Source organism: Serratia sp. CY74737 (assembly GCF_052166775.1).
In the GTDB taxonomy this organism is placed as follows: domain Bacteria; phylum Pseudomonadota; class Gammaproteobacteria; order Enterobacterales; family Enterobacteriaceae; genus Serratia; species Serratia ureilytica.
This window is the reverse complement of sequence record NZ_JBJNOF010000008.1, coordinates 55,371-170,713: the sequence shown is the minus strand read 5'-3', so window position 1 is coordinate 170,713 and position 115,343 is coordinate 55,371. Positions and strand designations below refer to the sequence as shown.

The 115,343-nt window shown below is 60.2% G+C and carries 98 protein-coding genes, 1 pseudogene and 1 riboswitch (2 of these 100 cut by a window edge); of the genes and pseudogenes, 54 read left to right on the top strand and 45 right to left on the bottom strand.

What is annotated here, in order from left to right; all coding sequences use genetic code 11:
- From patD to ACJ8PE_RS13600, 3 genes are all read left to right on the top strand, one after another.
- Positions 1-1,266, top strand: the 3' portion of a protein-coding gene (patD, locus tag ACJ8PE_RS13610; protein WP_442536766.1) for an aminobutyraldehyde dehydrogenase. It extends 159 nt beyond the left edge of the window; the window shows 1,266 of its 1,425 coding nt (coding positions 160-1,425); its start codon lies beyond the left edge, outside the window; the stop codon is at positions 1,264-1,266.
- 85 nt (positions 1,267-1,351) lie between these two features.
- Complete coding sequence (locus ACJ8PE_RS13605) at positions 1,352-3,262, top strand: NAD(P)-binding protein (protein WP_069100606.1); 1,911 nt, start codon at positions 1,352-1,354, stop codon at positions 3,260-3,262.
- Positions 3,259-4,443, top strand: a complete 1,185-nt coding sequence (locus tag ACJ8PE_RS13600; RefSeq protein ID WP_197760248.1) for a c-type cytochrome — start codon at positions 3,259-3,261, stop codon at positions 4,441-4,443. Before ACJ8PE_RS13605 ends, ACJ8PE_RS13600 begins: the two co-directional genes overlap by 4 nt.
- A gap of 37 nt (positions 4,444-4,480) precedes the next feature.
- On the opposite strand, the gene hmpA is transcribed toward ACJ8PE_RS13600, so the two are convergent.
- Complete coding sequence (gene hmpA, locus ACJ8PE_RS13595; protein ID WP_197793457.1) at positions 4,481-5,671, bottom strand: NO-inducible flavohemoprotein; 1,191 nt, start codon at positions 5,669-5,671, stop codon at positions 4,481-4,483.
- Between the two features lie 357 nt (positions 5,672-6,028).
- Here hmpA and glyA point away from each other — a divergent pair, with 357 nt between their 5' ends.
- Positions 6,029-7,282 (top strand): serine hydroxymethyltransferase, encoded by a 1,254-nt coding sequence (gene glyA / locus ACJ8PE_RS13590; RefSeq protein WP_025303922.1) that lies wholly within the window; start codon positions 6,029-6,031, stop codon positions 7,280-7,282.
- A gap of 156 nt (positions 7,283-7,438) precedes the next feature.
- The gene (locus ACJ8PE_RS13585; RefSeq protein ID WP_197760246.1) at positions 7,439-8,584 is read left to right on the top strand and encodes a 3-phenylpropionate MFS transporter; all 1,146 of its coding nucleotides are present in this window, start codon (positions 7,439-7,441) and stop codon (positions 8,582-8,584) included.
- Here ACJ8PE_RS13585 and csiE read toward each other — a convergent pair whose 3' ends face one another.
- Positions 8,585-9,850 carry a stationary phase inducible protein CsiE gene (gene csiE, locus ACJ8PE_RS13580; RefSeq protein ID WP_197760245.1) on the bottom strand — a complete coding sequence of 422 codons (1,266 nt, stop codon included), beginning with the start codon at positions 9,848-9,850 and terminating at the stop codon, positions 8,585-8,587.
- 181 nt (positions 9,851-10,031) lie between these two features.
- On the opposite strand from csiE, the gene ACJ8PE_RS13575 reads away from it, so the two are divergent.
- Both ACJ8PE_RS13575 and ACJ8PE_RS13570 read left to right on the top strand, forming a co-directional pair.
- Positions 10,032-10,667, top strand: coding sequence for a DUF1007 family protein (locus ACJ8PE_RS13575; protein WP_197760244.1), 636 nt, complete (start codon positions 10,032-10,034; stop codon positions 10,665-10,667).
- Positions 10,658-11,680, top strand: a complete 1,023-nt coding sequence (locus ACJ8PE_RS13570; protein ID WP_197760243.1) for a nickel/cobalt transporter — start codon at positions 10,658-10,660, stop codon at positions 11,678-11,680. Before ACJ8PE_RS13575 ends, ACJ8PE_RS13570 begins: the two co-directional genes overlap by 10 nt.
- Before the next feature lie 55 nt (positions 11,681-11,735).
- On the opposite strand, the gene suhB is transcribed toward ACJ8PE_RS13570, so the two are convergent.
- Positions 11,736-12,539, bottom strand: a complete 804-nt coding sequence (gene suhB / locus ACJ8PE_RS13565) for an inositol-1-monophosphatase (RefSeq protein ID WP_033644096.1) — start codon at positions 12,537-12,539, stop codon at positions 11,736-11,738.
- A 119-nt stretch (positions 12,540-12,658) separates the two neighbouring features.
- Here suhB and trmJ point away from each other — a divergent pair, with 119 nt between their 5' ends.
- From trmJ to ACJ8PE_RS13455, 22 genes are all read left to right on the top strand, one after another.
- Positions 12,659-13,393, top strand: a complete 735-nt coding sequence (gene trmJ, locus ACJ8PE_RS13560) for a tRNA (cytosine(32)/uridine(32)-2'-O)-methyltransferase TrmJ (RefSeq protein ID WP_025303916.1) — start codon at positions 12,659-12,661, stop codon at positions 13,391-13,393.
- 193 nt (positions 13,394-13,586) lie between these two features.
- On the top strand, positions 13,587-14,081 hold the full coding sequence (gene iscR, locus ACJ8PE_RS13555; protein ID WP_004941404.1) for a Fe-S cluster assembly transcriptional regulator IscR: 495 nt from the start codon (positions 13,587-13,589) through the stop codon (positions 14,079-14,081).
- 54 nt (positions 14,082-14,135) lie between these two features.
- Positions 14,136-15,350, top strand: coding sequence for a cysteine desulfurase (gene iscS / locus ACJ8PE_RS13550; protein ID WP_015378780.1), 1,215 nt, complete (start codon positions 14,136-14,138; stop codon positions 15,348-15,350).
- A 24-nt stretch (positions 15,351-15,374) separates the two neighbouring features.
- Positions 15,375-15,761 (top strand): Fe-S cluster assembly scaffold IscU, encoded by a 387-nt coding sequence (gene iscU / locus ACJ8PE_RS13545; protein WP_004941408.1) that lies wholly within the window; start codon positions 15,375-15,377, stop codon positions 15,759-15,761.
- Between the two features lie 54 nt (positions 15,762-15,815).
- Complete coding sequence (gene iscA, locus ACJ8PE_RS13540; RefSeq protein WP_004941410.1) at positions 15,816-16,139, top strand: iron-sulfur cluster assembly protein IscA; 324 nt, start codon at positions 15,816-15,818, stop codon at positions 16,137-16,139.
- Positions 16,140-16,201: 62 nt separating this feature from the next.
- Positions 16,202-16,723: a co-chaperone HscB gene (gene hscB / locus ACJ8PE_RS13535; RefSeq protein ID WP_197760242.1), complete on the top strand. Its 522-nt coding sequence runs from the start codon at positions 16,202-16,204 to the stop codon at positions 16,721-16,723.
- Between the two features lie 32 nt (positions 16,724-16,755).
- Positions 16,756-18,606, top strand: a complete 1,851-nt coding sequence (hscA, locus tag ACJ8PE_RS13530) for a Fe-S protein assembly chaperone HscA (RefSeq protein WP_197760241.1) — start codon at positions 16,756-16,758, stop codon at positions 18,604-18,606.
- 2 nt (positions 18,607-18,608) lie between these two features.
- Complete coding sequence (gene fdx / locus ACJ8PE_RS13525; RefSeq protein ID WP_004941417.1) at positions 18,609-18,944, top strand: ISC system 2Fe-2S type ferredoxin; 336 nt, start codon at positions 18,609-18,611, stop codon at positions 18,942-18,944.
- Between the two features lie 32 nt (positions 18,945-18,976).
- Positions 18,977-19,177, top strand: a complete 201-nt coding sequence (iscX, locus tag ACJ8PE_RS13520) for a Fe-S cluster assembly protein IscX (protein ID WP_006327336.1) — start codon at positions 18,977-18,979, stop codon at positions 19,175-19,177.
- Positions 19,178-19,400: 223 nt separating this feature from the next.
- Entirely contained in the window at positions 19,401-20,696 is a 1,296-nt protein-coding gene (pepB, locus tag ACJ8PE_RS13515) for an aminopeptidase PepB (protein ID WP_197793456.1), read from the top strand.
- Between the two features lie 89 nt (positions 20,697-20,785).
- Positions 20,786-21,616 (top strand): enhanced serine sensitivity protein SseB, encoded by an 831-nt coding sequence (gene sseB, locus ACJ8PE_RS13510; RefSeq protein WP_033644091.1) that lies wholly within the window; start codon positions 20,786-20,788, stop codon positions 21,614-21,616.
- 161 nt (positions 21,617-21,777) lie between these two features.
- The gene (gene ndk, locus ACJ8PE_RS13505; protein ID WP_004941424.1) at positions 21,778-22,203 is read left to right on the top strand and encodes a nucleoside-diphosphate kinase; all 426 of its coding nucleotides are present in this window, start codon (positions 21,778-21,780) and stop codon (positions 22,201-22,203) included.
- Positions 22,204-22,440: 237 nt separating this feature from the next.
- Positions 22,441-23,637, top strand: a complete 1,197-nt coding sequence (locus ACJ8PE_RS13500) for a bifunctional tRNA (adenosine(37)-C2)-methyltransferase TrmG/ribosomal RNA large subunit methyltransferase RlmN (RefSeq protein WP_004941426.1) — start codon at positions 22,441-22,443, stop codon at positions 23,635-23,637.
- Positions 23,638-23,734: 97 nt separating this feature from the next.
- Complete coding sequence (gene pilW / locus ACJ8PE_RS13495) at positions 23,735-24,484, top strand: type IV pilus biogenesis/stability protein PilW (protein WP_033644344.1); 750 nt, start codon at positions 23,735-23,737, stop codon at positions 24,482-24,484.
- The gene (gene rodZ, locus ACJ8PE_RS13490; protein WP_033644090.1) at positions 24,474-25,448 is read left to right on the top strand and encodes a cytoskeleton protein RodZ; all 975 of its coding nucleotides are present in this window, start codon (positions 24,474-24,476) and stop codon (positions 25,446-25,448) included. The genes pilW and rodZ overlap by 11 nt, the downstream gene beginning before the upstream one ends.
- 47 nt (positions 25,449-25,495) lie before the next feature.
- Entirely contained in the window at positions 25,496-26,617 is a 1,122-nt protein-coding gene (gene ispG, locus ACJ8PE_RS13485; RefSeq protein ID WP_016929756.1) for a flavodoxin-dependent (E)-4-hydroxy-3-methylbut-2-enyl-diphosphate synthase, read from the top strand.
- A 139-nt stretch (positions 26,618-26,756) separates the two neighbouring features.
- Positions 26,757-28,031 carry a histidine--tRNA ligase gene (hisS, locus tag ACJ8PE_RS13480; RefSeq protein ID WP_025303909.1) on the top strand — a complete coding sequence of 425 codons (1,275 nt, stop codon included), beginning with the start codon at positions 26,757-26,759 and terminating at the stop codon, positions 28,029-28,031.
- Between the two features lie 13 nt (positions 28,032-28,044).
- Positions 28,045-28,665, top strand: a complete 621-nt coding sequence (locus ACJ8PE_RS13475; RefSeq protein ID WP_033635592.1) for a YfgM family protein — start codon at positions 28,045-28,047, stop codon at positions 28,663-28,665.
- Positions 28,666-28,676: 11 nt separating this feature from the next.
- Positions 28,677-29,858, top strand: a complete 1,182-nt coding sequence (gene bamB, locus ACJ8PE_RS13470; RefSeq protein WP_046687651.1) for an outer membrane protein assembly factor BamB — start codon at positions 28,677-28,679, stop codon at positions 29,856-29,858.
- A 255-nt stretch (positions 29,859-30,113) separates the two neighbouring features.
- On the top strand, positions 30,114-31,604 hold the full coding sequence (gene der / locus ACJ8PE_RS13465; protein WP_004941442.1) for a ribosome biogenesis GTPase Der: 1,491 nt from the start codon (positions 30,114-30,116) through the stop codon (positions 31,602-31,604).
- Positions 31,605-31,703: 99 nt separating this feature from the next.
- The gene (locus ACJ8PE_RS13460) at positions 31,704-32,660 is read left to right on the top strand and encodes an AEC family transporter (protein WP_060424926.1); all 957 of its coding nucleotides are present in this window, start codon (positions 31,704-31,706) and stop codon (positions 32,658-32,660) included.
- A 12-nt stretch (positions 32,661-32,672) separates the two neighbouring features.
- The gene (locus tag ACJ8PE_RS13455; protein ID WP_060441129.1) at positions 32,673-32,894 is read left to right on the top strand and encodes a zinc ribbon domain-containing protein; all 222 of its coding nucleotides are present in this window, start codon (positions 32,673-32,675) and stop codon (positions 32,892-32,894) included.
- Between the two features lie 4 nt (positions 32,895-32,898).
- On the opposite strand, the gene ACJ8PE_RS13450 is transcribed toward ACJ8PE_RS13455, so the two are convergent.
- The 3 genes from ACJ8PE_RS13450 to ACJ8PE_RS13440 all read right to left on the bottom strand — a co-directional run bounded on the left by ACJ8PE_RS13450 (position 32,899) and on the right by ACJ8PE_RS13440 (position 35,410).
- Positions 32,899-33,240 (bottom strand): protealysin inhibitor emfourin, encoded by a 342-nt coding sequence (locus ACJ8PE_RS13450; RefSeq protein WP_033635587.1) that lies wholly within the window; start codon positions 33,238-33,240, stop codon positions 32,899-32,901.
- Positions 33,240-34,265: a M4 family metallopeptidase gene (locus tag ACJ8PE_RS13445; protein WP_049194908.1), complete on the bottom strand. Its 1,026-nt coding sequence runs from the start codon at positions 34,263-34,265 to the stop codon at positions 33,240-33,242. The genes ACJ8PE_RS13450 and ACJ8PE_RS13445 overlap by 1 nt, the downstream gene beginning before the upstream one ends.
- 62 nt (positions 34,266-34,327) lie before the next feature.
- Positions 34,328-35,410: a LacI family DNA-binding transcriptional regulator gene (locus tag ACJ8PE_RS13440; protein WP_170852837.1), complete on the bottom strand. Its 1,083-nt coding sequence runs from the start codon at positions 35,408-35,410 to the stop codon at positions 34,328-34,330.
- Between the two features lie 359 nt (positions 35,411-35,769).
- Between ACJ8PE_RS13440 and ACJ8PE_RS13435 the strand changes: the two genes are divergently transcribed.
- Positions 35,770-37,080 carry an MFS transporter gene (locus tag ACJ8PE_RS13435; protein ID WP_033651564.1) on the top strand — a complete coding sequence of 437 codons (1,311 nt, stop codon included), beginning with the start codon at positions 35,770-35,772 and terminating at the stop codon, positions 37,078-37,080.
- An 11-nt stretch (positions 37,081-37,091) separates the two neighbouring features.
- Positions 37,092-39,458, top strand: a complete 2,367-nt coding sequence (locus ACJ8PE_RS13430; RefSeq protein ID WP_404769063.1) for a glycoside hydrolase family 31 protein — start codon at positions 37,092-37,094, stop codon at positions 39,456-39,458.
- 3 nt (positions 39,459-39,461) lie between these two features.
- Here ACJ8PE_RS13430 and xseA read toward each other — a convergent pair whose 3' ends face one another.
- Positions 39,462-40,838: an exodeoxyribonuclease VII large subunit gene (gene xseA, locus ACJ8PE_RS13425; RefSeq protein ID WP_197793383.1), complete on the bottom strand. Its 1,377-nt coding sequence runs from the start codon at positions 40,836-40,838 to the stop codon at positions 39,462-39,464.
- Between the two features lie 170 nt (positions 40,839-41,008).
- Between xseA and guaB the strand changes: the two genes are divergently transcribed.
- From guaB to ACJ8PE_RS13405, 4 genes are all read left to right on the top strand, one after another.
- Positions 41,009-42,472 carry an IMP dehydrogenase gene (gene guaB / locus ACJ8PE_RS13420; protein WP_004941460.1) on the top strand — a complete coding sequence of 488 codons (1,464 nt, stop codon included), beginning with the start codon at positions 41,009-41,011 and terminating at the stop codon, positions 42,470-42,472.
- Between the two features lie 103 nt (positions 42,473-42,575).
- Entirely contained in the window at positions 42,576-44,153 is a 1,578-nt protein-coding gene (guaA, locus tag ACJ8PE_RS13415; RefSeq protein ID WP_021504498.1) for a glutamine-hydrolyzing GMP synthase, read from the top strand.
- A 1,097-nt stretch (positions 44,154-45,250) separates the two neighbouring features.
- Positions 45,251-46,054 carry a helix-turn-helix domain-containing protein gene (locus ACJ8PE_RS13410; RefSeq protein WP_033644341.1) on the top strand — a complete coding sequence of 268 codons (804 nt, stop codon included), beginning with the start codon at positions 45,251-45,253 and terminating at the stop codon, positions 46,052-46,054.
- A gap of 128 nt (positions 46,055-46,182) precedes the next feature.
- Complete coding sequence (locus ACJ8PE_RS13405) at positions 46,183-47,808, top strand: cholesterol oxidase substrate-binding domain-containing protein (RefSeq protein ID WP_232099432.1); 1,626 nt, start codon at positions 46,183-46,185, stop codon at positions 47,806-47,808.
- 77 nt (positions 47,809-47,885) lie between these two features.
- Here ACJ8PE_RS13405 and ACJ8PE_RS13400 read toward each other — a convergent pair whose 3' ends face one another.
- Entirely contained in the window at positions 47,886-48,203 is a 318-nt protein-coding gene (locus ACJ8PE_RS13400; RefSeq protein ID WP_079007635.1) for a hypothetical protein, read from the bottom strand.
- A gap of 320 nt (positions 48,204-48,523) precedes the next feature.
- On the opposite strand from ACJ8PE_RS13400, the gene ACJ8PE_RS13395 reads away from it, so the two are divergent.
- The 3 genes from ACJ8PE_RS13395 to ACJ8PE_RS13385 all read left to right on the top strand — a co-directional run bounded on the left by ACJ8PE_RS13395 (position 48,524) and on the right by ACJ8PE_RS13385 (position 52,262).
- Positions 48,524-49,801, top strand: coding sequence for an HlyD family secretion protein (locus ACJ8PE_RS13395; protein WP_033644082.1), 1,278 nt, complete (start codon positions 48,524-48,526; stop codon positions 49,799-49,801).
- On the top strand, positions 49,794-51,908 hold the full coding sequence (locus tag ACJ8PE_RS13390; RefSeq protein WP_033644081.1) for a peptidase domain-containing ABC transporter: 2,115 nt from the start codon (positions 49,794-49,796) through the stop codon (positions 51,906-51,908). The genes ACJ8PE_RS13395 and ACJ8PE_RS13390 overlap by 8 nt, the downstream gene beginning before the upstream one ends.
- 159 nt (positions 51,909-52,067) lie before the next feature.
- On the top strand, positions 52,068-52,262 hold the full coding sequence (locus ACJ8PE_RS13385; protein ID WP_127897174.1) for a hypothetical protein: 195 nt from the start codon (positions 52,068-52,070) through the stop codon (positions 52,260-52,262).
- Positions 52,263-52,359: 97 nt separating this feature from the next.
- Here the strand turns inward: ACJ8PE_RS13385 and ACJ8PE_RS13380 are convergent, their stop codons facing one another.
- Both ACJ8PE_RS13380 and ACJ8PE_RS13375 read right to left on the bottom strand, forming a co-directional pair.
- Positions 52,360-54,141, bottom strand: coding sequence for a hybrid sensor histidine kinase/response regulator (locus ACJ8PE_RS13380; RefSeq protein ID WP_197793393.1), 1,782 nt, complete (start codon positions 54,139-54,141; stop codon positions 52,360-52,362).
- Positions 54,138-54,770, bottom strand: coding sequence for a response regulator transcription factor (locus ACJ8PE_RS13375; protein WP_197760236.1), 633 nt, complete (start codon positions 54,768-54,770; stop codon positions 54,138-54,140). The genes ACJ8PE_RS13380 and ACJ8PE_RS13375 overlap by 4 nt, the downstream gene beginning before the upstream one ends.
- A 175-nt stretch (positions 54,771-54,945) precedes the next feature.
- Between ACJ8PE_RS13375 and ACJ8PE_RS13370 the strand changes: the two genes are divergently transcribed.
- The 4 genes from ACJ8PE_RS13370 to ACJ8PE_RS13355 all read left to right on the top strand — a co-directional run bounded on the left by ACJ8PE_RS13370 (position 54,946) and on the right by ACJ8PE_RS13355 (position 59,933).
- Positions 54,946-55,260 (top strand): hypothetical protein, encoded by a 315-nt coding sequence (locus ACJ8PE_RS13370; protein ID WP_025303891.1) that lies wholly within the window; start codon positions 54,946-54,948, stop codon positions 55,258-55,260.
- A gap of 195 nt (positions 55,261-55,455) precedes the next feature.
- Positions 55,456-58,503: an autotransporter outer membrane beta-barrel domain-containing protein gene (locus ACJ8PE_RS13365; RefSeq protein ID WP_197793394.1), complete on the top strand. Its 3,048-nt coding sequence runs from the start codon at positions 55,456-55,458 to the stop codon at positions 58,501-58,503.
- 181 nt (positions 58,504-58,684) lie between these two features.
- Positions 58,685-59,488 carry a YPO3983 family protein gene (locus tag ACJ8PE_RS13360; protein WP_197793395.1) on the top strand — a complete coding sequence of 268 codons (804 nt, stop codon included), beginning with the start codon at positions 58,685-58,687 and terminating at the stop codon, positions 59,486-59,488.
- Positions 59,481-59,933: a DUF943 family protein gene (locus ACJ8PE_RS13355; RefSeq protein ID WP_033644077.1), complete on the top strand. Its 453-nt coding sequence runs from the start codon at positions 59,481-59,483 to the stop codon at positions 59,931-59,933. The genes ACJ8PE_RS13360 and ACJ8PE_RS13355 overlap by 8 nt, the downstream gene beginning before the upstream one ends.
- Before the next feature lie 111 nt (positions 59,934-60,044).
- Here ACJ8PE_RS13355 and rluF read toward each other — a convergent pair whose 3' ends face one another.
- The 3 genes and pseudogenes from rluF to ACJ8PE_RS13340 all read right to left on the bottom strand — a co-directional run.
- The gene (gene rluF, locus ACJ8PE_RS13350) at positions 60,045-60,914 is read right to left on the bottom strand and encodes a 23S rRNA pseudouridine(2604) synthase RluF (RefSeq protein WP_033651557.1); all 870 of its coding nucleotides are present in this window, start codon (positions 60,912-60,914) and stop codon (positions 60,045-60,047) included.
- A 138-nt stretch (positions 60,915-61,052) separates the two neighbouring features.
- Positions 61,053-61,856, bottom strand: coding sequence for an aminoglycoside adenylyltransferase family protein (locus ACJ8PE_RS13345; protein WP_404769110.1), 804 nt, complete (start codon positions 61,854-61,856; stop codon positions 61,053-61,055).
- Positions 61,857-61,898: 42 nt separating this feature from the next.
- Positions 61,899-62,336, bottom strand: a pseudogene (locus ACJ8PE_RS13340) (winged helix-turn-helix transcriptional regulator); the annotation flags it as partial.
- 95 nt (positions 62,337-62,431) lie between these two features.
- Here ACJ8PE_RS13340 and ACJ8PE_RS13335 point away from each other — a divergent pair.
- Entirely contained in the window at positions 62,432-63,655 is a 1,224-nt protein-coding gene (locus ACJ8PE_RS13335; protein WP_197760233.1) for an MFS transporter, read from the top strand.
- Here the strand turns inward: ACJ8PE_RS13335 and ACJ8PE_RS13330 are convergent.
- A complete protein-coding gene (locus tag ACJ8PE_RS13330) occupies positions 63,652-64,077 on the bottom strand; it encodes a GNAT family N-acetyltransferase (protein WP_033644074.1) in 426 nt (141 codons plus the stop codon). The two genes, ACJ8PE_RS13335 and ACJ8PE_RS13330, sit on opposite strands and share 4 nt — an antisense overlap.
- Before the next feature lie 142 nt (positions 64,078-64,219).
- Positions 64,220-64,316: riboswitch (TPP riboswitch) on the top strand.
- 35 nt (positions 64,317-64,351) lie between these two features.
- On the opposite strand from ACJ8PE_RS13330, the gene thiM reads away from it, so the two are divergent.
- The 3 genes from thiM to ACJ8PE_RS13315 all read left to right on the top strand — a co-directional run bounded on the left by thiM (position 64,352) and on the right by ACJ8PE_RS13315 (position 66,485).
- The gene (thiM, locus tag ACJ8PE_RS13325; protein ID WP_015378755.1) at positions 64,352-65,143 is read left to right on the top strand and encodes a hydroxyethylthiazole kinase; all 792 of its coding nucleotides are present in this window, start codon (positions 64,352-64,354) and stop codon (positions 65,141-65,143) included.
- Positions 65,143-65,943 carry a bifunctional hydroxymethylpyrimidine kinase/phosphomethylpyrimidine kinase gene (gene thiD, locus ACJ8PE_RS13320; RefSeq protein WP_033651554.1) on the top strand — a complete coding sequence of 267 codons (801 nt, stop codon included), beginning with the start codon at positions 65,143-65,145 and terminating at the stop codon, positions 65,941-65,943. The genes thiM and thiD overlap by 1 nt, the downstream gene beginning before the upstream one ends.
- An 83-nt stretch (positions 65,944-66,026) precedes the next feature.
- Positions 66,027-66,485: an inhibitor of vertebrate lysozyme family protein gene (locus tag ACJ8PE_RS13315; RefSeq protein WP_033648850.1), complete on the top strand. Its 459-nt coding sequence runs from the start codon at positions 66,027-66,029 to the stop codon at positions 66,483-66,485.
- Between the two features lie 39 nt (positions 66,486-66,524).
- On the opposite strand, the gene gutQ is transcribed toward ACJ8PE_RS13315, so the two are convergent.
- The 9 genes from gutQ to yegS form a co-directional block, all read right to left on the bottom strand.
- The gene (gene gutQ / locus ACJ8PE_RS13310; RefSeq protein ID WP_049270680.1) at positions 66,525-67,496 is read right to left on the bottom strand and encodes an arabinose-5-phosphate isomerase GutQ; all 972 of its coding nucleotides are present in this window, start codon (positions 67,494-67,496) and stop codon (positions 66,525-66,527) included.
- Positions 67,489-68,262 (bottom strand): glucitol operon DNA-binding transcriptional repressor SrlR, encoded by a 774-nt coding sequence (srlR, locus tag ACJ8PE_RS13305; RefSeq protein ID WP_004941511.1) that lies wholly within the window; start codon positions 68,260-68,262, stop codon positions 67,489-67,491. Before srlR ends, gutQ begins: the two co-directional genes overlap by 8 nt.
- A gap of 83 nt (positions 68,263-68,345) precedes the next feature.
- Positions 68,346-68,702: a transcriptional regulator GutM gene (gutM, locus tag ACJ8PE_RS13300; RefSeq protein ID WP_048325245.1), complete on the bottom strand. Its 357-nt coding sequence runs from the start codon at positions 68,700-68,702 to the stop codon at positions 68,346-68,348.
- Positions 68,703-68,747: 45 nt separating this feature from the next.
- Complete coding sequence (gene srlD, locus ACJ8PE_RS13295) at positions 68,748-69,527, bottom strand: sorbitol-6-phosphate dehydrogenase (protein WP_197760231.1); 780 nt, start codon at positions 69,525-69,527, stop codon at positions 68,748-68,750.
- 10 nt (positions 69,528-69,537) lie between these two features.
- Positions 69,538-69,900 carry a PTS glucitol/sorbitol transporter subunit IIA gene (gene srlB, locus ACJ8PE_RS13290; RefSeq protein WP_004941520.1) on the bottom strand — a complete coding sequence of 121 codons (363 nt, stop codon included), beginning with the start codon at positions 69,898-69,900 and terminating at the stop codon, positions 69,538-69,540.
- A 22-nt stretch (positions 69,901-69,922) separates the two neighbouring features.
- Positions 69,923-70,900 carry a PTS glucitol/sorbitol transporter subunit IIB gene (srlE, locus tag ACJ8PE_RS13285; protein WP_197793400.1) on the bottom strand — a complete coding sequence of 326 codons (978 nt, stop codon included), beginning with the start codon at positions 70,898-70,900 and terminating at the stop codon, positions 69,923-69,925.
- Positions 70,901-70,915: 15 nt separating this feature from the next.
- Positions 70,916-71,464 carry a PTS glucitol/sorbitol transporter subunit IIC gene (gene srlA, locus ACJ8PE_RS13280; protein ID WP_197768731.1) on the bottom strand — a complete coding sequence of 183 codons (549 nt, stop codon included), beginning with the start codon at positions 71,462-71,464 and terminating at the stop codon, positions 70,916-70,918.
- A 236-nt stretch (positions 71,465-71,700) separates the two neighbouring features.
- Entirely contained in the window at positions 71,701-72,750 is a 1,050-nt protein-coding gene (fbaB, locus tag ACJ8PE_RS13275; RefSeq protein ID WP_015378749.1) for a class I fructose-bisphosphate aldolase, read from the bottom strand.
- A 261-nt stretch (positions 72,751-73,011) separates the two neighbouring features.
- On the bottom strand, positions 73,012-73,917 hold the full coding sequence (gene yegS, locus ACJ8PE_RS13270) for a lipid kinase YegS (RefSeq protein ID WP_033644066.1): 906 nt from the start codon (positions 73,915-73,917) through the stop codon (positions 73,012-73,014).
- Positions 73,918-73,946: 29 nt separating this feature from the next.
- On the opposite strand from yegS, the gene ACJ8PE_RS13265 reads away from it, so the two are divergent.
- Positions 73,947-74,168, top strand: a complete 222-nt coding sequence (locus tag ACJ8PE_RS13265; protein WP_127897175.1) for a hypothetical protein — start codon at positions 73,947-73,949, stop codon at positions 74,166-74,168.
- A gap of 216 nt (positions 74,169-74,384) precedes the next feature.
- Here the strand turns inward: ACJ8PE_RS13265 and trhP are convergent, their stop codons facing one another.
- Together trhP and ACJ8PE_RS13255 are read right to left on the bottom strand one after the other, a co-directional pair.
- The gene (trhP, locus tag ACJ8PE_RS13260) at positions 74,385-75,737 is read right to left on the bottom strand and encodes a prephenate-dependent tRNA uridine(34) hydroxylase TrhP (protein ID WP_046897730.1); all 1,353 of its coding nucleotides are present in this window, start codon (positions 75,735-75,737) and stop codon (positions 74,385-74,387) included.
- Positions 75,738-75,915: 178 nt separating this feature from the next.
- Positions 75,916-76,254 carry a YegP family protein gene (locus ACJ8PE_RS13255; RefSeq protein ID WP_033644064.1) on the bottom strand — a complete coding sequence of 113 codons (339 nt, stop codon included), beginning with the start codon at positions 76,252-76,254 and terminating at the stop codon, positions 75,916-75,918.
- A 285-nt stretch (positions 76,255-76,539) separates the two neighbouring features.
- On the opposite strand from ACJ8PE_RS13255, the gene ACJ8PE_RS13250 reads away from it, so the two are divergent.
- Positions 76,540-76,722, top strand: a complete 183-nt coding sequence (locus ACJ8PE_RS13250; protein ID WP_046687632.1) for a hypothetical protein — start codon at positions 76,540-76,542, stop codon at positions 76,720-76,722.
- Here the strand turns inward: ACJ8PE_RS13250 and baeR are convergent.
- From baeR to ACJ8PE_RS13220, 6 genes are read right to left on the bottom strand one after another with little or no spacing between them, the layout of a single operon-like run.
- On the bottom strand, positions 76,719-77,435 hold the full coding sequence (baeR, locus tag ACJ8PE_RS13245; protein WP_033644062.1) for a two-component system response regulator BaeR: 717 nt from the start codon (positions 77,433-77,435) through the stop codon (positions 76,719-76,721). The two genes, ACJ8PE_RS13250 and baeR, sit on opposite strands and share 4 nt — an antisense overlap.
- On the bottom strand, positions 77,435-78,817 hold the full coding sequence (baeS, locus tag ACJ8PE_RS13240; protein WP_033644061.1) for a two-component system sensor histidine kinase BaeS: 1,383 nt from the start codon (positions 78,815-78,817) through the stop codon (positions 77,435-77,437). The genes baeR and baeS overlap by 1 nt, the downstream gene beginning before the upstream one ends.
- Positions 78,814-80,244 (bottom strand): multidrug transporter subunit MdtD, encoded by a 1,431-nt coding sequence (gene mdtD / locus ACJ8PE_RS13235; protein ID WP_042785191.1) that lies wholly within the window; start codon positions 80,242-80,244, stop codon positions 78,814-78,816. Before mdtD ends, baeS begins: the two co-directional genes overlap by 4 nt.
- A 10-nt stretch (positions 80,245-80,254) precedes the next feature.
- Positions 80,255-83,335: a multidrug efflux RND transporter permease subunit MdtC gene (mdtC, locus tag ACJ8PE_RS13230; protein WP_197793403.1), complete on the bottom strand. Its 3,081-nt coding sequence runs from the start codon at positions 83,333-83,335 to the stop codon at positions 80,255-80,257.
- On the bottom strand, positions 83,332-86,451 hold the full coding sequence (locus ACJ8PE_RS13225; RefSeq protein WP_033644058.1) for an MdtB/MuxB family multidrug efflux RND transporter permease subunit: 3,120 nt from the start codon (positions 86,449-86,451) through the stop codon (positions 83,332-83,334). The genes mdtC and ACJ8PE_RS13225 overlap by 4 nt, the downstream gene beginning before the upstream one ends.
- Positions 86,451-87,704: an MdtA/MuxA family multidrug efflux RND transporter periplasmic adaptor subunit gene (locus ACJ8PE_RS13220; protein WP_197793404.1), complete on the bottom strand. Its 1,254-nt coding sequence runs from the start codon at positions 87,702-87,704 to the stop codon at positions 86,451-86,453. The genes ACJ8PE_RS13225 and ACJ8PE_RS13220 overlap by 1 nt, the downstream gene beginning before the upstream one ends.
- 269 nt (positions 87,705-87,973) lie before the next feature.
- Here ACJ8PE_RS13220 and ACJ8PE_RS13215 point away from each other — a divergent pair, with 269 nt between their 5' ends.
- Together ACJ8PE_RS13215 and ACJ8PE_RS13210 are read left to right on the top strand one after the other, a co-directional pair.
- Positions 87,974-88,927, top strand: a complete 954-nt coding sequence (locus ACJ8PE_RS13215; RefSeq protein WP_197760230.1) for an aldo/keto reductase — start codon at positions 87,974-87,976, stop codon at positions 88,925-88,927.
- 61 nt (positions 88,928-88,988) lie between these two features.
- Positions 88,989-89,606 carry a pyridoxamine 5'-phosphate oxidase family protein gene (locus ACJ8PE_RS13210; protein ID WP_197760229.1) on the top strand — a complete coding sequence of 206 codons (618 nt, stop codon included), beginning with the start codon at positions 88,989-88,991 and terminating at the stop codon, positions 89,604-89,606.
- Here ACJ8PE_RS13210 and ACJ8PE_RS13205 read toward each other — a convergent pair.
- Both ACJ8PE_RS13205 and yegD read right to left on the bottom strand, forming a co-directional pair.
- Complete coding sequence (locus ACJ8PE_RS13205) at positions 89,603-90,169, bottom strand: GNAT family N-acetyltransferase (protein WP_197760228.1); 567 nt, start codon at positions 90,167-90,169, stop codon at positions 89,603-89,605. The genes ACJ8PE_RS13210 and ACJ8PE_RS13205 overlap by 4 nt on opposite strands.
- A 51-nt stretch (positions 90,170-90,220) precedes the next feature.
- On the bottom strand, positions 90,221-91,573 hold the full coding sequence (gene yegD / locus ACJ8PE_RS13200; RefSeq protein WP_197760227.1) for a molecular chaperone: 1,353 nt from the start codon (positions 91,571-91,573) through the stop codon (positions 90,221-90,223).
- A gap of 164 nt (positions 91,574-91,737) precedes the next feature.
- Between yegD and alkA the strand changes: the two genes are divergently transcribed.
- A complete protein-coding gene (gene alkA / locus ACJ8PE_RS13195; protein ID WP_197793406.1) occupies positions 91,738-93,228 on the top strand; it encodes a DNA-3-methyladenine glycosylase 2 in 1,491 nt (496 codons plus the stop codon).
- A gap of 6 nt (positions 93,229-93,234) precedes the next feature.
- Here alkA and ACJ8PE_RS13190 read toward each other — a convergent pair whose 3' ends face one another.
- From ACJ8PE_RS13190 to ppk1, 6 genes are all read right to left on the bottom strand, one after another.
- Complete coding sequence (locus tag ACJ8PE_RS13190) at positions 93,235-93,588, bottom strand: DNA-binding protein (protein WP_033644048.1); 354 nt, start codon at positions 93,586-93,588, stop codon at positions 93,235-93,237.
- Positions 93,589-93,783: 195 nt separating this feature from the next.
- Positions 93,784-97,113, bottom strand: coding sequence for a diguanylate cyclase (locus ACJ8PE_RS13185; protein WP_197793407.1), 3,330 nt, complete (start codon positions 97,111-97,113; stop codon positions 93,784-93,786).
- Between the two features lie 185 nt (positions 97,114-97,298).
- Positions 97,299-98,732, bottom strand: coding sequence for a magnesium transporter (gene mgtE, locus ACJ8PE_RS13180; protein WP_004941597.1), 1,434 nt, complete (start codon positions 98,730-98,732; stop codon positions 97,299-97,301).
- Positions 98,733-98,835: 103 nt separating this feature from the next.
- On the bottom strand, positions 98,836-99,018 hold the full coding sequence (locus ACJ8PE_RS13175) for a YfgG family protein (RefSeq protein WP_004941600.1): 183 nt from the start codon (positions 99,016-99,018) through the stop codon (positions 98,836-98,838).
- 181 nt (positions 99,019-99,199) lie between these two features.
- On the bottom strand, positions 99,200-100,750 hold the full coding sequence (ppx, locus tag ACJ8PE_RS13170; protein WP_033632396.1) for an exopolyphosphatase: 1,551 nt from the start codon (positions 100,748-100,750) through the stop codon (positions 99,200-99,202).
- A 10-nt stretch (positions 100,751-100,760) separates the two neighbouring features.
- On the bottom strand, positions 100,761-102,824 hold the full coding sequence (gene ppk1 / locus ACJ8PE_RS13165) for a polyphosphate kinase 1 (protein WP_033644044.1): 2,064 nt from the start codon (positions 102,822-102,824) through the stop codon (positions 100,761-100,763).
- Between the two features lie 396 nt (positions 102,825-103,220).
- On the opposite strand from ppk1, the gene ACJ8PE_RS13160 reads away from it, so the two are divergent.
- The 3 genes from ACJ8PE_RS13160 to pstB are packed head-to-tail and all read left to right on the top strand — an operon-like array spanning position 103,221 to position 107,879.
- Positions 103,221-105,392, top strand: a complete 2,172-nt coding sequence (locus ACJ8PE_RS13160) for an ABC transporter permease subunit (RefSeq protein ID WP_197760223.1) — start codon at positions 103,221-103,223, stop codon at positions 105,390-105,392.
- Positions 105,389-107,038, top strand: a complete 1,650-nt coding sequence (pstA, locus tag ACJ8PE_RS13155; protein ID WP_033644042.1) for a phosphate ABC transporter permease PstA — start codon at positions 105,389-105,391, stop codon at positions 107,036-107,038. The genes ACJ8PE_RS13160 and pstA overlap by 4 nt, the downstream gene beginning before the upstream one ends.
- Positions 107,039-107,066: 28 nt before the next feature.
- Entirely contained in the window at positions 107,067-107,879 is an 813-nt protein-coding gene (gene pstB, locus ACJ8PE_RS13150) for a phosphate ABC transporter ATP-binding protein PstB (protein WP_004941613.1), read from the top strand.
- A 280-nt stretch (positions 107,880-108,159) separates the two neighbouring features.
- Here pstB and ACJ8PE_RS13145 read toward each other — a convergent pair whose 3' ends face one another.
- From ACJ8PE_RS13145 to ACJ8PE_RS13120, 6 genes are all read right to left on the bottom strand, one after another.
- Positions 108,160-108,381, bottom strand: coding sequence for a hypothetical protein (locus ACJ8PE_RS13145; RefSeq protein WP_033644041.1), 222 nt, complete (start codon positions 108,379-108,381; stop codon positions 108,160-108,162).
- A 203-nt stretch (positions 108,382-108,584) separates the two neighbouring features.
- The gene (gene speG, locus ACJ8PE_RS13140; RefSeq protein ID WP_033644040.1) at positions 108,585-109,136 is read right to left on the bottom strand and encodes a spermidine N1-acetyltransferase; all 552 of its coding nucleotides are present in this window, start codon (positions 109,134-109,136) and stop codon (positions 108,585-108,587) included.
- Positions 109,137-109,242: 106 nt separating this feature from the next.
- Positions 109,243-109,581: a hypothetical protein gene (locus ACJ8PE_RS13135; RefSeq protein ID WP_044030693.1), complete on the bottom strand. Its 339-nt coding sequence runs from the start codon at positions 109,579-109,581 to the stop codon at positions 109,243-109,245.
- 45 nt (positions 109,582-109,626) lie between these two features.
- Positions 109,627-110,061 carry a toxin-activating lysine-acyltransferase gene (locus tag ACJ8PE_RS13130; RefSeq protein WP_033644038.1) on the bottom strand — a complete coding sequence of 145 codons (435 nt, stop codon included), beginning with the start codon at positions 110,059-110,061 and terminating at the stop codon, positions 109,627-109,629.
- On the bottom strand, positions 110,058-111,623 hold the full coding sequence (locus ACJ8PE_RS13125; RefSeq protein WP_197760222.1) for an MchC protein: 1,566 nt from the start codon (positions 111,621-111,623) through the stop codon (positions 110,058-110,060). The genes ACJ8PE_RS13130 and ACJ8PE_RS13125 overlap by 4 nt, the downstream gene beginning before the upstream one ends.
- On the bottom strand, positions 111,620-115,343 hold the 3' portion of the coding sequence (locus tag ACJ8PE_RS13120; RefSeq protein ID WP_197793411.1) for a non-ribosomal peptide synthetase. 278 nt of this gene lie beyond the right edge of the window; 3,724 of the gene's 4,002 nt are visible here — the last part of the coding sequence; the start codon falls outside the window, past its right edge; its stop codon occupies positions 111,620-111,622. Before ACJ8PE_RS13120 ends, ACJ8PE_RS13125 begins: the two co-directional genes overlap by 4 nt.

The following is a 115,343-nucleotide window of genomic DNA, read 5'->3' as shown; positions in this document are numbered from 1 at the left end:
TCCTGGGGGCAAACCACGCCGAAGGAGCGCGCCGAGCATCTGCTCAAGCTGGCGGATCTGATCGACGAGCATGCCGAGACCTTCGCCAGGCTGGAGTCGCTCAACTGCGGCAAGCCTTATCACTGCGTATTGAATGACGAACTGCCGGCGGTGGCCGACGTGTTTCGCTTCTTCGCCGGGGCCAGCCGCTGCCTGACCGGCATGGCCGCCGGCGAGTATCTGGCCGGGCACACTTCGATGATCCGCCGCGATCCGCTCGGCGTGGTGGCCTCGATCGCGCCGTGGAACTACCCGCTGATGATGGCGGCCTGGAAGCTGGCGCCGGCGTTGGCGGCGGGCAACTGCGTGGTGATCAAGCCTTCTGAGCAGACGCCGCTGACCACCTTCAAACTGGCCGAACTGGCCGCCGGGCTGTTCCCGCCGGGCGTGCTCAACGTGCTGTTCGGGCGCGGCGCCAGCGTCGGCGATCGGCTGACCGGGCATGACAAGGTGCGCATGGTGTCGCTGACCGGGTCGATCGCCACCGGCGAGCACATCATCGCCCATACTGCCGCCGGCATTAAGCGCACCCATATGGAGCTGGGCGGCAAGGCGCCGGTGCTGGTATTCGACGATGCCGATCTGCAGCAGGTGGTCGACGGCATTCGCGGTTTCGGCTTCTACAACGCCGGGCAGGATTGCACCGCCGCGTGCCGCATCTACGCGCAGAAAAGCATTTATCCCGAGCTGGTCAAGCGGCTGGGCGAGGCGGTGGCCAGCCTGAAGATCGGCGCGCCGGACGACGAGACCACCGAGCTGGGGCCGTTGATTACCGCCCAGCATCTGGAGCGGGTGGCCGGTTTTGTCGAGCGAGCCAAAGCGTTGCCGCACGTGCAGGTGGTGACCGGCGGCGAGAAGGTGAAAGGGCCGGGCTACTACTTCCAGCCCACGCTGTTGGCCGGCGCGCGCCAGGACGATGAGATCGTGCAGCGCGAAGTGTTCGGCCCGGTGGTGACGGTGACGCCGTTCGACGACGAAGAGCAGGTGCTGGCCTGGGCGAACGAATCCAATTACGGGCTGGCGTCGTCCGTGTGGACCCGCGACGTGGGCCGCGCGCATCGCTTAAGCGCCCGCCTGCAATACGGCTGCACCTGGGTGAACACCCACTTCATGCTGGTGAGCGAAATGCCGCACGGCGGCCAGAAATTGTCCGGCTACGGCAAGGATATGTCGATGTACGGGCTGGAGGATTACACGGCCATTCGTCATGTAATGTTCAAACATTGATTTTACAGTAATTATCCGCACAATAGCGCGGCCTTCGAGCCGGCTCCGGCCGGCTGATGATAATAAAAATTGAAAGGAAGCCTATATGGGTATCACCAGACGCGATTTTCTCAACGGAGTGGCGATCACCATCGCCGCCGGGTTGACGCCGCTGCAAATCTTGCGCGCGTCGCCGCAAACCGCCAATCAAACCCTGTACTATCCGCCGGCGCTGACCGGGTTGCGGGGCAACCATCCGGGCTCGTTCGAGCATGCGCACCAGTTGGGGCGCGACGGCAAAACCTTTGATTTCGGCAGCGTGCCCGCCGTTGAAGAGTTCGATCTGGTGGTGGTCGGCGCCGGCATCAGCGGGCTGGCGGCCGCCTGTTTCTGGCAGCAACTGAAAGGCGAGCGGCAGCGCATTCTTTTGATCGACAACCACGACGACTTCGGCGGCCACGCCAAGCGCAACGAGTTCAACAGCGACGACGGCATGCTGCTCGGCTATGGCGGCAGCGAATCGCTGCAGTCGCCGCGCTCCAACTTCAGCCCGGTGGCGATGGGGCTGCTGCGCAAGCTCGGCGTCGATATCGACCAACTGGAACAGGCTTTCGACACCACCTTCTACCCGGATTTGAATTTGAGCCGCGGGGTTTACTTCGATCGCAAGAACTTCGGCGTCGACAAGGTGGTGAGCGGCGATCCGGGGCGTACGGTGGCGGACGACATTCCGCGCGATCGGCTCAACGGCCGTTCTTATGAAGCGTTCATCGGCGATTTCCCGCTGCCGGAAAGCGATCGCCAGGCGCTGATCGCGCTGCACACGGTGGAGAAGGATTATCTGCCAGAGATGACGCTGGAGCAGAAGGTCGAGTGGCTCGATACCCACAGCTATACCCAGTTCCTGCGCGAGAAGGTGGGCCTGAGCGAACTGGCGATCCGCTATTTCCAGCAGACCACCAACGACTTCCAGGCGGTGGGTATTGATGGCACCTCGTGCAGCGATGCGCGCATCTGCGATCTGCCGGGCCTTGACGGCATGAATCTGCCGCCGCTGGACGAAGAGTCGCAGGCGGATCTCGACGATCCTTACGTGTTCCACTTCCCGGACGGCAACGCCACGCTGGCGCGCCTGATGGTGCGCCAACTGATCCCGGCGGTGGCGCCGGCCGGCAAGGACATGAACGATGTGGTGCTGGCCAAATTCGACTACAGCCAGCTCGATCGGCCGGAATCGCCGGTGAAGCTGCGTTTGAACAGCACCGGGCTGCACGCGGCCAACGTCGGCGACAAGGTGGAAGTCACCTACATGACCGGCGAGAAGATGACCAAAGTGCGCGCCGGGCAGGTGGTGATGGCTGGCTACAACATGATGATCCCGTATCTGGTGCCGGAGATGTCGCACGAGCAGCAGGAGGCGCTGAAGCAGAACGTCAAGGCGCCGCTGGTGTACAGCAAGGTGGTGATCCGCAACTGGCAGCCGTTCATCAAGCTGGGCGTGCACGAGGTCTATTCGCCGGCCGCGCCGTACAGCCGCGTGAAGCTGGACTATCCGGTGAGCATGGGCGGCTATCAGCACCCGCGCGATCCGGATCGGCCGATCGGCCTGCATATGGTGTATGTGCCGACGCTGCCGGGCAGCGGCCTCAGCACGCGCGAACAGTCGCGCAAAGGGCGCGCGCTGCTGCTGGGCACGCCGTTTGAAGTGCACGAACAGATGATCCGCGAACAGCTGCAGGGCATGCTGGGCGAGGCCGGTTTCGATCATCAGCGCGACATTCAGGCGATCACCGTCAACCGCTGGTCGCACGGTTACTCCTACTTCCTCAACGGGTTGTTTGACGACGAAGACGAAGCCAAGAAAATCATCGAAACGGCGCGGCAGCCGATCGGCAAGATCGCTATCGCCAACTCCGATGCCGACTGGAGCCCGTACGCCAACTCGGCGATCGATCAGGCGTGGCGTGCGGTTAACGAACTGGCCTACGGCAAGGTTGCCGCCAAGGAGGGAGCATGAGTCTGCGTTCGCTGTACCTGTTGAGCCTGTTGGCCGCCGGCGGCTCGGCCCAGGCGATGTCGGCCGGGGAATACGTCGCCAAAGCCGGTGACTGCACCGCCTGCCATACCGCGCCGGGCGGCGCCGAATTGGCGGGCGGCATGAAGTTCCCGACGCCGCTCGGGGTTATCTACGCCACCAACATCACGCCGGACAAGCTGCACGGCATCGGCGCTTACTCATTCGAAGAGTTCGATCGCGCCATGCGTCAGGGGATCGCCAAAGACGGTCACCGGCTTTATCCGGCGATGCCGTACACCTCGTACGCCAAAATGAGCGCGGAAGACATGCGCGCGCTGTATGACTATCTGATGAACGAGGTGCCGGCGCAGAACGTCGCCAACCGCGACAGCGATATCACTTGGCCGCTGTCGATGCGCTGGCCGCTGGCGGTGTGGAATCAGCTGTTCCACGACGACCAGCCGTATCAGGCGGATCCGCAGCAAAGCGCCGAGTGGAACCGCGGCGCCTATCTGGTGCAAGGCGCAGGCCATTGCGGCAGCTGCCACACGCCGCGCGGTTGGGCGATGCAGGAGAAGGGCCTGGACGGTAAGGAGCCGGTGTTCCTGAGCGGCGCCGAGCTGGACGGCTGGTACGCCTCCAATCTGCGCGGCCTGCCGCCGGAAGAGGTGACGGCGCTGCTGAAAACCGGCCGCAGCCGCCATGCGGCGGTCGCCGGGCCAATGAGCGAGGTGGTGACCCACAGCACGCAGTACCTCAGCGACGGCGATCTGAACGCCATCGCGGTGTACCTGCGCAGCCTGGCGCCGGACACCGCCGCCAAACCTGCCTCATCTGCTGCGCAGGCGGATAATTCGGGCGGCAAGGCGACCTATGCAATGTACTGCTCGACCTGCCACGGCAATAAAGGGGAGGGCACCGACTTCGCCATTCCGGCGCTGGCAGGCAACGCCACGGTAACGGCGGATAATCCGCTGACCGCGCTGCGGGTGGTGCTGGAAGGGGCGCATACGCCGATCACGCAACGGACGATGGCGTTCGACATGCCGGCTTATGGCTGGGCGTTGAACGATCGTCAAGCGGCCGATCTGATGAGCTATCTGCGGGGAAGCTGGGGCAACCAGGCGGCGCCGGTGACGGTGCAGCAGGTGCAGGACGCGCGCCAACTGCAGGAGAAATGAAGGGGGAGCGCGGTCTGACGGCCGCGCTCCGCACGCATTACAGCACCTTATGCGGGCCGAAGCATTCGTAGTGGATGCGTTCGGCCTCTACGCCCATCTCCAACAGCTGTTTGCCCACGAACTGCATGAAGGCCACCGGGCCGCAGAAGTAATAGTGCATTTGCGGATCGGCCAGGCTGCCTTGCAGCGCGCTCAAATCCATCAATCCGCGGCTGTGGTAGTCGCGGCCTTCCACGTCATCGGCGCCCGGCTCGCGGTACCACACATGGCGGCTCAGATTCGGCATGCGCCCGGCAATATCCGCCACTTCCTCGGCAAAGGCGTGCACGCCGCCGTTTTCCGCCGCGTGCAGCCAGTGGACCTGCGCCTGATGTTGGCTGTCGTGCAGGCTGTTGAGCATGCCGAGCATCGGGGTTTGGCCGACGCCGGCGGAGATCAGCGCCACCGGCGTGGTCGGCGTCACGTCGAGGAAGAAGTCGCCGTGCGGCGGGGCGATGTCGATCACGTCGCCTTCCTGCGCCTGCTGGTGCAGGTAGTTGGACACTTTCCCCTGATCTTCACGCTTCACCGCGATGCGGTAGAACTCACCGTTCGGCGAGGTGGTCAGCGAGTACTGGCGAATTTCCTGATGCTCCAGGCTGTCGTGCTTGATGTAGACCGCCAGGTATTGCCCCGGTTTGAAGTCCGCCACCCGGCCGCCGTCCACCGGCGCCAGCACGAAGCTGCAGATCACGTCGCTCTGCGGCTGTTTCTTCAGGATGCGGAACGCGCGCAGATCGCGCCAGCCGCCGTTGTCGGTTTCGCTCTGCTGATAAATCTGCTCTTCACGCTGGATAAATACGTTGGCCAGCACGCCGTAGGCTTTGCCCCAGGCGTCCAGGACTTCCTGACCCGGGCTGAACATTTCGTCCAGCGTCGCCAGCAGGTGCCCACCGACGATGTTGTACTGCTCCGGCTGGATATTGAAGCTGGTGTGCTTCTGCGCGATGCGCTCCACCGCCGGCAGCAGCGCCGCCAGGTTCTCGATGTTGGCGGCATAGGCGCAGATGGCGTCGAACAACGCCTGACGCTGATCGCCGTTGCGCTGATTGCTCATATTGAAAATGTCTTTCAATTCCGGGTTGTGCGCGAACATGCGATCGTAAAAGTGGGCAGTCAGCTTCGGCCCGGTCGCAGCCAGCAGGGGAAGGGTGGATTTAACGGTGGCGATGGTTTGGCTATCCAGCATGGGAGCGCTCCTTGGGTTGGGATCTTGACGAGAATTTTAATGATGTATTTTAAATGCATCTTATTGAGTTCCACGCCGCTTGTAAATACCCTTGTTTTCGTTGCGGTGTTCTTCCGGCGTCGATCGCGCTCACAGAACATGAAAAAAGCGCATCGTTCGCATGAGGAAATGTCCGTTGATAAACGGCGGCGTTTAGCGGATCAAAGCCTTGCGCCGCCTTATGCCAATCGTTTGCGTAAAAACCTCTGTCAAGACCTATCTTCGGTGGGGCGAAACGGTTTACACTGTGGCCCAGAACCCAAACGGGTAGTTATTTGGTGATTTTTTAGTTAGCTGATTTAAGTCAGGAGATGCCGGATGTTAAAGCGTGAAATGAACATTGCCGATTACGATGCGGAACTGTGGCGTGCCATGGAGCAGGAAGTGGTGCGTCAGGAAGAGCACATCGAGCTGATCGCGTCTGAGAACTACACCAGCCCGCGCGTGATGCAGGCTCAGGGTTCCCAGCTGACCAACAAATACGCTGAAGGCTATCCGGGCAAGCGTTACTACGGCGGCTGCGAATACGTGGATATCGTTGAGCAGCTGGCTATCGACCGCGCCAAAGAATTGTTCGGCGCCGATTACGCCAACGTGCAGCCGCACTCCGGCTCCCAGGCTAACTTCGCCGTTTACACCGCGCTGCTGCAGCCGGGCGACACCATTCTGGGCATGAACCTGGCGCACGGCGGCCACCTGACCCACGGTTCCCCGGTTAACCTGTCCGGCAAACTGTATAACGTGGTGCCTTACGGCATCGACGACAAAGGTCAAATCGACTATGACGATCTGGCCAAACAGGCGCAAACCCACAAGCCGAAAATGATCATCGGCGGCTTCTCCGCTTACTCTGGCGTGGTTGACTGGGCCAAAATGCGCGAAATCGCCGACAGCATCGGCGCTTATCTGTTCGTCGACATGGCGCACGTGGCCGGCCTGATCGCCGCCGGCGTGTACCCGAACCCGGTACCGCACGCGCACATCGTCACCACCACCACCCACAAAACCCTGGCGGGCCCGCGCGGCGGCCTGATCCTGGCGAAGGGCGGCGACGAAGAGCTGTACAAGAAGCTGAACTCCGCCGTGTTCCCTGGCGGCCAGGGCGGCCCGCTGATGCACGTGATCGCCGGCAAGGCGGTGGCGCTGAAAGAAGCGATGGAGCCTGAGTTCAAGGTTTACCAGCAGCAAGTGGCGGTCAACGCCAAGGCGATGGTGGACGTGTTCCTGCAGCGCGGCTACAAAGTGGTCTCCGGCGGCACCCATAACCACCTGTTCCTGCTGGATCTGGTCGATAAAAACCTGACCGGTAAAGAAGCGGACGCCGCCCTGGGCCGCGCCAACATCACCGTCAACAAAAACAGCGTGCCGAACGATCCGAAGAGCCCGTTCGTCACCTCCGGCGTGCGTATCGGCACCCCGGCTGTGACCCGTCGCGGCTTCAAAGAGGCTGACGTGCGCGAACTGGCCGGTTGGATCTGCGATGTGCTGGACAACATCAACGATGAAGCCACCATCGAACGCACCAAGAAGAAAGTGCTGGATATCTGCGCCCGCCTGCCGGTTTACGCATAATCCCGCTTTTGCCTGATAAAACCCGCTGCGGCGGGTTTTTTTGTGGCCGCTCGCGGTAAACTGTGAGCTGTCTGGCACTCTAACGCATTGACGTGGAATGAAGATTGCGGGCAGGTGTGAGCTCTGTCAAAGTATTGCCCTCACTCCGGAGGGATCATGGTTCTGCAATCCACGCGTTGGCTCGCGCTCAGTTATTTCACCTACTTTTTTTCCTACGGCATTTTCTTACCGTTCTGGGGCGTGTGGCTGAAAGGCGAGGGCATCGCGCCCGAAACCATCGGCATATTGCTCGGCGCCGGTTTGGTGGCCCGCTTCCTCGGCAGTTTACTGATTGCTCCCCGCGTTAAAGATCCCTCTCATCTGGTTTCCGCGCTGCGCCTGCTGGCGCTGCTGACCCTGGCTTTCGCGGTTGGCTTCTGCTTCGGCAACGGCTGGGGCTGGCTGATGCTGGTGATAGCGGGGTTCAACCTGTTCTTCTCGCCGCTGGTGCCGCTGACCGACGCGCTGGCCGCCACCTGGCAAAAGCAGATCCGCATGGACTATGGCCGGGTGCGGCTGTGGGGCTCGCTGGCGTTCGTCATCGGCTCGGCGCTGACCGGGCAACTGGTGGCGGTGTGGGGCCATAACGCCATTCTCTACAGCCTGATCTTCAGCGTGCTGGCGATGCTGCTGGGCATGTTGCTGAAGCCGAGCGTGATGCCGCAGGGCGAAGCGCGCACGCACGGCGGGGCCGAGCGTTCGCTGTGGGCGCTGTTGAAAGAAGGGCCGGTGTGGCGCTTCCTGCTGTGCGTCACGCTGCTGCAGGGCGCGCACGCCGGCTACTACAGCTTCGGCTCCATTTACTGGCAGGAGGCGGGCTATTCGGCCTCGACCATCGGTTATCTGTGGTCGCTGGGCGTGGTGGCGGAAGTGATTATTTTCGCCAGCAGCAACGTGCTGTTCCGCCGCTGGAATGCGCGCAACCTGCTGCTGCTTTCCGCCTGTTGCGGCGTGTTGCGCTGGAGCCTGATGGCCTACAGCACCGAGCTGGGTTGGCTGCTGCTGATCCAAATCCTGCACTGCGGCACCTTCACCGTGTGCCATCTGGCGGCGATGCGCTTTATCGCCGCGCGCCAGGGGCAAGAGGTGATCCAACTGCAGGCGGTGTATTCGGCGCTGGCGATGGGCGGCGGTATCGCCGTCATGACGGTCATTGCCGGGTTCCTGTTCGAACAGTGGCAGGGCGGGGTGTTCTGGGTGATGGCGGCGGTCGCGGTGCCGGCCTTGTTCATCCGACCGCCGGCGGTCAGCGTCAGCCGGTGATTAAGGGGCTTCCAGCAGCGCGCGGATGGCCTGGCGCTGGCGGTTTTCCAGCGGCAGTTCGGTATAGATCAGCGGCGGGTGCGGAGCGCTGTGCACCGCCGCGTAGGGGGTGATCACCAGCGTGACGCCCTGCGGCGCTCCGCCGGACAGATAGTCGCTCAGCGGCAGATACTTGATGTTCAGCGGCAGCAGCGTGAGCTCGCGGATCTGATATTCCACTTCCTCTTCCAACTGCGGGTTATCCAGCGTCAGCAGCAGCACCTGTTTTTCCTGCAGCGCGTTGTCCTGCATCAGCCAGGCGCCGAAGCTGATGGCCACCAGGCCCGCCTCCTCGTTGGAAAAATGCACGCCGTACTCCTGCTCCAGCGGTTTCAACGCTTCCTGCGTGGTGCGCATCAGCCGCGGGTATTTGCGCACCACTTCTTCCAGCAGCATATTGTCGATGCCGATGGCGAAACGGCAGCGCTCCAGCGCCGGCGCCAGATGGGCGAACAGCTGGCTGACCAGCTCCTCCTTGCTGCTGAAAGCCATGCCGGACAGCTGCTGGAACCGCTCGACCATGCTGTCGATCGCCGTCATCAACCGCTGCTCATGCGCCGAGTCGTTGCTGTGGTAGCTGTGGCTTTTCAACAGGGTGAAGGTCAGCGCCAGGAAATCGCGCTCGTCCGCGTGCGGCGGCTGGTTAAACAGCCGGTTGCAGGTCTGATGCAGCCAGGCGGCGGCTTGCTGCTCCGGTTTTTGCCGCAGCCAGTCGCGCTGAACGGCGTCGAAACGCGGGTGTTGCTGCAGGCGGTTTTGCCAGGCGCAGTAGAGCAGATAATGCTGCAGGAATTGGCGGTCGCGCGCGTCAAAGTGACGATTGAGCAGCGGCTCGCAGGCGTCGAGCGCCTGGGCCAACAGCGATGTCAACTCGGCATCGGCCGCCAGCGCTTGCCGCAGGCGCGGGGCGAAATCGTCTTCGACGAACCGCGGGCTGCAGCGCAGGGTGCGCCTTAGCCAATGGAGCAGGCACAGGCGTTGGTTGAGCGCGCTGCCCCTCAATCGGTAGCCATGGTCGGGATCGACGGCGATCTCCAGATGGTGGAAACGCTGGATTTCACTGGCCACCTCGGCTATATCTTGCCGGGTTATCGGGGGGGCGACGCCATTGATTCGGCTGAGGGTCTCCAGCTGTAACTCGGGCTCCGGCGTGTACAGCATCAGCAGCAGATGGCAGCGCCGTTGTTGTCCGGAGAGCTCAGGCACGGGAGAGGTGTCCAGGCTCATATCACCTTCCGGCATAAAAGGTTGCGATTATGCCTAAGCATAGCAAAAGGCTTTGTACCGGCAGGGTTAACGCGCGGCTTTTACTTCGGCTTACAACTTTCGTCACAAATATCGCCGGCAGAGGCGGGCCGTTCGACATTTATTTGTGTTACGTTATAACAAATATAGGTAAAGCAGGATAATGATGAAGTTACGTCGACTTTTGGCTGCCTTTGGCGCCGTGTTCAGCGCCGGTGCGATCGCGCATCCGCACAGCTTTATCGATATGAACACCACCTTCGTCGCCAGGGACCAGCGGTTGGTCGGCCTGAAAATGGTGTGGGTGATGGATGAAATCACCTCGGCGGATCTGCTCTACGATGCGAAAAATGCCAAGAGCGATTCGGAAGTGTGGAAAAAGCTGGCGGCGGAAGTGATGGCCAACGTGCTGGGGCAGCACTATTTCACCGACCTTTACCGCGGCGGCAAGCCGGTGAAATACCTGAACTTGCCCAGCGAATATCACCTGTCGCGCCAGGGCAACCAGGCGGTACTGGAGTTCGTGCTGCCGTTGGCCGAGCCGCAACCGCTGGCGGGCAAGCCGTTCGAGCTTTCTACTTACGATCCGACTTATTTCGTGGATATGACCTATAAAGACCAAAATGCGCTGCATTTGCCGCCGGAGATGGCGCAGCAGTGCAGCTACAAGCTGATGACGCCGAAGCCGAATGCGTCGCTGCAGGCCTATGCGCTGTCGCTCGACAAGAACGACTCGCCCGGTGAAGACCTGGCACTGGGGCAGCAGTTCGCCCAGCGGGTGACGCTGCAATGTCGCTGAATCTCTCGCAACCGACGATAAACCGGCGCCACTGGGCTTTCGGCCTGTGGCCGCTGCTGCCGTTCACGCTGGCGCTGGCGGCCGCCGCGCTGCTGGCGTGGCACTATTGGCCGCAGCTGCTGATGCAGAGCGTGGTATGGCAAAAAGCGCTGCACCAGCAGATGGCGGGGTTGTTGCAGCAGGTGAAGGCCGCGCCGCAGCAGGCAGGGTTGGCGCTGACGCTGTTCAGCCTCGGCTATGGCGTTTTGCATGCGCTCGGCCCCGGCCACGGCAAAGTGGTGATCGCCACCTATCTGGCTACTCACCCGGCGCGGCTGAAAAGCAGCCTGAAGCTGACCTTCGCCGCTTCGCTGGTGCAGGGCGGGGTGGCGATCGCGCTGGTTACGCTGATGCTGGTGGTATTGCAGCTCTCTTCGCGCCAGCTGCACCAAAGCAGCTTCTGGCTGGAGAAGGGCAGCTTTATTTTGGTGATGTTGCTTGGCGTGTTGCTGAGTTGGCGCGCGCTGAAACGTCTGTTTGCGGCGATCAAGGCGATGCGCCCGGCGCCGGCGCTGCGCATCAACAGCCTGACGCCGCTGGCGGCGGAGCATGTGCACAGCGCCGATTGCGGCTGCGGCCACCGGCATCTGCCGAGCGACAGCGAGCTGCAGGCGGGAAGCGATTGGCGCACCCAGACCGCCATCGTGCTGGCGATGGGCATGCGTCCCTGTTCGGGGGCGATTTTGGTGCTGCTGTTCTCCAAGGTGATCGGCGTGTTCGGCTGGGGAGTGATCTCCGCGCTGGCGATGGCGTTCGGCACGTCGTTGACCATCTCCATGCTGGCGCTGCTGGTGCATTACAGCCGACGGCTGGCGGTGCGCCTTAGCCGCTCGCGTGCGCCCGCCGCCTGGAGCGCGGTGGCCTGGGGCTCGTTGGCGCTGGCCGGGGGCCTGATCCTGTTGGCCGCCGGGCTGTTGCTGTACGTCAGCGCGCAGCCGGAATTCGGCAGCGGCATCCGCCCCTTCTCCCGCTGACGGGCATAAAAAAAGCGCTGCATCGGCAGCGCTTTTTTCGATTCGCTTCTGGCGATTAACGCTTCAGCGCTTCGCTCAGTTCTTCGCGCATGGTGGCCAACATGGCTTTCACGACGCGCGGGTTGCCTGCTACCACGTTGCCGGAGCTGAAGTGGTTGTGGCCGCCGACGAAGTCGGTGACCAGGCCGCCGGATTCACGCACCAGCAGTTCGCCCGCGGCGAAGTCCCACGGCTTCAGGCCGATTTCGAAGAAACCGTCTACGCGGCCGGCGGCCACATAGGCCAGATCCAGCGCAGCGGAACCGGTGCGGCGGAAGTCCGCGCACTGGGTGAACAGCTTGCCGACGATGTTGATGTAAGGCGTGGCGTGCTGTTTGACTTTGAACGGGAAGCCGGTCGCCAGGATGGTGCCATCCAGATCTTTGGCGTTGGTGCCGCGCAGACGGTAACCGTTGAGCTGGGCGCCCTGACCGCGCGTGGCGGTGAACAGTTCGTTGCGCATCGGATCGTAAACCACGGCCACTTCAGTGCGGCCTTTGATGCGTACGGCGATGGAAACGGAGAAATGAGGGAAACGTTTGATGAAGTTTGCAGTGCCATCCAGTGGATCGATCACCCATTGCACATCGCGATCTTCGCCGATCAGCTCACCGCGTTCTTCGCTCACGATACTGTGTTGCGGATAAGACTTGCGGATGACGTCGATGATCAGATGCTCTGCATCGCGATCGACGTTGGTGACGAAGTCATTGGTCCCTTTCTGGCTCGCTTCTACAGCGTCCGGGGTTTCGTAGTTTTTGGCAATCAGGTTACCGGCCTTGCGCGCAGCGCGCACGGCGATAGTCAGCATCGGATGCATGGGTATCTTCCAACTAGGATGTTAAAGAACAGGAAACGGCGCGAAGTATAGCAGCTGTTCGGCAAATTGCCTACGGCTGTGTTAAGATGCTGCGATTTTCCGCCACGCTCAGAGTTTGTATGCTGCACAATATCCGCATTGTTCTGGTAGAGACTTCACATACCGGCAACATGGGCTCGACCGCCAGAGCCATGAAAACTATGGGGTTAACCAACCTTTATCTGGTTAATCCGCTGATCAAACCCGATTCTCAGGCCATCGCCCTGGCCGCCGGCGCCAGCGACGTGATCGGCAACGCCACTATCGTCGATACCCTCGATGACGCCATCGCCGGCTGTAGCCTGGTGGTGGGCACTAGCGCGCGCTCTCGCACCCTGCCGTGGCCGATGCTGGAGCCGCGCGAATGCGGTGTGCGCGCCGTGCACGAGGGCGAGCACGCGCCGGTGGCGCTGGTGTTCGGCCGTGAACGCGTCGGGCTGACCAACGATGAATTGCAGAAGTGCCACTACCACGTCGCCATTCCGGCCAACCCGGACTACAGCTCGCTGAACCTGGCGATGGCGGTGCAGATCCTGGCGTACGAAGTGCGCGTGGCTTACCTCGATCGCCAACAGGCGGGCGCGCCACAGCTGGAAGAGACGCCGTATCCGCTGGTGGACGACCTTGAGCGTTTCTATCAGCACCTTGAGCAGACGCTGCAGCGTACCGGCTTCATTCGCCCGTCCCATCCGGGCCAGGTGATGAGCCGCCTGCGTCGGCTGTTCACCCGCGCGCGCCCGGAAGGGCAGGAGCTGAATATCCTGCGCGGCATGCTGACCTCGATCGAGAAACAGGATAAACATCAAGGTAATTAATTGATGTGGCATAACGGTGGGCGACAATAGTATTAGTTATCCAAAGGTTATAACATGTATTTTATATACCTTTGTTCTTGCTAAGTTCAAAACGTGCTAATACTTGAGTTAATTACTAGGTTAAATAGTTGACTGTTTTACTCAGGAATGTCAGACTTTCGGCCATATTTGACCAACAGGTAACCATTGAGCTATGAGACTGACATCCAAAGGCCGTTATGCCGTAACCGCTATGCTCGACGTAGCGCTGCATTCCCAGGAAGGGCCGGTGCCACTGGCGGACATTTCCGAACGCCAGGGTATTTCGCTCTCTTATCTGGAACAATTATTCTCCCGTCTGCGCAAGAATGGCCTGGTGGCCAGCGTGCGCGGTCCGGGCGGTGGTTATCTGCTGGGTAAAGACGCGGGTGAGATCGCCGTTGGCGCTGTCATCACTGCCGTCGATGAATCGGTAGATGCAACCCGTTGCCAGGGCAAAGAAGGCTGTCAGGGCGGCGATCGCTGCTTGACCCACGCCCTGTGGCGCGATCTGAGCGAGCGCATCAGCGGGTTCCTGAACAACATTACGCTGGCTGAACTGGTCAACAACCAGGAAGTGCTGGTGGTGGCGGATCGTCAAAACAACGATACGCGCCGCACGGCCAACGGTCGTCCGCAAGAAACTATCAACGTTAATCTGCGCGCATAAGCAGCTGGCGAAATTATTTTAGTTTTTGGAAGTGATGTACGGAGCACAAGAGCAATGAAATTACCGATTTATCTGGATTACTCAGCAACGACGCCGGTTGACCCGCGCGTTGCTGAGAAGATGATGCAGTTTTTGACCCTGGACGGCACTTTCGGCAACCCGGCTTCCCGTTCCCACCGTTTCGGTTGGCAGGCGGAAGAGGCGGTAGACATCGCCCGTAACCAAATCGCCGAACTGGTGGGCGCCGATCCGCGCGAAATCGTCTTCACCTCCGGGGCGACCGAATCCGACAACCTGGCGATCAAAGGCGCTGCCAATTTCTACCAGAAAAAAGGCAAGCACATCATCACCAGCAAAACCGAACACAAAGCCGTGCTCGACACCTGCCGTCAGCTGGAGCGCGAAGGGTTTGAAGTGACCTACCTGGCGCCGCAGAGCAACGGCATCATCAGCCTGCAGGATCTCGAAGCGGCGATGCGCGATGACACCATCCTGGTCTCCATCATGCACGTCAACAACGAAATCGGCGTGGTGCAGGATATCGAAGCGATCGGCGAAATGTGCCGTGCGCGCGGTATCATCTACCACGTTGACGCCACCCAGAGCGTGGGCAAACTGCCTATCGATCTGAGCAAGCTGAAAGTCGACCTGATGTCGTTCTCCGGCCACAAAATTTATGGCCCGAAAGGCATCGGCGCGCTGTACGTGCGTCGCAAGCCGCGCATCCGCATTGAAGCGCAGGTGCACGGCGGCGGTCACGAGCGCGGCATGCGTTCCGGCACCCTGCCTGTCCACCAGATCGTCGGCATGGGCGAAGCTTATCGCATCGCCAAAGAAGAGATGACCGAAGAGATGGCGCGTCTGCGCACCCTGCGCGATCGTCTCTGGAACGGCGTGAAAGATATGGAAGAAGTGTATCTGAACGGCGATCTGGAGCATGGCGCACCGAACATCCTGAACGTCAGCTTCAACTATGTTGAAGGCGAGTCGCTGATCATGGCGCTGAAAGACCTGGCCGTTTCTTCCGGTTCAGCCTGTACCTCCGCCAGCCTCGAGCCGTCCTACGTGCTGCGCGCGCTGGGCATGAGCGATGAATTGGCGCACAGCTCGATCCGTTTCTCCCTGGGGCGTTTCACCACGGAAGAAGAGATCGACTACACCATTCAACTGGTGCGTAAATCCATCGGCCGTCTGCGCGATCTGTCCCCGCTGTGGGAGATGTTCAAGCAGGGCGTGGACATCAATAGCATCGAATGGGCGCATCATTAATTCTCAGGTTTCAGGAGCAAGGTCATGGCTTACAGCGAAAAAGTAATCGATCATTATGAAAACCCGCGTAACGTGGGTTCTTTCGACAACGAAGATCCTACCGTCGGCAGCGGCATGGTAGGGGCGCCGGCTTGCGGCGACGTGATGAAGCTGCAAATCAAGGTTAACGATGAAGGCATCATCGAAGACGCGCGCTTTAAAACTTACGGCTGCGGTTCCGCCATCGCCTCCAGCTCGCTGGTGACCGAATGGATGAAAGGCAAGTCGCTCGATCAGGCTGAAGCGATCAAAAACACCCAGATCGCCGAAGAGCTGGAATTGCCGCCGGTCAAAATTCACTGCTCGATCCTGGCTGAAGACGCCATCAAAGCAGCGATTGCCGACTATAAGAGCAAGCATAGCGCCAAGTAATTTGTCTGAGTCGGCCCGGCCGCGCCGGGCTTTGATGTGAAGTGTGAGGTTGTGATGTCTATTACCATGAGCGACAGCGCTGCGCAGCGTGTTCAGGCGTTTTTGACGAACCGCGGCAAAGGTCTCGGCCTGCGTCTGGGAGTGCGAACTTCCGGCTGCTCCGGGATGGCGTACGTGCTGGAATTTGTTGACGAAGCCAACGATGACGACATCGTGTTTGAAGACAAAGGCATCAAGGTGATCATCGACGGCAAGAGCCTGGTCTACCTTGACGGCACCGAGCTTGATTTCGTTAAGGAAGGCCTGAACGAAGGCTTCAAGTTCAACAACCCGAACGTCTCAAGCGAGTGCGGCTGCGGCGAGAGTTTCAACGTCTGACAGTCCATCGTGCTCCCCCGTTTCGGCGGGGGAACTTCATCCGCTAACGCCCAGAGCACGCTATGGATTACTTTACTTTATTCGGGCTGCCAGTTCGCTACACCGTGGACGGCAGCCTGCTTGCGTCCCGCTTCCAGGATCTGCAGCGCCAATTCCACCCCGATCGTTTCGCCAACCAGCCGGAGCGCGAACGCCTGATGGCGATGCAGCAGGCGGCGACCATCAACGAAGCCTACCAGGCGCTGAAGCACCCGTTAAAACGCGCGGAGTATATGCTATCGTTGCACGGCTTCGATCTGGGCAACGAACAGCATACGATGCGCGACACCGCGTTCCTGATGGAACAGCTGGAACTGCGCGAAGAGCTCGACGCCATTGAGCGCAAGCCGGAGGCGGAAAGCCTGCTGGCCGATTTCGGCGCGCGGCTGGCCGCCTCGGTCAAACAGCGCAGCGCGCTGATGCTGCAGCAGTTGGACAGTGAGCAGTGGGCGGACGCCGCCGACACCGTGCGCAAGCTGCGCTTCTTGGACAAACTCCAGCAACAGGTTGAACAACTCGAAGAAAAACTGCTGGGTTTTGAGTAACACCTTCTGATTCTGATTGTGGAAGCTTCAACATGGCCTTATTACAAATTAGTGAGCCTGGCCTCAGCGCCGCGCCGCACCAGCGACGTCTGGCCGCCGGCATCGACTTGGGCACCACCAACTCGCTGGTCGCCACGGTGCGCAGCGGGCAAGCGGAAACGCTGGCCGACGAACAGGGTCGCCATTTGCTGCCTTCGGTAGTGCATTATCAGGCGGACGCGCAGCGCGTCGGCTGGGAGGCGCGCCAACAGGCGGCGCAGGATCCGGCCAATACCGTCAGCTCCATCAAACGCATGATGGGCCGCTCGTTGGCGGACGTGCAGCAACGTTACCCGAACCTGCCGTACCAATTCCAAGCCAGCGACAACGGCCTGCCGCTGATCGTCACCGCCGCCGGCGCGGTTAACCCGGTCGGCGTCTCCGCCGATATCCTGCGAGCCCTGTCCGCGCGCGCGCAAGCGGCGCTGGAAGGCGAGCTGGATGGCGTGGTGATCACCGTTCCCGCTTACTTCGACGACGCGCAGCGCCAGGGCACCAAAGACGCGGCGCGTCTGGCCGGCCTGCACGTTCTGCGTCTGTTGAACGAACCCACTGCGGCCGCGATCGCCTATGGGCTGGATTCCGGCCAGGAAGGGGTGATCGCGGTTTACGATCTGGGCGGCGGCACCTTTGATATCTCCATTCTGCGCCTCAGCCGCGGCGTGTTCGAAGTGCTGGCCACCGGCGGCGATTCCGCGCTGGGCGGCGACGACTTCGATCACCTGTTGGCCGACTGGCTGCGCGAGCAGGCCGGCGTGGCCGATCGCAGCGACCACGGCGTGCAGCGCCAACTGCTGGATGCCGCCATCGCCGCCAAAATCGCGTTGAGCGATGCCGAGAGCGTGCGCGTCGAGGTGGCCGGCTGGCAGGGCGAAGTGACCCGCGCCCAGTTTGAAGCGCTGATCGCTCCGTTGGTGAAACGCACGCTGATGGCCTGCCGCCGCGCGCTGAAAGACGCCGGCGTCGCCGCCGACGAGGTGCTGGAAGTGGTGATGGTCGGCGGTTCCACCCGCGTGCCGCTGGTGCGTGAGCAGGTGGGCGCCTTCTTCGGCCGCACGCCGCTGACGTCGATCGATCCGGATAAAGTGGTCGCCATCGGCGCCGCGATCCAGGCCGACATTCTGGTGGGCAACAAGCCGGACAGCGACATGCTGCTGCTGGACGTGATCCCGCTGTCGCTGGGCCTCGAAACCATGGGCGGCCTGGTGGAGAAAGTGATCCCGCGCAACACCACCATTCCGGTGGCGCGCGCGCAGGAGTTCACCACCTTTAAAGACGGCCAGAGCGCGATGATGATCCACGTGCTGCAGGGCGAGCGCGAGCTGGTGCAGGATTGCCGTTCGCTGGCGCGCTTCACGCTGCGCGGCCTGCCGCCATTGCCTGCCGGGGGCGCGCACATTCGCGTCACTTTCCAGGTGGATGCCGACGGCCTGCTGAGCGTCACTGCGATGGAGAAATCCACCGGCGTGGAAGCCTCGATCCAGGTCAAGCCGTCGTACGGCCTGTCGGACAGCGAAATCGCCGGCATGATCAAGGATTCGATGGCCAACGCGCAAAGCGACGTGGGCGCGCGCAAGCTTGCGGAGCAACGCGTGGAAGCCGCGCGGGTGCTGGAAAGCCTGCAGGGCGCGCTGGCTACCGACGCCGCGCTGCTGAGCGAGGCGGAAAGCCAGGCGATCGCCGCCGCGACCCAGGCGTTGCAGCAGGCGGCGCAGGGTGAAGACCCCGCCGCTATCGAAGACGCCATCAAAACATTAGATGCACAAACGCAAGATTTTGCCGCGCGCCGCATGGACGCTTCCATTCGCCGCGCGCTGGCTGGCCATTCTGTGGATGAGGTTTAACCATGCCTAAAATTGTTTTCCTGCCCCATCAAGACCTTTGCCCGGAAGGGGCGGTTCTGGAAGCCGAAAAAGGGGAGTCGATCCTCAACGTTGCGCTGCGCAACGGCATTGAAATCGAGCATGCCTGCGAGAAATCCTGCGCCTGCACCACCTGCCACTGCATCGTGCGTGAAGGCTTCGATTCGCTGGAAGAGAGCAGCGAGCTGGAAGACGACATGCTGGACAAAGCGTGGGGGCTGGAGCCGGAAAGCCGTCTGAGCTGCCAGGCGCTGGTCGCCGACGAAGATCTGGTGGTCGAAATGCCGCGCTACACCGTCAACCACGCGCGTGAGCATTAATTGTTAGCCGCAGCGTCAACCCGGAGATCATAATGGGACTGAAGTGGACCGACAGCCGTGAAATCGGCGAAGCCCTGTACGACCAATACCCGGACACCGATCCGAAAACCGTGCGTTTTACCGACATGCATCAGTGGATCTGCGATCTGGAAGAGTTCGATGACGATCCGCAGGCTTCCAACGAAAAAATACTGGAAGCGATCCTGCTGGTCTGGTTAGATGAAGCGGAGTAAATAGCGTAACGGGCTGCCATGGGCGGCCCGTTTATTTTGTATCCGACATACCCGTCGTCTTTCAAACCGCAGCGTTGTTACCTGCACGATCACACCCCAGTCACTTACCTGAGTAAGCTCCTGGGGATGAGATCGCTGGGCGCCTAGCTGCAATTTGAAATCCATAGGGTATGCAATAAAGCCCTAATGAAATAATAAAGGGAACATCCGGAGTAAGAAGGCTATGACAACAGAATTCATGCAGGTCACGCTGTCGCAACAACCTGCCGACGCCCGCTGGGGCGAGAAAGCGCTGCTGAGCACCAACGGCGAAGGGATGACCATCCACCTGACCGGCGCCGACAAGCTGGGCGCGATCCAGCGCGCGGGCCGCAAAATTGACGGCCAGGGCATCAAAAACGTCAAGCTGGCCGGCGACGGTTGGGATTTGGAAAACAGCTGGGCGTTCTGGCAAGGCTATCGCGGGCCGAAAGGGCAGCGCAACGTCGAATGGGCCGAACTGCCGGAAGCCGCGCGTCAGGAGCTGGATAAGCGCCTGAAGATCGTCGACTGGGTGCGCGACACCATCAACATGCCGGCGGAAGAGCTGGGGCCGGAGCAACTGGCGACCCGCGCCGTCGATCTGATGTGCGACGTCGGCTGCGATGCCGTCAGCTACCGCATCACCAAGGGCGAAGATCTGCGCGAGCAGAACTATGCCGGCATCCACACCGTCGGCCGCGGCTCCGAACGTCCGTCGGTGCTGCTGGCATTGGACTTCAACCCGACCGGTAACCCGGATGCGCCGGTGTTCGCTTGCCTGGTCGGCAAGGGCATCACTTTCGACAGCGGCGGCTACAGCCTGAAGCAGAGCGCCTTTATGGACTCGATGAAGGCTGACATGGGCGGCGCGGCCACCATCACCGGCGCCCTGGCGCTGGCGGCGGCGCGCGGTCTGAAGCAGCGCGTGAAGCTGTACCTGTGCTGCGCCGACAACATGGTCAGTGGCGACGCCTTCAAACTGGGCGACATCATTCGTTACCGCAACGGCAAAACCGTTGAGGTGATGAACACCGATGCGGAAGGGCGCCTGGTGCTGGCCGACGGCCTGATCGATGCCGCCGAGCAGAACCCGCAGCTGATTATCGACTGCGCCACCCTGACCGGCGCGGCCAAAACCGCGGTAGGCAACGACTATCACGCGCTGTTCAGCTTCGACGATGCGCTGGCGCAAGAGCTGCTGAGCAGCGCCGCCGCCGAGCAAGAGCCGTTCTGGCGTCTGCCGCTGGCCGAATTCCACCGCAGCCAGCTGCCGTCCAACTTCGCCGAGCTGAACAACGTGGCCGGCCCGGCTTATACCGCCGGCGCCAGCACTGCGGCGGCCTTCCTGTCGCACTTCGTCAAGAATTACCAACAGGGCTGGCTGCACATCGACTGCTCCGCCACCTACCGCAAAGGCGCGGTGGATCAGTGGTCGGCCGGCGCGACCGGTTTGGGCGTGCGCACCCTGGCCAATCTGTTGCTGAGCAAAGCCAAATAATTGAACGCCCGCCGCGGCGGGCGCTAGAATGCGCATTATCTTCGGGGCCCAGCATGCTGGGCCTCGCTATTTGATCCCTGGAGTTTGCCATGAGTTCCCATCATCACGATGCCGCCCCGAGCGAGAACGAGCTTGAACGCCTGCTGAAGCTGGCGGTGACGGAGCCGGCCCACCGTCCGGCGTTCTTCCGTGAACTGCTCGACGCCACGGTGCTGATCCTCGGCGACAGCGAGCAGGTGCAGCAGGACGGCGACATTACGCTGAACGCGGATACGCCGGTCAATATCCAGCATTGGGAAAAGCAGGACGGCGGCAGCATCATTCCGTTCTTCACCTCGCTGGAAGCGTTGCAGAAGGCCGTTGAGGACGAACAGCCGTTCATCGCCATGCCGGCTCGGGTGCTGTTTGAAATCACCCAGGGCGCGGATCTGTTCCTCAACCCGAAGGCGGAATACGGCAAAGAGTTCTACCCGGAAGAGGTGGCGATGCTGCTGGCGACCGGCGGCGTCGTCAAACCGGTGGAGCATTACGTCGACAAAGAGACCCAAATCCTGTTGGGGCAGCCCGAAGAGTACCCGTCGGCGATGGTGGATGCGCTGACCACGCTGTTCAGCCAGCGCAAACCGGTGCGCCGCGCGTTTCTGGCGCTGATGCACGACCAGGCGGCGGACGAGAAGCCGAATCTGCTGATCGGGCTGGAAGTGGATGCAGAACCGGCGGAGATCGAGGCGTTGATCAACGAGGCCGGCAGCGTCGCCAGCGAAACGGCGCCGAATGACGAACCGGTCGATTTCTGCCTGGTGTCGGAGAAAGAGCGCGGCATCAGCCACTACCTGATCGCCCATACGCAGCCGTTTTATCAGCGCCGCTGGGGCAGCTGGCTGCGCAATTTGATCCCGTCCACCGACAAAACCCAGTAACGCGGCGCGTGGTCGGAAATGCCGCAGGAAGATCATATTTTTTTAATGAAATGTTGATTTTCCCGTAGGCAAGCGTTAACGGCGCACATATAATCTGCGCCACTTGAGAAGGCCGGCAACATTGCAGACCGGCCTGTTTTGGAAGTCATACAGAGGCCATCATGACCGTAGAACGTACCTTTTCAATCGTTAAACCAAACGCTGTAGCCAACAACGACATCGGCGCTATCTACGCGCGTTTCGAGCGCGCCGGTTTCAAAATCATCGCCGCTAAAATGCTGCGTCTGACTCGCGAGCAAGCTGAAGGCTTCTACGCTGAGCACAAAGGCCGCCCATTCTTCGACGGTCTGGTTGAGTTCATGACCTCCGGCCCAATCATGGTGCAGGTTCTGGAATCTGAAAACGCCGTGCAGCGCAACCGCGACATCATGGGCGCAACCAACCCGGACAACGCACTGGCCGGCACCCTGCGCGCCGACTACGCGGACAGCTTCACCGCTAACGCCGTTCACGGTTCCGACTCCGTTGAATCCGCACAGCGTGAAATCGCTTACTTCTTCAACGAAAGCGAAATCTGCGCACGTTAATCGTGCCGTTTCTGAGCTGATAGCCAGGCATTCACCGGCTGAAACAATAAAAATGCCCTGAATGCCTTTCAGCCATAGAAACCCGCTACTAAAATTTGTACAATGCCGCGCCCCTGATAAGACGACTTGTCAGGGGCGTGTTTTTAGTGCCGCCACCCGAATCTCGCGGGCTGAAATGCACAACTTACTTTCCATTCTTTAGCGCCATAACGTGTAATAACGAGGCCAGAGATCATTATGTTAGAACCCATCACGTCCGAGCACACCGTGTCTGAAAATAATTCGCTGACTACCCCCTCCGTTAACGTGGAGCAACCGGCTGCGGCCAAAATCAACCTGCTGGATCTGAACCGCCAGCAAATGCGCGAGTTCTTCGCCGAAATGGGCGAGAAACCGTTCCGCGCCGATCAGGTGATGAAGTGGATTTATCACTACTGCTGCGACGATTTCGAGCAGATGACCGACATCAACAAAGTCCTGCGCGGCAAGCTGCAGCGCGTGGCGGAAATCCGCGCGCCGGAAGTGGCGGAAGAACAGCGCTCGGCCGACGGCACCATCAAATGGGCGATCAAGGTGGGCGATCAGCAGGTCGAAACCGTGTACATCCCGGAAGCCGACCGCGCGACGCTGTGCGTCTCCTCGCAGGTGGGTTGCGCGCTGGAGTGCAAATTCTGTTCGACGGCGCAGCAGGGCTTCAACCGCAACCTGCGCGTGTCGGAAATCATCGGCCAGGTGTGGCGCGCGGCGAAGATCATCGGCGCGCTGAAGGTGACCGGCCAACGCCCGATCACCAACGTGGTGATGATGGGCATGGGCGAACCGCTGCTCAACCTGAACAACGTGGTGCCGGCGATGGAAATCATGCTGGACGACTTCGGCTTTGGCCTGTCCAAACGCCGCGTGACCCTGTCTACCTCCGGCGTGGTGCCGGCGCTGGACAAGCTGGGCGACATGATCGACGTGGCGCTGGCCATTTCGCTGCACGCGCCTAACGACACCATCCGCGATGAGATCGTGCCGATCAACCGCAAGTACAACATCGAGACCTTCCTGTCCGCGGTGCGTCGCTACCTGGAGAAATCCAACGCCAACCAGGGGCGCGTCACCGTCGAGTATGTGATGCTGGATCATATCAACGACAGCACCGACGATGCGCATCAGCTGGCGGAAGTGCTGAAAGACACGCCGTGCAAGATCAACCTGATCCCATGGAACCCGTTCCCGGGCGCCCCTTACGGCCGCAGCTCCAACAGCCGGGTGGATCGTTTCTCCAAGGTGTTGATGGAATACGGCTTTACGACTATTGTTCGTAAAACCCGTGGTGACGATATCGATGCCGCCTGCGGGCAACTGGCGGGTGAAGTGATCGACCGTACCAAGCGTACCCTGAAAAAGAAAATGGCCGGGGAACCTATCAACGTACGGGCGGTCTGAATCCTATAGCACCTTTTTTGTTATCTAACAGCCTGTTATGCGAGATGTTGACGCTAATGGGCGTTAGCTGACGGCCGATAAGGAAATGAATGCGGGCATGAAGCTGAAACTGTGGGGTGTGTGGCTGGCGGTCGGGTTGTTGGCCGGGTGTTCCGGCTCATCGCCGGAAAAGGAAGCACAGGTCGCTGAGGCGGGCCAGACGCGGTTGCAGCTGGGGCTGGAGTACCTGCAGCAAGGTGACATGGACGCCGCGCGCCAGAACCTGGAAAAGGCGCTGGACGCGGCCCCGCAGGATTACCGCACGCAGTTGGGCATGGCGCTCTACGCGCAGCGGATCGGTGAAAACGCCGCGGCCGAACAGCGTTATCGGCAAGCGCTCAAACTTGCGCCGGGCAATGGCACCGTACTGAATAATTACGGTGCGTTTCTTTGCAGTTTAGGGCAGTATGTACCGGCGCAACAGCAGTTTAGCGCTGCGGCGCTGGCGCCCGATTATGGTCAGGTCGCCGACAGCCTGGAAAACGCAGGTTACTGTTTTCTCAAGGCCGGACAAAACGATGAAGCGCGCACGCTGTTGAGCCGCGCGCTGAAAGTCGATCCGGACAAAGGCGCTCCGCTGTTGGCGGAGGCCGAAAAGCAATTTGGAGAAGGGAAGCGCGCCCAGTCGCAACTTTTATTGGATGTTTATCAGCATGTTCTGCCGGCTAGCGCCAGCAGCTTATGGTTACAGATTCGTTTCGCCGCGTTAGCCGGCCGTCAGGATAGCGTTCAACGCTATGGCAAGCAGTTAGCGCGAAGTTTTCCACAATCCAAACAGTACCAGCAGTTCTTAGCTAATGAATACTGAAGCCTCCCAAGATAAAACCGTATCCATGACGACGGGCCAGCGCCTGCGTCAGGCCCGTGAGCAACTCGGGCTGAGCCAACAGGCCGTTGCAGAACGCCTGTGTCTCAAAATGTCCACCGTGCGCGATATCGAGGAAGACAGCGTGTCCGCTGACCTCGCGTCCACCTTCGTGCGCGGCTACATCCGTTCCTACGCCAAGCTGGTGCATTTGCCGGAAGACGAACTGCTGCCGATGCTGGCCAAGCAGGCACCGTTGAAGATGGCGAAAGTGGCGCCGATGCAAAGCTTCTCGCTGGGCAAGCGCCGCAAGAAACGCGACGGCTGGCTGATGAGCTTCACCTGGCTTATCGTGTTCGTGGTGATTGGCCTGACCGGCGCCTGGTGGTGGCAAAACCACAAGGCGCAGCAGGAAGAGATCGCCACCATGGCCGATCAATCCTCCGCGCAGCTTTCACAGAATAACGAAGGGCAGTCCGTGCCGCTGACGGACGGCAACGCCGACGCCGGCACCAACGTGCCGTTGACCGACAACAGCGCCGCGCCGGCCGATACCGGCGCAGCGGCTCAGGCGCCGGCGGCGACCGCCCAGACGCCGGGCGCGGCTCAGCAACAGCCTGCCGTGGTGTCGCCAAGCCAGACCACCCTGCCGGAAACCGCGCCGGCGGCGCAATCGCCGCTGCCGACCGCCGATGCGGGCGTGGCTGCGCCGGCGGCCGATCCGAACGCGCTGGTGATGGATTTCTCCGCCGACTGCTGGCTGCAGGTGACCGACGCGAGCGGTAAAACGCTGTTCAGCGGCACCCAGAAGCAGGGCGGCAAGCTGAACCTGACCGGCACTGCGCCGTACAAACTGACCATCGGCGCGCCGGCGGCAGTACAGATCCAGTATCAGGGTAAACCGGTTGATTTGAGCCGGTTCGTTAAGTCAAACCGTGTTGCTCGCCTGACCGTCGCCGCGCAGTAATCGCGCGGCCCCGGTCGTGATGTCAGAGCAGCAATGGAGAGTAAGTAATGCATAACCAAGCGCCCATCAACCGTCGAAAATCTACACGCATTTACGTCGGCAAGGTGCCTATTGGTGATGGCGCGCCGATTGCCGTGCAGTCGATGACCAACACCCGTACCACCGATGTTGAAGCAACGGTTAATCAGATTAAAGCGCTGGAGCGCGTGGGCGTCGACATCGTCCGCGTTTCGGTTCCTACCATGGACGCCGCCGAGGCGTTCAAGCTGATCAAGCAGCAGGTCAACGTGCCGCTGGTCGCCGATATCCACTTCGATTATCGCATCGCGCTGCAGGTTGCCGAATACGGCGTGGACTGCCTGCGCATCAACCCGGGCAACATCGGCAACGAATCGCGCATTCGCTCGGTGGTGGACTGCGCCCGCGACAAGAACATCCCGATTCGCATCGGCGTCAACGGCGGTTCGCTGGAGAAAGATCTGCAGGAAAAGTACGGCGAACCTACGCCGGAAGCGCTGCTGGAATCCGCCATGCGCCACGTGGATATCCTCGATCGCCTCAACTTCGACCAGTTCAAGGTCAGCGTCAAGGCATCGGACGTGTTCCTGGCGGTGCAATCCTACCGTCTGCTGGCGTCGCGCATCGATCAGCCGCTGCATCTGGGCATCACCGAAGCCGGCGGCGCGCGCAGCGGGTCGGTCAAGTCGGCCATCGGCCTGGGCATGCTGCTGTCTGAAGGCATCGGCGATACCCTGCGCATCTCGCTGGCGGCGGATCCGGTCGAAGAGGTGAAGGTCGGTTTCGATATCCTGAAGTCGCTGCGCATCCGCGCGCGCGGCATCAACTTCATCGCCTGCCCGACCTGTTCGCGTCAGGAGTTCGACGTGATCGGCACGGTGAACGCGCTGGAGCAGCGCCTGGAAGACATCATCACGCCGATGGACGTCTCGATCATCGGTTGCGTGGTGAACGGCCCGGGCGAAGCGCTGGTGTCCACCATGGGCGTGACCGGCGGCCACAAGAAGAGCGGCTTCTACGAAGACGGCGTGCGCCAGAAAGAGCGTTTCGACAACGAACAGATGATCGACCAGCTGGAAGCGAAGATTCGCGCCAAGGCCGCGATGATGGACGAAAGCAACCGTATCACGGTCAATCTGCTGGAAAAATAAGCGTTATCGCTACACGGCGGGCCTGTTGGCCCGCTTGTTTATGCACCTGAAGGGCGGAAAACCGCATCCGCGTTGAATACCGGGCGGCAAAGTCCCTATAATCAGGTTCATTTTTACAGACAACGGACAGAGAACTCACGTGGCAAAGAACATTCAAGCCATCCGCGGCATGAACGACTACCTGCCGGAAGAAACGGCATTATGGCAGCGTATTGAAGGCACCCTCAAGCAGGTGCTGGGCGGCTACGGTTACAGCGAAATCCGGTTGCCGATTGTAGAGCAGACCCCGTTATTCAAACGCGCGATCGGCGAAGTGACCGACGTCGTGGAAAAAGAGATGTATACCTTCGAAGACCGCAACGGCGAAAGCCTGACGCTGCGTCCGGAAGGGACGGCCGGCTGCGTGCGCGCCGGCATCGAACATGGTCTGCTGTACAATCAGGAACAGCGTCTGTGGTACATCGGCCCGATGTTCCGCTACGAGCGCCCGCAAAAGGGCCGCTATCGCCAGTTCCATCAGCTGGGCGCGGAAGTGTTCGGCCTGCAAGGCCCGGATATCGACGCCGAGCTGATCCTGCTGACCGCCCGCTGGTGGAAAGCGCTGGGCATCGCCGAGCACGTCAAGCTGGAGCTTAACTCCATCGGTTCGCTGGAGGCGCGCGCCAACTACCGCGACGCGCTGGTGGCGTTCCTGGAGCAGCACGTCGAGGTGTTGGACGAAGACTGCAAACGCCGCATGTACAGCAACCCGCTGCGCGTGCTGGACTCCAAGAATCCTGAGGTGCAGGCGCTGCTGAACGACGCGCCGCGCCTGTCCGAGTACCTGGATGAAGAATCCCGTGCTCACTTCGCCGGTCTGTGTGAACTTTTGGCGCAGGCAGGTATCCCATATACCGTTAACGAGCGCCTGGTGCGCGGTCTGGATTACTACAACCGCACCGTGTTTGAGTGGGTGACCACCAGCTTGGGCGCGCAGGGCACCGTCTGCGCGGGCGGCCGTTACGACGGTCTGGTCGAGCAGTTGGGCGGCCGCGCCACTCCGGCGGTCGGTTTCGCCATGGGCCTGGAGCGTCTGGTGCTGCTGGTGCAGGCGGTCAACCCGGAATTCAAGGCGCCGTCGGCTATCGACGTGTACGTCATCTCTTCCGGCGCGGGCACCCAGAGCGCGGCGATGCAGCTGGCTGAACAGGTGCGCGACGCGGCGCCGCAGCTGAAGCTGATGACCAATTACGGCGGCGGCAACTTCAAGAAGCAGATCACCCGTGCGGACAAATGGGGCGCGCGCATCGCGCTGATCCTGGGCGAGAGCGAAGTGGCGGCGCAGCAGGTGGTGGTGAAAGACCTGCGCAGTGGTGAACAAGAAACGCTGGCGCAAAGCGAAGTCGCTGCGCGTCTGGCTTTGATGTTAGGTTAAGGAGAAGGACACCGTGGAAGTCTATACCACTGAAAACGAACAAGTCGACGCACTGCGTCGGTTCTTTGCCGAGAACGGCAAAGCGCTGGCGGTGGGCGTGGTGCTCGGAATTGGTGCCCTGGTTGGCTGGCGTTACTGGCAGAGCCATGAAAACTCCAACATGATGGCGGCATCGCAATCCTATCAGGAAGCCAGCGATCGTCTGGCGGCCGGCAAGCCGGATGACGTGGCTGCCGCAGAGAAATTTGTCCAGGCCAACGGCAACAGCTACGGCGTACTGGCCGCGCTGCAGTTGGCCAAGCACTTTGTCGAACAGAATGATTTCGCCAAGGCGGAACAACAATTGGCGCTGGCGCAGGGCCAGACCAAAGACGACAACCTGTTGGCGATGATCGACCTGCGTCTGGCGCGCGTCCAGCTGCAGGAGAAAAAGCTGGATGAAGCGCTGAAAACGCTGGATGGCGTGAAAGGCGAAGGCTGGGCGGCGATGATGCAGGATGTGCGCGGCGATGTGCTGCTGGCCAAGGGCGACGCCAAGGGCGCGCGCGAAGCTTACAGCAAAGGCATTGAGTCCAACGCTTCTCAAGCGCTGCAGGTTCTGCTGCGCATGAAATTGAATAACTTGTCCAGCTAAGGGGAATTCCCATGCAATTGCGTAAAACACTCTTGGTCGGACTGGTTTCCGCTGCCTTGCTGAGTGGTTGCTCGCTGTTTAACAGCGAAGAAGACGTGGTTACCATGTCGCCGTTGCCGAAAGTTGAAAATCAGTTTACGCCGAACAAGGCGTGGAGCACCTCGGTGGGCGACGGTATCGGTGAGTATTACTCCCACCTGCGCCCGGCCTATCAGGACAGCACCATTTACGCCGCCGATCGCTTCGGCATCGTGAAAGCGATGGACGCCGACAGCGGCAACGAGAAGTGGAAGGTCAATCTTTCCGAGAAGACCGGCTTCTTCTCCAGCAACCTGTCTGCGCTGCTGTCGGGCGGCCTGACGGTTGCGGGTGACAAGGTTTACGTCGGCAGCGAAAAAGCGGTGGTTTACGCATTGAACACCGCCGACGGCGCCATCGCCTGGCAGACCAAAGTGGCCGGCGAAGCGATCTCCCGTCCGGTTGTCAGCGACGGCATGGTGTTGGTGCATACCTCCAACGGCATGCTGCAGGCGCTGAACGAAGCCGACGGCGCGGTGAAGTGGACGGTTAACCTGGATATGCCTTCGCTGTCGCTGCGCGGTGAATCCGCGCCGGCCGTCGCCTTTGGCGCCGCCATCGTCGGCGGTGACAACGGCCGCGTCAGCGCCGTGCTGATGCAGCAGGGCCAACTGATCTGGCAACAGCGCATTTCTCAGCCGAGCGGCGCGACCGAAATCGATCGCCTGAACGACGTGGACACCACGCCGGTGATCGTTGACGGCGTGGTCTACGCGCTGGGTTACAACGGCAACCTGACGGCGCTGGATCTGCGTTCCGGTCAGATCATCTGGAAACGCGAGCTGGGTTCGGTGAATGATTTCATCGTCGACGCGGGCCGCATCTACCTGATCGACCAGAACGATCGCGTGGTGGCGCTCAGCACCGAAGGCGGCGTGACCGTGTGGACGCAAAGCGATCTGCTGCACCGCAACCTGACGCCGCCGGTGATGTATAATGGTTATCTGGTGACCGGTGACGCCGAAGGCTATCTGCACTGGGTCAACACCACCGATGGCCGTTTTGTCGCCCAGCAGGAAGTGGACAGCTCCGGCTTCCTGTCTGCGCCGATGGTGGCCGGCGACAAGCTGGTCATCCAGGCTCGCGGCGGGAAAGTTTACGCTTTCACCCGCTAACGCCGCTCGTCGTAACCCTTCTTGCACCCGAATGATTTCGGGTTGCAGCCAGGCGGCAAGCGCATGAGTCCTCGGGAGCTTAGTGAGCTAAGTGACCTAGGCGAAGGTGCGCAGACAACGCCGCTGTGGCGCGAAAGATGAAGGGGAAAACGGCTCCTGAATGTTCAGGGGCCGTTTCGTATTTTATAAGCTGCATCGCTGGTGTCTATCCACAGTGCAGTAACGCATTGATTATTAAGTAATGAGGCTTCAACAATGATACCTGTCGTCGCGCTGGTCGGGCGCCCGAATGTGGGTAAATCCACCTTGTTCAACCGTTTAACCCATACGCGTGATGCGCTGGTGGCGGATTTCCCGGGGCTGACGCGTGACCGCAAGTATGGTCGTGCTGAAATCGAAGGCAATGAATTTATCATCGTCGATACCGGCGGCATCGACGGCACCGAAGACGGCGTCGAAACGCGCATGGCCGGTCAGTCGCTGCTGGCGATCGAAGAAGCGGACATCGTGCTGTTCATGGTCGACGCCCGCGCCGGCCTGATGCCGGCGGATCAGGGCATTGCCCAGCACCTACGCAGCCGCCAGAAGGCGACCTTCCTGGTAGCCAACAAGACCGACGGTCTGGATCCGGACACCGCCACCGCTGATTTCTATTCGCTCGGCCTGGGTGAAGTGTTCGCTATCGCCGCTTCTCACGGCCGCGGCGTGACCCAACTGATTGAACACGTGCTGGTGCCGTTCGTGCCGGAAAAACCGGAAGACGTCGAACTGACCGAGGAAGAGGCCAACGCCGCTTACTGGGCCGAGCAAAACGGCGAAACGCTGGAAGGCGAAGAAGACGAAGAGCCGGAAGAAGCGTTCAATCCGCAGGATCTGCCGATCAAACTGGCGATCGTCGGCCGCCCGAACGTAGGTAAGTCTACGCTCACTAACCGTATCCTCGGCGAGGAGCGCGTGGTGGTGTATGACATGCCGGGCACCACCCGCGACAGCATCTACATTCCGATGGTGCGCGACGAACGCGAATACGTGCTGATCGACACCGCCGGGGTGCGCAAACGCGGCAAGGTGACCGAAACCGTCGAGAAATTCTCGGTGATCAAGACCCTGCAGGCGATTGAAGACGCCAACGTGGTGCTGCTGGTGATTGACGCGCGTGAAGGCATCTCCGATCAGGACCTCTCGCTGCTCGGCTTTATCCTCAATAGTGGGCGCTCACTGGTGATTGCGGTCAACAAGTGGGACGGCATGAGCGAAGAAGATCGCGAGCACGTGAAAGAGATGCTCGATCTGCGTCTGGGCTTCGTCGACTTCGCGCGCGTGCACTTTATTTCCGCCCTGCACGGCAGCGGCGTCGGCAACCTGTTCGAATCGGTACAGGAAGCCTACGAGTGCGCAACCCGTCGCGTAAACACCTCGATGCTGACCAAAATCATGCAGATGGCGGTTGACGATCACCAGCCGCCGTTGGTGCGCGGCCGCCGCGTGAAGCTGAAATACGCCCACGCCGGCGGTTACAACCCGCCGATCGTGGTGATCCACGGCAACCAGGTCAGCGATCTGGCCGATTCGTACAAGCGCTACCTGATGAACTACTTCCGTCGCTCGCTGAACGTGATGGGGACGCCGATCCGCATCCAGTTCAAAGAGGGCGACAACCCGTTCGCCGGCAAACGCAACCTGCTGACGCCGACCCAGATGCGTAAGCGCAAACGCCTGATGAGCCACCTGAAAAAGAGCAAGTAATCGCTCATGAGGGGCGCGGCAGTGATGCCGCGCCCCTTTTTTATTGGCCCGAAATCGTTTTATTATCTGAAGATTACCTCGCCTGCCTGAAGGAACACCATGTCCTGGGAAACCTGGAGTTTTGCGTTTAACGTCACCGTGCCGAATCTGTTGATGATGCTGCTGGGGATCCTGCTGCGCCATTGGCGCCTGATGGATGACCGCTTTGTCGACGGCGCGACCCGCCTGGTGTTCAATCTGGCGCTGCCGTGCCTGCTGTTTTTCAGCATCGCCACCAACCACCCGCAGCTGCTCGGCAACCTGCCGCTGGTGCTGTTTGGCGCGGTCGGTACGCTGGCGACCTTCCTGCTCTTGGAGCTGGCCGCCAAGTGGCTGGTGAAAGAGCCGCGTGAGCGCGGGGTGTTCGTACAGGGCGGTTTCCGCGCCAATACCGCCATCGTCGGCCTGGCCTACGCCATGACCGCCTATGGCAGCGAAGGCATTGCGCTCGCCTCGCTGTACCTGACGGTGACGGTGATCCTGTTCAACATACTGTCGGTCATCACCCTCACGCGCAGCCTGCAGGGCGGGCAGGGCAAGAAAATCAGCCACCTGTCTTTGCTGCGCAGCATCGTTACCAATCCGCTGATCATTGGCCTGGTGTGCGGGCTGCTGTATGCGCAAACCGGGCTGGGCATCCCGGCCGTGATCCGCCAGACCGGCAGCTATATTTCCGCGCTGTCGCTGCCGCTGGCGCTGCTGTGCACCGGTGCCAGCCTGGATTTTCGCGCCATGTTCCGCTCGTCCAACGTGGCGGCGCTGTCGTCGGCGGCCAAGCTGTTTCTGGTGCCGTGTCTGATGACGCTGGCCGGCTGGCTGTGCGGGTTTCAGGGGGCGGCGCTGGGCATTATCTTTCTGTTTTCCGCCACGCCGACCGCTTCGGGCAGCTATGTGATGACGCGCGCCATGGGCGGCAACGCCACGCTGGCGGCCAACATTATCGCCATCACCACCGTCGGTTCGTTTTTCACCACCGCGTTGGGGATCTATTTCTTGCGCTCATGGGGCGCGATTTAACCAGGAGTCGTTATGGAAGCGCACTGTCCGCACTGCCGTCAGACCATGAAGTGGGTAGCGGGTCACTACCATTGTGAAGCCTGTCAGCACGATTATCGGCAGCTGGCGAGCTGCCCGGAGTGCGGGCAGCCGCTGCAAGAATTGAAAGCCTGCGGGGCGGTGGATTACCTGTGCCAGAACGGGCACGGGCTGATCTCCAAAAAACGGGTTAATTTCAGCTATCAGCCGCTGTAAGCCCTCACTCATCCACCTGGCCGGTTTTCCACAGATCCACCAGCGCCTGCGGCGCGCTGCTTTCCGGGATTAACAGCACAATCTCAGTGCTTAGGGTGGGGCTGGTGTAGTTAATTTGCACGCGGTAGTAGCGCTGGTCGCCGCAGCCGGGGGAGGTGGGCTGGCCTTCTTCCTGCGCATAGGGCAGCGTCTGGTTCAGCAACTGATTCAGGCGCTGCCGCTGCTCCGGCGTGATGTCGGCCAGCGCGATGCGGCGCTGGCCCGCCAGTTTGGGAATGTAGGCGAAGCCTCCCTCGCGCGCCAGCTCAATGACCGTATCCTGATTGAGCGTCGGCAGCGGTTTCATTATTCCACCCCCACTTGATGCCAGGCTTGCTGCACCTTGTCCGCCACGCTCTGGTCGAAACGCGCTAGCGCATGTTTCACCGTGGCGCGGGCGAAGGTGGCGAAGTCGGCGTTTTGCGGCAGTGCTTTGTCGCACACCGTGTCATACCAGACGTAGCCGGCTTTCTCCCAGGCGAAGCCGCCCAGCGCCGTCGCCGCCAGGTAGAAGGCGCGGTTGGGGATGCCGGAATTGAGGTGCACGCCGCCGTTGTCTTCCTTGGTCTGGATATAGTCCTTCATGCTGGCGGGCTGCGGATCTTTGCCCAGCAGCGGATCGTCGTAGGCGGTGCCGGGTGCCGACATCGAGCGCAGCCCTTTGCCTTTGATGCCCTTGGCGAGCAGCCCGGCGCCGATCAGCCAGTCGGCTTTATCGGCGGTTTGCTGCAGGTGGAACTGCTTGACCAACGAGCCGAACACGTCGGACAACGACTCGTTGAGCGCCCCGGACTGCTGGTAGTAGATCAGCCCGGCTTCGCTCTCGGTCACGCCGTGCGCCAGCTCGTGGCCGACCACGTCGATGGCAATGGTGAAACGGTTGAAGATCTCGCCGTCGCCGTCGCCGAACACCATCTGCTGGCCGTTCCAGAAGGCGTTCTGGTACTCCTTGCCGTAGTGCACGCTGCCAACCAGCGGCAGCCCCTGGTTATCCAGTGAATTGCGGCGGTAGGCCTGCCAGAAGAAATCGTAGGTGACGCCGAGATAGTCGTAGGCCTCGTCCACCGCCACGTCGTGGTTGCTGGGCTGGCCCTCTTTGCGCACCTGTTTGCCGGGCAGCTGGGTGCCGTTTTGGGCGTCGTAGATATCGCGGAGCGCTTCGCCGGCTCGGGCATTTTTCTCGGTCGGCGAACGCAGCGGCTTGTTGCCGAGCAGGCTTTGCACGTGGTTCAGCGTGTGCAGCGCGCAGTCACGCTGCGGGGCGTTGCCGTGTTCAATGATGCGGCGCAGCATGTAGGGAGGAATGACGGAACGCATGCGCTGGGCTGGCATAGTGGCTCTCCTTAGGCAAAAATTTTACCTCATCGAATGAATGCACTGTGCCTAAGTGTAGCCTACTCGTCATAAAGCCTGTGGTCATGCGTGCTCACCGCCGGCGCGGTCTTGTGCGGGCTGATGCGCCGCACCGAGGCGCGCACCGCCAGCCGGCCGTGCAGCAGCAGATTGCACGGCGGCGCGTCGGCGCGCAGCATGCGCCGCTGCAGCAGTTGGATCGCCTCGTAGCCCAGCTCATCGCGCGGAACCTGCACCGAGGTCAGCGGCACATCGTGGATTTCCGCCAGGTTGAAGCCGTCGGTGCTCATCACCGAGACGTCGCCCGGCACGCTCAGCCCCCGCTTGTTGAGCGCCTTGACTGCCCCGACCGCCATGTAGTCGCCGCCGGCCAGGATCGCCGTCGGCAGCGGGGAGTGGCCGAGGAGGCCGTCGAGATAGGTGGTCAGCGCCTGCTCGGCCTCTTCGCCGCCGAAGCCCGAGGTGGTGACCAGATGGCGGCCGTCGTCGAACGGCAAATGATGCCGGGCGTAGGCCTGCCGGATGCCCGCCAGCCGCAGCTCCATGGTGTGGCGGCGCAGACACTGCAGGTTGAGGATATGGCTGTGCCCCTGCTGAAACAGGTAGCTGGCGGAATAGTCGCCGATCAGCTGATGATCCGGCGAGACGCTGTCCAGCCGCATCTGCCGATCGGTGCAGTTGATCAGCACGCAGGGCTTGGGCAGATCGGCCGCCAGGGTATGGATGTGTTCGTCGTCGATGCCGATGATCAGCGCCGCTTCGGTGTGCGGATCGCTCATTTTTTCCAGAAACAGCGCGCCGTCGCTGTGCTGCTCTTCCAGGCCGCAGTAACGGATGCGCACCTCGTGCTGCATCAGTGCGGCGGCGATGCCCTGAATGACTTTGTAGTAGAAGATATCGGTGCGCACGTCGAACGCGCGCTGCGGCGCGAACACCATCACATTGTTCAACATCAATCGGCCGCTGGAAATGCCCTGTAGAATGCCGTTTTGCTGCGCGCATTCCAGCACCTTGCGGCGCGCTTCGGCGCTGGTGTTGGCCTTGCCCGCCAGCACGCGGGAAACGGTGCTGATCGACAGCCCGGTTTGGCGGGCGATCTCCTGGATTTTCAGCTTTCCGTTCATTTTGTGATCTCCTTCAAATTCGTCCATGAGAATATTTTCACTGCGGCTTTTCAGCACTTTGACTGGATCCTGCGGCCATTATGACTATTTTTTCACCCGCCTGTGAAAATCTTTGCAAAAAACCCCGTTTCGCTGTGCGTGATCGCTGAGTAGTCTGCATTGGTACACCAATTTTAACGACTTGTCAGTCCAATTTTAACGGTGTGCAAAGAAGAAAACAAAAAATAAATCATGGGGTTGTGATGGACTGCCGGTCTGTTATGCGGGCGTTGGCCTGTGTTCACCGTCCCCTTTTGATAGCGCAATGTACCCTACCAATGCGCGCGTCGTTGTCACGGGCGGCCGCGGGGAGAGAACCGATGAGTGTGGAGATCAATCAGACGGTCGCGCAGAGCGGCCGGCGCAAGTTCAAATCGCTACGCTGGTGGATGCTGGCGCTGTTCTTGTTGGGCGTCACGGTCAACTACATTACCCGCAACTCGCTGGGCATTCTGGCGCCGGAACTGAAAACCAGCCTGAACATGAGCACCGAGCAATATGCCTGGGTGGTGGCGTCGTTCCAGTTGGCCTATACGGTATTTCAGCCGATCTGCGGCTGGCTGATCGACGTCATCGGCCTGAAGATGGGCTTTCTGATCTGCGCGGGCATTTGGGCGGTGGTATGCATGCTGCACGCCGGCGCCGGCAGCTGGCTGCAACTGGCCATTTTGCGCTTCTTCATGGGGGGCGCGGAGGCGGCGGCCACCCCGGCCAACGCCAAGGCGATCTCCGACTGGTTCCCGAAGAAGGAGCGTCCGATCGCCGCCGGCTGGGCGGGCGTCGGTTTCTCCATCGGCGCCATGTTGGCGCCGCCGATCATCGTCATCGCCCACGTCTCCTTCGGCTGGCAGGGCGCGTTCCTGTTCTCGGGCGGGCTGGCGCTGATCTGGGTAGTGCTGTGGTGGCTGTTCTACCACTCGCCCCAGCAGCACCCGAACCTCAGCCAACAAGAGCTGGATCTGATCCGTGAAGACAACGAGCCGGTGCTGCCGAAGCTGCCGTTCTTCACTTCGCTGGCCAGCCTGTGCAAGAACAAGAAATTCTATGGCATCGCCATCCCGGCCTTTCTCGCCGAGCCGGCCTGGGCGGTCTTCAGTTTCTGGGTGCCGCTGTACCTGGCCACCGAACGCGGCATGGATCTGAAGCAGATCGCGATGTTCGCCTGGCTGCCGTTCCTGGCGGCGGATATCGGCAGCGTCGCCAGCGGCTATCTCACCACCCTGTACCGCAAATGGTTCGGCTGCAGCCGCGTCAACTCGGTGGTCGCCAGCTCGGTGACCGGCGCTTTCCTGATGGTGTCGCTGGCGTTCGTGGCGATCACCCAAGATCCCTATGTAGCGATCGCGCTGATCTCGATCGGCGGGTTCGGCCATCAGGTGATCTCCTGCATGCTCAGCGCCCTGGTGGTGGAATCGTTCGATAAAAACCAAATGGCGACGGTCAACGGCATGCGCGGCTCCAGCGCCTGGATCGCCAGCTTCCTGTTCACGCTCCTGATCGGCGCGGTATCCGACACCCTCGGTTTCAACCCGCTGTTTATCGCGATGGGCTTCTTCGATTTGATCGGCGCCCTGTTCTTGATCGCCCTGATCGCCGAGCGCGGCGGTAAGAAAACCCCTTCACACAGCTAAGTGGAATATGTATGAAAACGTTGAAAAATTGGACGCTGGCGGCGCAGCATGCCGACCACGTCGAGCTGCTGGTCGATGAACGCCACCGTTTCTGCCTGTACGTGCTGGAAGACGGTCTGTTCCGCGTGTTGATCAAACGTGAGGGCGAGCTGGCGCTGGATCGCACCTGGAGCATTGCGCCGCAGGAGGATGTGCCCTGGGAGGGGCGCGATCGGCTCAGCGTCGCTGGTTTCAGCCTGCCGGGCTATCAGCTGCGCCGGGAGGGCGATCGGCTGGTGGTCAGCACGCCGCTGCTGCGCGTGACGGTGCATCAGCCGCTGTGGCTGGCGTGGGAGTATTGCAATGCCGCCGGCGAGTGGCGGCCGCTGGCGGCGGATCGGCCGACCAGCGCCTACCTGCTCAACGCGCACGGCGACGGCGTGGCGCATTACCAGCGGCGTTTCGCCGATGAGCGCTATTACGGCCTGGGGGAGAAGGCCGGCGATCTGGAACGCACCGGCCGCCGCTTCGAGATGCGCAACCTGGACGCGATGGGCTACAACGCCGCCAGCACCGATCCGCTGTATAAACACATTCCGTTTACCATCACCCGCGGGCCAGAGGCGAGCTTCGGCCTGTTCTACGACAACCTGAGCAGCTGCTGGCTGGATCTGGGCAACGAGATCGACAACTACCATACGGCCTACCGCCGCTATCAGGCCGAAGCGGGCGATCTGGATTACTACCTGTTCCTCGGGCCGAAGGTTTTGGATGTCACCAAGGCGTTCGTGCGCCTGACCGGCCGCACCCACTTCGGGCCGAAGTGGAGCCTGGGCTACAGCGGTTCGACCATGCACTACACCGACGCGCCGGACGCCCAGCAGCAGCTGCAACAGTTCATTGCGCTGTGCCGTCAACATGCCATCCCCTGCGACTCTTTCCAGCTGTCGTCGGGCTACACCTCGATCAACAACAAACGCTACGTGTTTAACTGGAACTATGACAAGGTGCCGCAGCCCAGGCTGCTCAGCCAGGCGTTTCACGACGCCGGCCTCAAGCTGGCGGCCAACATCAAGCCGTGCCTGCTGCAGGATCATCCGCAGTATCAAGAGGTGGCGGCGCAGGGGCTGTTTATCCGCGATTCGCAAAGCGACGCGCCGGAACGCTCCAGCTTCTGGGACGACGAAGGATCGCACCTCGACTTCACCAATCCGGCGACGGTGCGCTGGTGGCAGCAGGGCGTCACACAGCAGCTGCTGGAGATGGGCATCGATTCGACCTGGAACGACAACAACGAGTACGAAGTGTGGGACGGCGAAGCGCGCTGCCACGGCTTTGGACGGCCGATCGCCATCAAACATCTCCGCCCGGTGATGCCGCTGCTGATGATGCGCGCCTCGATGGAGGCCCAGTTGCGCTTTGCGCCGCAGCGGCGGCCGTACCTGATCTCGCGCTCCGGCTGCGCCGGCATGCAGCGCTACGTGCAGACCTGGAGCGGCGATAATCGCACCAGCTGGCAGACGCTGCGCTACAACATTCGCATGGGGTTGGGCATGAGCCTGTCCGGGTTGTATAACCTCGGCCACGACGTCGGTGGCTTCTCCGGTGACAAGCCGGACGCGGAGCTGCTGGTGCGCTGGGTACAAAACGGCGTGATGCACCCGCGTTTCACCATCCACTCCTGGAATGACGACGCCACGGTCAACGAACCCTGGATGTACCCGGCCGCCACCCCGGCGGTGCGCGAGGCGATCAACCTGCGTTACCGGCTGCTGCCGTATTTCTACACGCTGCTGTGGCAGGCCTGCGCCGACGACGAGCCGATGCTGCGCCCGACTTTTCTCGATCACGAACAGGATGCGCGCACCTTTGGCGAAAACGACGACTTTCTGATCGGCCGCGATCTGCTGGTGGCCAGCGTGGTGGAGCCGGGGCAACGTCGCCGTTCGGTGTATCTGCCGGATAACGGCGAAGGCTGGTACTGCTTCTACAGCGGCCAGTGGTTCGGCGGCGGCCAGACGGTGACGCTGGCGGCGCCGTTGGAGCGTCTGCCGCTGCTGGTGCGCGCCGGGGCGGCGCTGCCGCTGTCGCAGCGGTTGGCGCATGTGGACGTGGCCGCCGACGATCGGCGCGAGCTGCGGCTGTTTCCGCTCAAGGGCGGCGGGGCGAGCGGCGGGCTGCTGTTTGAGGACGACGGCGAAAGCGACGGCTGGCGGCAGGGCGATGCGCTGTGGCTGCGCTGGGAAATGCGCTGCGACCATCAGCGCATCATGCTGGATATCACGACGGAAGGGCATTTCCGCCCGGCCTGGCGCACGCTGACGCTCAGCCTGCCGGAAGGCGAAACGCGCGCGCTGTGGGTGAACGGTGAACCCGGCGAGCGTTTTACGCTGGAGTAGGGCTTACTCGGCCGCGCGCTTCTTGCGCGGCTTTTTGGCGACGGTGATGGTTTTCACCTCGCTTTCCACCCAGCCATCCTGCAGGCGGGTTTTCAGCAGTTCGCCGACCTGCGCCTGTTTGGTGGTTTTCAGCAGCTCGCCGCGCGGAGTTTGCGTCACGCTGTAGCCGCGCGCCAGCGTCGCCAGCGGGCTGACGGTCTCCAGCTGGCTGCAGGCCACGCCGAAACGCTGGCGGTAGGCGTTGAGCTGGCGCTCCATCGCCTGCTGCAGACGGTATTCCTGCTGCTGCACGCGCTGTTGGTAGCGGTGAATGCGGCCCTGCGGCTGCACCTGCGCCAGCCGCTGCTGGACGCGTTCGCTGCGGCGGGCGGCCAGGCGCAGCTGCTGCTGCATGCCGTCTTCCATTCGGCGCTGCAGCCTGAACAGCAGCGTCTGCTGGCGCGCCAGGCGCAGATGCGGATGCTGCTGCTGTAAACGGTGATGAATGCGGGTGAACTGCTGCTGACGCTGCGCCAGGTAGTAATCCATCGCCATCTCCAGCCGCTGCTGCTGCGACTGCAGCTGGCGCAACAGCTCGAGCTGATTGCGGCTCACCAGTTCGGCGGCGGCGGAAGGGGTCGGCGCGCGCAGGTCGGCGACGAAGTCGGCGATGGTGACGTCGGTTTCATGGCCGACGGCGCTGACGATCGGAATGCGGCTGGCGAAGATCGCCCGCGCCACGCGTTCGTCGTTGAAGCTCCACAGATCCTCCAGCGAACCGCCGCCGCGGCCGACGATCAGCACATCGCATTCATCGCGGCGGTTGGCGGTCTCGATGGCGCGCACGATCTGCATCGGCGCTTCCGCGCCCTGCACCGAGGTGGGGTAGATGACGATCGGCAGCGACGGATCGCGCCGCTGCAATACCTGCAGGATATCGTGCAGCGCCGCGCCGCTGGCGGAGGTGATCACCCCGACGCGTTTGGCCGGTGCGGGCAGCGGCTGCTTGAACTGCTGATCGAACAGCCCTTCGGCGCTCAGGCGCTGTTTCAACTGCTCGAACTGTTGCTGCAGCAGGCCGTCGCCGGCGGGCTGCATGCTCTCGGCGATCAGCTGGTAGTCGCCGCGCGGTTCATACAGCGTGATGCTGGCGCGCACCAGGACCTGCTGGCCGTTTTGCGGCCGGAAGGTGACGCGGCGATTGCTGTTGCGGAACATCGCGCAGCGCACCTGGGCGCGGTCGTCTTTCAGCGTGAAATACCAGTGGCCGGAGGCGGGCTGGGAGAGGTTGGAGATCTCGGCGGAGAGCCAAATCTGCCCCATTTCCATTTCCAGCAGTTGGCGAACCGTCTGATTCAGGCGGCTTACGGTAAAAATGGAAGGCGAAACAGGTAGCGACATGTGACCCAGATCAAATTTCAAAACAATCACTTAATTGGTCGATACTACATGGCTGAAAAAGGTAATCAAGACTTTTTGTAAGAAAGTGCTGGAGGCAACCGATTCCGCTCTGTATAATGCCGCGGCAATATTTTATCTTTTTCACAGCCCACCCTGGTGAGATATTGCCCATGCTACGTATCGCTAAAGAAGCTCTGACGTTTGACGACGTCCTCCTGGTTCCAGCCCACTCCACGGTTCTGCCTAACACCGCAGAGCTCGGCACTCAACTGACCAAAACCATCCGCCTGAACATCCCTATGCTGTCCGCAGCCATGGATACCGTTACCGAATCCGGCCTGGCCATCGCGCTGGCGCAGGAAGGCGGCCTGGGCTTCATCCACAAAAACATGTCCATCGAGCGCCAGGCTGAAGAAGTCAGCCGCGTGAAAAAACATGAAAGCGGCGTAGTCACCGACCCGCAGACCGTTACCCCGGCCACCACGCTGCAGGAAGTGAAAGAGCTGACCGCGCGCAACGGCTTCGCCGGTTATCCGGTCGTCACCGAAGACAACGAGCTGGTCGGCATCATTACCGGCCGCGACGTGCGCTTCGTGACCGATCTGACTCAGCCGGTGACTGCGGTGATGACGCCGAAAGATCGCCTGGTCACCGTGAAAGAAGGTGAAGCGCGCGACGTGGTGCTGCAGAAGATGCACGAAAAGCGCGTAGAAAAAGCGCTGGTGGTGGACGACAGCTTCCACCTGCTGGGCATGATCACCGTTAAAGACTTCCAGAAAGCGGAACGTAAGCCGAACGCCTGTAAAGACGAACACGGCCGTCTGCGCGTGGGCGCGGCGGTCGGCGCCGGCGCCGGCAACGAAGAGCGCGTTGATGCGCTGGTGGCGGCAGGCGTTGACGTCCTGCTGATCGACTCCTCGCACGGCCACTCCGAAGGCGTGTTGCAGCGCATCCGCGAAACCCGCGCCAAATACCCGGATCTGCAGATCGTCGGCGGCAACGTCGCGACCGCAGCGGGCGCCAAAGCGCTGGCTGAAGCCGGCGTGAGCGCGGTGAAAGTGGGTATCGGCCCTGGCTCCATCTGTACCACCCGCATCGTGACCGGCGTAGGCGTACCGCAGATCACCGCCATCGCCGACGCGGTGGAAGCGCTGGAAGGCACCGGCATTCCGGTTATCGCCGACGGCGGCATCCGCTTCTCCGGCGATATCGCCAAAGCGATCGCCGCGGGCGCCTCTTGCGTGATGGTCGGCTCCATGCTGGCGGGCACCGAAGAATCTCCGGGCGAAATCGAGCTGTATCAGGGTCGCTCGTTCAAATCTTACCGCGGCATGGGCTCGCTGGGCGCAATGTCCAAAGGCTCTTCCGACCGTTACTTCCAGACCGATAACGCCGCCGACAAACTGGTGCCGGAAGGTATCGAAGGCCGCGTGGCCTATAAAGGCATGCTGAAAGCCATCGTGCACCAGCAGATGGGCGGCCTGCGCTCCTGCATGGGCCTGACCGGCTGCGCCACCATCGACGATCTGCGCACCAAGGCGGAGTTCGTGCGCATCAGCGGTGCCGGCATTCAGGAAAGCCACGTGCACGACGTGACCATCACCAAAGAGTCGCCGAACTACCGCATGGGCTGATGCCTTAACCTCTCCTGAGTGAGAGGCCGGGGTGGGGCGCTAAGCCCCATCCCGAAAACATACATTTTCGCTCTTTTTCTCTTGTTGCTGGAATTCGCCTCACATGACACAAAATATCCATAAGCATCGCATCCTCATACTGGACTTCGGTTCGCAATACACCCAACTGGTCGCCCGCCGCGTGCGCGAAATCGGCGTTTACTGCGAACTGTGGGCCTGGGACGTTAGCGAAGAGCAGATCCGCGAATTCAACCCAAGCGGCATCATCCTGTCCGGCGGCCCGGAAAGCACCACCGAAGCCGGCAGCCCGCGCGCCCCTGACTACGTGTTCAACGCCGGCGTGCCGGTGCTGGGCGTGTGCTACGGCATGCAGACCATGGCGATGCAGCTGGGTGGCCATGTGCAGGGCTCCAACGAACGCGAGTTCGGCTACGCGCAGGTGGAAATCGTCAACGAGAGCGCGCTGCTGCGCGACATCGAAGACGCCATCAGCCCGGCCGGCAAACCGCTGCTGGACGTGTGGATGAGCCACGGCGACAAAGTGACCGCGATCCCGTCCGACTTCGTGACCGTCGCCAGCACCGATACCTGCCCGTTCGCCATTATGGCCAACGAAGAAAAACGTTTCTACGGCGTGCAGTTCCACCCGGAAGTGACCCACACCCGCCAGGGCCAGCGCATGCTGGAGCGCTTCGTACTGGACATCTGCCAGTGTGAGGCCCTGTGGACGCCGGCGACCATCATCGAAGATGCGGTTGAGCGCATCCGCGAGCAGGTGGGTGAGGACCACGTGATCCTCGGCCTGTCCGGCGGCGTTGACTCCTCCGTGACCGCGATGCTGCTGCACCGCGCCATCGGCAAGCGTCTGACCTGCGTGTTCGTCGACAACGGCCTGCTGCGCTTGAACGAAGCCAAGCAGGTGATGGAAATGTTCGGCGACCACTTCGGCCTGAACATCGTGCACGTCGAGGCGGAAAACCGCTTCCTGACCGCGCTGGCGGGCGTCGACGAGCCGGAAGCCAAGCGTAAAATCATCGGCCGCGTGTTCGTTGAAGTGTTCGACGAAGAAGCCTGCAAGCAAGAGCAGGTGAAATGGCTGGCGCAGGGCACCATCTACCCGGACGTAATTGAATCCGCCGCTTCCGCCACCGGCAAAGCGCACGTGATCAAGTCGCACCACAACGTGGGCGGCCTGCCGAAAGAGATGAAGCTGGGCCTGGTCGAGCCGCTGAAAGAGCTGTTCAAAGACGAAGTGCGCAAAATTGGCCTGGAACTGGGCCTGCCGTACGACATGCTGTACCGTCACCCGTTCCCGGGCCCGGGTCTGGGCGTGCGCGTGCTGGGCGAAGTGAAGAAAGAGTACTGCGATCTGCTGCGCCGCGCCGATGCCATCTTCATCGAAGAGCTGCACAAAGCCGACCTGTACAACAAAGTCAGCCAGGCGTTCACCGTGTTCCTGCCGGTGCGCTCGGTCGGCGTGATGGGCGACGGCCGCAAATACGACTGGGTGGTCTCCTTGCGTGCGGTGGAAACCATCGACTTCATGACCGCGCACTGGGCGCATCTGCCGTATGACTTCCTCGGCCGCGTGTCCAACCGCATCATCAACGAAGTGGACGGCATCTCCCGCGTGGTGTACGACATCAGCGGCAAGCCGCCGGCGACGATCGAGTGGGAGTAATCCCTCGTGCGGCGTAGGCTGGCGTCAGTGATCGCACATGAGAACCAAACCCGCTTAACGGCGGGTTTTTTTATGCCCGATGTTTGGCTCCCTGTGCCGTAGACGGCCTCCGATCCGCAAGAGGGCTGGGTTGAGAGTGGCGCGAATGGAGAGGACAGCCCGCACGGAGCCGCCTGCGCTTTGCTTACGGCTCATTTTTTGAGGCGCGGCGTTTTCCATCTCGGCTTTGCGCCTATCTGCAGAACGGTATTCTGCAACCACGCGCACTTCGCCGGTGCGATGATGTCGTCGGATAACGGGGCTTTATTCACCGTATCCGCCGGGCCGCGGCATAATGAATTGCCGCATTGAGGCGCGTCGACTCATCGGCATCGGGCGATGGCGTAGCTAATTAATCCTCTGCGAAAATAAAAGGACTCCGTGCGCCCTTTTATGGGATTTTTCTGAAAGACTTGGTCTGACGAATAAATATATCAGAAGGATGCGATGAATTAGTCTATTTCTTATTTTATAAATCTTTCCTTCTGTTTTTATTGAGGAAATCAGCGGTTTTATTGTATTTAATAACCCTTCTCAAGGGCGATTCCTACGTTTTATCGGCATTCATTGCTTGGAGTTGAAATTCTAATTATATGATTTATCTTGTTTTTTAATTATTGTCGTAACATAAAGTGCGAACTGTGTAATTATCTGGCATTTGATATTTTCTAAGCTATCTACATAGGCTACTCTAAATGTAAGGGTATTAAAATGCACCGCCGAGAGGGAGGCAAACGATTTATCAACGAATGCCAGGATATGCTTTCTTTTGACTGCTTAGTTGCACAACGTCAGGATGGATATTGGTCAAGATGAAAGAGACAGGAAAAGCCTTCACCAGGGAAAAGCTTTATAAGAATTATACCAATAACGTCATAAGGAGGATGTCTACCCAAAAAGAAGTATCTCTTTGTCAATCAATTATAAAAGGTTTATCGTTTTTCACATTCTAATCCTAATTGCATGATTGCGGCAGCGCTTTGTTTTTCATTTTAATGGATAAAAGCCCAATGAGCAGGTTGTCTGAGGGTGGGTTTTGTTAGGGCATGGATGTCATTATGAGTTACCAGCATAGTATTGTGGTCGAGCTAGTTAATTTGATCGAGATGAATATACAGCATGATCTCTCGATAGAAAAGTTATCGGATTTGTCTGGTTATTCGAAATGGCACTTGCAAAGAATGTTTCAGCGTTATACGGGAATGAAAATAGCGACGTATATCAGAAATAGGCGTCTGAGCAAGTCTGCCGTCATGCTCAAACAGTCTGATTTAAAAGTATTGGAAGTGGCTACTGCTATCGGCTTTAGCTCCCAGCAGGCTTTTAGCCGCGCCTTTCAACGTTTTTTCGGTGAAAGCCCAAAGGACTTTAGAACGAGCCAGGAATGGGACTTTTCCAAACATCTCCCTCCCTTTTTAATACAAAATCCGTCAGCATATCATTTTATCGAAATGCCCAAGAACATATACCTGCTTAAGGGATATAAGTTTTTTCTCTATCATTCAATGAATGCTTCCAGCTCTGGAGGAGAGGAACGACAGAAATACGGCAGCCGCACAGGGAAAAATACCGATACGTCAATGCGCACGGTAAAGTTGGCTTCATCCGGTTGGGAAGTAACACTCAGCAAAGGGTACTACGAGACACGCAATCTGACGTTGATAAGAGGGCAGTATTTATTGTTCGAGTTTAACGGCAGGTTGAACGAATATCTGGTTTTTTTTGACAGCATCTATGACGCCTATCTTCCTTTGCTTGGCGTGCGAATAAGAAACGGCTTTTTAATTGAGTTGCATAAAGAAAAGAATTTTCAATACGCGGAAATTAACGTCAAGGTGTTGATTTATATTGGCAAGTCTTGACGCTATTCGGGCAGTAAAACAGAGGGATTATCCCAAGGAAAAGGAGGTGCTTATCAGGGTGATTAATTAGCGCTTGGGCTGTTGCCGTTTTTATCTCTATCTATTTTAATTTTAAAAGGAAGTCAGTTATGACTGGTTCTAGTTTGAACACGTTCCCTGTGGGCTATGAGTATGTCAATTTTGTTAATTGGTCAAAAGAAATCTCCGGCAATCATATTCTGACCTGCTATCCAAAAAATACGGATGAGCTCTTGGCCGTAATTAACTGGGCGCATGAGAATAAATATTGCGTGCGTCCGGTTGGCATCAAGCACAACTGGTCCCCGCTCGTTATTGCAAACGGGGAGGATAATAGCAATGTCGTGCTGATCGACCTCACCAGAAAATTCAAAAACATCTCAATCAATAAAGTGGGAGAGCATGGATACGTCACCGCGCAAACGGGGGTGACAATGCAGGCTTTGCTCACTGAATTAGAAAAAAAGAAACTCGGCTTTTACGCGACGCCGGCGCCTGGCGATCTGACCCTGGGCGGCGTGCTTGCCATCGGCGGCCATGGAACCTGCATCCCGGCAAAAGATGAGCCTCTGGCTGAGTTTGCCAGCTTTGGTTCCGTGAGCAATAGCGTGGTGTCGCTAAAAGCTGTCGTCTGGGATCAGGCGCGGTCGAAGTATGAATTAAAGGAGTTTACGCGTGATAATGCGGAGAGCTCGGCATTCCTGGTGCATGTCGGCCGGGCTTTTATCAGCGAAGTGACGCTGCAGGTGCCGCGCAACCGGCGTTTACGCTGTCAAAGTTATGTTAATGTCACCGCGGCGGATCTTTTTTCCACTGCAAGCACGACAAAAAATACCTTCAGCCATTTCTTGGATCTGTGCGGGCGCGTTGAAGTCATTTGGTTCCCGTTCACGGAAAAACCATGGCTGAAAGTGTGGAAGCAAGAAGACAGCTTCCCAAAAGTGTCAAAACCGGTTAATGGTCCATTTAACTATCCGTTCTCGGATAATTTGCCGGTTAAAATTTCCGATATCATTAAAAAAATCAATAATGGCCACCCGGAGCTGACCCCGACACTCGGCAAGGCGCAGATGGAGTTGGTCAGCATTGGTTTAGGGGCCACCGTGTCGGCGGATCTGTGGGGGTGGAGCAAGGATCTGCTGTTGTATGTGAAGCCGACAACGCTGCGCGTGACGGCCAATGGTTACGCGATAATCACGAAGCGGAGCAATATTCAAAACGTATTGCACGATTTCACGAAAAAATATGAAGAAATGGTGGCCGATTACCAGCGCAAGAATTCATTTCCGATGAATGGCCCGATTGAAATTCGCGTCACCGGATTGGACAGTGCAAAAGAGAGCGCGGTGGCCAATGCCATTGCTCCCGATCTTTCGGCTATTCGTCCCGTTGAATCCCATCCGGAATGGGATGTCGCGATCTGGTTGGATATTCTGACCATGCCCGATACGCCGGATGCCAATAAATTCTACAGTGAAATGGAAAAATGGATTTTTAGCCACTATGCGGGCGACTATGCGACGGTTCGCGTAGAGTGGAGTAAAGGCTGGGGTTATACGTCACAGGCCGCGTGGCAGGATAAAACCGTACTCGAAGAAAACATTCCGCACAGCTTTAATGCCGGGGCAGGGAACAATGACAGTTGGAATCATGCCTGCAACGTGCTGAATAAGTACGATCCGCACAACGTGTTCTCCTCTCCATTGACCAAAGCGGTTTTCAAACAGAAGAGTTAGTGAGTGCGTAATTGAAATAACCACCTGATTGGGCAGGTGGTTAGCATCATTAACCTTTCAGAGGGAGCCGCTTGTTTTCAAGCACCCCATTCTTTCTCGTAATGATATTCGATACGGCTTGCATCCCCGCCCAGCAGGGAGCCTACGGCTGCAACGCTTTTAAATGCCGCATAGCCAAGCGAGTCCGCGACATTATGAACGGCGCCCAAGCCAAAACCGATCGCGTTGAACCCTTGGCCTACGGAAGAGATCAATCGGGTATTAAGCGCATCATTGGCCAATTTTACGGTATCAATGATAACATCGCCGGCAAATCCTGATACAAAGCTTGCCGTATCGGAAATAATCCCCGCACCAGAAACGATTTCGATCTCTGCAGTATTTAGCTCTTTCATAGTAAATCCTTTCAACTTTATCCCTATACCTCAGGAACGAAACGTAAAGCGTTTCGCCGCTTAATTCTCGCAGCCTTTGTGAATGACGGCTTGATGAGAATACGCTTAGATTAAAGAGGTCGGCGTTGAAATATGCAACTCATAACGCTGTAGCTAATATTAGGGTCGCACTTTTTGTGACGTTTCAGCAGTTTTGTGTTTTTTTAAGATTATTATTACTTGTGGGTTTTGCCAACAAAGACTAAATCTAAATAAGCGCCGTGTTGGGCCAGGGAAAAGATAAAAATGAACGGTGTCGTTATATATGGAGAGGTCAGAATTTGTTTAGGGAAGAGGCCTTATCGCACAGTCGTTCTAAATGGGCAGGAAAAGCATTGTTAATTGCAGGGTTGCCGGCCTGGGTCATCGCGGGCATTTCACTTTCATTCGTTTCTGTGCTGATCATTTTCGTGACCTATGGCGGTTATACCCGGCGTATCAGCGTGGGCGGAGAGGTTACGACGCTGCCAAGATCGGTCAACATATTTGCTACTCAGCAGGGATTCATTGCACAACGCTTTGTCAATGTGGGCGATCAGGTAAAAAAAGGGCAGCATCTTTATCAGATAGACGTCAGCAGGGTGACGGATTCCGGCACCGTCAGCGCAAGCACGCGGCAGGCGATAGAAAATCAACTGGCGCAGGTCGATAGCATCATCGCTAAATTGGAGGCGAACAAGAAAACGACCCTGGTCAATCTGCAAGCGCAGATTGACCAATATAAACTGGCGCACAGCCAGTCCAAACAGATGGTCGAGAATTCACGCAACGGCGTTAACTTCATGCGCGAAACCATGAAAAATTACGATGAGTATCGCAGTAAGGGGCTCATTAATCGGGATCAGCTGAATAACCAGGTTTACCTCTACTATCAGCAGCAGAGTACGTTCCACAGTCTCTATAACCAAAGCATTCAAGAGTCTTTGCAGATAACTAACCTGAATAGCGATCTCGCGACAAGAGCATCCGATTTCGATAATCAAATCTCACAATATCAATTTCAGCGCAATGATCTCCTACGGCAGCTGGCCGAAGCGGATGCCAGCGGCTCGTTGATTGTCAATGCGCCGGCGGACGGGCGCGTTGAATCGCTCAGCGTGACGCCTGGGCAAATGGTCAATACGGGAGACAGCCTGGCGCAATTAATCCCCAGTAATCATGCCATCTATTATTTGGTTTTATGGTTGCCCAACAGCAGCGTGCCTTACGTGAGCCGAGGCGATCACATCAACGTTCGCTATGACGCCTTCCCGTATGAAAAATTTGGTCAGTTTCCCGGCGTGATCGAAAGCATCGCTTATGTTCCCGCATCGATTCAGGAAATGTCCACTTACAGCAGTTCGCCAACTCGACAATCGGCTGAACTGGTTGAGTCGTACTACAAAGTGCTGGTGGCTATCGATAACACGCAATTCGGCTATCAGGGAAAGAAGCTGAACCTTTCAAGCGGCATGAAGGCGCAAGCCACGCTTTTCCTGGAGAAAAGACCCATCTACCAATGGATGTTCGCGCCATTTTATGACATGAAAAACAGTGTGTCGGGGCCACTTCGTGAATAAAGTTTATGAGAATATCGTTGGCAAGCTGAACCTGTCGCTCAGAAGAAAAGTGCCGCAGGTCTTGCAAACGGAGGCCGCCGAATGCGGGCTGGCCAGTTTAGCGATGGTGTGCGGCTATTACGGCATGCACATCGATATGCTGTCGATGCGCCAGAAGTTTGATATCTCGGCCCGCGGCGCCACCCTGAGCTCGCTGATCGCGATCGCCGAGAATCTCAATTTGAAAACGCGGGCTCTATCCTTGAGCCTGGATGAGATTCACCAGGTGAAAAGGCCCTGCATATTGCACTGGGATATGAATCACTTTGTGGTCCTGGTCAACATTCGCGGTGGACGGATAACCCTGCACGATCCGGCATTTGGCCGCCGGGTTATCGGCCTGCAGGAGTTTTCCCTTCATTTTACCGGAATCGCTTTAGAGGTATGGCCAAGCAGTGAATTCACGCCTGTGGTGCAGAAAAATCGCCTGCACTTTAGGAAACTGCTCAGCAATGTCACCGGTCTTAAAAGCGCGCTGGTAAAAATTTTCGCGCTGTCGCTGGTCATTGAGGCCGTCAACCTGCTGATGCCCGTCGGGACTCAGTTGGTGATGGACCACGTCATCCAGGCCGGCGACCATAATTTATTGGTCATTATTTGCGTCGGTTTACTGTTTTTTATCTTGTTCCGCACCTGCGTTTCGATGTTTCGCTCGTGGATCTCCATCGTGATGGGCGCGCTTATCGATATACAGTGGAAATCAGGGCTGTTTGATCATCTGATGAAGCTCCCGCTTGCCTATTTTGAAAAGCGCAAGCTGGGTGATATTCAATCGCGCTTTGGCTCGTTGGACGCCATTCGCACCACGTTTACCACCAGTATCGTTTCCAGCATCATTGATGGCATCATGTCGGTCGGCGTATTTATCATGATGTTCATGTACGGTGGCTGGCTGGTGTGGGTAGCCTCCGGCTTTACGGTCTTATATGTTCTGCTGCGCCTTTCGACCTATCGCTATTATCGGCAAGCGTCCGAGGAGCAATTGGTGAAGTCGGCGAAAGCCAGCTCACATTTTATGGAGACGCTGTACAGCATCGCGACGCTGAAGTCGTTGGGGTTGGCGGGAACGCGTTCGCAGTTCTGGTTAAATTTAAATATCGATACGGCAAACGCCAATATTCGGGTGACGAAGCTCGATATGTTCTTTGGCGGCGTGAATGCGTTTCTTGCGGCCTGCGATCAAATCGTTATCTTGTGGTTGGGCGCGTCTTTAGTGATCGACAGTCAAATGACATTAGGCATGTTTGTCGCTTTTAATGCCTATCGGGGGCAATTCTCCGATCGCGCGTCAAATCTTATCGATATGGTCATTCGGCTGCGAATGCTGAATTTGCATAATGAAAGGCTGGCGGACATCGTGCTTTCTACGACAGAGGAAGAAAAGCCCTATCGCAAGATATGCAATCCCAACGAGGCGGTGACTTTTGAAGTGCGCGATCTGCTTTATCAATATGATAGCCTTTCGCGCCCAGTGATCCCCGGACTCAGCCTGCAGATCGCGGCGGGAGAAAGCGTGGCGATCGTCGGGCCTTCAGGCGTCGGCAAAACCACGTTGATGAAGCTGATGTGCGGGCTGTTGGAACCGACGGAAGGGCGTTTGTTTATCAACGGCATTAACATTCATGATATCGGCATTAATAATTATCGGGAGTGCATCGCATGTGTATTGCAAGAAGATAAACTGCTTGCCGGTTCAATTGCCGAGAACATATGCAGTTTTGATGCTCATCCCGATACGGAATTTATCGTTGAATGCGCCAAGCATTGCAATATTCACGACGATATTATGAAAATGCCGATGGGATATGAAACGTTGGTGGGCGAATTGGGGGGGAGCCTTTCCGGCGGGCAAAAACAGCGGGTGCTTATCGCCCGCGCGTTATATCGAAGGCCCAGTATTCTGTTTATGGACGAAGCCACCAGTCATTTGGATCTGGACAATGAAAAAAGGGTGAACGAAGCCATATCCTCGTTGAAAATGACCCGCGTTATCATTGCTCATCGGCCATCGACGATTGCATCGGCAGATCGGGTAATTACTTTGCAGCCTGTAAATGCAATGGCGTAATTGTTTGATGAAATATAAAATTTTATATTTATTTCATCTTTAATTAAGATTTTCGTTATTGAGTTAATTTATCGAGCACCTTATACCTAAAGCGTGAACCGACGGTTCATAAAAAGCAGTCTTTTTTAATTGATTCTTTTTAGTGAATGGAGATGAAAAATGAGAGAATTAAACTCAACAGAAGTTCAGCAGGTGAACGGCGCAACGATTGGCCTGGGTCTGGCTATTATCGGCAAGGTTGTTAACAGCTGGGGAAACGCGTGGAATAATGCCTGGGGCGGTTGCACGCCAAAACCGCCGGTATGTAAACCTGAGCCGCCGGTCTGCAAACCAGAACCGCCTAAATGCGATTAATCGTATTTAGATAACGCCACGTAAAATGCGGCAGGCTTAATGTTTTATTCATTGAGCCTGTCTTATTGCTGGCGGATAACCTGCGCCATCTGTGTAGTTAACTTGCCCCCCACTGCGTCAACAGCGCATGCAGCCTGGCCGGTTCCAGCGGCTTGCGCAGCACCAGATAGCCTTCCTGCTCGGCCTCTTGCAGAACTTGCGAATTGAACTCGCCGCTGACCATGGCGCCACTCACGTCCGGCAGGCGTTCGAACAACGCTTTGAGGATGTCGAAACCGCTCTCGCCGGAGCGCAGGCGTTGATCGCACAGCACGGCGAACGGCGTAAAGCCGTCGTCGACGATGGCGAAGGCTTCCTCGGCGGAGGCCGCGCAGCGCACGGTGATGCCCCAGGTGCTCATCAGGCTTTCCCAGGCGGAGGTCACCAAAGGATCGTCGTCCACCACCAGGCAGGATCCCCGCAGCGGCGCGTAGCGGGTGGGCGTGGCGGTGTTGTCGTACGTCGCCGCGATCTCCGGCGCTTTGTCTTCGCCGAGGTATTGCGCAAAGCGCATCCAGAAGCGCGAGCCTTTGCCTTCGACGGAGTGCATGCCGTACTCCACCTTCATCAGCTTGGCGCAGCGCGCTACTACTGCCAACCCCAGCCCGTGCCCGGCGCTGTCTATCTTCCACGCCAGCTCGGGGCGGTAGTAAGGGGAGAAGATTTTGCTTTTCTCTTCGTCGGCGATGCCTACGCCGGTATCCCACACTTCCACCAGGCACTCGGCGCCGCGCGGGCGGATGGCGATCAGTACGCCGCCCCGTTGCGTGTAGCGCAGGGCATTTTGGATCAGATTGATCAGCGATTGCCGCACCAGCAGCGGATCGCCCATCACGCAGATGCGCCGCCTGGGCCGCCAGGTGCGCAGCGCCAGCGAGCGGCTGTTGGCCTCTTCGCGGAACAGGGTGATCACTGAGTCGAGCAGTGCGCCGATATCCACATGGGTGGCGGCGGTGCGCACGTTGCCGGATTCGATCTTGCTGAGATCAAGCAGCGAATTGAACATCAGATGCACCGAGCGCACGCTCTGCTGCAGATCCAGCAGCTGCGGCGTCAGGCTGTCGTCCCGGTTTTTGTGGATGATGGCTTCGATCAGAAAACCCATGGCGTGCACCGGTTGGCGCAGATCGTGGCTGGCGGTGGTCAGGAACTGGTTCTTGTCCAACAGCGCCTGTTCCGCCTCTTCTTTGGCCTGGCGGAACTGTTCCGCCAGGCGCGAACTTTGCTCTTCGAGCAGCGCTTGCTGAATAAAGAACGCATGTGAGGTTAACGCGTGGCGATAAATGGCGAAACCGTACAGCAAGTTCAGCATCAGCACGATGAACATCACGTCTTCCAGCCGCCAGATGATGCCGAGGTTCAGCAGCCCCCAGGAGGCGAAGAAAAAACGCGTAAAGGTGCTGATGACGGGCGTCAGGTGCGTTGCGTTGGCGGCGACGATCGCGGCGATGCTGATATTGAGCAGCAGGAAAAAGTCAAAGTTATGGGTCTGCGGCGTAATTAAATAGAGTGATGAGATCCCCAACCCGTGAATAAACGCCACCTTATTAATGCGCGGCAGCCAGCGGCGCAGCACGGCGTCTTCATCATTTTCTTTGGCCTCATGCAGGTAGCGGCGGTGCCATATTCGGATCGCCACGGCGCATAGCAGGTAAACGATGATCCAGGTAATGGTTGGGCCGAGTTCATCACCCAGCAAATAAATCCAGATGGCGAACGGGATGCCGACGAAAGGCACGGCGGTGAAACTGAATACCAGCCGCATGAAGGTGTTGTCCAGCAGGCGGATCTGCGCGCGTGGGGAGATACCATCATTTTGTAAATTCTGGAAAAACCTCATGATGACGGATCCCGTTTGCCGTGCAACAGCGTGATGGCTTCCACCCGGCTGTTGACGCCGATCTTTTTCAATATATTGCTGATATGTTCTTTGACGGTAGGTTCGGAAATAGAGAGCTGCGTCGCGATTCTTTTATTTGGCAGGCCGCGCAACATCATAGTTAATACGTCGATTTGTCTCGGCGTTAAATTGAATTTATTTAAATGGTCATGGCTGCTTTTAATAGCGGATTCATTTCCTTCCGGGAACCACTCCTGATTATTGTTTAGCGCAAAAACCGCCCTGGCGAATAATTCAGGTGGCTCGTTTTTTAATACGAATCCGTGCCCGCCGGCATTGTGCACTTTCTGCCAGATATCGTTATTCTCGTCGCCGCTAACCACCAAGATCCGCACCTGAGGATAAAGTTGCTTTACTTCTTTGAGTAATTTCAACGCCGTACCGGAAGAGAGCCAAAAATCGATCACCAGTAAACGTGGCGGGCCGTTTTCCCTAATATGACGGTAGCAATTCTCTTCTGTGGTCACCACATGCGCCTGTTTGAATCGGCAATGCGTGCTGAGAAAATTAGCGATGCCGCTTGCTACCAATGGATGGTCATCAACGACCAACGCATAATCCTGCCCCAAAGGATTCTCCTTTCGCCTTCAAATATCAGATAGGTCTGATGAGTTATTATCAACCCTCCCTACTTTAGGAGGGTTTTTTCGTTTAGGAAAGGGAAATATATTATTCGAGGATTTGGATAAGAGAAAACATAAAGCCAATCGGTAATTTTAACTGATTGGTTATAAAGGATAATTTATGAAGAAACCACTTATCGCTTTAACCGTTACGATGATGATAGCCGGTTGTTCCACCCTGAAAACCGATCAGGCCATTCCGCTGCTGCAGGCGGAAACCGCTAAAATGCTGGGCCTGGGTTCATCGGACGAAATTACCGTGACCAATGTCAATGGCGCGCAGCCGGATGCGCTGGGCGGCCAAAAACTTTCTTATCGCGCCACCACGGAAAAAGGCCGAATTTTCGATTGTTCATCGCTGATGATGCCGGGAATTTTAGGCTCCTCGCCGTCGCTGAGCGCGCCGACCTGTACACCGGTAGTCACCCATAAATAATTCGCTTTGGAGGCGGTATTGCCGCTTCCTGGTTTTCCATCGTCGGAGCGCCAGCGCCGGGGGGCAATAAGCTTTTGCTTCGACGATCAATAAACCTGCGTGCGCGGAATAACGCCTCATACCTCCTCTAGCGCATTGAGTTTTCTTATAACAATACATTCCTCGACATCACGCTAACGAGTACGGAGATAGCCCGTGAATGACACGACATCGCATTCTTTAGCGGTTAAAACACCGCTTTCCAAACTTTACCTCGCTCTATTTTCCGCGCCGCTGTTGATGCTGGCGCCCGCCGATATCGCTCGCGCAGACGATGCCATTTTTGACGGCGACTCAAAAATTACCGAATCATTGGCCTACACCGGGGACGTTTACGTCGGCCGTAACCAAAGCGGCAACCTGCTGATCGAGAATGGCAAGATCAGCGCCTATAACATCAATATCGGCCGGATGTTCAACGGCCAAATTCATGACAGCGTAGTCACGGTCCGCGGGCCGAACGCCGAGCTGAATGCGGTGAACGATCAGTTCGTGCTGCGCGGCGGCCTCAATCTGGGGCGGGGCACTTTGCGGGTTGAAGACGGTGCGCTGGCCAGCGCGAAAGAGATCGTGGTCGGCACCAGCCGTGGCTATGACAGCCACCTTATCGCCACCGGCGCCGGTTCTCGCGTTACCAGCAATTTTCTCAGCGTCGGCACCGATCTGGGGGCACGTTCCACGCTGGCGATTGAAGACGGCGCGGTGCTGAACACCGCCTTTGACGCACGCATCGGCAATGGCAGCGGGCCGGGTGAGACCGATACGCTGAGCCCGAAAGCCACGGTCAAGGGGGCCAATTCCCAGTGGAACGTCGGCCGTGCGCTCACGCTCTACGGCGATCTGGACGTGCTGAACGGCGCTGCGGTCAACGTCGGTAATATTCAGGTGGCGGGCGTCTCGGGCGCGCGTAAAACCGCCGAGCTGACGATCGCCGGCAACGGCTCACGGTTTACCAGCGGCAGCAGCGTCAACGTTGGCGATTACGGCAATGGCGTGTTGGCGGTCATGGACGGCGGGACATTCTCCGCCGGCGGCAACGAAGTGGTGCTGGGCAAGACCGGTTCCGGCTCGAACCGCGGCGCGCTGATTATCGGCAGCCGCGGCAATATGGACACCGGCACCGGGTTGACCGAACCGACGCTCGGCGCGGCGGGCGCCGCTGGCGCCATCGATGCCCAGACGGCGATCGCCCTGCGGGGCGGATTGTTCCGCAGCTATGTGTACTTTAACCATACCGACGGCAATTACGTTTTCAGCAACAAGATGAGCGGCGAAGGCGAGGTGATCAACAGCGCCGGGCACACGACGCTGAACGGCGATCTCTCTGAGCTGCAGGCGAACGTCACCGCGCGCGGCGGCAAGCTCATCATCGCCAGCGACATCAATACCCAGAAAGAAGACGACATCTTCGAGATCCAAACCCTCGGCGCCGAGAACGGCGGCACGCTGATCCTTAACGCGACGGCGGGCACCGACGTCAATAACGGGCTGGGCTACAGCAGCGCCGCGTCGATCAAGGCCGGCGGCACGCTGGGCGGCAACGGCACGCTGGGCCAGACCGAGATCCAGTCCGGCGGCCATATCTCGCCCGGCGACGGCAATATCGGCACGCTGACGCTGAAACGCTACCTGAACTTTATCGGCGAATCCTTCTATGACGTCGATATCGCCGGCGACGGCCGCAGCGATCAACTGCTGGTGGCGGGCAAAACCACCATCAGCGATCGGGCCAAGGTGCAGGTTACGGCGCTGGATCCGCAAACCAGCTATAAAACCGGCCAAAGCTACCGCATTCTGACCTCGGACGGCGGTATTGACGGCCAGTTCGCGTCGGCGGTCTCCAAGTCTGCCTTCCTCGATGTGGCGTTAAAACACAGTGCCAACGCCGTGGATCTGACCATCGCGCAGAAAGACACCGGCGGTGAAAACCCGGGCGGTGAGAATCCGGGTGGGGAAAATCCAGGTGGTGAGAATCCGGGCGGAGAAAACCCTGGCGGTGAGAATCCAGGGGGCGAGAATCCGGGCGGAGAAAACCCAGGCGGGGAAAATCCGGGGGGCGAGAATCCAGGCAGCGGCAAGCCGGGCATTTTCCAAACGGTGGCCGAGAGCGGCAACCAGTGGAATACCGCCGGCGCGCTCTCCACGCTGGCGCAGCGCGGTCCTTCACTGGCGCTATACAACTCGCTGCTGCTGCTGAGCGCGCCGGAAGCGCGCGAGGCGTTCAATCAGCTGTCCGGCGAAGTCTATCCGTCGATGCAGTCTAACCTGATCGCCGGCAGCACCCAGCTGTTCAACGTGCTGAACCAGCGCATGCTGCGCCTGTTCGACAATGACAGCCTGCCGATACCGCCGTTGGCGATGTCGCTGGTGCAACCGGCGCAGGCGCAAAACAGCGGCGTCTGGGGCCAGACCTTCAGTTCCTGGGGCAGGAACAGCGGCAACGGCAACGTGGGCAAGCTGGATGGCAACACCACCGGCTTCCTGTTGGGGGCGGATCGCAAGCTGGCGGACCATAACGTGCGCATCGGCGGTTACTTCGGTTACAGCCGCGGCGATTATGACGTCGACAGCCGCCGCTCCAAGGCCGATACCGACAACTACCACCTCGGCCTGTATGCGGCCGGGCAACAGGATGCGTTCTCGCTGCGCGGCGCGCTGGGTTACACCTGGCACAAGATTGAAGGCAAGCGCAACGTCGATTTCAGCGGCTTCTCGGATCGGCTGAAGTCGGATTATGACGCGAACTCGCTGCTGGCATTCACCCAAGCGGGTTACCGTTTCGGCCAGCCGGAGATGAACGTCGAACCGTTCATCAACCTGAGCTACATCCGCCTGCATACCGACAGCTTCCAGGAGTCGGGTGGCGCGGCGGCGCTGAGCGTGCGCAATGAAACGATGGACACCTTCTACTCCACGCTCGGGGTGCGCGGCGTGACCGAACTGCCGAAGAACGTCAGCCTTTACGGCTCGCTCGGCTGGCAACATGCCTACGGCGATAAGAACACCTCATCGCGCATGGCGTTTGCCGGCAGCGACGCGTTCGTTACTCAGGGCCAGGCCGTGGATGACAACGTGATGGTGGGCGATATCGGCGTGAGCGTGAAGCTGTCGCGCGCTGCGACGTTGGATGTTGGCTATCAGGGGCAATTCGGCGCCGATACCCGCGTCAATTCGGTCAACGCCAACCTGCGCTGGTCGTTCTGATTTTTCCTCTAGACTTCTCTGGTACTTTCAGGCCCGCTTGATGCGGGCCTTTTTTATGGTGGGCATTAAGTTTCCCGTGAGCCTGCGTAAGGGGGCGCTAAGACATTTCCCGATATGAGCAGGGCGGGATTGTCTGTATGATTAATGCTCTTCTTGGTATGGGCAAGGGACTGATTTTCCAGTGCGTGAATTGACAAGGCCGTTAACGATTTTCACCAGTAAGAAGCCTTTTAACGACCGTTTTGCGGATGATATGCAATATGGCGATATGGATGAACGTACACTTAAGCAACGGTATCGCTTGGGGCAAGTATCAACGTTTATCGATTGGAGTACTTATAAATCGCCCTATGATCATCCGGCAACGCGAAATATTCCGGCAGCAGGAAAAGAAAAGGCGGTTGCCATGCTTTTTGATGAGCTGAGAGCTGCATCGAGATACTTTTCTTTTACTGGCGTTTATCAAGGCTTGATAGTTAAGCTCTTCAATCACATGCAGGGCAATAACGGAACTGACTTTCAAGATGTTCAAATGGATTTAGCCTATAAAAGGCTGATACTGAGCGATAAATCAGAAAATAGTACGCTAATTCGAATTAAAAGTGTTCTCGACACCTTTGACTTTAACTCATATCGGCTGAATAAAGAGGCATTTGCTCTTCAGTTATCACAGAGCCGTTTGCCAAAGTATGTCCGCTGGGAAGACTGCATAAATGGAATGGGAGTCAGTGTGCATGAGGTCAACAGTACAGAGATTAGTGTTGATTCTTTGGTTTTTCAAGGTAATAGATATACTGCCGTGATTAGCTATAAAGCTCAGGATCATTTTGGATTGGATAAAGAAGATATTAGCAAGTTAACGTTTAATTCTATTGGTTTTTTCAGGATTTGGTTTGTACCTCAAAGGTATAAAGAGTTCGCGTTTAGACCCTTTTTCACCAACTTTGGCGCGAAGATAATAGTGACAGGTGAAAACTATGCTTAACAAGAAAAAGGTTGCGTTCTTTTCTTTGGTTGCCGTAGCGGCTTTTTGGTTGGTTTGGGTGCTTGTCAGGCCGGCTAATGTTGTGCGGGTTGATGGTGCTGCTGTTTATGTTCAATACCTTCCGTTGACCACGGAAGGTAAAATATCTTGGTGGAATGATAATAAAGATAAACTTCAGGAAAAATATCATATTATCAAAGACGAGAGTCACTTTACCGTTGCCGTAATGAATTTTGATGGCTATGTTGCCGCTCCGACGGGTAGCAATGATGGAAGTGTTGATGACTATCATTGTTTTGCCGAGGGCGATGCCAAGAACAAATGTATCTATAAGGATATAGCGATGATTATTAATGGTGATGCTAATAAAAGGATTTTTATCAGTCTGGATGGGAAGACTTTTGCTCAAGAGCCTGACGGTAAGACCACGCTGTTAAAAAAATAGTGACTCTTACCCCCTGATTTTTCCTCGTTTTCAATCAGACTCGTCTAGGTGGTGGTCAGGGTTTCGCCCTCGCCAAGCCCGCGCAACGGCGGGCTGAGCAGGGAAGGACGTTTAACGCCCTTTTTTCTTGCGTCCTGGCTGGGTAAAGCGCTTGCGGCCGGCCGGCGCAGCGGTTTTATCGGCGCTTTTCGGTCCGCCGGCGCTCGGTTTTTTCGCCGGGGCAGATTTGGCCGGGGCTTTCTTCGTCGGTTTAGCCTCGGACGAAGAGCCTTCAATCAGCTTGAACAGCTCAATCAGCTCGTCATCGGTCAGATCGCGCCATTCGCCCAGCGGCAAGCCTTTCAGGCTGACGTTCATGATGCGCGTGCGTTCCAGCTTGGTGACCTCATAGCCGAAGTGTTCGCACATGCGGCGGATTTGGCGGTTCAGCCCCTGCACCAGCGTGATGCGGAACACGAACGGCGCTTCTTTCTTCACCTTGCACTTTTTGGTCACCGTGCCAAGCATCGGCACGCCGGCGCCCATGCCGCGAATAAACTCGTCGGTCACTGGCTTGTTGACCGTCACCAGATACTCTTTCTCGTGATTGTTGCCGGCGCGCAGGATCTTGTTGACCAGGTCACCGTGGTTGGTCAGAAAGATCAGCCCTTGCGAATCCTTGTCCAAGCGGCCGATCGGGAAGATGCGCTTGCTGTGGTTGACGAAGTCGGTGATGTTGTCGCGCTCGCCGTCCTCGGTGGTGGTGACGATGCCGACCGGTTTGTTCAGCGCGATCAGCACCAGATCTTCTTCATTGCGCGGTTCGATCAGCTGACCGTTAACCTTCACCACATCGCCGGCAAATACCTGGGCGCCAACGGTGGCGCGTTTACCGTTGATGAAAACGTTGCCCTGTTCGATGTATCGATCGGCGTCGCGGCGTGAGCAGATACCGCTCTCGCTAATGTATTTGTTCAAACGAATGGATGAGTTAGTCAGCATGGGATCTCCGTAAAACGCGGACTATACATTACCCGGATGGCGCTGCGAAGCGAATCATGCAGGAGGCGGCGGCTATGAACAAAATCCGTCCCTGCATCAAAAAGTGCAGACGATAAGTGGTGTCGACAGGCCTGCGTCTTATTGCGATGCTGTTGTCGTCAATAGACTTGCGATCGTCGTTTTGGCATAGCCGATGAATGCCGCCAACGGCTGCTGATGCTGAGACAGGTCATCTATCGCTTGTCCGAGATAAACTCGCCGCGCGGTGCTAAGTACCGGCTGGTGTTCAGATGGCAAGCGTGCCAGCAGCCATTCGGCGGCTACATCTTTGGGGGCGATCCGACCGGTTGCCGCGCTGAACCAGATGCGCGCCAGCGCAAGCACAATGTTGCATTCGTCGCCATGCCAGTCATCAGGTTCTTTCCATTGACTCAGGGTATCGGTGAGCGCGGCGATGAAGTCACTGCGAGGGACGCTGTCATACAGGAGTTCAAAGGAGGCGCCGAACAGATGCCGATGATGCTGCCGGGCTTTAGTAAGCAGGATCGCCACATCAGGATCCAAGGTGGCGGGGGAGACAATTCCCACCAGCAACTCTTCACGCAGCCATTCGCCAAACTGTAACTCACGTCGTGGCGGATAGCGCCAAGGTTTGATGTCGGTCTGTACCAGCACGGTGACTTCCAGCGGGCGAAAAATACTGTCGGCATCTGGCGGAGCCGACACGGTCAGCAAAGCTTTCATGAGGGCGGCCCGAGTGGTTGACATCAGCGGCTTGCTGATGACGACCAAGATGTCGATATCGCTGTTGGGTTTAAGACCGCCATCGACCGCGGATCCATACAGACTGATGCCCAAGAGTGTCTCGCCGAGTTGCTCTGTCAGCACATTGTATGCGGCGTCGATCTGTGCGGCGATTTCGGTTGGAAGTGTTTCTTTTATAGCTAATTGGGGATTGTTAAAAGACGGCTCAAACCGTTCCCCCACCTTCACCACCCGGGTGTTCAGCGGGGTGAGCGTCTGCCCGGCGCTGCCGATCGGCGTCAGGCGCGGCACGGGGCGGCCGCTGTCGCTTTCCACCAGCGTTGAGTGCGCTTCTCCCTCGGCGAACAGATGATCTTCCCCCCACTGGCGCAGGCCAACGATCACCGGAAACAGCGCGCGGCCTTTCTCGGTCAGCACATATTCCTGATAGGCGCTGCCGTCCGCGGCGGGCACGATCTTCAGCACGCCGTGCGTCACCAGGGCGCGCAGCCGGGTGGCAAGAATGTTCTTCGCCATCCCCAGCCCTTTTTGAAATTCGCTGAAACGGGTGACGCCGTCGAAGGCGTCGCGCACGATCAGCAGTGACCACCAGTCGCCAATCACATCCAGCGTGCGCGCCACCGGGCACGGCGCGTCTTCCAGGCTCTTACGTTTCACGACGATTATCTCCTGCTGCATATTCTGGTTGCATTATAAAACCTCTGCGCCTAAAGTTCATTGGGTTTAATAATGAAACCAAGTTGAGGTGTGCGATGAGCGACAAACTGCTGGAACCTCCCTGTGCGGCATTGGGGCGCCTGCCGGCCGCCCTGGTGCTGCTGTTGGCCGCCGCCAGCGCCTTTAGCGTGGCCAACGTTTACTATGCGCAGCCGCTGTTAGACGCCATCGCCCGCGATTTTTCCATCAGCCTGGCGGCGGTCGGCATGGTGATCGCCGTGACTCAGTTGGGCTGCGCGCTGGCGTTGCTGTTGGTGGTGCCGCTGGGGGATCGGTTGAACCGGCATCGATTGCTGGCGGGGCAACAGCTGGGCCTGATCGCTGCGCTGCTGCTGGTGGGCTGGGCGCCCAGCGCGGCCTGGCTGCTGGTGGGGATGATGTTGGTGGGGCTACTGGGCACCGCCATGACGCAGGGCCTGATCGCGTTCGCCGCCGCCCTGGCGCCGCCGCAGGAGCGCGGGCGGGTAGTCGGCGCGGCGCAGGGCGGGGTGGTGCTGGGGTTGCTGCTGGCGCGCACTCTCTCCGGCGCGCTGGCGGACGTTGGCGGCTGGCGCACGGTGTACTTCTTCTCCGCCGGAGTGACGTTGGTATTGCTGCCGATCCTGTCGCGCCTGCTGCCAGCGCCACGCACCGTTCCCAGCACGCTGAGTTATCCCGCGCTGCTGGGTTCAATGTTGAGCCTGTTGCTGCATGACCGCACGCTGCAAATTCGCGGCATGCTGGCGCTGCTGATGTTCGGCGCTTTCAGCCTCTTTTGGAGTTCGCTGGTGTTGCCGCTGAGCCGGCCGCCGTTCAACTTCACCCATGCCGCGGTGGGAGCGTTCGGCCTGGTCGGCGCGGTGGGCGCGCTGGCGGCGGTGCGCGCCGGGCATCTGGCGGATCGCGGGTTGGGGCAGGCGGCCAGCGGCGCATGTCTGCTGCTGTTGACGCTGGCCTGGCTGCCGCTCGGTTTGCTCGGCAGCGGTCTGGTTTGGCTGGTGGCGGGCATCGTGCTGCTGGATCTGGCGGGCCAGGCGATCCACGTGCTGAACCAGAGCATGATTTTCAGCGCGCACCCGCAGTCGCACAGCCGGCTGGTGGCCTGCTACATGCTGTTTTACGCCGTCGGCAGCGGGCTGGGCGCCTTTGTCGGCACCCATGTGTACGCCTGGGCGGGCTGGAGCGGCGTCTGCTGGCTGGGGGCGGGCGTCAGCCTGAGCGCATTGCTGTTTTGGCGGCTGACGCTGCGCGGGATGCCGGATGCGGCGGGTAAGGGCTAGCGGGCCGGTGAGTGCATCAGGTAATAATCTTCTTCGCCGTCGTTGCCGGTGGAGATGATGCGCCAGCCGTGCTTGCGGTAGAACGCCAGCGCTTTTTCATTTTTCACCAGGCATTTCAGCGAACCGGTGGCGGTGAAGGTGGCTTGCGCCGCATGCAGCAGCGCACTGCCGACGCCGCGCGGCGGCTGATGGGGATCGACATACAGGTTATGAATGAAGTTATCTTCGCGGTAGACGGAGACGAATCCCAGTAGCGCGCCGCCGTCTTCCGCCACCCAAATCGCTTCGCCCAGCGTCGCGCCGTCGAAATCTTCCAACTGATAGTTTGAGGTATCGCGCCAGCCGAACGCCGCCTTGCGCGACGCCAGGTACAGCGTGCGCAGGAAGGGGCGATCGGTCTCTTGGTAGGGTCTTATCTGCATGGCATCTCCCGGTGGTTTGTGCTCACTATAGCGCATTGCGCGGCGTATGCCCGCTGGGCCAATTTAATCGCTTGTTTGTCCGCGCCGCCGCTGGCATGATCCCCTGCAGGGATTAACGCAACGTTGATCACAACCTATTGATTTTCATGACTCGGGGTGCCCTTCCGCGTGAAGGCTGAGAAATACCCGTATTACCTGATCTGGATAATGCCAGCGTAGGGAAGTCACGGCCGCTCAACCGGCGCCGCCTTCTTGAACGCCGGTTGGGAGGAATATGATCGCTCGACCTGATGCACTACCCGGCGCCCGCGCCGCGGCCTGCCTGACCCAATTCCAACAGCGGCCTCCGCTGATCCACTGCCTGACCAACGAAGTGGTGCAGTCGCTGACCGCCAACGTGCTATTGGCGCTCGGCGCCTCTCCGGCGATGGTGGTGGAGCCGCAAGAGGCGGCGCAGTTCAGCGCGCTGGCCGACGGCCTGCTGATCAACGTCGGCACCCTCAACGCGCTGCGCGCCGAATCGATGCGGGCGGCGGTGGCCGCCGCCAATCAGGCCGGCAAGCCCTGGACGCTGGATCCGGTGGCGGTCGGCGCGCTCTCCTACCGCACCGCCTTCGCTAAACAGCTGCTGGACGAGCAACCGGCGGCGATACGCGGCAACGCCTCGGAAATCATGGCGCTCAACGGGTTGCTGGCCAGCGGCCGCGGCGTGGACAGCGGCGACGATTCCTTGGCGGCATTGCCCGCCGCGCGTGAGCTGGCGCGGCGCAGCGGCGCGGTGGTGGCGGTCACCGGCGCGGTGGATTACGTCACCGACGGCCAACGCGACTGGGCGATAGAAGGCGGCTCCCCGCTGATGACGCGGGTGGTGGGCACCGGCTGCGCGCTGTCGGCGGTGGCGGCGGCGTTTTGCGCCCTGCCGGGCGATCGCCTGGACAACGTGGCGACCGCCTGCCGGGTGATGTCACACTGCGGCGGCCTGGCGGCCAGGCAGGCCGCCGGGCCGGGCAGCTTTACGCCGGCGTTCCTCGACGCCCTGTATCAACTGCGCGGGGAGGATCTGTGATGAAACGCATTAACGCCCTGACCATCGCCGGCACCGATCCCAGCGGCGGCGCCGGCATTCAGGCCGATCTGAAAGCTTTCTCGGCGCTTGGCGCCTACGGCACCTCGGTGATCACCGCGCTGGTGGCGCAAAATACCCGCGGCGTGCAGTCGGTGTATTACATCGATCCGGCGTTCGTCGCCGCGCAGCTGGACTCGGTGTTCAGCGACGTGCGCATCGACAGCGTCAAGATCGGCATGCTGGCCAACGCCGACATCGTGCAGGCGGTGGCCGAACGGCTGCGCCATTACCGGCCGGAATTCGTGGTGCTGGATACCGTGATGCTGGCGAAAAGCGGCGATCCGCTGTTGGCGCCGGAGGCGGTAGAGTCTATCCGGCGCGAGCTGTTGCCGCTGGTGTCGATCATTACGCCGAACCTGCCGGAAGCGGCGGCGCTGCTGGCGTGCGCGCCGGCGGAAGATGAAGCGCAGATGCGCGAGCAGGGGCGGGCGCTGCTGGCGATGGGCTGCCGGGCGGTGCTGATGAAGGGCGGCCACCTGAGCGAAAGCGAGAGCCCGGACTGGCTGTTTACCGCCGAAGGCGAGCAGCGCTTTACCGCGCCGCGCGTCGCCACCCGCCACACTCACGGCACCGGTTGCACGCTCTCGGCCGCGCTGGCGGCGTTGCGCCCGCGCCATGCCGACTGGGCGGCCACGGTGGCCGCCGCCAAGGACTACCTGCAACACGCGCTGCAACAGGCGGACACGCTGGAAGTGGGGCACGGCATCGGGCCGGTGCATCATTTTCACGCCTGGTGGTGAGTCAACTTTTTGCCGCAACCGTGGTCTGACTAGTTCAGGCCCGGTTTACGGGCGAAACCTGATTTAACCTAGGGAGAAGGACTATGACGGGACACCAGGCGCTGCGTTGCGCCCTCTTCGGCGCACTGCTCAGCTTCAGCGCGGGCAGCTTCGCTCAGCAGATCGTCACCACATCGGATTTGATTCAGCAGCCGGGGTATCAGGCCAGCTGGCAAAACATGGTCAAAGGCCAGGCGCGGATGCCGGGCTGGGCGCGCAAGGGCGTCGGCACCTCTACGCCGGCGCAAAACCTGAGCTGGAAGGGCAAAGAGTATCTGGTCGGCAATCTGTGCAAGCCGCACGACTGCGGCAACAACTTTTTGATCGTGGCGTTCAGCGCGGATAAATCCCAGGCCTGGGGCGTGCGAGTCGCGGTGGAAGATCGGCCGGAAGCCGTCGATCATCCGAAGAAATACGCCAAGTACCAGTGGCTCGGCAAGCCGGATGACGACATGAAAGCGCTGCTTAAGCAGCAGTTTGAGAACAATCCCGACTGGAAATGATCTGACCGGGGGCGCTGACGATGCCGCCCCCGGCGTTGATCAGCCGATGCCGGCCTGATGCAGATCGTGCAGGTTGAGCGCCCCCACCAGCACGCCATCCATATCGACCACCGGGGCCGCGCTGATGTGCTGTTCGTGCAGCGCTTCCAGCGCTTCGCCGGCGCGCCACTGCTCCGGCAGCCGATAGCCGGGGCGGGTGATCGCCGGGCTGAGCGGATCCTGCAGGCTGTTGCCCTTCACCAGCCAGCGGCGCAGGTCGCCGTCAGTAAACACGCCCACTACCCGCTGCTGCGCGTCGCACACCGCCACCAACCCGAGCCCGGTGCGGCTCAGTTCCAGCATCGCTTCCATCACGTTGGCGCTTTCGCTCACGCGCGGCAGGCGATCGCCGGTGCGCATCAGGTGATGCACGCGGTTCAACAGGCGCGCCCCCAGGCTGCCGCCCGGGTGCGAGCGGGCGAAGTCTTCCGCATTGAAACCGCGCTGGCGCATCAGCGCCATCGCCAGAGCGTCGCCCATCATCAGGGTGTTGACCGCGCTGGAGGTGGGCGCCAGCCCCATCGGGCAGGCTTCGCGCTCGACGCCGATATCCAGTACGCAGGCCGCGGCCTGCGCCAGCGGCGACTCTTTGCCGCCGGTGATGGCGATCACCGGAATGCCGTTCTCCGCCAGCAGCGGCAGGATCAGGTCCAGCTCTTTGGCGCGGCCGGAGTAGGAGATGAACACCACCACGTCGTCGGCGCCGATCATGCCGAGATCGCCGTGCAGCGCCTCCGCCGGATGAACGAAGAACGACGGCGTGCCGGTGCTGGCCAGCGACGCGGCGATTTTTTTGCCGATATGGCCGGACTTGCCGATGCCGGAAATCACCGCTTTGCCGCGGCAGTTCAGCAGCAGCTCGCAGGCGCAGACGAAATTGTCATCCAGGCGCGCCAGCAGGCGCTGCGCTTCGGTCAACTCGATCTCCAGCGTTTCGCGGGCGAAGGCGAGCAGGGCGTTGGCGTTACTCATCGGGGTCTCCTACCAGAATGATATTGATGCCTTTCGCCTGCAGGGCGGCGAGGTAATCGGGGTTGATGTCTCGGTCGGTGATCAGCGTGTCGACGGCGCTGAGCTCGCACACCACGTTCGGGCTCTTGCGGCCGAATTTCGAGGAGTCTACCAACAGAATAATGCGGCCGGCGGCTTCGCACATCGCCTTGCTGACGTTGTGCACTTCGTTGAAGGTGGTGACGCCGGCGTTGAGATCGACGCCGTCCGCGCCGATAAACAGCTTGTCGAAGCTGAATTGCTGAAACGCCGATTCCGCCAGGCTGCCGTGGAACGAGGCCGATTTTTTGCGGTAGGTGCCGCCGGGCATCAGGATGGTCTGATCGTTGTCCAGCTCCACCAGCGCGTTGACGATGGTCAGGCTGTTGGTCATCACCGTGATGTTGTTGAACTGTGCCAGGTGCGGCACCATCTGCAGCACCGTGCTGCCGGCGTCGAAGATCAGCGAGTCGCCGTCGGCGATCAGCGCCACGGCGGCGCTGGCGATCTGGCGTTTTTTCTCGGTGTTGATATGGGTTTTGCGGTCGATCGGCTGATCGCCGTCGTCGCGGCTGAGCACCACGCCGCCGTAGGTGCGGATCACCTCGCCTTCTTCTTCCAGCAGGGTGAGATCCTTGCGGATGGTGGTGCCGGTGGTGGAGAAATGCTCGGCCAGGGCGTCCACTGCCGTTTTGCCATGCCGCTGCAGATATTCAAGGATAGCGGCCTGCCGCTGCTTTGGTTTCATCGCGATTCCCGTTCACAAGAGTGGGGCATTTCCCCTCGCTGAATAATTCACTATGAAAGGTAATGTCTTTTAATGTGAAAATATCACGATTTGGGTTCAATCGCTAACGATAGTGCAGACTGGCATGCGCGATCCTCGGGGAAGATCACATCCGGGCGCAAATCCCGCTGATGCAATCCGTGTAAATGAGGCAGCGGGCGTGGCCGGGCGAAAACGGTCAGGCCGCGCAGCAACAGGCTGCCGCACACCCGCCGGTCGGCGTCGAAGGCCAGCGCCAGCACCACTCGCGGGCGAAAACGGCCGCCGGAACGGCCGACGCCCACGGCGCCCAGCTGGCATAAACCATCGAAGGCGCGGTTGAAACGTTGCAGTTGCCACCAGCCGAAGGCGATTTGCAGCAGCCAGGCCAGCAGCGCGAAGGCGATCAAAGCTTGTGTCATGGCGTTCTCCTTAGCCCCCTCTGCTGAAGGGGGCATCGATTGGCGTCAGAACATCACCTGGCCGCCGGTGATGTTGATCGATTGGCCGGTGCAGTAAGAGGCCTTGTCGCTGGCGTAGAACAGCAGGGTGTTCAGCACATCCTGGTAGTCGCAGCCGCGCTTCAGCGGCACCTTGTCGATGTAGTACTGCTCCACCTGATCCGGCGCGATGCCCAGTTTTTGCGCGTACTGCGGCAGCAGCGACTGGAACATCGGCGACTTCAGCAGGTTGCCGAGCATCAGCGAATGCACGGTGATGCCGTACTCCGCCAGATCGAGCGCCAGCGACTGCGTCAGCCCCACGCCGCCGAACTTGGCGGCGCTGTAGCCAGAGTTGTGCTTGCTGCCGACCTTGCCGGACTTGGAGTTGATCTGGATGATGCGCCCGGCGATGCCGTCGCGGATCATCAGGCGCGAGAACTCGCGGGCGCAGAGGAAATAGCCCACCAGGTTCACCTGCAGCGAGCGGTCGAAGTCGCCCAGCGGGAAATCGGTGATCGGCGCCGCCTTGGCGATGCCGGCACTGTACACCAGCAAATTAGCCTGGCCAAACGCCCGGTCAACCGCCGCCGCCAGCGCGATCACGCTCTGCTCGTCGGTGGCGTCGGCCTGAAAACCGCAGGCGCTGCCTGCGCCAAACGCTTCGTTGATCTGCCGCGCCACCCGATTGGCGTTGTCGGCGTTCAGATCGGCCACCGCCACCCGATAACCGGCCTGCGCCAGCCCGTGGCTCAAAAAGGCACCTAACGTTTGGCCGCCGCCAATCACTACAGCTACTTCAGACATGGTCTACTCCTTATGCGATAAATGACAGCGTGCTGCCCAACGGGATATCGGTCGGCGTCGGGCCGGATACGTGGATCGAGCCGGGAAATTCGGCTTCGGCTTCGCCGTCGAAGCGCACGGTGATATGGCCCAGCTCGCGCAGATTCTGCGTGGCGACGCTGCCGACGGCGGTGATGGCGTAGCGCTGCTGCGCCAGCTCCATCACGCCGCCCACCTGCAGCTCGCCGGCGGTCGCGCCGTGGCGGTGGATAAAGCAGAACTCTTCGATATCCGCCGGCGCGCCTTCACGGAAAGTGATCAGCATGTTGTCCAGCAACGCGTCGCGGGCGCAGCCGCCGATCTGCGTGATGGTGGTATGAAAAATGGTGTGCATAAACGTCTCCCTGGAAATTATGCTATTGATAAATAAAGGCCGAGGCGGCCCAGGCGATCAACACCGTCGGCGCGCCGGTCAGAAAGCGGCCAACCAGCACTGAAGGCACGCCGACCCGTACGGTGTCCTGTTTGGCTTCCGCCAGCGACAGGCCGACCGGAATGAAGTCACAGGCTGCCTGCGCGTTGATGGCGAACAGCGCGGGCAGCGCCAGCTGCGGCGGAATATGGCCGAGGCCGATCTGCACCCCGACCAGCACGCCGATCACCTGGGCGATGACCGCGCCGGGGCCGAGGAACGGCGACAGCAGTGGGAACGAGCAGATCAGCGCCAGCGTCACCAGGCCGATCGGGCTGTTGGCCAGCGGCGTCAGGCCGTGAGCGATAAAGTCCCCGAGGCCGGAGGCCATGATGATGCCGATCAAGGCCGAGACGAACGCCATAAACGGCAGAATGGTCTTCAGCACGGTGTCGATAGTGTCGCGCCCAGCCTGGAAGAACACCGCCACCACCGATCCCATGCCCATGCCAACCTTCGCCAGCAGCCCGTCGCTTTGTTCGGTGATCTTCTTGCTGGTGTCGTAGTCGCGCGCCTTGGGCGGCGCGGCAACGGCGGCGGGTGGGTTCTCCGTCGTGTCGATTCGGCTGATGTTGTGGTCGCGCACGCCGGAGACATAGATGTCTTCGAGGATAAACTGCGCCAGCGGGCCGGACTGGCCGGTGGCGTGGATGTTGACCGTCGGAATGCGGCGTTTCGGGTACAGGCCGCAGCGCAGGGTGCCGCCGCAGTCGATCACCGCCACGCCGATCTCTTCCGCCGGCGGCTCGCCCTCTTTGAAACCGTCGACGGCGGGCCAACCGGTCAATTCGCTGAGGCGATCGACGATGGAAGGCCGGGTGCCGGCGGTGATGTACACCACTTTTTTGCCGGGTTCTATCGGCAGTTCCAGGGGGCCGCCCCAGCCGCTGGCGCCTTTTTCAATACGGATATAAGCACTCATGCTGCACTCCACGAATTAAAGTTGCACCTGGCGATCCAGACGGATGCCCATCTTGCGTTCGAACAGACTGGTGGTGAGATCGGTGACCCAGCCGCGGAAGAAGTTGGTGAACAGCCCCACCAGGAAATAGCTCACCGCCAACGGGCCGAGCGGCAGGCCGAGGGTGGTCAGGCCGCTGGCGATGCCGAGGTAAACGAACAGTTCGCCGGGGTTGATGTGCGGAAACAGGCCGTTCATCGAGTGGCAGCTGTAGGAGGCCGCCGCGTAGTAGCTCGGCTTGTATTTCTCCGGCATGAAGCGCCCCAGGCTGAGGGTCATCGGGTTGCAGAAGACAAAGGTGCCGATCAGCGGCAGCAGCAGATAACGCGAGATGGGGTTGCCCGCGCAGCGCTGCGCCAATCGTTCGATACGTTCCTGGCCAACAAATTTGATCAGCGCGTTCATGATAACCAACAGGCTGATCAACAAAGGCAAAATGCCGGTCACCATGCCGACAAACACTTCACCGCCTTTCTGAAACAGGCCGATAAACCACTCGGCGCCGTGGGTGATTAGCTCAATCATTATGTTCTCCTGTAATGGACTGATATGGCCTGGAGCGAACGGCGGCTCTGTCGCCATGGGCCTTACAGTAGTCACTTTGTTGGGCTATTTGTTTTAAATAGATCACAATTTGAAAGATAAATATTTTATTTTGAAAGTTTAAAGTGAAAGAAAGAGAAGGTGAACGGCGCGAGAGGCGGGATAACGGGCACAAAAAAGCCCGGCGAACCGGGCTTTGTGACAGGCGGTCTGTCACATCAGGCGATGGTGACCTTCTTGTCCAGATAGGCGTCTTGCACGGCGTTGATCAGCGCCACGCCGTCTTTCATCGATTTCTTGAACGCCTTGCGCCCCAGGATCAGGCCCATGCCGCCGGCGCGTTTGTTGATCACCGCGGTGCGCACCGATTCCTGCAGATCGTTCTCACCGGCGGCGCCGCCGGAGTTGATCAGCCCGGCGCGGCCCATGTAGCAGTTGGCCAGCTGGTAGCGCACCAGATCGATCGGGTGATCGGTGGTCAGCTTGGTGTAGACGCGATCGTCGGTATAGCCGAATTTCACCGCGCGGTAACCGCCGTTGTTTTCGGCCATTTTCTGTTTGACGATGTCGGCGCCGATGGTGGCGGCGATGTGGTTGGCCTGGCCGGTCAGATCGGCGCTGGAGTGGTAGTCCACGCCGTCCTTGTTGAACGCCGGGTTGCGCAGATAGGCCCACAGCACCGTGACCATGCCCAGCTCATGCGCGCGCTCAAAGGCGATAGAGATCTCTTCGATCTGGCGGCGCGACTGCTCGGAGCCGAAGTAAATGGTGGCGCCAACCGCCACTGCGCCCATGTTGAACGCCTGCTCGACGCTGGCGTACAGGGTCTGGTCGTACTGGGTCGGGTAGCTCAGCGTTTCGTTGTGGTTGAGTTTGACCAGGAACGGAATTTTATGCGCATAGCGGCGCGATACCGACGCCAGCACGCCGTAGGTGGAGGCGACGCAGTTACAGCCGGCTTCAATCGCCAGCTCGACGATGTTCTTCGGATCGAAATACAGCGGATTGGCGGCGAACGAGGCGGCGGCGGAGTGCTCGATGCCCTGATCGACCGGCAGGATCGACAGGTAACCGGTGCCGCCCAGGCGGCCGTGGTTGAACAGGGTTTGCATCGAACGCAGCACGCTGTTGGGGCGGTTGTTATCGATCATTACGCGGTCGACGAAGTCGGCGCCCGGCAGGTAGAGATTCTCGGCGGGGATAGTGGTACAGCGGTGTTGCAGCAGATCTTCCGCTTCCTTTCCTAGCAACTGCACAATATCAGTCATGATTCACTCCCGATTAAGCTTCTTCATACACCGGCAATGCAAGGGTTTTTGACCACCGGCGTAGTAAAAAAGCGGTGATTGAAGCTGTAAAGCGATGCTACCGAACTTGATCCGGCAAGGACAAACAATAGATGCGATTGAGAGGAAATGCCATTGGCGTGGCCAAATACGCGGGGGCGATCGCCCCCGGCGCGTTAAGTGCTTGATTGTTCGATCTCGCCTGCCTTGGCGTTCCGAGCGGCGAGCGGGCGCAGAGCCGGATTAGCCCAGCAGGGCGCAGTTCGGCGGCAGGCGGCATTCGATGGCCTGCGGCACCACTTCGATGCGGAAATGGCGGCCTTTGAGCGGCTCGCCGTCGAGGTTGAAGGTCATCTCATGCGGCGCGTCGATCTCCAGCCACGGCAGCGCGGCGCTGAGGATGCTGTTGCTCTCTTCGTCGTTGAACAGGGCGGCCACCAGCGCCGGCAGCAGTTCATCGGCGATTAACAGGCGCAGCTGCAACTGCCCGTCGTTAATCAGCGCGTTGGGGCACAGTTCCTGGCCGCCGCCGGCCTGTTTGCCGTTGCCGATGCCGATCACCAGCGCTTCGCCGGCCCAGCGGAAGTCCGGCCCGCGGATTTCACAGCGGTCGGCCTGCAGCGTATCCATGCGCAGCAAGCCGTGAACGAAGTAGGACACGCCGCCCAACGCCGCCTTCAGCTTCTCCGGCGTTTCAGTGGTGATACGGGTGCCGAAGCCGCCGGTGGCCATGTTGATGAAGTAGCGCTCGCCGTTGACCTTGGCCAAATCGATAGGCACCGAGCGGCCCTTGATCGCCAGCTGCAGCGCCTGCTCGGGCGAGAGGGGAATGTTGCAGGCCATGGCGAAGTCGTTGGCGGTGCCGAGCGGCAAAATGCCCAGCGCTGGCCGACCTTGCGCCGGCAGTTGCGCCAGCGCGGCGGCCACTTCGTTAATGGTGCCGTCACCGCCGCCGGCGACGACGGTGCCGACGCCGAGCCGAGCGGCTTCCGCGACGTAGCGCGCGGCGTCGCCGTGTTCCCAGGTGACGCGCACGTGCAGCGTTATTTGCTCTTCGCGCAGCCGGTTGACGGCCTGGCGCAGCTCTTCGTTGCCGGCGCCCTTGCCGTTGATGATAAGCAGTGCTGGTGCATGTGAGTGTTGAGGCATTGCCGAGCTCCTCCGGCGGAAAACCAATAATGCCTCAAGATAAACCAGCCCAGGCCGCCAAGCCATCAGAATATTCAGCTAATTCCGGTTATTTCCCATTGCGCCGTGAATATGAAGACGATGCGAATTTATCTGAATTTAACCTGACAATAAGCGCAATTTTAATGGCGGCAGGATTAATCGCTATAGCGTTATTTATATATCGATGTGGCGTTATTATTTTTATTAAAATGGATAACGGGAAAACGTAATGAGAAATAGGCGCGCCGGCGGTAATGGCGGGCCCATAAAGAAAAAGCCAGCCCAAGGGAGATTGGGCCGGCTAAGGAGGTGGTTCCTAGTATTGCTATGCAAATATTTTCGTTGTTCGTTTTAAGCAGCGTGATAGTAACCAAGCTGCGGGCACATTGATGTGATCCAATTCTAATATTTGCTAAAAATCGCCGCCGAATGACGGCGATTCATTGTTAGGCTCCGGCGCTATTTTCTTCCGCCAAATTGCGGATCAGCAAAGCATAATTGAGATCGATATCCTGCGGGATCGGCAAATAAACGATATGGCCGTTGCCCGGCGCGACCTCAATCGGCTCGCCTTTCTTATTTTGCATGCTTTCGAGGGTGAACAGCACGTTGCCGCCCGGCGTCATCATCTCGACGCTGTCGCCGAGTGAGAATTTATTCTTCACGTCGACTTCCGCCCAGCCTTCGCGGCGCACGCCGGTGAACTCGCCGACGAACTGCTGGCGCTCGGAGAGCGAAGAGCCGTATTCGTAGTTCTGCTGCGCTTCGTGCACGTGGCGGCGCAGGAAGCCTTCGGTATAGCCGCGGTGCGCCAGGCCTTCCAGCGTGGTGAGCAGGGTCGGATCGAACGGTTTGCCGGCAACGGCGTCGTCGATGGCGCGGCGGTAGACCTGGGCGGTGCGCGCGCAGTAGTAAAAGGACTTGGTGCGCCCTTCGATCTTCAACGAATGCACGCCGAGCTGCGTCAGACGCTCTACGTGCTGGATGGCGCGCAGATCCTTGGAGTTCATGATGTAGGTGCCGTGTTCGTCCTCGAAGGCGCTCATATATTCGCCTGGTTTTTGCGCCTCAGACAGCATGAATACCTTGTCGGTCGGCGCGCCGATGCCCAGCGTCGGCTCGACGGTCTGCACCGGGATCGGCTCGTGCAGGTGCACGATATTGCCGGTGTCGTCCTCTTTGCCTTCTTCCGCCTTGTACTGCCAACGGCAGGCGTTGGTGCAGGTTCCCTGGTTGGGATCGCGCTTGTTGATGTAGCCGGACAGCAGGCAGCGGCCGGAGTAGGCCATGCACAGCGCGCCGTGGACGAAGATCTCCAGCTCCATGTCCGGCACTTCGGCGCGGATCTCGGCGATCTCTTCCAGCGACAGCTCGCGCGACAGGATCACGCGGGTCAGGCCCATTTGTTTCCAGAACTTCACCGTCGCCCAGTTAACGGCGTTGGCCTGCACCGACAGGTGGATGTCCATCTGCGGGAAGGCTTCGCGCACCATCATGATCAGGCCAGGATCGGACATGATCAGCGCATCCGGGCCCATATCGACTACTGGTTTCAGATCGCGCAGGAAGGTTTTCAGCTTGGCGTTGTGCGGGGCGATGTTGACCACCACGTAGAATTTTTTACCCAGCGCGTGCGCTTCGTTGATGCCCTGCGCCAGATTCTCGTGGTTGAACTCGTTGTTGCGCACCCGCAGGCTGTAGCGCGGCTGGCCGGCGTAAACCGCATCGGCGCCGTAGGCGAAGGCGTAACGCATGTTTTTCAGCGTTCCGGCCGGGGAGAGAAGTTCCGGTGTAAACATAGTGTGTCTCGGTCTGATTTCAGGTCAGCACCACGCCACCTGATGGCGCAGTAAAAGCGGGGGATTGTAGCCGCGGCGCGGCAAAAAATCAGCAGTTAACCGGATTTATTCAAGGGAGATTGATCCCGGTCAAACGGAAAACGCGCGATGGCGGCCACCGCGCGGGCGAAACGGGGGATCAGGCGCTCAAATCGCGAATATCGGTGGTCGGGCCGTTTTTAATCACCGACTGGATACCGTTTTTGGCTGCGCTTTCGGAGCTGTACATTTCGCTGACGCCGATCACCTGATGGTTCTTGGCCTTCAGCACAAAGTAGGGCTGGTTGCTGGTGCTGTGCTTCAGTTCAAACTGCGCTTCATGCGGCGAATTGGTCTGCACCGAGGCGATGCCGTTCTCCGCCGACGCTTTGCTGGCGTACATCTCGCTGGCCAGAATGATCTCGCCGTTACTGGCTTTCAGGTTGAAGTGGTACTGTCCGTTCTTTGCTTTTTTCAGCTCGTAATGACCGATTGCCATGGTTCTTCTCCTGTAGGTTCCGATTCGTGATGTAAGTGTAGCCAATCGCTTGAAAATCGGTGGCTAAACCTCACAGCAGCTTAGTCGAAAAAATGCGCAATTTTTTTGCGCCGGCGCGGAGTTTTCGCCCGAGAAGCCCGGCGCCGCACGGGAAGCTAAGGGAGGGGCGGTGATTGCGCAGTGCAGTATTTGGGACGTCTAAGCCGTGGAACACTCGCGATTTCATCTTGGCGGGTTCACCTCGCAGAGATAAAATAGGGCAAATTTTGCACAGGAGCGCCAAGGATGGAAAAAATCGAACGGTCAGTAGGAAATGATAAAAGCGAGGGCAGCGATAAAGATTGGGAGCCTCTGTTGAGAATGATCGCTAACACAGCCCTACCACACGACTTCCTGCTGTCGGATGAGCGACAACAGGGTGTGGCTGACCGCGCGCCTTGGTGGAACGCGGTCGATTCTCTCCCCTAAACCCCATTCACCAGCCGGCAGGGTTCGGCTTCCCAGCGGTAACCGACGCCGTATACCGAGCGGATAAAGGATTTTTGCCCGTCGATCAGCTCCAGCTTGCGGCGCAGGTTTTTGATGTGGCTGTCGATGGTGCGGTCGGTGACCACCCGATAGTCGTCATACAGGTTGTTCAGCAGCTGCTCGCGCGAAAACACGTTGCCCGGCTGGCTGGCCAACGTTTTCAGCAGGCGGAACTCCGCCGGCGTCAGATCCAGCAACTGCCCCTGATAGCTGGCCTGGAAACGCGGTTCATCGATGTGCAGCAGGTCATCTTCCCGCGCATTCTCCTGCGGCCGATAGCTGCGGCGCAGGATGGTTTTCACCCGCGCCACCACCTCGCGCGGGCTGTAGGGTTTGCAGATGTAATCGTCGGCGCCGATCTCCAGCCCCAGCAGGCGGTCAATCTCTTCGATTTTCGCCGTCACCATCACGATCGGTACGTCGCTGAAGCGGCGCAGCTCGCGGCACACCGTCAGCCCATCGGCGCCCGGCAGCATCAGATCGAGCAAGATCAGCGCCGGCGGATGCTGGTGCACGGTCGGCACCACTTCGTTGCCGTTGGTCAGCCAACGGGTGGCGTAGCCCGCCGCCTGCAGATAATCCACCAGCAGCTGGCCCAGCTTGGGCTCATCTTCAACAATCATGATCTGCACGGGTTGATTCTGAATGTCCATCAGGGCGCCTTATTTTTTATCGGGGTAGCAAATTCTACTGTAATGCGCACGCCGCCTAAAGGCGAATGCTCGGCGCGGATTTTCCCGTCGTGTGCTTCCACGATGTTGTGGCAGATCGCCAGCCCCAATCCGGAACCGCCGCTGGCGCGGTTGCGCGAGCCTTCCGCCCGGTAGAAACGTTCGAAAATGCGCGTCAGTTGCTGATCGCTGATGCCTGGCGCGCTGTCCTGCCAGCAGAGGGACAGCCGCCCCGGCTGCAGCTCGGCGCTGATTTCCAGCCGGCCGCCGGCATCGGTGTAGCGCAGGCTGTTTTCCAACAGATTATTGAACAGCTGATTCAGGCGATCGGGATCGCCGAACAGCGGCGCCTGGGGCGGCAGATGGGTGACGATCTCCAGCCCTTTGGCGCGAAAGCGCTCGCGAAAGGCGGCGACGGCGATCTGCAGCAGATGCACGCAGTCCACCGACGATTTGCGATAGGCCAGCGCGCCGAGATCGGAGAGCGAAAGCTGGTGCAGATCGTCGACCAGTTTGGTCAGGGTAGACACCTCGGCCTGCAGCGAGCTGAGCGACGCGGGCGTCGGCTGGCGTACGCCGTCCTGCAGCGCCTCCAGCTCGCCGCGCAGCACCGCCAGCGGCGTGCGCAGTTCGTGCGACACGTCGGCCATAAAGGCGCGGCGCATCTGTTCATTTTTCTCCAGCGAGGTGGCCAACTGGTTGAAGTCGTGCGCCAGCCTGCCCAGCTCATCCTGGCTGCTGACCGCCACGCGGGCGGTGAAGTCGCCCGCGGCCAATCGATGGGTGCCCGCCACCAGGCGTTTAACCGGGGCCAGCATGCCGCGCGACAGCAGCCAGGTCACCGCCGCCGCCAGCAGGGTGGAGAGCGCGACGATGATCCAGCTGGTGCGGCGCTGCTGGCGATCGAAGTTGATGTCGGTATTGCGCGTCAGGCGTTCGACCGGGGTAGTGAGCACCCAACCGACGATCTCGTTGTTGTAGCGGATCGGGTGGCGCGGCCCCTCTTTCGGCAACGGGCCGGAATGCCCGACCAGCCGATTGAACTGGCTGTCCACCACCCAAAACTGGGTGCGCCAGCCTTTGGGCGGCAGGTTGTGGCTGCTGTCGCTGTTCTGCTCGAACGAACGCATGATTTGGTAGACCACCTGATCGTTGTTGCGCAGGAATATCCAGTTGCCATGATGGCTGTACTGCTCCTCCAGCGCTTCGCTCAGCATGTTGATGCGCTGCTCGTTACTGCTCTTGATGTAGTCGATAAAACCGCGCTCAAAGCTGACGCGCACCCCCCAATGCATGGTGATCAACACCAGCATGCAGGTGGCGAAAATGGCCAGGAACAGCTTCCCGGTAATGCCTATCTTCATTGCAACCTCGTTGAGCCGGTGCCCGGCTCTTTGGCCAGCGTGCGGTTAGGCGCGCTATCCGCCGGCACGCGCGCGAAGGCCAGCGCGGGCAGGGCGATAATCAACGCCATACAGCAGTAGCTGTAAATAAATGCGCTGTGGATGGCCGGGCTGTCGGCCACCGCCTGGTGATGGGCGAAGCTGCCGATCAAGATGCCGGCGACGCTGACGCCGAGGCTCATCGACAGCTGCATGACCATCGACAACAGGCTGTTGCCGCTGCTGGCCAGGCGGTCCGGCAGGTCTTTCAGCGTCAGGGTATTCATCGCCGAGAAGCGCAATGCGTTGACCATCCCCTGGAAGAACAGTATCACCGGCAGCAGCCACAGCCAGCCGAGCATCGCCGCCAGCAGGAAACTCAGGCTGACCAGCGCCAGCAGCAGCGTGGCGGCCACCAGCACGTTGCGGTAGCCGAAGCGGTTGACCACCTGCACCACGATGCGCTTCATGCCCATGCTGCCGATGATCATCGGGATCATCATCAGCCCGGCGTGGAACGGCGTGAAGCCCATGCCCACCTGCAGAAACAGCGGTGTCATGAACGGCAGCATGCCGCTGCCGATGCGCCCCAGCAGACTGGCCAGCAGCCCGATCTTGTAGGTCGGGGTGCGCAGCAGCCGCAGCGAGAACAGGGCGCGGCTATTGCCGTAGGCATGCCAAACATACCCCAACAACGCCGCCGCGCCCAGCGCCACCAGGCCGGCGATGGCGCCGCCGGTCAGGCCCATGCCTTTGTGGCCGTCGAGCGCCAGCGTCAGCGACGCCATGCCGATCGCCAGCAGGAAAAAGCCGCTGAGATCGAAACGGCGGGTCTGCATTTGGTAGTTGGGCATCAGCAGCAGCGTGGCGATGGCACCCACGATGCCCACCGGAATATTGATCAGGAAAATCCAGTGCCAGCTGGCGTATTGCACCAGAAGTCCGCCCAGCGCCGGCCCCATCAGCGGGCCGATCTGGCCCGGCAGCGTCACGAAGGTCATCGCCGCCATGTACTGCTCGCGCGGCACGATCTTCATCACCGTCAGGCGGCCGACCGGCACCATCATCGCGCCGCCGATGCCCTGAAGCACGCGCGAGGCGATCAGCTCGTTCAGGGTTGCCGAGCGGGCGCAGAGGAAGGAGCCGAGGGTAAACAGCACAATGGCGCTGAAAAACACCCGCTGTACGCCGACCTTGTCCGCCAGCCAGCCGCTGGCCGGCAGCGTCACCGCCACCGTCAGCACATAGGCGACGATCACCGACTGCATGCGCAGCGGGTTCTCCCCCAGGCTGGCGGCCATCGAGGGCAGGGCGGTATTGACGATAGTGGTATCCAGCGTCTGCATAAAGAAGCCGAACGCCACTATCCAGAGTTGCCAGCGTACCGTGGCGGTGTGTTTCATCAGCATCGGTCGGCCATTAGTGCGGCAGCGGGGTCAGCTGCTTGTTGCGGCGGAACTTCGCCTGCAGCCGGTCGAAGTAAAGATAGACCACCGGCGTGGTGTACAGCGTCAGCAGCTGGCTCATCACCAGACCGCCGGCGATGGTGATGCCGAGCGGCTGGCGCAGCTCCGCACCGTCGCCGCTGGTCAACACCAGCGGCAGCGCGCCGAACAGCGCCGCCAGCGTGGTCATCAGGATCGGCCGGAAGCGCAGCAGGCTGGCCTGGAAAATCGCCTCGCGGGCGCTGATGCCGCCGTTGCGCTGCGCCTCGAGCGCGAAGTCGACCATCATGATGGCGTTTTTCTTCACGATGCCGATCAACAGCATGATGCCGATCAGCGCGATCAGGCTGAACGGCGCGCCGAACAGCTCGAGCGCCAACAGCGCCCCCACGCCCGCGGAAGGCAGGGTGGAGAGGATGGTCAGCGGATGGATATAGCTCTCGTACAGCACGCCGAGCACGATATACACCGTGGCGATCGCCGCCAGGATCAGGATCAGCTGCGACTTCAGGGTGTCCTGGAACACCTGGGCGGTGCCGGCGAAGGCGCCGCGCACCGTGGACGGCACGCCGAGCTGAGTCATGGTGCGTTCGACAGCGGCGGTGGCGTCCGACAGGCTGCCGCCGTCCGGCAGGTTAAAGGAGACGGTCGAGGCGGCGGACAGCCCCTGATGGTTGACCGACAGCGGCGCGTTGGCCGGTCGCCAACTGGCGAAGTAAGAGAGCGGTATCGCCTTGCCCTCGTTGTTGATGATGAACATCTTGTCCAGCGAGCTGACGTCCTGAGTGTAAGGCGGCGCCACTTCCATCACCACCTTGTATTGGTTGAGCGGTTGATAGATGGTCGAAATCTGTCGCTGGCCGAAGGCGTTGTTCAACAGGTTGTTGGCGTCGGACACCGAAATGCCGAGGCGCGCCATGGTCTCGCGATCGTAGACCAGATCCATCTCCGAGCCTTTATCCTGCTGATCCGAGTTGACGTCCGCCAGCTCGGGCAATGCCGCCAGCGCGGCGCGGATCTTCGGTTCCCAGTCGCGCAGCGCGGCGAGGTCATCCGCCAGCAGCGTATATTGGTAGCTGGCGTTGGCCTGGCGGCCGCCGACGCGGATATCCTGCACCGCCATCAAGAACAGGCTGGCGCCCGGTTCTTTGGCCAGGCGAGCGCGCAGGCGGGCGATCACTTTCTGCGCGTCGTCGCTGCGTACCGACAGCGGTTTCAGTGAGATGAACATCGAGCCGCTGTTGGTGCGCGAGCCGCCGGTAAAGCCGGTGACGTTTTCCACGTCCGGATCTTCGCGCACGATTTTCATGAAATCTTCCAGTTTGCCGCGCATCGCCTGGAACGAGATGCTCTGATCGGCCTGGATAAAGCCCATCAGGCGGCCGGTATCCTGTTCGGGGAAGAAGGTTTTCGGGATGCTGATATACAGCCAGACGTTGAGCGCAATGGTGGCGAGGAACACCGCCAGCACCCAGCGCGAGTGGCCAAGCACCCAGTTCAGCGAGCGTCCGTATCCCTGCTGCAGCGCCAGCAGCATTTTGCCGAAGCCGCGCGCGCGCCGCTGCGAACGCGCCGGCTGGTGGCGCAGCAGATAGGCGCACATCATCGGCGTGAGCGTCAGCGAGACGATCAGCGACAGCCCGATCGACACCGACAGGGTGACGGCGAATTCGCGGAACAGCCGGCCGGGCAGGCCCGCCATCAGCAGCAGCGGGATAAACACCGCCACCAGCGAAACGCTCATCGACAGCACGGTGAAACCGACCTCCCGCGCGCCCAGCAGCGCGGCATTGATCGGTTTCATGCCGGCCTCGACGTGGCGGGAAATGTTTTCCAGCACCACGATGGCGTCGTCCACCACAAAGCCGGTGGCGATGGTCAGCGCCATCAGCGACAGGTTGTTGAGGCTGAAGCCGCACAGGTACATGGCGGCGAACGAGCCGATCAGCGACACCGGCACGGCGACCGCCGGGATCAGCGTGGCGCGGCCGGAGCGCAGGAAGATGAACACCACCAGGATCACCAGCCCGATGGCGATCGCCAGCGACTGTTCCACCTCGGCCAGCGACGCGCGAATGGTCGGCGAGCGATCCTGCGCGACGTTGAGTTGAATCGAGGCCGGAATGTTTTCCTGCAGCGCGGGCAGCTCGGCGCGAATGCGATCGACGGTTTCGATGATGTTGGCGTCCGGCGCGCGGCTGATGGCCAGAACGATCGCCGGCTTGGCGTCGGTCATCCCGGCGTTGCGCACGTCCTGCACCGAATCTTTGACCTCGGCCACGTCGCCGAGCCGCACCGCCGAACCGTTGTTGTAATGAACGATCAGCGGGCGGTAGGCGTCGGCGGTTTTCAGCGCGTCGTTGGCCTGGATTTGCCAACGTTGCTGCGGGTTTTCGACGGCGCCCTGCGGGCGGCGCACGTTGGCGTTGCTGATGGCCTGCCGCACGGCATCCAGCGAAACGCCCTGATTGAACAGTGCCGAAGGGTTCAACTCTACCCGCACCGCCGGCAGCGAGCTGCCGCCCACGGAAACGTCGCCGACGCCTTCGGTCTGGCTGATCTTCTGCGCCAGCTGGGTGGACGCGAAGTCGTAAAGCTGCCCCTGGCTGTAGGTGTCCGACGTCAGCGTCAGGATCATGATCGGCGCGTCGGAAGGGTTGACCTTGCGATAGCTGGGGCGGCTCGGCATGCCGGTCGGCAACAGGCTTTGCGCGGCGTTAATCGCCGCCTGCACGTCGCGCGCGGCGCCGTTGATGTCGCGGCTGAGATCGAACTGCAAAATCACCCGGGTGCTGCCGAGCGAGCTCATCGAGGTCATTTCATTGACCCCGGCGATGCGGCCCAGCGCGCGCTCCAGCGGCGTCGCCACCGAGGAGGCCATGGTTTCCGGCGAGGCGCCCGGCAGCGACGCGCTGATCGAAATCACCGGAAAATCCACCTGCGGCAGCGGCGACACCGGCAGCAGGCGAAAACCGATCGCGCCGCTGATGGCGATGGCCAGCGTCAGCAGGGTGGTGGCCACCGGCCGGTGAATGAACAGGGCGAAGAATTTCACGGCAGCTCCTGCGTATCCGGCTGGCGATGCGTGTTGCGCGCCAGTTTGTCAAACAGCAGGTAGATCACCGGCGTGGTGAACAGCGTCAGGATCTGGCTCATGATCAGGCCGCCGACCATACAGACGCCCAGCGGATGCCGCAGCTCCGCGCCGACGCCGGTGCTCAGCATCAGCGGCAGCGCGCCGAGCAAGGCCGCCAGCGTGGTCATCAGGATCGGCCGGAAACGCAGCAGGCAGGCCTGATAAATGGCGTCGCGCGGCGATAAGCCCTGTTCGCGTTCCGCCGCCAGCGCGAAGTCGATCATCATGATGGCGTTCTTCTTCACGATGCCGATCAGCAGGATGATGCCGATGATGGCGATCACGTCCAGTTCGCTGCCGGCCAGCATCAACGCCAGCAGCGCGCCGACCCCGGCGGTCGGCAGGGTGGAGAGGATGGTCACCGGATGAATGAAGCTTTCATACAGCACGCCCAGCACGATATACATCGCCACCACCGCCGCCAAAATCAGCCACAGCGTGCTGCCGAGCGCCGCCTGGAAGGCCAGCGTCGCGCCCTGGAATTGGGTGGTGATGTCTTTCGGCATGGCGAGATTTTTTTCCGCCTGGGTGACCGCGTCTACCGCTTCGCCGAGCGAGTAGCCGGCGGCGACGTTGAACGAGACGGTGGCCGACGGGAATTGGTCGAGGTGGTTGACCGACAGCGGGCCGAACCGTTCTTCGATTTTGGCGATGGCGCTCAGCGGCACCACGGCGCCGTCCTTGCCGCTCAGACGGATCTCATTGAGCGCCGCCAGCCCCGGCGTCGCGCTGACGTCGTGCTCCAGCACCACCCGGTATTGATTGGCCTGGGTGTAGATGGTGGAGATCAGGCGTTGGCCGAAGGCGTTGTACAACGCATTGTCCACGTCGCTCATGGTGACGCCGAGGCGCGAGGCCGAATCGCGATCGACGTTGACGTAGGCGACCAGCCCCTGATCCTGCCAATCGCTGGTGACGTCCGCCAGCTGCGGGGTTTGTTTCAGCTCATCCATCAGCTGCGGCACCCACAGGCTGAGATCGTCCAGCGACATCGCCTGCAGGGTGAACTGGTACTGGGTGCGGCTGACCTGGGTATCGATGGTCAGATCCTGCACCGGCTGCAGGTACAGCTTCACGCCGGGGAACTGCGCCGTTTGCTGCTGCAACCGGCTGATGATCGCCGGAATGCGGTCGCTGCGTTCGCTCAGCGGCTTCAGGTTGATCTGCAGCCGGCCGCTGTTGAGCGTGGCGTTGCTGCCGTCGACGCCGACGAACGAGGTCAGGCTTTCCACCGCCGGATCTTTGAGGATCTGCGCCGCGACCTGCTGCTGGCGCTCGGCCATATTGCTGAACGAAACGCTCTGCGGCGCCTCCAGCGTGCCCTGAATGATGCCGTTGTCCTGCACCGGGAAGAAGCCTTTCGGGATCAGCAGGTACAGCAACACCGTCAGCGCCAGGGTGCCCACGGCCACGCCGAGCGTCAGCCAGGGGTGGTTAAGCACCGTTTTCAGCCACTGGCCGTATCGCGCGATCACGCGCTCGAAAAAGCGCTCAGAGGCGGCGGAGAAGCGGTTCTGCTTGCGCAGCGATTCGTGGCTGAGCATGCGGGCGCACATCATCGGCGTCAGCGTCAGCGATACCACGGCGGAGATCAAAATCGCCACCGCCAGCGTCACGGCGAACTCGCGGAACAGGCGGCCGACGATGTCGCCCATGAACAGCAGCGGGATCAGTACCGCCACCAGCGAGAAGGTCAGCGAGATGATGGTGAAGCCGATCTCGCCGGCCCCTTTCAGCGCGGCGTCGAGCGGTTTTTCCCCTTTCTCGATGTAGCGCGAGATGTTCTCGATCACCACGATGGCGTCATCCACCACGAAACCGGTGGCAATGGTTAATGCCATCAGCGTCAGGTTATTGATGGAGAAGCCGAGGAAATACATGGCGGCGAAGGTGCCGACCAGCGACAGCGGCACCGCCACGCTGGGGATAATGGTCGCCGGCACGTTGCGCAGGAACACGTAGATCACCATTACCACCAGCGCGATCGCCAGCAGCAGCTCGAACTGCACGTCGCTGACCGAGGCGCGGATGGTGGTGGTGCGATCGGTCAACACCTTGACGTCGACCGACTTGGGCAGGCTTTTAATCAGCGTCGGCAGCATTTCGCGGATGCTGTCGGCGGTGGTGATGACGTTGACGCCGGGCTGGCGCTGAATGTTCAGCACGATCGCCTGTTGCTGGTTGGCCCAGGCCGCCAGTCGGGTATTTTCCGCCCCTTGTTCGATGGTGGCGATATCCTGCAGGCGGATCGCCGCGCCGTTCTGATAGGCGACGATCAGCTGGCGATAGTCGTCGGCGGATTTCATTTGGTCGTTGGCGGACAGGGTGACCGAGCGGGTCGGGCCGTCCAGGCTACCTTTCGCCGAGTTGACGTTGGCGTTGCTGATGGCGGTGCGGATGGTTTCGCTGTTCAGGCCATAGGCGGCCACCGCCGCGGCGTTCAGTTTTACACGCACCGCCGGGCGTTGGCCGCCGGCCAGGGTCACCAGGCCGACGCCGGTCACCTGAGAGATTTTCTGCGCCACGCGCGTCTCCACCATGTCTTCCACCTGCGTCATCGGCATGGCGGTGGAGGTGACGGCCAGCGTCAGGATCGGCGGATCGGCCGGGTTAACCTTGCTGTAAATCGGCGGGTAGGGCAGATCGTTCGGCAGCAGGTTGGTGGCGGCGTTGATCGCCGCCTGCACTTCCTGCTCCGCGACGTCGAGCGGCAGCGCCAGCTGGAATTGCAGCGTCACCACCGAGGCGCCGCCGGAGCTTTGCGACGCCATTTGCTTCAGGCCGGACATCTGGCCGAACTGGCGTTCCAGCGGCGCGGTAATGGCGGAGGTGACCACGTCCGGGCTGGCACCGGGGTACAGCGTCACCACCTGGATGGTCGGGTAGTCCACTTCCGGCAATGCGGAAACCGGCAGCGCGCGATAGCCGATGATCCCCGCCAGCAGTATCGCCACCATCAGCAGGGTGGTGGCGACCGGGCGCAGGATAAACAGGCGGGAAGGGCCGCCGCCACGGGTCGGTGGCATCACCTGCATCAGGACTTCCTCTGAACGTCAGGTTCGCGCTTGGCTTTTGACGCCGCAGGCGCGTCGTTCGGCGCCAGCACTTCCACCTGCATACCTTCGGTCAGGCGATCGATGCCGTCGGTCACCACCCGATCGCCGGCGTTGAGGCCGGCGCTGATCACCACCTGCCGGCTGTCCTGCACGCCGGCGGTGACCCGGTGTTTGCTGACCTTGTTGTCTTCGCTGAGCGTCCAGACGAAGTTGCCTTCGTTGCCCATCTGCAGCGCGGCGGTCGGGATCACCACCGCATCGTGCAGGGTATCCACCTGCAGCCGCGCGTTGACGAACTGGTTGGGGAACAGCGCGTCGTCTTCGTTGGCGAAGCGCGCTTTCAGCTTGATGGTGCCGGTGGCGGTATCAATTTGGTTGTCCAGGCTCAGCAGCGAACCGGTCGTCAGCTTGTTCTGGTTGGTGCGATCCCAGGCTTCGACGCTCACCGGCCCGGCTTTTTGCGCCTTGAGCAGATCGGCGATGTTGCCTTCGGGCAGCGTGAACACCACGTCGATCGGGTGCGTCTGCGTGATCACCACCAAACCGGTGGTGCTGCCGCTGGTGACGTAGTTGCCGACGTCGACCAGTTTCAACCCGACGCGGCCGTCGATTGGCGCAGTGATGCGGCTGTAGGTGATCTGCAGTTTGGCGCTGTCGACCGCGCCCTGATCGGCTTTGATGGCGCCTTCGGTTTGCTGCACCAGCGAGGCCTGCGTATCCAGCTCTTGACGGGAAACCAGATTGGTTTTCACCAATTGCTGGTAGCGCGCCAGATCGCGCCGGGCGTTGGCCAGCGTGGCCTGATCTTTCGCCAACTGCCCCTGCGCCTGGGTCAGTTGCACCTGGAACGGCCGGGGATCGATTTCTGCCAGCAGATCGCCGGCTTTGACCTGCTGGCCTTCGGTAAAGTGGATCGCCATCAGTTGGCCGTCGACCCGGCTGGTGACGGTGACGGTATTGGCGGCGGTGGCGGTGCCCAAGCCGGAAAGATAGCGCGGCACCGTCTGTTGCGTGGCCGTCGCGGCCTGCACCGGCGACATCGGCGCGCCGAGCCGCCCGCCCGCCGCGCGACCGGCCCCCGCTTTGCCGCCGGCCTGCTGCGCGCCCGGGGCCGTGCCGGCCGGCGGTTGAGCGGCGTTAAAATAACGCCAGGCGAAGACGGCGGCGATGACCAGGATGGCCGCAACCAGCAGGCGCGGCATCAGGGAACGGCGTTGGGGTTTTGCATTCATGGCGGCGAAAATTCTCTCCAAAAGGCAGGGGTGCGGGCACTCATTGCCACAAAAATGACACTCCTTACAGGATACTAGTTTAGCCAGCGGGGACGGCATAAAAATGAAGGAAATATGGAGGAACCGTCAGCATTGTCCTAATAAGTGGGTGATTTGAGCGTGCTATGTTTATAAGTGATTTGTTTCAGCTTATAGCCAATCCGTTTTAGCGTTCTATCCTGGTTGGCGCTAATAATTAACCCGCGAATCTTTTCCCACAGGAGCAGGTGATGAGCAACAGAGAATTGGGCCGCTCAGGCATTCAGGTGCCGGCGTTGACCTTTGGCGGCAATGTGTTCGGTTGGACGGCGGATCAAGCGACCTCGTTCAGCCTGCTGGATGCGCTGGTGGACAATCAGCTCAACTTTATCGATACCGCCGACGTTTATTCCAGCTGGGCGCCGGGCAACCGGGGCGGCGAATCGGAAACCGTCATCGGCGAATGGCTGAAGAAGAGCGGCAAGCGCGACCAGGTGATCATCGCCACCAAGGTGGGCAAACCGATGGGCGAAGGCAAACAGGGTCTGTCGCCGCGCTATATTCAGCAGGCGGTGGAAGATTCGCTGCGGCGCCTGCAAACCGATTATATCGATCTTTATCAGTCGCATGACGATGACCGCGATACGCCGCTGGAAGAGACGCTGGCGGCGTTCGATGCGTTGATTAAGGCCGGCAAGGTGCGGGCGATCGGCGCCTCCAACTATCAGGCGGATCGCCTGGAAGAAGCGCTGCGGGTGAGCGAGAGCAACGGATTGGCGCGCTACGAAACCCTGCAGCCGGAATACAATCTGTATGCGCGCGAAGAGTATGAAGCTGAGCTGGAGGGGGTGGCGCAGCGCCATGGCCTCGGGGTGATCAACTTCTTCGCACTGGCCAGCGGCTTTCTGACCGGCAAATACCGCAGCAAAGCGGATGAGGGCAAAAGTCAGCGCGGCGATCGCATCGTCGAACGCTACCTGAACCCGCGCGGTTTCCGCATCCTGGCGGCGCTGGATCAGGTGGCGGGCAAACACGGCGTCTCTCCGGCGCAGGTCTCGCTGGCCTGGCTGATCGCGCGTCCGAGCATCACCGCGCCGATCGTCAGCGCCACCTCGTTGTCGCAGCTGGATGAGTTGGTCAGCGCCACGCGTCTGACGCTGGATGCGGACGACATTCAGACGCTGAACCACGCCAGCGCCGAGTAAGAGCCGCCGGCGATTTTGCTCTATGCTGAAGGGGTCAATATGACTCATTCAGGAAACTGCAATGTCTGGCGATATCATCAACGACCTCGCGGCGCTGGAACAGCTGTACGGCAAGCCCGCCGCGCCCTCGGTTTTTAAAGAAGTCAGCTACATCCACCCGGCGTACCGTCCGTTTATCGAGGCGGCGCCGTTCGCCGCCCTCTCGACGGTGGGGCCGGACGGCATGGACGTCTCGCCGCGCGGCGATCCGGCCGGTTTCATTCATATCGAAGACGAGAAAACCTTGCTGTTGCCGGATCGGCGCGGCAATAACCGCATCGACAGCCTGCGCAATATCCTGCACGACAGCCGGGTGGCGCTGCTGCTGCTGATCCCCGGCATCGGCGAAACGCTGCGGATTAACGGGCGGGCGGAGATCGTGGTGGCGCCGGCGGTGTTGCAGCGCTTCGCCCACCGCAACCAGCTGCCGCGTTCGATGCTGCGCATTCGGGTGGAGGCGGTGTTCTTCCAGTGCAGCCGGGCGATCTTGCGTTCGGGATTATGGGAAGAGGCCAGCCGCCTCGAGCGTTCGGCGCTACCCAGCCCCGGCCATATTTTGGCTGCGGTGAGCCAAACGCGCTTCGACGGTGAGGAGTACGACAGCGCGCTGCCGCAGCGGCTGAAGGATACGCTGTATTAATCGCCGTGGCGTTCGCGCCACGTTTGTCGATTCAGCCGGTATAAGACGTGCTTTTGCAGCGGATGGCCCACCGGCAGACGCGGGTGCAGGAAGGTTTCGCCGTCGAAGCGCATACCGATGCGCGTCATCACCCGGCGCGACGGCTGGTTATCTTCGGCGGTGAAGGACACCACTTCCGGCAAATGCAGCGTGTCGAAGGCGCACGCCAGCGCGGCGCGCGCCGCCTCAGCGGCGTAGCCGTTGCCCCAGTGGGCCGCCGCCAGCCGCCAGCCGATCTCCACGCAGGGGGAGAAAGGCAGATCGTCGCCCGGCCGCGCCAGCCCGACAAAACCGATAAAAGGCGCGCCGCTTTTCACTTCCACCGCCCACAGCCCCCAGCCGTGCTGTTGCAGGAAGGCGCGGATGCGTTCGGCCTGCGCGCGGCTTTCCTCGGTCGTCATCGTCGCCGGGAAATAGCGCATGACCTGCGGATCGGCGTTGAGCGCGGCGAAGGCCGGCAGGTCGTCGTCGCGCCAGGGGCGCAGCCGCAGCCTGGCGCTGTCGAGGGTAAGGATGGTCGACATGATGCATAGCCTCCAATGAACAAGGGCGCGGCGAGCCGCGCCCTTGGGCTGTCAACGGAACAGCGTTTGCGCCCAGCGCGCCAGCCCGGCGGTGACCGAGCCGAAGTCGTTGCCGCCGACGATCGGAATGCCCGGCAGCTGCTGTTGCAGCGCGGCGCGCAGCAGCGGCGAACGCGCGCTGCCGCCGGTCAGGTAGATCACCTGCGGTGCGGTCTGGCTGCTGGCCAGCGCGGCGCTGACCTGCTCCTGAATGCGCATCAACGGCTGCGAGATGGCGTCGGCGAGCTGATCCTGGCTGATGTTCTCCGCCAGATCGGCCTGCACGAAATTGAGCGGCGCGCTGATGGCCGTTTGGCCGGACAGGGCGATCTTACTCTCTTCGGCCGCCCGCACCAATCGATAGCTCAGGCGCTGCTGGTACACTTTCAGCAGGCGCTTAACCTTTTCCGGCTCCGCCGCGTCGAGGATCAGATCGCTCAGCACGCGGCCGTTGGCGGCGCTGTAGAAATCGTTTTGCGCCGGCACGTCGTTGGTCGCCACCGCGTTCCAGTAAGGCAGCGCCGGCAGGGCGATGCCTTTCGCGGTTTCACCGCCCAGGCCGAACAGCGGCATCAGCTGCTTGAAGGCCAGCATGATGTCCAGATCGTTACCGCCGACCCGGCAGCCGCTGTGGCCCAGCAGGCTCTGCTGGCGATCGGCGCGGTTGCGCCACTGCGGCCCCATCAGCAGCACCGAGCAGTCGGTGGTGCCGCCGCCGATGTCCACTACCAGCACGGTTTGCTCTTCGCTCAGCGTCGCTTCGAAGTCCAGCCCCGCCGCCACCGGCTCGAACTGGAACTCAATGTCCTTGAAACCGGCGCGTTCGGCGGCGCGTTGCAGAATGCCCTGCGCCTGCCGGTTGGCCTCTTCGCCGCCGATGCCCTGGAAGTTGATCGGCCGGCCGATCACCGCCTGATCGATGCCGGTTTGCAGCACGTTTTCCGCCTGGCGTTTGATGTGGAACATCATGGCGCACACCAGGTCTTCGAACAGCGCGATCTGCTGCGGCTTCAGGCCGTTGGCGCCGAGGAAGGATTTCGGCGAGCGCACGAAGTACACCTCTTCCGGATCCTCCATGTAGTGCGCCAGCGCCTGCAGGCCGAACAGCACGCTGTCGCCGTTGACCGGAATGTCTTCTTCGCGGTTGTAACTGATAGCGCGGCGCAGCAACTGCTGGTTTTCTTCGCTGCCGGTCGGCACCTGCCAATGGCGGTGCAGGCATTCGCTCACCGCTTCGCGGGTCGGCGCGCACAGCATCGAAGGCAGATACGGCGCGTTGTTTTCCAGCGTCAACAGCTCGGGGCCGTGGTCGCGCATCACTGCAACGGAACAGTTGGCTGTCCCGTAATCGAATCCAATAAACATCTCTTTTTTGTCCCCATGCCAATGAAGGGGGGCGACTTTACCCGAGACGGGGCCGGCGGGCAATGCGCTGATGCGCGAGTGTCGAAAAATTTAGCGGGCGCGGCGGCGGCGTGCTTAACTTAATGTCCGAATTCCGCACGTCAGCGCGCCAGCCGAGTCCCATAATGCAAAAAAAACCGAACCCGAGCGTTGCCATGAATACTCAACAGCAAGCGTTGTACGACGCGCTGCGCGCGCGTGACCGCAAATTCGACGGCCGTTTTTTCGTTGGCGTATCTTCCACCGGCATCTATTGTCGCCCGGTGTGCAGCGCCCGCACGCCGAAGCTGGAAAACTGCACCTTTTATCCGAGCGCGGCGGCGGCTGAACTGGCGGGGTTTCGCCCCTGCCTCAAATGCCGACCGGAACTGGCGCCCGGCCTGGCGCTGATCGACCTGGGCAACCGCTATGCCCAGGTGGCGGTGCAGCTCATCGAGCAGGGGTATCTGTCCGAACACAGCTGCGAAGCGCTGGCGGCGCGGCTGGGCATTTCCGATCGCCATCTGCGGCGCATCTTCGCCGAACAGTTTGGCGCCTCGCCTATCGATTACGCGCAGTCGCACCGGCTGCTGCAGGCCAAGCGCCTGCTGGCGGACACCGATCTGCCGCTCAGCGAAGTGGCGTTTGCCGCCGGTTTCGGCAGCCTGCGGCGTTTCAACGAGCTGTTCAAGGCGCGTTACCGCCTGATCCCGTCGGCGCTGCGCAGCGGCGGCGCGCGCGGTGAACGGGCTGCCGCCAGCGGGTTGGTGTTCCACCTGGGCTATCGGCCGCCCTATGACTGGGCGCGCATGCTGAATTTCTTGCAGGCGCGCGCCGTGCAGGGCGTGGAGCGGGTCGAGGGGCGCCGCTACCTGCGCTCGATCGCCGTCAGCCAGGGCGGCACGGAACACCGCGGCTGGCTCAGCGTGCAGCCGGAAGAGGCGCGCAATCGGGTTCGGGTCGAGATTGCGCCGACGCTCAGTTTGGTGACGACGGAGGTGTTGCGCCGGGTGCGCCTGCTGTTTGATCTGGACGCCGCGCCGGATCGCATCAATGAGGCGCTGGGCTCGCTGGCGGCCGATGTGCCGGGGCTGCGCCTGCCGGGCTGCGTGAACAGTTTCGAGCAGGCGGCGCGTGCGGTGCTGGGGCAGTTGGTCAGCGTGAAAATGGCGGCGACCTTCGCCGGGCGGATGGCCGAACGCTGGGGCGAAGCGCTGGTGACGCCGCATGAGGGCATCACCCACGTTTTCCCCACAGCAGAACGGGTGGCGCAGCTGCAGCCTGAAGAACTGCGCCCGCTCGGGGTGCAAGTGAAGCGCGCGGCGGCGCTGATCGAGATCGCCCGCGCGTTGGGGGAAGGGCGGCTGCAGCTCGACAACGTGCTGGATATCGAACAGGGCATCAAGGCGCTGACCGCGCTGCCGGGTATCGGCAACTGGACCGCCAGCTATATCGCGATGCGCGCCTGGTCGTGGCCGGACGTGTTCCTGGCCGGCGACTACCTGATCAAACAGCGTTTCCCCGGCATGACGCCGCGCCAGATTGAACGCTACGCCGAGCGCTGGCGCCCGTGGCGCTCTTACGCCACGCTGCATCTGTGGCACAACGGCGGCTGGGCGCCGGAAGCGGAGAGTTGAACGCGGCTAGCGGGGAGACTCGATCAGCTGCAGCAGGCGGCTCATGCCTTCACGCATCAGGAACGCCAGCAGCTTTTCCCGTTCGGCCGGCGTGAGGTGATAGTAATACTCGATCCAGACCCGTACCGGATCCTGACGTTTGACGTCGTAATCCGGATGGTCGGTTTCGCGCAACGCCGACAGGCTGCGCGCGCCGAACGGCAGACTGTCGATATGGTATTCCAGCGCTTTGCCCTGTACGCCGCTGCGGCGGCGGCTGACCCAGCCTTCGCGCCGGGCCATCAAATTGACCCCTTGCGGGGTTGAGGGCAACCCCGCCTTACCCATCAGTTCCCTGGCGGAAAACCATTTCTTTTCCATAGTCCCTTGTCTCTGAGCCATCACCTGTCGAGGAAAATCAACGGATACGTCGATGTTCGCATGGGGATTTCATCTTACTTAATCGTTTAAGCTTCAGGTGTTATTTATATCACTAATCTTGTCTTGGTTAATATCATGTAACGAACGAGATGCGAGGCGCCGCCCGGGAGACGGCGCCTGAGAGGGGGGAGAGGGTTAACGGATGCCGAAATAGCCGTCGCTGAGCAACACCGCCAGCGGCTGCTCCAGCGCCACCTGGTCGCCGTCCGCCAGATCGACGCCAATGTCGCGCAGCGCCTGCAGCGTCACCGGCTGGTGAGCCGGTCCGGCGAAGGTCTGCGCTTTAATGCGATGCGCCGCGCCGTTGAGCATCGAGACCATCAGCTCGTCCATCTGGTTGCAGTGCACGTTGGTGATAAAGCGTTCATCGATGCGAATGATGTCGATCCTCTGGTCGCTGAGCTCATCGAACGCATTGATGTTATGCCCGAAGCCGTTGACGATCAGCCGGCAGCCCTGCTGCTGCAGTTCGCGGAGAAATGCCCGACATTGCGCGGCGTGCTCCAGTATCGCGGCCTCATCGATGCTGAACAGCAGCGCCTGCGGCGGCAGCGAGGAAGCGCGCACCGTTTCCGTCAGGTAGCGCTGGAAGTCGGCGCTCAGCAGGCTGTCGATGGCCAGCGGCAGCGCGAGCGACAGCCCTTTGCGTTTGATGTCGTCGGCATATTTCACCAGCAGTTGCGCCGCCGTCCAGCGGTCGATGTCCGGCATCAGGCCGTACAGCTGCGCGGCGGCGATGAACGCCTCGCGCGACAGCGGGCGCTCGTCCGGCGCCATCACCTGCAGCTTCACCTGGTGAAACGCGGCCGACAGCGGCGTCGCCGGCGGCGCGACCGCGTGAGTCAGCAGCCGCAGTTGCCCCTCGCTGATGATCGTCTGCACTTCCTGCAGGCTCAGCACCTCGTGCTGCCGCTCCAGCAGCTGTTTCTGCCGCGTTTCGTACAGATAAACCTGGCCGCGCCCCTGGTGCTTGGCGGTGTAGCAGGCGATATCGGCCTGCGCCAGCAGTTCGCTGCTTTTGGCGTCGGCGCTGATGCGCGTGATGCCGGCGCTGGCGCCGACGCGGTAAATCTTCCCTTCCCAGTAGAACGGGTGCTGGCTGATTTGATTAACCACTTGCTGCACCAGCGATTTGGCCTGTTCCAGCCGGCAGTCGTACAGGATCAGACCGAACTCGTCGCCGCCCAGCCGGGCCAGGCAGTCGCTATGGCGCAGCTGATGCCGCATCAGTTGGGCGATGTCCCGCAGCAGGGCATCGCCCGCCGCATGGCCGGCGGTGTCGTTCACCGCCTTGAACCGATCCAGATCGAGGAACACCAGCGAATGCGGCGGCGACGGTTCCCCGCCGGCGACGATCGCCGCTTTCAGCTGTTTCTCGAAGCGGGTGCGGTTCGGCAATCCGGTCAGCGCATCGTGCGAGGCGCTGTAGCTGAGTTTTTTCATCAGTTCGCGCGAGGCGGTGACGTCCTGCAGCACCATCACCGCGCCCATGGTTTCCCCGTCGAGGGTTTTCAGCGGTGAGACCGACTGCTGTACGTCGAAATAACGCCCGTCGCGGCTGTGCAGCACCAGCGCATAATCCGCCGGCCATTGCCGTGGGTATTGCGTGAGGTTTTCGATTTCCGGGCCGTCTTTGCCGTTGGTCAGGCGCACCACGCCGGCGACGGGCATACCGATCGCCAATTCGAGCGGCCAGCCGCACATCTGTTCCGCCACCGGATTCATAAAGGTGATGCGCAGGTGGCTGTCGGTGGAGATCACCCCTTCGCCGATGGCGTCGAGGGTGATGTGCAGGCGCTCTTTCTCTTCGTGCAGCGCCTCGGCGAGGCTCTTGAGCTCGGTCATGTCGATATTGGTGCCGATCAGGCGCAGCGGCCGGCCCCGATCGTCGAGGATCACGTTGCCCTGGCCGCGGATATGGCGCACTTTGCCGCTGCGCGTAGTGATGCGAAACTCCATGATGAATGGCCGCGGCTGCGCCAGGATCTCGGCCAGCTCGCGATCGGTGCGCTCGCGATCTTCCGGCACCAGCAGGGTACGCCACAACGCCAGCGTCGGCGTTTGGTCGGGGGTGAGATCGTAGAGTTCGAACATGCGCTGATCCCAGGTGAAGTTTTCCTGGCTCATCACCCATTCCCAGATGCCGACGCCGCCCACCTGGTTGGCCAGCGTGATGCGCTCCACCAACCGATTGTTCTCCGCCTCGCTGCGCTTAAGGTCGCTGATGTCCTCCACCTGAGAGATGAAGTACAACGGCCGACCTTCGCCGTCGCGCACCAGCGAGACCGCCAGCAGCGCCCAGACCGTCTGGCCGTCGCTGCGGATATAGCGTTTCTCCATGGTGTAGCTGCTGATATGGCCGTCGAGCAGTTCGTGCAGTTGGGTCAGGTCGGCGTTCAGATCGTCCGGGTGGGTGATCTCTTGAAAGGTCAGGCGATAAAGTCTTTCGGGCGGATAGCCGAGCAGCTTGCACAGCGCCTGGTTAACCTGTAGCCATTTGCCCTCGGGCGACACCAGCGCCATGCCGATGGCGGAATACTCCAGCGCGCTGCGAAAGCGGCTTTCGCTCTCGACGATATGTTGCTTTTCCACCCGGAAGGTGTGCATCACCATCGCCATGGCGTGCGCCGGGATCAGGATCAGCAACATCGGCAGATAGAGGCCGAGTTCGCCCAGGAAAGTGTGCTGGGAAGACTGAAGGCGCAGCAGGCCCAGCGACAGCAGGACGGTGATCAGCAGGAGAGTGCAGAAACAGACGGTGAAGGTTTCGAAGCGCGACAGGGCGATAGCCGCCCACAGCAGCGGCAGGATGACGAAGGTAAAGGGGAAGGGCAGATGCGTCAACGCCAGATAGCTGAAGGCCAGCGAGCCCATCAGGGTCAACAGCAGCGGATACGGATTCAGCCCGGCCAACAGGCGGCGGTGATAGGTGAGCCCGAGCGGCGCCAGCGACAGCACCCCTATCGCCTCAGAGATGAACCAGGTACCGAACGATTGCCAAAACGTTTGGTCCGGCGTAGAGATCAGTCCGGCGGCCAGCAGCGCGCTGAACAACGGGGTAAAGATCACCGCGCAGACCACGAAGCGCAGCCAACAGCCCAGATCGCTCAGCGGATCGATCGCCGGCAGCGTGCGGCGCAGCAGCAGAGCGCACACTGCCGCTTCCAGCAGGTTGATGGCGGCCAGCTTGACGGGAATGGCGCTGAGGCCGAACAGCAGGAAGCTGGCGAGCACGATGCCTGTGCCGCTGGCCAGCAGCGGCAAACCCCAATGACGCGGGGGATGGCGATACAGCACGGCGATCGCGGCGGCGGTCGGGGACCACAGCGGCGTGAAGTGATGAGCCTCACTGGATAACGACAGGCTCAGCAAGGCGAGTAAAAATGTCGCCAGCGCCACGAACAGAGAATGTGTCAGCATAACGCCTTTGTGTGTGCCGAACGCGTTCGGCGCGCTGATATCCATAGACATCCTTACCGATGACCTCTGCCAGTGATTGGATTCATGACGTGGATGAATCAAGATGATTTATTGAAAAAGGGTAGTACAGCGCGGGAGGAAAACCTACCGGGAGGGCCGACTTTACTGCGTTAGCGCAAACCCGGCGACAGAATGACGAAAAAGCCGGCGCGGGGCCGGCTTTGAGCGTCTTACAGCAGGAACAGGGTGGCGAGGCCGAGGAAGATGAAGAAGCCGCCGGTATCGGTCAGCGCGGTGATGAGCACGCTCGAGCCGACCGCCGGATCGCGGCCCAGTTTTAGCATGGTCATCGGGATCACCACGCCCATCAGCGCCGCCAGCAGCAGGTTGAGCAGCATCGCCAACGTCATCACGCCGCCCATCGCCGCGTCGCCGTACAGCAGCCAGGTGATCACGCCCATGATGCCGCCCCACACCACGCCGTTGATGATGGCGACGCCCAGCTCTCTGAGCATCAGGCGCGAGATGTTGCCGACTTCAATCTGGTGCAGCGCCAGCGCGCGCACGATCATGGTGATGGTCTGGTTGCCGGTGTTGCCGCCGATGCCGGCGACGATCGGCATCAGCGCCGCCAGCGCCACCAGCTGGGAAATGGTGTGCTCGAACAGGCCGATCACCCGCGAGGCGATGAATGCGGTGCAGAGGTTGATCGCCAGCCAGGCCCAGCGGGTTTTAACCGCTTTGCTGACCGGGGCGAACACGTCTTCTTCCGGGCTTAAACCGCCCATGCGGCGCAGGTTGGTGTCGCTCTCTTCGTTGACGGCGTCGACGATCTCTTCGATGGTCAGGCGGCCCATCAGTTTGCCTTTGGCGTCAACCACCGGGGCGCTGATCAGGTCATAACGTTCGAACGCGCCCGCCGCTTCATCGGCCTTGTCCTCAGGCTGAAAGGTGGCGGGGTCGCTGTCCATCACTTCGCGTACCGGGATTTCCGGGTCGTTCAGCAGCACCGCGGTGAGCGGCAGTTCGCCCAGCAGGGTATTTTTGCGATCGGTGACGAACAGTTTATCGGTGGCGTCGGGAATGGTTTTGCGCATGCGCAAAAAACGATGCACCGCGCCGAGCGTGACGTCCGGCCGCACTGTCACCAGTTCGAAATCCATCATCCAGCCGACGCTGTCTTTGGCGTACTGGCTCATCTCGCGCACCTGGGCGCGCTGCTCCGGCTCCAGTGAGGTCAGCAACCGGCCCATCAGATTTCGCGGCAGGTATTGCGCCAGGTAGGCCTGTTCATCGACGTCCAGCGTTTTGATCGCCTTGAGCAGGTCTTTGTCGCTCATTTCCTCGATCAGGCTGTCCCAGACCGGCTCGGCGACCTCCACCAGCGTCTGGCCGCGCTTGCTGTTGCCCACCAGCCGCCACAGCGCCATGCGCTCGTCCTGCGGCAGCGCTTCCAGCAGGTCCGCCAGGTCGGCGGCGTGCATGTCGTCAAGCAGGCCGGTAATTTCCGCCGTTTGGTTCAGCAGTTCGCTTTGGCTGAGGGCGTGTTCATCCCCTGGCCGGCCGAGAATGCCGTCGACCAATTCCTTATTGTTCAACAACAGAGTGAGAATGCGCTGGCGGTGTTCAGCGACTTTTTTGACGTTATGGGTTGCGGCTGACATGGTGTTCCTTAACGGGCGCTCGGCGTTCCTGACGCAGGCTCATTAAAAGATAGAGCATAGCGAGTGCCGGAGTCATTTTTATGAAACGGACGGGGCGCGGCGGTTATTCAGAGGAGGCGTCCTGTTGCGGCGCGCTGACTTCGGCGGCGTTTTGCGCAGCGGCCTGCTTTTTTTCCTGATGATGAGGCACCGCCACCACGGCGGCGTACAGCAGTCGGCCGACTAAAATGATAAAGCTGATAAACAACACTATCTTCGTCATCTGTCCGGTGGTTTTCTTGCGCATATATCACCCGGTATGCCGGTGTCCTGTGTTATTCGCTCGAGAATTTGTAACCGGATTTTAGGCGCTGATGACAAAAGTTGTCCATTTTTTTCCGGCGAGCGGCGCGCCGTATTAGGGTTTCGTTTAAGTTGGCGGAGCGGGGGCGGAAAGAAAAACCCCCTGGCTGGCAGGGGGCGGGGGATCAGGCGGAGCGCTGTTCGTCTTGCGAACCTTCTTCGTCGATCAGCAGCTTCCAGCCGACGACGTCGTTCCAGTAGGCCTGCTCGCGCTCGAAGTCCAGCTGCACCAGGTTGTTTTGCGCCAGATAGCCGGCCGGGAAGCGCAGCGTCCAGTGGTTGTCGTCGGTGGTCAGGCGCAGCGTTTCCGGCGTGGTGGTCGACTGGCGCTGGTTGTTGAGCAGGGTGCTCAGTCGCAGCAGCTGGATCAGCGGCAGGTAGTGTTTCTTTTTGAACAGGTTGAGGCGCGGCAGCTCTTCCAGCTTGATCGCCTTGCGGTGGAAACGCACCAACGCCGCCAACAGCAGCTGCTGTTCCTGGTTAAAGCCAGGCAGATTGGAGTTTTGCAGAATGTAGGCCGAATGGCGATGCATGCCGCTGTGGTTGATGCTCAGCCCCACTTCGTGCAGCATGGCGGCCCATTTCAGCAGGGCTTCCAATTGCGGATGCACCAGCTTGGTGTTTTGCGCCATCCACTGCGAATAGAGCAGTTCGGTGGTTTCCAGCACTCGCTTGGCCTGTTCGCGGTCGATGTTGTAGTGATCGGCCAGGCTTTTCGCGGTGCGGCTGCGGATGTCCTGGTGGCGGAAGCGGCCTTCCATTTCATACAGCACGCCTTCGCGCAGCGCACCGTCAGACAGGCGCAGATCGCGGATCGCGAGTGCATCGAACACGCCGCACAGGATAGCCAGCCCCGGCACGAACACCGATTGGCGATCTTCCGACAGCCCCGGCAGGCTCAGTGAGCTGAAGCTTTTGAACTGCAGCACCTGTTCGGCGAGCATTTCCAGGCGTTCGAGGGTGATCAGACCGTCTTTTTCGCCCATCGCCACCAGCACTTCGTGGGCGGCCTTGATGGTGCCTGAGGCGCCCAGCGCGTACTGCCAGCCCTGAATGCGGTACTGCCAGGCCAGCGTTTCCAGCTTCTGCGCCGCCGCCAGCCGCGCGCGGCGGAAGTTGTTTTTGCTGATCTCGCCGCCGGGGAAGAACAGCTGGGCGAAGCTGACGCAGCCCATGCGGCGGCTTTCCGCCAGCAGCGGCTCGAAGTCTTCGCCGATCACCAGCTCGGTCGAGCCGCCGCCGATGTCGATCACCAGCTTGCGGCCTTTCTCCGGTTGAGTATGCTCCACGCCCATGAAGATCAGGCGCGCTTCTTCCTGGCCGGCGATGATTTCGATCGGGTAGGGGATCACTTTGGCGGCGCGCTTGAGGAACACTTCGGCGTTCACCGCCTGGCGCAGGGTGTGGGTCCCGACGATGGTGACGTTATCCGCCGGGAAGCCCTGCAGCCGTTCGGCAAACAGCGCCAGGCAGGCCAGGCCGCGTTCTATCGCCTCTTCACTGAGTACGTTGTTGCTGTCCAATCCGTCGGCGAGGTGCACCCGCTGTTTTAAACGGCCCAATACCTGTAAGGCGCCGTTGACGACGCGGGCGATCACCATGTGGAAACTGTTCGACCCGAGGTCGATGGCGGCGATTTCCTGCGGTTTGTTCGTTGCAGTGTTTTTTAGCGGCATAGTTGCTGGCCTACTGTCCTGGTTGTTCCAGAGCTTTTAAATACTCGTAAATAGCCACCTGGGCGCGCACTTTGCGGCGGTTGCCGCGCGGCACGTACTGGTTGCTCAGTTCTTTATCCACATAACGGGCCTTGACCGTATCGCTGAACAGGATCTCCAGAATGTCCAGAACGCGCTGTTTCAGCGCCGGATCCAGCAGCGATACCGCCACTTCGATACGGTAATCTATGTTGCGGGTCATCCAGTCGGCGGAGGACAGATACACCCGTTTGTCACCTTTGTTGTCGAAAACGTAAACCCGATCGTGTTCCAAAAAGCGATCGACGATGCTGATCACCTGAATATTGTCGCTGATCCCCGGCAGGTTGGGAATCAGGGAACACATGCCCCGCACCAGCAGGCGGATCTTCACGCCGGCGCCGGACGCGGTATATAACCGATCTACCAGCCCTTTATCCACCAGATTATTTATTTTCAACATAATGCCGGCCTGTTCCCCGGCCTGGGCGTTGGCGATTTCGTTGTCGATCAGTTCATACAGCTTCAGGCGCGAGTTCTGCGGCGATACCATCAGGTTGTCGAAGGTGACCGGCCGGTAGGGGTTCTCGATAAAGTTGAACACCCGGCGCACTTCGTTGGTGATGCGCGAGTCGGCGGTCAGCAGCGAATAGTCGGTATAGATGCGCGCGGTTTTTTCGTTAAAGTTGCCGGTGCCGATATGAGCATAGCGCACAATTTCATCGCCTTCACGGCGCGAAATCAGGAACAGTTTGGCGTGGATTTTCAGCCCCGGCGCCGAGAAGATCACGTGTACGCCGGCTTCGGTCAGGCGCTTCGCCCAGTGAATGTTGGCCTCTTCGTCGAAGCGCGCCTGCAGCTCGACCACCACAGTGACCTTTTTGCCGTTGTGCGCGGCGTGGATCATCGATTCGATGATGCGCGAGTCTTTCGCCACGCGGTAGATGTTGATTTTGATCGCCAGCACGCTCGGATCGAACGACGCCTGGCGCAGCAGCTCCAGCACGTGCTCAAAGGTGTGGTACGGGTAGTAGAGCAGCACGTCTTTTTCGCGAATGGCGTCGAAGCCGTTGCGGAAACCGTCGAACCAGATGTGGCGCAGGCGCGGCAGCGGCTTGTTGACCAGGTTGGCCTTGCCGACGTTCGGGAAGCTGATGAAGTCTTTAAAATTGTGATAGCGGCCGCCGGCGATCACCGAATCGTAGTTGGAGATGCCCAGCTTGCCGCGCAGCAGTTCCACCATCTCGTTCGGCATGTCGCGCTGATAAACGAAGCGCACCGGTTCGGCGGTGAGGCGCTGTTTCAGGCTGGAGGACATCAGTTCCAGCAGGCTGGATTCCATTTCGGTCACCAGATCGTACTCGGCGTCGCGGGTCATCTTCATCGAATAGGCGTTGAGCGCGTCGTAGTCGAAGAAGCCTTTGAAAATCTCATCCAGGCAGTAACGCAGAATGTTGTCCAGCAGGATCATCGGCTTGCGGCGGCGCGGCGCTTCCGGCGGCAGATTGACGAAGCGCGGCACTTTGTCCGACGGGATTTCCAGCAGCGCATAGTCGGTGCGCGCGCCGCGGATAATTTCCACCGCCAGATAGGTGTAATCGTCTTTAAGGAACTGCACCAGATTGGTGTCGTGGTTGATCAGGATCGGCGTGATGTGCTGGCGCAGATGCTGTTTGAAATACTGGCGCAGCCAGATTTGCTGGTTTTCGGACACCTGGCGTTCGTTGATCAGGAAGATCTGGTTGCGCGCCATTTCCAGCAGCAGATCGTTGTACAGGCCGTCGAATTCCTGATCGGTTTTCAGCACCTTGGCCTGGATCTTTTTCAGCAGGTGGCGTGAGGCGCCGGCGGAGCCCTGCTCTTCGCTGATCAGGATGCGGCGTTTGAGATCGGCGAAGCGGACTTTATAGAACTCGTCGAGGTTGTTGGAGTAAATGCCCAGAAAACGCATTCGTTCAATCAGGGGATTGCTCTTATCTGCGGCTTCCTGCAACACGCGCTCATTAAAGGATAACCAGCTTAGTTCTTTTTCGATGTAGAGCTTTTCCTGACCCATTGCCACTCCAGTTCAATTTTAGAATAGGATCCGGGACGCAGCGCCCGGATGCCGCTCTAGTGTCCTTCATCATTATTGCGAGAGATTGACAGGAAAGTCCAACATATCCATTGCGTTGGCGCGCGGCGTTTTTCGCCGGCAATAAATTTTCCCCGCGGCGGGATGCCTGGCAGTGAAACGATCAGCATGAAATGACGGTTAGCAGGCTTATTCTTGGCGTTATAAAGCGTGTTTATGGTCATTTTTCAGCAATATATCAAATCCATATTGTCTGTTGGTAGTGTAAAAAACCTGGATTGAGTCGGGTAACTTTGTCATGCAAACGTCATAAAACTGACATAAGATGCCCGGTTATCTTACGGCGTAAGCCCGATTACATCAGCGACAGCGAGACACATGACACAGACGACGGCAAATCAACATCCCCGAGATCGCCTGCGCGGGCGCATCGACCGCGGCGTGCAGGCGGCAGTGACCGCCTGCGGGCTGATGGTGCTGATGACGTTGATGCTGATCTTCGTTTATCTGCTGTTTGCGGTGCTGCCGCTGTTCAAACCGGCCTCGGTTGGGCAGGCTCAGCCGCTGCCGATTGCGGCGTCTTCCCCGGCGCTGGCGCTGGGCATGGACGTGCAGCAGCGCGTCGGTTATCGCATCGATGCGCAGGGCTCGGGGCAATTTTATCGTCTGTCGCCGGCGCCGAGCGGCCAGGCCCAGACACCGCTGGCGCAGCAAACGCTGCTGGCCAAACCGGCGCTGCTCGCGCAGGCCGCCGGAGAGCGCGATCTGTTTGCACTGGCGCAGGCCGACGGCCGGTTGGTGGTGGCGCGCGCGGATTTCGCCACGGCGGAAAACGGCCGGCCGCAGTGGCTGTTCCCGCTCGGGCAACCGCCGCTGGCGCTGGATCCGCAGCGCAAGCCGCTGAAGCTGTTGTCGCTGGCGGACGCGCATCGCGGGCAGTATCTGCTGGCCGGGGTGACCGACGATCGGCGGCTGGTGTTCGGCCGTTTCAGCCCGGATCGGCCGCCGCAGTTCAGCGAACGTCCGCTGGAACACGACGCCGAGCAGTTGGTGCTGACGCCGGATGGCCGCCAGCTTTACCTGCTGGCGGGCAACCGGCTGGCGCGTTACCAGATCGACGGCGCGCAGCTGCAGCTACGTGAAACGCGCACCTTGGGCGAACACGCCCCGTACCAGATGACGGCGCTGCCCGGCGGCAGCGCGCTGCTGATCAAGGGCGCCGACGGCAACCTGCGCGAGTGGTTTGAGGTGGAAAAAGAGCAGCGCTGGCGACTGACGCCGGTGCAGCATTTCGACCACGGCGCCGACGGGCAGGAGCTGACGGTGGCTGAACCTTATCGCCGGGTGTTCGCCACCCTGCGGCCCGATGGCGGCTTCTCGTTATTCTCCACGATCCAATCCCAGCCGCTGCTGAATACCCGTTTGGGCGCCGAGGTGCAGCAAATGGCGTTCGCGCCGCGCGGCGATGGCCTGCTGCTGGAGAGCGCGCAGGGCTGGCAGCGCTATGCGCTCGACAACCCGTATCCGGACGTCACCTGGCGTTCGCTGTGGGGCAAGGTGTGGTATGAGAACTACCCGCAGCCGGCCTATGTCTGGCAGTCCACCTCCGGCGAAGACAGCTACCAACCTAAATTCAGCCTGATGCCGGTGATCTTCGGCACCTTCAAGGCGGCGGCTTACGCGATGCTGTTCGCCATCCCGCTGGCCTTGGCCGGCGCCATCTATACCGCTTATTTTATGACGCCGGGGCTACGGCGAGTGATCAAACCGGCTATCGAAGTGATGGGCGCGCTGCCGACGGTGGTTATCGGGCTGGTGGCCGGCATCTGGCTGGCGCCGATCATCGAGCAGTATCTGTTGGCGGTGCTGGCGTTGCCGCTGCTGCTGGCGGCGGCGGTGCTGCTGTGCGGCGCGTTGACCCATCGCTTTATGCCGCGCTGCCGGCCGGGCGTCGATCTGCTGTTGCTGTTGCCGCTGCTGGCGTTGACGGTGTGGCTGGCGTTCAGCCTGGGGCCGTGGCTGGAGGTGGCGCTGTTCGGTGAGCCGCTGCATTTCTGGCTGGGGGATAATTATGACCAGCGCAATGCGCTGGTGGTGGGCGTGGCGATGGGGTTCGCGCTGGTGCCGATCATCTTCTCGCTGGCGGAGGACGCGCTGTTCAGCGTGCCGGCCACCCTGAGCCAGGGCTCTTTGGCGCTGGGCGCCACCCAATGGCAGACGGTGATCAAGGTGGTGCTGCCATCCGCCAGCGCCGGCATTTTCTCCGCGCTGATGATCGGCTTTGGCCGCGCGGTGGGAGAAACCATGATCGTGCTGATGGCCACCGGCAACACGCCGATTATCGACGGCAGCCTGTTCCAGGGGCTGCGAGCGCTGGCGGCCAATATCGCCATCGAAATGCCGGAGGCGGTTTCCGGCAGCAGCCATTACCGCGTGCTGTTCCTGACTGCGCTGGTGTTGTTTGTCTTCACCTTCGTGTTCAACACGCTGGCGGAGGCGGTGCGCCTGCGGCTGCGCAAGCGCTACACGCCGAATCAGGAGGCGCCATGAAAAACTGGGTGAAGAGCGGGTCGCCGTGGGTGTGGCTGACCGCCGGTTCGGTCGCCGTCAGCCTGCTGGCGCTGATCGGCATTTTGTTGCTGCTGGCCGGGCAGGGGATGCGCTATTTCTGGCCGAGCCCGGTTTATCAGTTCGAACTGAATCAGAACGGCGCCGGGCCGGTGACGGTGATCGGCGAGTTGTACCAGCAACAAAGTATTTCCCGGCGCCAGCTGGCCGAGGCGGGCGTCACGCCGCCGGGCGAGGCGCAGAACGTCGAACGTTATCTGATTAAGGTCGGCAACCGCGAGCGCGAGGGGCAGGATTTCCGCACCTTGCTGGCCAGCGATATCCGCAGCCAAAGCACGCCGCGAAGCCTGCTGGTGCTGGAACGCGACAGCCACGGCACCGCTTACGGCTATCTGGCGGGGCTGCTGGAAGACGGGCAACCGCTGACCGGCCGCAATCTGGGGCAGGCGTTGCAGCAGCGCCTGCCGCAAATCGCCGCGCTCTCGCGCCAGGCGCACGACATTCAATTCCGCGACATGGCGCGCATCAATCAGCAGTTTGACGCGCTGCGGCTGCGGGAAAAGCGCCTGCAGCGCGACGATAAGCTGGACGCCCGCGCGCAGGACGCCATCAAGGCCGAACGGCTGGAGCTGCAGCGGCAGTATCAGCTGTTGTCCGAACGTCTGGCGGGGCTGAACCGCGATCGCCAGCGCGACGCGTTGCTGCTGCGCGACATGCACGGGCAGACGTTGACCATTCCGCTCAGCCAGGTGCGCGATGCCTGGTACCCGAACGCCATGAGCACCTCCGAGAAGCTGGCGCACTGGGGCGAGCAGGTGAAGAAGTTTCTCATCGACAGCCCGCGCGAGGCGAATACCGAGGGCGGGGTGTTCCCGGCCATTTTCGGCACGGTGTTGATGGTGATCCTGATGTCGATCGTGGTGATGCCGTTTGGCGTGATCGCGGCGGTGTATCTGCACGAATATGCCGGCAACAATCTGCTGACGCGGGTGATCCGCATCGCGGTGGTCAATCTGGCCGGCGTGCCCTCGATCGTCTATGGCGTATTCGGCCTCGGCTTCTTCGTCTATATGATAGGCGGCACGCTCGATCAGCTGTTCTATCCTGAATCCCTGCCCAACCCGACCTTCGGCACGCCCGGCGTGCTGTGGGCGGCGCTGACGCTGGCGCTGCTGACGCTGCCGGTGGTGATCGTCGCCACCGAGGAAGGGCTGTCGCGCATACCCACCTCGCTGCGGCAGGGCTCGATGGCGCTGGGGGCCAGCCGGGCCGAGACGCTGTGGCGCATCGTGCTGCCGATGGCGGCGCCGGCGATGATGACCGGCCTGATCCTGGCGGTGGCGCGCGCCGCCGGGGAGACCGCGCCGCTGATGCTGGTGGGGGTCGTGAAATCGGTGCCGGTGCTGCCGGTGGACGAGATTTTCCCGTATCTGCACCTGGAGCGGAAGTTCATGCATTTGAGCTTCCAGATCTACGATATGGCATTCCAGAGCCCGAGCGTGGAGGCGGCGCGGCCGTTGGTGTTCGCCACCGCCTTCTTGCTGGTGACGATCGTGGTGAGTTTGAATCTGGCGGCGATGGGTATCCGCCATTCGTTGAGGGAGCGGTACCGAGCATGGTCGCAGTAACAATGACGCTATTTTTGGGGAGTGCGTAATGGGTTTGATGACGCCAGGCAGTTTGCCCCGGCTGGATGTCCAGCATCTCGACGATGAACAGACCGCGCTGGCGGTCAACGGCCTGAACCTGTTTTATGGCGACAAACAGGTGCTGCATGATATTTCGCTGCGTATCCCGAAGCACCGGGTGACGGCTTTGATTGGCCCCTCGGGCTGCGGTAAATCGACGCTGCTGCGCTGTTTCAACCGCATGAACGATCTGGTGGACAACTGCCGTATCGAGGGCGAACTGCAGCTGAACGGCGCGGCGATCTCCGGCGCGCAGATCGACGTGGCGGCGCTGCGGCGGCGGGTGGGCATGGTGTTCCAGCGGCCGAACCCGTTCCCGAAATCGATCTATGAAAACGTGGTGTACGGCCTGCGGCTGCAGGGCGTGCGCGACCGGCGTTTGCTGGATGAGGCGGTGGAGCGTTCGCTGCGCGCCGCCGCGCTGTGGCATGAGGTAAAAGATCGGCTGCGCGAAAACGCGTTCCGCTTGTCCAGCGGCCAGCAGCAGCGCCTGGTGATCGCGCGCGCCATCGCCATCGAGCCGGAAGTGCTGTTGCTCGACGAGCCGACCTCGGCACTGGATCCGATCTCCACGCTGACCATCGAAGAGCTGATTTCCGCACTCAAGCAGCGCTATAGCGTGGTGCTGGTGACGCACAATATGCAGCAGGCGGCGCGCGTCTCCGACTACACCGCCTTTATTCATCAGGGGCGGCTGGTGGAATACAACGATACCGACGCGATTTTTACCTCGCCGCGCCAGCGCCGCACCGAGGATTATATTACCGGGCGGTATGGGTGAGGGGAGAGCGACGGAGGTTTTCGCTCCGTCGCCGGCAATGGCCGTTGCAGTCGGCCTACGTCTGCTGTTTTATTTTACCCGCGCATTAAGCCGGCATGAATTAAGGCATGGCATAAGTCTGATTGCCGGCGAGTTTGTTTTATTCATTTTTCATCATGTGGAATTCAATCCATTCTCTGCAATTTATTATCAACCACAATTATGTTGTCGGTGATGATCAATATAATTGTTCATGTCGATAATGGCTGTGGCGGGCTCGGCGGTGCTGAAATGGTAATCCTTAATGCGCGCGGCCTTTAGCCGTAACCCGCAATACCAACCCCACCAACAGCAACGCAGCCCCCGAGGCATAGAGCGGGAACCAGCGCGTCCACCAGAGCGGGGAAAACAGCGGGGTGCTGTTGGGATCTGCAGGCGCGTAGCCGCTATAGGTATTTAGACCGGCGGCGATGGCGAGCATCGCCAGGCCGATAAAAAGCAGCAGGTTTGAAACTTTAGCCATTTACGTTACTCCTTCGTAGAAATTCAGAGGAAAGGTTCTTGTTATTGCGGTGCGTTACTGTTTCATCCACTATTCCGGTTAAATACGCTCTTGGCTTTTTTATCAGCTCACTTTCCGGTAAAAATGGCATCACCGAATACTAGCCGGTTATTCGCCAATAAAAAACCCGCCAGCGCGGGTTTTCTCTTTTTTCTCGCAGACCGTCACTTCACCAGCGGCTTATCGCCCGGCGTTTTGAACTTCGCCAGATATTGCGGCTGGAAGATGCACATGCGCAGCACGGTGCGGTATTCGCCGTTGACGAAGAACTCGTCGATCAGCTCGCCTTCCACGTTGAAGCCCAGCTTGCTGTAGATGTGGATCGCCTTCGGGTTCTCCTTGTCGACGATCAGGTACAGCTTGTACAGGTTCAGCACCGAGAAGCCGTAGTCCATCGCCAGGCGGGCGGCGGTGCTGGCGTAGCCTTTGCCCTGATGGGCGGGATCGATGATGATCTGGAATTCTGCGCGGCGGTGGATGTGATCGATCTCCACCAGTTCCACCAGGCCGACCTTGGCGCCTTCGTGCTCGATGATAAAGCGGCGCTCGCTCTGATCGTGGATGTGTTTGTCGTAGAGATCGGAAAGTTCGACAAAGGCTTCGTAGGGTTCTTCAAACCAATAGCGCATAACGCTGGCGTTGTTGTCCATCTGGTGGACGAACGACAGATCGTCCCGTTCCAATGGGCGTAACCTGACGCTGGCAGTGCTGGACATGTGGGCTCCTCTGTGCCGTGAAATTGTGCAAAGTATAACTTCACAGAATGGATGAAGGCGAAAAAAAACGGCGCCGCGTGGGCGCCGTTTAGGCAAGGTTAAGACTTCAGACGGTGCAGGTATTAGCTGGCCTGGCGACACTTATGGCCTCTGGTGGCAATGGAGTCTGCAATAAAATTTGTTCGGCGATTTCCGCCGATACTTTTTTAATCGCAACAATCAATTGAATTGCCGAATTTAGGACAACGCTTTTTATTTCTTCCACGCTTTTGCCGCGAAGAAACGAATGCAGGAAGACATCACCAAACGCGCTACTGTTCAAGTCGCTGCGGGTTTTACAGGCCATCAGACGCTCAAATCCGTTATCGCTGTCATAGGGGCCTTCACAGAAAAATGCCGTTTCTACCGCGATTCGTTTGATCGCCATGAGTACAAATCCGTCCATCGAGGGGCTCTCCATTCGTTTTATTTAAGGAGCGGGCCGTGCGGATCAGGCCAGCGTCATTACCTTTCTCTTTCTGTTCTGCCAGCGCACCTGGCCCTCTCCCCAGGGTTTGAGCTTGTTGAAGCGCTTGATTGCCTGAGGTGCGAAACCGGGCCTGCAACAAAAATCGAGCAGCCATATCCTGTCTCCCTCATTCCATTCGGAAGGGTGAAGTGGGAACCCCGGATCGCGTTGCAATTGCGTTTCGGTGTCCTCCGTCAGACAGGCCCAGAGAACATAGGCCAGCGGTTGGTCATTGGTGTCGAAAAGAAACTTGATCTGCCCGTGCTGTATGGCAAATATCAAGCGCTCTTGAACGCTTTTTATCGGATGAAGGCTGTAATTTCGGTGATGTAACATGCAGCTCACGGCAAAACCAAGCTGCTCATAGTCTGACCATTGATCTTGGCCGCCGGCGGTTTCTCGAATATAGAGCGTCATGCTGGTTCACTTCTCCTGGAGGGGATGACAAGCGGCTGCCCGCCAAAGGTTTCTTTGGCGAAGGCCACCGCCTTTATCCGCATGTCGGTTAACAGTTGCCGCAAGCGTTGGTCGTCATCACCATTGGCCTCCACCAGAGCCGTGATTTCGTTGAGCATCTGTATTTTCCCGCACTGGGGGCGGGGCCGCAGCCTGAGGCGAGCCTGTTGCGCCATGCCTTTCTGAATAACGGTGGCATCGATTCCCTGGGCGCGGCAGGTTTCGACCAACCAATGATTGACCTGCGAGAAAGCGCGCAGGGTGCCCATAAAACGCGCATCCCGTGAGAAATCGTCATGCGTGGGGACGGGGTGCCCTTGGCTGCAGCGAATCAAGGTCACGACCAAACGTTCCAGCGGCGATTCGTCTCCCGCCATTTCCGCTGAGACATAGAGCTTTCGGCAACGGTGGATAAGCAGCTGCAGGAAACTGTTTGCCAGCCTCTCTAAGGGTTTTGGCGTCTCCGCCGGTGAGAGCAGGTCGATGGGAATGCCCAGTAGCGTCAAATAGCCGCGGCAACAGGCCTGCTGAAAAAAATGCCAGAAATAGGTTTTTACCTGTTGCTGGGCGATGGCAATGAAAGGCCGATCAAACAGGTACTTCCCAAGGTAGAAGCACAGCTCGGATAGGCTGTTCTGAATGATTGCCGGTTCTCTCATCAATTGTGCAAACTTGAGCTGGTATTCGAAATCGTAACGATGATCGCTGGGGAATAAACAGGTTAGCCCGTTAAAATCCAATACCCTACCGTCCATGGTGATGTTGGAGGATGAGGTGGTCAACATCAGGAAGCGGGTGCGGCAAAACGCCATTTGCCGAGCCAGACGTTTGGTGAGCTCATACATCCCCTCAAGGCAGCGGCGCCGCGGATCGCGAGCGGCCTGTTCGCTGAAGCCCGCGGTGGGGACCGGCAAATAGTCCGGCAGGCGGCGAAGCACGGATTTAACCCGTTGAACGTCATGCATGAGCTGCCCTGCATATTCCGCTTTGGGCCGGAAGTAGGGCGTTCGTTCAAAATGTGCCGGGCGGACCAGGGGCTCGCGAACCAGAAGGGCGCGGCGAGAGCGGCCCTTTGTGCGGGTGAAATCCCCATGGGTATAGCTGTCGGTGAGCAAAATCGCGTGGGTGCGCGCGGCGCCATAAGGCAACGTCTGCGCCAGCATTTCGCTCCATAGGGCTTCATAGATCGCCTGTTCGGCGCGCAGTTCGCCATTGGAGTGATACCAATCCGAACCTTGCCCGACCAGCGGATTAGCACCGATTCCTTTCACCTGGTAACGGCCATCAAAACCGCAGCGGGCGCCGCCGCCGTTACGTTGAATACCGCCTCCGCCGTAACGTTCCGCGTGGAAAACTTTGACGGCGCCTGGCGTATCGGGAGTGACCAGATAGCTGCACGCGGCGTGCAGCGCTTCGCCGTCTGCCTTTTCTTCGGCGGACCAAATGAGAGAGGACGTAACCCGGTGTGCCGTGAAAGGCACTAAATTTTCCGCCAGGTCCTTAAGTAAAAAAGAATCGCTCATTGGGTGATGTACTCTATGGTGTAGTTCAGTTCTGATACGGACGTGCGCTGCGCGAAACGAGCGAAAGCGGCGTCCAGATGCCCGGCGATATCGCGCAATGCTTCCGCCCTGGCCATCGCGGGGTGATCGCAGTCGATGTCGATATTTTGTATTCGTCCATGTACATAGGGGCGCCAGGCCTCCAAATCCAACCAGTCTTCTGCGCGCGGCGCTGCTGCCGTGAAGAACAGCAAATTACCGTAGAAGTGGCCGTGTTCCGACTGGCCGACCAGGCGGCGGCTATTAATCACCACGTCAATCAAGCGGTCGAGCGTGCCGTCATCCAGACTGGCCAGGGCGCTGCCGTGTTTTCGCAACAGGGCGATTGTTTCCGCGCGTTGCAGGATCTCGCCTTTCGGCACGACCAGCGAAGGCAATTCTTGATCGAAGGGCAAGGCGATGCCCGCAATGAACAACAGGGCGGCCAGCGCCAGGCTCTCCTCCTCTTCGCCATTGAGCGTTTCAAAAGCGAAGCGTCGCCACAGATCGCTGGGATAGGCATCCATCATCGCCAGCAATTCGACCTGCTGATCTTGTTGCTCTAGGTGGATGGCGACATTGTGGGCGATCATGCCGCCAACCGACCACCCGATGATCCAGTAAGGCCCCTCGGGCTGATGGGCGCGTATGCGCCTGGCATATTCTGCGGCCATTTCATCCATCGTTCGGGTGATATTGCTGCCCGGCGTCAGGCCTTGAGCTTGCAAGCCGACGATTTCACACGGCGTTTTGAGAAAACGCGCCAGGCCGCTGTAACACCAGGCGATGCCACCGGCCGGATGGATGCAAAACAGCGTCGGCAGCGCGTTTTGCGAAGCGCCGGCGCCAGGGCGCAGCAGCAGTGTGGCATCGAGCATATCCGGCGCTGAGTGCTGGCCTTGTTCGGCCAGCGCCCGGGCTGAAGGATGAGCAAAGATGCTGGCGATGGTGATTTGCCAACCCAGGCCGGCATTAATGCGGGCGGCGACATCAACGGCGCTCAGTGAGTTGCCTCCCAGTTCGAAGAAGTTGGCTTCAGGCGCCACGGCAGGCAGGCGCAGCGCATCGGCAAAATATTCGCACAGCCGTTGCTCCGTCAGGGAGGAGGGAATGCCACCGCCCTGTGATTGCGGGCTTTGCGGAGCGGGCAGCGCTTTTCTATCCAGTTTGCCATTGCGGCTGAGCGGTAGTTCGGAGAGAAACACCAGGCACTGCGGCAGCATGTAGGCAGGGAGATATTCCCGGCAGAGCGCTAGTAAGGCTTTTTCATCGGCCTCGGCGCCGCTGGCCACGACATAGGCGACAATGCGCCCGTCATGCATGTCGGCGCAGGACTGGAGCACCTGCGGATGTCGATTGAGAACCGCGTCAATTTCCTCCAGCTCAATACGCTGCCCGTGTATTTTTATCTGGTGATCCAGCCGCCCCAAATAGTCTATTTCGCCATTCGGGCGCCAGCGCGCCAGGTCTCCCGTGCGGTAAAGGCGCTTGCCGTCCGCCGTGGCGAAAAACCGTTCTGCCGTCAGCTCGGGTTGGCCCGCATAGCCGTCAGCGAGACAAATGCCCTCAATGTGCAATTCCCCTTCGATGCCAATGGGGGTGGTGTTGCCGAAGGGATCCAGCACGTGGATGCGCGTATTCCAAATGGGGCGGCCGATAGGCACGCTGCGCTTCTCGTCGCTGCAGCTCAGCGCGTGGTAAGTGACATCAATGGCGGCCTCCGTCGGGCCGTAAAGATTATGCAAAGGCGCCGTCAGCAATGTCCGCTGCCGTTGGGCCAGCTCCGGCGATAAGGCTTCCCCGCTGGCGAATACCCTGAGCAGCGGCAGCGGTTCGGGCCTGCGTTCGACGGCGTCGAGAAACAGCGCCAGCATCGATGGAACAAAGTGCAGCGTTGTGATGCGATGCTGCACGATGCAATTCAGCAGGTACGCCGGATCGGTATGGCCGCCGGGCCGCGCCATCACCAAGGTTGCGCCCCCGATCAGCGGCCAGAAAAACTCCCAAATCGACACATCAAAGGTGGCCGGCGTTTTCTGCAGCACGCGATCCTGCGTTCCGAGAGGATATTCGGCCTGCATCCATTGCAGGCGATTGGCCAGGGCAAGATGGCTCACGATCACCCCTTTTGGGGCGCCGCTGGAACCGGAGGTGAACAGAATATAAGCCGGATCTGCGCCGCTTTGCCGCGTGACGAGCGGCAATGCCGCGTCGCCCTGATGGGCGGCTAGTGAGTACAGCGCGGCGAGATCGAGCCGGGGAACGCTGTCCGGCAACCTGTCGTCATCGGCGCGATCGGCTATCAGCAATGCCGTATTGGCCTGCTCGAGCATCTTTTGCTGTCGCCGCGTCGGCAGTTCGGGCGACAGCGGCAATAGCGTGGCGCCGGCACGCATAATGGCCAGCAGAACCACTTCTAAGGCTACGCTGCGTTCAAGTGTGACGGCGATCACCTGGCCGCGAGCGCCTTGCAGATGGCGTTCAAGGGCATGCGCGCACCGCCGTGAGCGCAGTTCCAGCGCCGAATAGCTCAGCCGTTCGTTTTCGTCGAGCACGGCTAGCTGATGCGGAGTGGCTTGAGCCTGTTTGAGGAACAGGCCGAGGATCGTGTTGGCGGGTAACGGCTGGGCGGTGTCGTTCCATTGCGCGATTAACGCCAGTTCCGCCGGTGCTGGCAGCGTCAGTTGTTGCAGCGGAAGGGTCGGCGCCGCAACCAACTGCATGATCCAATGCAACAGCCGCCGCACATGCAATTGCAGCTCTGCGTGATGATGGCGCGCGGCATTGGCGATAAGACGCAGGCGGCGCGGTTGCAGGTCCGTACCCAGTTCCAGGTGGAGGTTAAGATCGCGTACGGGGCCGGTGGCGATATGTTTGACCGTGGCGCTTAGCTCCGCAAAATCGAGCGTCGCAGGCGGAGGCAAGATGTTCAGTTCGATGCCGTAAAGGGGCAGAGTATCGCCTACCCTGCCGATGGCTCGGCCGATCCATTCTCCGCGGTAGCGCTGGTGCGCGAGCAGCTCACGCCGGCTGCGGGCGACGGTGGCGCAAACGTCGCGAAAGTGCGCGTGTTGCGGCAAATCCAGCAGAAGCGGCAGGATATTGCTGCGTGTGACCGCCGCCTGGGCACCATAAGTATCAAGCCGCCCCATGCAGGGCAGGCCGAACAACAGTTGCCGCTCGCCCGACTGACAGCGGGAGAAATAGCTGGCGAACGCGCTGAGCAAGATGTCGGATAACGCGATCCCGCTGCTTTGGTAGAAGCTGCCCAGGGCTAGCGCCAGCTCGGTATCGATAACGGTCTCGACTTCCAACGTGTGCTCGGCCATGGCTTGCGCTGGCGCACCCAGAAAGGTCGGCGCAGGCAACTGCGCGCAGCGCTGCATCCAGTAGCGGTGATCGTCCGCATATTGCGCGCTCTGCCTGTAGAGGACGTCGTCCTGGCAGAGCGTGGTCAGTTTGACAAAGCGGCAGGGGAGAGGCGGCGTTCCTTGCAACAGCGCTCGGTAATGCTCCCCCGCACGGCGGTGGAGCAGGGAATAGGCGTAGGCGTCGAAAGCGATATGGTGTATTCGGGAAAACCATATCGCTTCGCGTTCATTCAAAACATACAGCTGATGTTCATGAAGATGTAAATTCTCCGGCCCCTGTTCCCGTTGCGTTATCTGTTCCATCGCGCGCCAGGCGAGCGCCTCCGGGTCT

Bases quoted from the DNA above. Each gene is read 5' to 3' on its own strand.
- ispG (WP_016929756.1), top strand. From the start codon at position 25,496: ATGCATAACCAAGCGCCCATCAACCGTCGAAAATCTACACGCATTTAC.
- suhB (WP_033644096.1), bottom strand. From the start codon at position 12,539: ATGCATCCGATGCTGACTATCGCCGTGCGCGCTGCGCGCAAGGCCGGT.
- thiD (WP_033651554.1), top strand. From the start codon at position 65,143: ATGAAACGCATTAACGCCCTGACCATCGCCGGCACCGATCCCAGCGGC.
- ACJ8PE_RS13400 (WP_079007635.1), bottom strand. From the start codon at position 48,203: ATGAAAGAGCTAAATACTGCAGAGATCGAAATCGTTTCTGGTGCGGGG.
- ACJ8PE_RS13355 (WP_033644077.1), top strand. From the start codon at position 59,481: ATGCTTAACAAGAAAAAGGTTGCGTTCTTTTCTTTGGTTGCCGTAGCG.
- ACJ8PE_RS13160 (WP_197760223.1), top strand. From the start codon at position 103,221: ATGACACAGACGACGGCAAATCAACATCCCCGAGATCGCCTGCGCGGG.
- ACJ8PE_RS13145 (WP_033644041.1), bottom strand. From the start codon at position 108,381: ATGGCTAAAGTTTCAAACCTGCTGCTTTTTATCGGCCTGGCGATGCTC.
- ACJ8PE_RS13125 (WP_197760222.1), bottom strand. From the start codon at position 111,623: ATGAGCGATTCTTTTTTACTTAAGGACCTGGCGGAAAATTTAGTGCCT.
- ppk1 (WP_033644044.1), bottom strand. From the start codon at position 102,824: ATGGGTCAGGAAAAGCTCTACATCGAAAAAGAACTAAGCTGGTTATCC.
- mgtE (WP_004941597.1), bottom strand. From the start codon at position 98,732: ATGTCAGCCGCAACCCATAACGTCAAAAAAGTCGCTGAACACCGCCAG.
- guaA (WP_021504498.1), top strand. From the start codon at position 42,576: ATGACACAAAATATCCATAAGCATCGCATCCTCATACTGGACTTCGGT.
- ACJ8PE_RS13380 (WP_197793393.1), bottom strand. From the start codon at position 54,141: ATGAGGTTTTTCCAGAATTTACAAAATGATGGTATCTCCCCACGCGCG.
- trhP (WP_046897730.1), bottom strand. From the start codon at position 75,737: ATGTTTACACCGGAACTTCTCTCCCCGGCCGGAACGCTGAAAAACATG.
- trmJ (WP_025303916.1), top strand. From the start codon at position 12,659: ATGCTGCACAATATCCGCATTGTTCTGGTAGAGACTTCACATACCGGC.
- csiE (WP_197760245.1), bottom strand. From the start codon at position 9,850: ATGAGCCTGGACACCTCTCCCGTGCCTGAGCTCTCCGGACAACAACGG.
- srlB (WP_004941520.1), bottom strand. From the start codon at position 69,900: ATGCACACCATTTTTCATACCACCATCACGCAGATCGGCGGCTGCGCC.
- baeS (WP_033644061.1), bottom strand. From the start codon at position 78,817: ATGAAGATAGGCATTACCGGGAAGCTGTTCCTGGCCATTTTCGCCACC.
- ACJ8PE_RS13255 (WP_033644064.1), bottom strand. From the start codon at position 76,254: ATGGCAATCGGTCATTACGAGCTGAAAAAAGCAAAGAACGGACAGTAC.
- ACJ8PE_RS13455 (WP_060441129.1), top strand. From the start codon at position 32,673: ATGGAAGCGCACTGTCCGCACTGCCGTCAGACCATGAAGTGGGTAGCG.
- ACJ8PE_RS13500 (WP_004941426.1), top strand. From the start codon at position 22,441: ATGTTAGAACCCATCACGTCCGAGCACACCGTGTCTGAAAATAATTCG.
- mdtD (WP_042785191.1), bottom strand. From the start codon at position 80,244: ATGCTGATGAAACACACCGCCACGGTACGCTGGCAACTCTGGATAGTG.
- srlA (WP_197768731.1), bottom strand. From the start codon at position 71,464: ATGATTGAGCTAATCACCCACGGCGCCGAGTGGTTTATCGGCCTGTTT.
- ACJ8PE_RS13445 (WP_049194908.1), bottom strand. From the start codon at position 34,265: ATGCCAGCCCAGCGCATGCGTTCCGTCATTCCTCCCTACATGCTGCGC.
- ACJ8PE_RS13250 (WP_046687632.1), top strand. From the start codon at position 76,540: ATGGAAAAAATCGAACGGTCAGTAGGAAATGATAAAAGCGAGGGCAGC.
- rluF (WP_033651557.1), bottom strand. From the start codon at position 60,914: ATGCTGACTAACTCATCCATTCGTTTGAACAAATACATTAGCGAGAGC.
- ACJ8PE_RS13370 (WP_025303891.1), top strand. From the start codon at position 54,946: ATGAAGAAACCACTTATCGCTTTAACCGTTACGATGATGATAGCCGGT.
- ACJ8PE_RS13575 (WP_197760244.1), top strand. From the start codon at position 10,032: ATGATGAAGTTACGTCGACTTTTGGCTGCCTTTGGCGCCGTGTTCAGC.
- ACJ8PE_RS13220 (WP_197793404.1), bottom strand. From the start codon at position 87,704: ATGAATGCAAAACCCCAACGCCGTTCCCTGATGCCGCGCCTGCTGGTT.
- ACJ8PE_RS13135 (WP_044030693.1), bottom strand. From the start codon at position 109,581: ATGGACGGATTTGTACTCATGGCGATCAAACGAATCGCGGTAGAAACG.
- pepB (WP_197793456.1), top strand. From the start codon at position 19,401: ATGACAACAGAATTCATGCAGGTCACGCTGTCGCAACAACCTGCCGAC.
- ACJ8PE_RS13210 (WP_197760229.1), top strand. From the start codon at position 88,989: ATGTCTGGCGATATCATCAACGACCTCGCGGCGCTGGAACAGCTGTAC.
- ACJ8PE_RS13315 (WP_033648850.1), top strand. From the start codon at position 66,027: ATGACGGGACACCAGGCGCTGCGTTGCGCCCTCTTCGGCGCACTGCTC.
- hmpA (WP_197793457.1), bottom strand. From the start codon at position 5,671: ATGCTGGATAGCCAAACCATCGCCACCGTTAAATCCACCCTTCCCCTG.
- ACJ8PE_RS13605 (WP_069100606.1), top strand. From the start codon at position 1,352: ATGGGTATCACCAGACGCGATTTTCTCAACGGAGTGGCGATCACCATC.
- ACJ8PE_RS13205 (WP_197760228.1), bottom strand. From the start codon at position 90,169: ATGTCGACCATCCTTACCCTCGACAGCGCCAGGCTGCGGCTGCGCCCC.
- ACJ8PE_RS13385 (WP_127897174.1), top strand. From the start codon at position 52,068: ATGAGAGAATTAAACTCAACAGAAGTTCAGCAGGTGAACGGCGCAACG.
- ACJ8PE_RS13585 (WP_197760246.1), top strand. From the start codon at position 7,439: ATGGTTCTGCAATCCACGCGTTGGCTCGCGCTCAGTTATTTCACCTAC.
- ACJ8PE_RS13430 (WP_404769063.1), top strand. From the start codon at position 37,092: ATGAAAACGTTGAAAAATTGGACGCTGGCGGCGCAGCATGCCGACCAC.
- srlE (WP_197793400.1), bottom strand. From the start codon at position 70,900: ATGAGTGCTTATATCCGTATTGAAAAAGGCGCCAGCGGCTGGGGCGGC.
- ACJ8PE_RS13330 (WP_033644074.1), bottom strand. From the start codon at position 64,077: ATGCAGATAAGACCCTACCAAGAGACCGATCGCCCCTTCCTGCGCACG.
- ACJ8PE_RS13570 (WP_197760243.1), top strand. From the start codon at position 10,658: ATGTCGCTGAATCTCTCGCAACCGACGATAAACCGGCGCCACTGGGCT.
- ACJ8PE_RS13335 (WP_197760233.1), top strand. From the start codon at position 62,432: ATGAGCGACAAACTGCTGGAACCTCCCTGTGCGGCATTGGGGCGCCTG.
- ACJ8PE_RS13185 (WP_197793407.1), bottom strand. From the start codon at position 97,113: ATGGATATCAGCGCGCCGAACGCGTTCGGCACACACAAAGGCGTTATG.
- ACJ8PE_RS13460 (WP_060424926.1), top strand. From the start codon at position 31,704: ATGTCCTGGGAAACCTGGAGTTTTGCGTTTAACGTCACCGTGCCGAAT.
- srlR (WP_004941511.1), bottom strand. From the start codon at position 68,262: ATGAAACCAAAGCAGCGGCAGGCCGCTATCCTTGAATATCTGCAGCGG.
- hscB (WP_197760242.1), top strand. From the start codon at position 16,202: ATGGATTACTTTACTTTATTCGGGCTGCCAGTTCGCTACACCGTGGAC.
- ACJ8PE_RS13410 (WP_033644341.1), top strand. From the start codon at position 45,251: ATGAGTTACCAGCATAGTATTGTGGTCGAGCTAGTTAATTTGATCGAG.
- bamB (WP_046687651.1), top strand. From the start codon at position 28,677: ATGCAATTGCGTAAAACACTCTTGGTCGGACTGGTTTCCGCTGCCTTG.
- ACJ8PE_RS13190 (WP_033644048.1), bottom strand. From the start codon at position 93,588: ATGGAAAAGAAATGGTTTTCCGCCAGGGAACTGATGGGTAAGGCGGGG.
- ACJ8PE_RS13440 (WP_170852837.1), bottom strand. From the start codon at position 35,410: ATGAACGGAAAGCTGAAAATCCAGGAGATCGCCCGCCAAACCGGGCTG.
- glyA (WP_025303922.1), top strand. From the start codon at position 6,029: ATGTTAAAGCGTGAAATGAACATTGCCGATTACGATGCGGAACTGTGG.
- iscX (WP_006327336.1), top strand. From the start codon at position 18,977: ATGGGACTGAAGTGGACCGACAGCCGTGAAATCGGCGAAGCCCTGTAC.
- ACJ8PE_RS13130 (WP_033644038.1), bottom strand. From the start codon at position 110,061: ATGACGCTCTATATTCGAGAAACCGCCGGCGGCCAAGATCAATGGTCA.
- ACJ8PE_RS13175 (WP_004941600.1), bottom strand. From the start codon at position 99,018: ATGCGCAAGAAAACCACCGGACAGATGACGAAGATAGTGTTGTTTATC.
- iscA (WP_004941410.1), top strand. From the start codon at position 15,816: ATGTCTATTACCATGAGCGACAGCGCTGCGCAGCGTGTTCAGGCGTTT.
- fbaB (WP_015378749.1), bottom strand. From the start codon at position 72,750: ATGACTGATATTGTGCAGTTGCTAGGAAAGGAAGCGGAAGATCTGCTG.
- gutM (WP_048325245.1), bottom strand. From the start codon at position 68,702: ATGACACAAGCTTTGATCGCCTTCGCGCTGCTGGCCTGGCTGCTGCAA.
- ndk (WP_004941424.1), top strand. From the start codon at position 21,778: ATGACCGTAGAACGTACCTTTTCAATCGTTAAACCAAACGCTGTAGCC.
- ppx (WP_033632396.1), bottom strand. From the start codon at position 100,750: ATGCCGCTAAAAAACACTGCAACGAACAAACCGCAGGAAATCGCCGCC.
- baeR (WP_033644062.1), bottom strand. From the start codon at position 77,435: ATGGACATTCAGAATCAACCCGTGCAGATCATGATTGTTGAAGATGAG.
- guaB (WP_004941460.1), top strand. From the start codon at position 41,009: ATGCTACGTATCGCTAAAGAAGCTCTGACGTTTGACGACGTCCTCCTG.
- hscA (WP_197760241.1), top strand. From the start codon at position 16,756: ATGGCCTTATTACAAATTAGTGAGCCTGGCCTCAGCGCCGCGCCGCAC.
- pstB (WP_004941613.1), top strand. From the start codon at position 107,067: ATGGGTTTGATGACGCCAGGCAGTTTGCCCCGGCTGGATGTCCAGCAT.
- yegS (WP_033644066.1), bottom strand. From the start codon at position 73,917: ATGCCTCAACACTCACATGCACCAGCACTGCTTATCATCAACGGCAAG.
- pilW (WP_033644344.1), top strand. From the start codon at position 23,735: ATGAAGCTGAAACTGTGGGGTGTGTGGCTGGCGGTCGGGTTGTTGGCC.
- iscS (WP_015378780.1), top strand. From the start codon at position 14,136: ATGAAATTACCGATTTATCTGGATTACTCAGCAACGACGCCGGTTGAC.
- ACJ8PE_RS13450 (WP_033635587.1), bottom strand. From the start codon at position 33,240: ATGAAACCGCTGCCGACGCTCAATCAGGATACGGTCATTGAGCTGGCG.
- speG (WP_033644040.1), bottom strand. From the start codon at position 109,136: ATGTCCAGCACTGCCAGCGTCAGGTTACGCCCATTGGAACGGGACGAT.
- iscR (WP_004941404.1), top strand. From the start codon at position 13,587: ATGAGACTGACATCCAAAGGCCGTTATGCCGTAACCGCTATGCTCGAC.
- sseB (WP_033644091.1), top strand. From the start codon at position 20,786: ATGAGTTCCCATCATCACGATGCCGCCCCGAGCGAGAACGAGCTTGAA.
- pstA (WP_033644042.1), top strand. From the start codon at position 105,389: ATGAAAAACTGGGTGAAGAGCGGGTCGCCGTGGGTGTGGCTGACCGCC.
- der (WP_004941442.1), top strand. From the start codon at position 30,114: ATGATACCTGTCGTCGCGCTGGTCGGGCGCCCGAATGTGGGTAAATCC.
- ACJ8PE_RS13435 (WP_033651564.1), top strand. From the start codon at position 35,770: ATGAGTGTGGAGATCAATCAGACGGTCGCGCAGAGCGGCCGGCGCAAG.
- fdx (WP_004941417.1), top strand. From the start codon at position 18,609: ATGCCTAAAATTGTTTTCCTGCCCCATCAAGACCTTTGCCCGGAAGGG.
- thiM (WP_015378755.1), top strand. From the start codon at position 64,352: ATGATCGCTCGACCTGATGCACTACCCGGCGCCCGCGCCGCGGCCTGC.
- alkA (WP_197793406.1), top strand. From the start codon at position 91,738: ATGCAAAAAAAACCGAACCCGAGCGTTGCCATGAATACTCAACAGCAA.
- rodZ (WP_033644090.1), top strand. From the start codon at position 24,474: ATGAATACTGAAGCCTCCCAAGATAAAACCGTATCCATGACGACGGGC.
- yegD (WP_197760227.1), bottom strand. From the start codon at position 91,573: ATGTTTATTGGATTCGATTACGGGACAGCCAACTGTTCCGTTGCAGTG.
- ACJ8PE_RS13225 (WP_033644058.1), bottom strand. From the start codon at position 86,451: ATGCAGGTGATGCCACCGACCCGTGGCGGCGGCCCTTCCCGCCTGTTT.
- iscU (WP_004941408.1), top strand. From the start codon at position 15,375: ATGGCTTACAGCGAAAAAGTAATCGATCATTATGAAAACCCGCGTAAC.
- ACJ8PE_RS13215 (WP_197760230.1), top strand. From the start codon at position 87,974: ATGAGCAACAGAGAATTGGGCCGCTCAGGCATTCAGGTGCCGGCGTTG.
- ACJ8PE_RS13600 (WP_197760248.1), top strand. From the start codon at position 3,259: ATGAGTCTGCGTTCGCTGTACCTGTTGAGCCTGTTGGCCGCCGGCGGC.
- gutQ (WP_049270680.1), bottom strand. From the start codon at position 67,496: ATGAGTAACGCCAACGCCCTGCTCGCCTTCGCCCGCGAAACGCTGGAG.
- ACJ8PE_RS13265 (WP_127897175.1), top strand. From the start codon at position 73,947: ATGCCTCAAGATAAACCAGCCCAGGCCGCCAAGCCATCAGAATATTCA.
- ACJ8PE_RS13405 (WP_232099432.1), top strand. From the start codon at position 46,183: ATGACTGGTTCTAGTTTGAACACGTTCCCTGTGGGCTATGAGTATGTC.
- xseA (WP_197793383.1), bottom strand. From the start codon at position 40,838: ATGTCGCTACCTGTTTCGCCTTCCATTTTTACCGTAAGCCGCCTGAAT.
- srlD (WP_197760231.1), bottom strand. From the start codon at position 69,527: ATGTCTGAAGTAGCTGTAGTGATTGGCGGCGGCCAAACGTTAGGTGCC.